Origin of the sequence: Nocardia sp. NPDC005366 (genome assembly GCF_040606855.1) — a bacterium.
GTDB lineage: Bacteria > Actinomycetota > Actinomycetes > Mycobacteriales > Mycobacteriaceae > Nocardia.
In genome coordinates this window covers 401,902-513,578 of the sequence record NZ_JBEXFQ010000001.1, presented here as the reverse complement: position 1 = coordinate 513,578, position 111,677 = coordinate 401,902, and the positions used below count along the sequence as shown (strand labels likewise).

Here is a 111,677-nt window from a genome sequence, read left to right as displayed (position 1 = left end):
TGCCCCGAACTCGAAGCGTCCCCCGTATCGCTCACCTCGCAAATGCTACGGATCGTGATACCGGATCCGCAATGTCAGTCACCCCTGTCGGAGTCTCACATAGACGGAAGGACGGTAACCATACATTAGCCCTACTGTGTCTGGATCCGAAGGAAAGCAGAACGAGTACCTGCACTGCGATCCGACCTCGGGACGATGGAGTACAGGTCCAGTAAATGTAGACTTGAGCGGTTTTCGTCCGTCTCAGAGCAGCACCCTAACGCCCTGATCAGGCTGTTTGTGGGGCGAGCGGGGCTCGAACCCGCGACCAATGGATTATGAGTCCACGGCTCTAACCGACTGAGCTACCGCCCCTCTTCCGCGACACCAACCGCAGCCCTGGGGATACTACCGGCCCGGGTGGGGCATGCACCACTCGGACCCCACGTGGTGGATAGGGTTGGGCGATAGCCTCAACCGAATCTGGAGGGCCGGGTCGTGGGCGGTGTATTCGTGAACGTGTTGAAGGTGCACCAGTGGGTGTACGAGAACAGCCGTGGGCTGGTTGGGCACCGGGTGTTGTTCGGCAATCCGACGCTGTTGTTGCGGACGGTGGGCCGGAAGACGGGGGTTGACCGTACGTCGGCGCTGACGTACGGGCGGGATGGGGACGATTATCTGGTGACGGCGTCCAATGGCGGGTCGCCGCGACCGCCGGGGTGGTTGGCGAATGTGAAGGCCGAGCCGTTGTGCGAGATCCAGGTCGGGACGCGCAAGATCATGGTGACCGCTCGGGCGACGTATCCGGGTGATCCGGATTATGACCGGCGGTGGCGGATCGTCGATGAGGTGAATCACGGCCGATATACGGAGTATCAGAAGAAGACGAAGCGACCCATCGCGGTCGTAGTCTTGACGCCGGCTCGCTGAGCCGAGTCAGCGGTCGGCGCCGCGACCACCTTCGTAGCCGTACTCCGCGCTGTCGGCGGGATCGAAATCGTCCCAACGGCTTATATCGCGCGGAGGTCTGCTCGCATATTGGACGACGGCGAAGACGAGCAGGAGTACGACAGCGACTACAACGAGAACAATCAGTGTTTGCACCGACGCACCTTAACGTCCGCCAAACACCCGCACGGAATCTCGTTGACAGGTCACAATCAAAGACGCCTCAGTTTGTAATCAGTGTGCGTCCCAACGCGGTTCGATTCTCTATGGCGGCGTGCGCCTCGACCGCCTGGTCCAGGGTGAAGGTCTGGCCGATCACCACCTCGATCTCGCCTGCGACGAGGGCCGATTGCGCCCGGTCGGCGAGGGCGTGCCAGTCGGTGTTCTCGCCGGTGATGTCGAAGAGTCCGAGTATGACAACGTCGCGCGCGGCCAGCGCCGCTCGGTCCAGGTCTGCGAAGTTTCCGGCGGCCGAGCCATATCCGATGAAACGTCCGCCGTCGGCCAGTGTGTCGGTGGCGGCTCGGCCGAGCTCGCCGCCCGCGCCGTCCAGGACGACGTTCACCCCGGCGCCCCCGGTCTCTGCGCGAGCCTTGTCGACCCAGTCCGGTTGCGAGTAGTCGATGGCGGCGTCGGCGCCGAGCCGTTCGGCGAGTCGGAGTTTTTCCGAGCCACGGGCTGCCGCGATGACGCGCACACCTGCGGCATGCGCGAATTGGATGAGAAGGGTGCCGAGTCCGCCGCCTGCCGCGGTGATCAGCACCCATTCACCGGGCTGCAACGCGGCCCGGTCGAATACCGCGAGGGAGGTTCTGCCGTCGTGGGTGAGCGCGACGGCCTGCGCCGAGGTGAGCTCGTCGGGAACCTCGATCAGCGTCTGCGCCTTGGCCAGCGCCCGTTCGGCGTATCCGCCGATCGGCAGTCCGCCGCCGATTCCGCTCGCCGCTGTGGCCGTGGCGACGCGTTTGCCGATCCACGCGGGATCGACGTCCGGCCCGACCCCGGTGACGACACCGGCGATCGCGCCACCGGGCACGTAGGGCGGCTCGACGGCGAAAAATTCTGTGCCCCAACCACTTCGCAGCTTGGTGTCGAGGAACATCACGTCGGCCGCCGCGACGTCGACGACGACCTCTCCCGCCGCCGCGACCGGGTCCGGCACTTCCCGCACCTCGAGTACTTCGGGTCCGCCGAATCGCGTCACGTGTACTGCGCGCATGACCTGCCTCCTATGATTCCTTGCCCGTTTCTCGGACAACGACAAGCATGGAACCTGAAGCTTGATTGAGGTCAAATGCTCCTGGCGGATTTCGCTCAGCGCGGAATCCGCTGTGGCACCGGCTCAGGAGCCGCCGCCGCAGCTACTGCCACCCCCGCAGCTACTGCCACCCCCGCAACTACTGCCACCGCCGCAACTGGTACTGCTGCTGCCCCCACCGCAACTGCTTCCCCCACCGCAGCTACTGGCGCTGCTGCCGCCGCCGCTACAACTGCCGCTGTCCCCGCCCGACCAGCCTCCGCTGTCGGAGCCGCCGCTACAGGAAGAACCGGAGCCGCCGCAGGAGGATCCGACTCCGGAATCGAAGTAGGCACCCGACTCCCCCGCCGACCACGGACCGCGCCCGCCGCCGGACCATCCACCGCCGCCCTGGCCGAACTGCCGGGTCGCCTGGTTGATCATGAAGACGACGAAGGTCACGATGCCGCCGATCAGCAGCAGAACGAAGCCCACGATGACGAGAAACAGCATCATGCCGGAATGGTAGCCATGTTCACGCCGTCGGTCCGTCCGAACCGGCTGCGGCGCGCTCGCGCCGCCGTACAGTGAATCGTGGTGCTTTTGCGATCTCGAGACCGGCTTCGACGCCGGGTCGACCTCGGCGAGGTCGACCGGGCGGTGGCGGCACTCGAACTACCCGAAGCGGTGTTCAAAACATGTCCGTGGCAGCCACGGGATCTGGTGGAGACCGGTCTGCGCCAATGGTTGCGCTGCTGCGGTGCGGCGATGCGCGACGGCCAGGTCGTCGGCATGCCATCGCACGCGGTGGACGAGGCGTGGCACGGCCTGATCCTGTGCACGGAGCGGTACGCGGCCTTCTGCACGGCCGCCTACGGTCGCTTTCTCCATCATTTCCCCGATGGCGATAATTTCGTCAAACCCGGCGCGCGCCCCGGCACGTCGAACGGCTCGATGTCCGAACAGCTCGGCCGCACGGTCGTGGCCTGGTCGATGGTGGCCCATCCCGGCGAAACCTGTGTGCTGTGGGATCTGGACCGCCACGTCGGCGTCGACCACCCGTGGGGGATCGACGCGCGGCGGGTGGCGGCCATCGAGGCCGAACTGGGGCGACCGGGCACCGGCGGTGCCTAGGTGAGTTTCACCCGCGCGGCGACGAAGCGGACCGCCGCGGGGACGAAACGGCTGAACTGGAGTTGCAGGCGCGCCTCGGGGGTGATGGGGACGATGCTGCGATCACATTCGACCGCGCGCACGATCTGCTCGGCGACCTTGTCGGGTGTGTAGCGGCGCTTGCGGTAGAGATCGTCGTACCGGTCCCGCTTGCGCTTCTCCTCCTCGGCGCTGACGCCGGAGAAGGTGGTGGTGGAGACGATATTGGTGTGCACGACTCCGGGGCAGATGGTGTGGACCGAGATACCGCGGCCGACCAGTTCGGAGCGCAGGCAGTCCGAGAACATGAATACCGCCGACTTACTGGTGGAATACGCGCTGAAACCCTGCTGTGGGCTGTAGGCGGCCATGCTGGACAGGTTGACGATATGTCCGCCGAGACCGCGCGCCGCCATCGCGGCCCCGAAGGCTCGGCATCCGTTGACCACGCCGCCGAGGTTGACCCTCATGACGCGATCGAATTCGGCGGACGGGGTGTCGAAGAATCCGCCCGCCTGACCGATACCGGCGTTGTTGACGAGGATATCCGGCACGCCGTGAGCGGCGAGGACGTCGGAGGCGTGCGATCGCACCTGATTCTCGTCGGCGACGTCGAGCTGGTAGGCGTGCGCCACACCGTGTTCGGCGGCGATGAGTTCGGCGGTTTCCTTCGCCGCGTCCAGATTGATGTCGGACAGCACGATTTCGGCCCCGCGGCGGGCGAAGGCCAGCGCGGTCTCGCGTCCGATTCCGCTGCCAGCGCCGGTGATCACCACCAATTGATGTTCGAAACGTCTTTTGCCGCTGCGGTTTTTGGGTCTGCGGGTGGCGGCGCTGCGGGTTTCGGGGCCGTGGGTTTCGGCGCGGCGGAGTCCTCGCGGCGCGACCCCGTCGCGGAGGGCATCGATCAATTCGGTGGTGGCGGTTGCCAGCAATTCCGGGTGTGAGAACGGCATCCAGTGCCCGGCGGGCACATCGCGACGCCACAGGCGCGAAACCCATTTGTGGGAGTCGTCGTAACCGGCGGGCCGGATCGCGACGTCGCGCCCGGCGACGATCAATTGCACGGGAACCTCGGTCCTGCGCTCACGCGGGGCGAGCATGCGCGGCAGGATATTCGCCCGGTAGATGAGCAGTCCCTCGATGGCGTCGCGCCGGAAGGTCGGGCCGAGGGAGATATTCGAGGGTGGCGTGTCGTTCATGAGGGAGACGATCCGCTGCCAGCGATTCTCCTGCGCCACCACGCGGAAGATCCGGTCGAGCCCGGGTGTCATCGAGAAGGCGATGTACCCCGAAGACAGCAGTTGGCTGAAGGGCTGCCACAGATTGCGCGGGGTGGGCCGGGACAGCTTGGCGCGCACCCACTTTCCGACGTGATCCAGATTCGGCCCCGATACCGAGGTGAAGGAGGCGACCCTGGCCGCGGCGCGGGGTTCGCAGACGGCTTCCCACAGCTGGATCGAACCCCAGTCGTGGGCGAGGACATGGACCGGCCGGTCCGGGCTGACCGCGTCGGCGACGGCGAAGAAGTCGGAGGCGAGCGCGGCGAGACGGTAGTCCGCGGTGCGCCGGGTGCGGGTGGACTGTCCGTGGCCGCGGGTGTCGTAGGTGACGACGTGGAATCGCCGAGCCAGCAGCGGCACCACCGCGTCCCAGAGGTGATGGGTATCGGGCCATCCGTGCACCAGCACGACGGTTTCCTCGGCCGGATCACCGTATTCGTAGGCGGCGATCTCGAACCCGTCGTTGCGCACGATGCGTTCCGTGACCGTCCCGTCGAACTCGGATGTCGTCATTTCCGTGTTCTCCTGATTCCCCTGGTGTGTACTGCCATCGTCACAGGTCGAGCACCAAACGCCCGCCCTCCGCGCGCGATACGCAGACGAGCATGTCACCCGCGGCGTGTTCGGCCGCGGTGAGTACGGTCTCGCGATGGTCCGGTTCGCCGGCCAGTACACGGACAGTGCAGGTGCGGCAGAAGCCCTGGCGACACGAGTACGGCCGATCCGGACGCCGCTCCAGAATGACATCGAGCGCCGACCGGTCCCGCGCCACGTCGAATATCTCACCGCTGGAGGCGAATTCGATCTGGAACGGCTGTCCGTCGATGATCGGCGGCGGCGCGAACCGCTCCGAATGCAGTTCGATACGCCTGTGCCGCAGGGCATCGGCGACGGCCGTCGTCATCGGGGCGGGTCCACAGCAATAGACGGCGGTCGCGCTGTCGACACCGGGTAGCAGCGCCGCCGCGTCGGGGAGTCCGTGTTCGTCGTCGGTGCGGACGATCACCCGGTCGCCGAAACCGGCGATCTCGTCCAGGAAAGCAAGGGTGTCGCGGCTGCGGCCGGTGTACACCATGGACCAGTCGAGTCCGAGCCGCAGCGCCAGCCGCGCCATCGGCAGAATCGGCGTGATGCCGATGCCGCCCGCGACGAAATGCACACGGGTGGAGGGTGATCCGTGCCCGGGAACGGCGAACGGAAAAGCGTTGCGCGGACCTCGCACGACAATCGGCGTTCCGACTTCGAGGGCGTCGTGCACCTCCACCGAACCGCCACCGCTGGGGATGCGGCGCACGGCGACCCGGTAGCTACGACGCTCGGCCGGATCTCCGCAGAGCGAATACTGCCGCAGTCGTCCCGACGGCAACTCCAGATCGAGATGCGCCCCTGGTCGCCACCGCGGTAGCTCCCGGCGATCGGGGGCTTCCAGTCGCAGGCTCACCACATCCTGATCGCGCGCCTCGATCCGTCGCCCTGTCACCACCCGGGCCAGTCCGCGATCGCGCTCCGGTGGTCCGATTTCGCGGCGATTGACGATCGTCGTCCATTTCAGCCGCGCCGAGGCGACAGCGTCCAGCACCAGGACCGCGCGATCCCGCCCACGTCTGCCGAACAGATCCGCGGGCCCTCGCTCGAGAACGGGTCGCGGACTCACGGGGCCACGGCCCGCGCAGCGGGTGATGCCGCCAAGTAGGCGACGGCTTGGGCGGTCGACCCCACCGACTCCGGGTGGTAGCCGGGTTCGAACGTCGACAACGCACTGCGCAGCAGCGAGGGCACTCCCGGCAGCGCGCCCCGCCGCATGGCGCCGAATACGCGCGTGAGCAGGCGCGGGTAGCCGAGGTTCGGGAGCGCGGTGTCCTCGCGGACCATGAATTTGGCCCCACGGAGAACCAGGGTGAGAAAGATCGGGAAGACCAATGTCATGACCGCCGCGCGGCGCATATAGCCCGCGCCGAAATACACCGCGACATCGTGCGCGACATGCCGGTGCTCGACCTCTTCCGCGCCGTGCCAGCGGAACAGGTCCGCCACCCTCGGGTCGGCATCGAATTTCTCCAGATCTGCGTTGAGCACCCAGTCGCCGAGATAGGCGAAGAAATGTTCGAGGCAGGCGATGACAGCCAGTCGTTCGACCATCTGCTGCTGCTTCGCGGCGCCCTCGGCATCGGTCGGCCCCAATGTCTTGCGAAAGAGGAATTCGGCTTGACGCACGTATCGCGCCGGATCGATGCCGTTGGCGGCGAGCACTTCGCGCAGCACCTTGTCGTGCGTCTCGGCGTGCATCGATTCCTGGCCGATGAAGCCGCGCATGGCCTCGCGCAGCGTGTCGTCCTTCACGTAGGGCAGCGCCTCGGAGTAGGCGGCGCAGAACATCCGCTCCCCCTCGGGCAGCAGCAGATTCAGGGCGTTGATCACGTGCGAGGCGATCGGCTCGGACGGCATCCAGTGCAGCGGCGTATCCGCCCAATCGAACCGGACGTTGCGCGCGTGCAGCGCGACTTCGCCGGGATCGGTCTCCGGCCGCCGCTCACCCCGGCGAAGTAGCTTCATCGATACTCCTCGATCACACAGCTCACACACGAGCGGCCCACGACCGCACCGTTGCGCCGTACCCGTGTGACTGTATCGATAATCATACACATATATAGAACTACGAGTAACACTTACAGCTTTCCCGGGTGATGCCGCAGTTCAGGGGTTTGATTCCACCCCGCCAGGGAATAGCGATAGCGAAAAGACGCCCGTTCGCTGTGATCGATCACCCTGGCCGCGCGGGCCAAAATTAGAACACGTTCTAGTAGGATTTCGCTATGGAACGATTGACCGGACTGGATGCCAGTTTCCTCTACCTCGAGACCGGAACTCAGCACCTGCACATCTGCGCACTGCTGATACTCGATCCGGCCACGGGGAGCACACCGTATTCCTTCGACTCGTTCAAGGACCACGTCGGCAGACGACTACCCCTGGTCCCGCAGATGCGCCGACGCATGCGCGAAGTCCCGCTCAATCTGGACCACCCGGTGTGGGTGGAGGACCCCGATTTCGATCTGGACAACCACATTCACCGCGCCGACATCGCCGCTCCGGCGGGCAGACGCGAGCTGGCCGAGGTGGTCGGCGATATCGCGAGTATTCCGATGGATCGCGACCGCCCGCTGTGGGAGATGCATGTGGTCGAGGGCCTCGCGGACGGAAGAATCGCGGTGATCTGCAAATATCACCACTCCGCCGTGGACGGGATCACCGGCGCCGACATGCTGATGCACCTGTGCGATACGGATCCGCACGCGGACCGGGCACACCCCGCCGAGGACTGGAAGCCGGAACCACAACCGGGCAACTGGAAACTGCTGACCGACGCCATTGTTCGCTTCCCCGGCCGGGCCGGATTCTTGGGAATGGTGCCGAAGACCCTCGGCATGGTCGCCGGTTTCGCGCAGCGGCGGCGCAATAAAGAGCGCGGAATGGCATTGCCGCTGACGGCGCCGCGCGCCCCCTTCAACAAGGCCATCGGCCCGGAGCGCGCTGTGGCGTTCACCGAATCGGATCTCGATGCCGTCAAACAGATCAAGGCGGCGTTCGGGGTGACGGTCAACGATGTGGTGATGACGGTGGTCGGCGGCGTGTTGCGCGATTACCTGGACAAACACGACGAGTTACCGGATCGTTCGCTCATCGCCTCGGTTCCGGTCTCGGTCCACGGCCGGTCCCGGCATTCCGAGGGCATCAACAAGGTGTCGTCGCTGTTCGCCGAACTCGGCACCGAAATCGATGATCCGGCCGAACGCCTGCGCACGGTATCCGCCGCGAATCGGCACGCCAAGAGCGAACACGACCTGATCGGCGTGGACTTTCTGCAGGACTGGTCGCAATACGCGCCGCCCAACACTTCGCAGCTGGCCGCGCGCGTGTACTCCTCGCTGAAATTGGCCGAACTCCACCCCGTCGTGCACAACCTGGTGGTATCGAATGTGCCGGGCCCGCCGATGCCGCTGTACTTTCTCGGACTGCGGGTGGACGGGATGTACCCGTTCGGCCCCGTCTTCCACGGCGCGGGACTCACCATCACCGTGCTGTCCAATAACGGGAACCTCGATTTCGGCTTCATCGCCTGCCGGGAACTGGTGCCCGACATCGCGGCACTCGCCGACGCGGTCCCCGACGTCATCGACGAATTGCTCGTCGCCGCAGCGGAATTGACATAGCCCTCCCTGTTCGCCAGCGGCGCCGAACAGGCTCGCGTGTCACGCCTGCCCCACCGGCGGCTGACCGGACCCTCCGCTCGACCGAGCGGCAAACGCGACCGGATCCGCCACCCACACTTCTGTAACATGTTCCAGAAATCCATTCGGAACGAGCGACGGAGGACCGCAATGGGGCGTTTGACCGGCAAGGTGGCATTGATCAGCGGCGGCGCGCGCGGCATGGGCGCGGCGCACGCCGAGGCGATGATCGGCCACGACGCCCGCGTGGTGCTGGCCGATGTGCTCGATGACGAGGGCGCCGCACTGGCCGATAAGCTCGGCGACAACGCCGCCTACGTACACCTCGATGTGCGCGACAAACAGCAGTGGACCGATGCCGTCGCCGAGACCACCCGCCGCTTCGGCGCGCCGAACGTGTTGGTGAACAACGCGGGCATCGTGAACGGCAATCTCCTGGTCGATTTCGAGCTCAGCGAGTGGCAGCGGATCATCGATATAAACCTGACCGGCACCTTCCTCGGCATGCAGGCCGCGACCCCCGGCATGATCGAGGCGGGCGGCGGCTCGATCGTCAATATCTCCTCGGTGGAGGGGATGCGTGGCAGCCCCGGTCTGCACGGCTACACCGCCTCCAAATTCGCGGTGCGCGGGCTCACGAAATCCGCGGCGCTCGAGTTGGCGCAGTACAGGATTCGCGTCAATTCGGTGCATCCCGGATTCATCAGCACACCCATGACCGAGGGCATTCCCTCGGATTTCCTGCAGATCCCGCTGGGCCGGGCGGCTGACGCGTCGGAGGTATCCGCGCTGGTCACCTTCCTCGCGAGTGACGAGTCCAGCTACTCCACCGGGGCAGAATTCGTCATCGACGGCGGTCTCACCGTCGGCGTGCCGCACAAGACCTACTGAACTCGGACCCCTGGCAGTCCGATGGTGAGGACTGCCAGAGGGGGAAGCGCCACCAGGGCCAGGCAGGCGAAGGTATTGATCCACTTGTATTCGACGATCAATCCGGCGAATTCGCGCAGAACCGCACTGGGCAGGTAGTAGAACGCCGTGCGCGCGCCGACGACCTCCGCGTCCAGATCGAGCCTGCGGGCCAGAATCGCGGTGCGCAGCATATGAAAATTACTGGTGACCAATACCATTCGAGCGCGACCGCCGCGCTCGGACAGCAACTCCCTGGTGAACAGCAGATTCTCCCTGGTGTCGGTCGAGAGATCCTCGTGCAGGATCGCCTCGGGCGGCATGCCGTTGTCTACCAGATAGGTCGACATGGCAAGGGCTTCCGAGACGTGTTCGTCGGCCCCCTTGCCACCGCTGGTCACCACCACCGGGCATCGCCCGGAGTCGACTTCGGCACGGAAGACCGCGAGGGCGCGATCCAGTCGCGACGCCAGCAACGGCGGAACCCTCCCACCGTCGAGACCGGCTCCGTGCACGACGATGGCGTCCATACCCGGCTGATAGCCGAGCCGTCCGTAGAGGAAGGCGTAGACAAGGAAGGCGATCAGCAACAGGCCGGTATAGCCGACGACCAATGTCACCGACGCGGCGCCGACCGCGATCCAGATATTCTCGGCGACAACGGCTGCCACGAACAACGCGTACGGAACCAGGAGCGCGAACCCCGCGCCGAAGGACAGCACGTTGGGGACGCGCAAACCTTCGCGGACCACCATCTGCACGCCGTTACCGATCAGCAATCCGGCCAGGGCGAGCACCGATACCGGCGACAGAATGAGCACCGACGCCGCCAGCAGCCAGAGCATTTCGTGGTTACCGACGGTGCTCAGCCACACCCCGGTGAAGACAGCGCCGAGTAGCAGGAATACGCCGTTACCGAGCCGCCTCCGGTCCGTGTGGAACCGCACCGCGAACACACCGAGCAGGACCAGGCCGATGGCGAGCGATATCACCTCGTCACGGTACGCGGGCAACCTCCGGACCGGTGACACGGCCGCCGTCACCGAGCTCGGCCGGTCACCGCGATCTCAGGACGACAACGCGGGTTCGTCCTCGATCAACCGCAATCTGCGCGAGAGATCGGAGGCGAATATCCGCTGCGGATCCACCGCGTCGCGAATCGCGCGCCATTCGTCCAGCCTCGGATACATTGCCCTGATCGTCTCCGGAGTGGTCCGCGAATCCTTGGCGAAATAGAGCCTGCCGCCGGCGTCGAGCACCCGTTGATCCAGTTCCGAACAGAATCGCCCGAGGCCGGGTTTCAATGGAAAGTCCAGGCTGAGCATGAAACCCGGATGCGGCCACGACAGCGGCGCGGGATTTCCCGGACCCATGCGTTTGAAGACATTGAGGAACGATCGATGTCCCGAACGGGCGATGGCGCGCACCGCGTCGGCGAGTCGCGCCTCGGCGCCGAAAGGCATGGAGAACTGGTATTGCAGGAAGCCCCGGCGGCCGTAGGCACGGTTCCACTCCCCCAGCAGATCGAGCGGGTGATAGAACTGCGTCAGATTCTGGATCCGGCCACGCGCCTTGGCGGGATACACGCGGTGCGCAGCCTCGGCGGCCATGCGGATGGTGAGATTGTTGACCATCCCGTTCGGGAAGATATCCGGCACGGTGAACAACTGCGGCGCGTCGAATTTCAGCGGGTCGTGGCGAAGTTTCGCGGGCAGTTGGTCGAGGGTCGCCAGCGAGCCCCTGGTGAATCCGGCGCGGCCGAGATTCGGACCGGTGCTGATGGTGTCCGGCACCGACATGCTGTAGTCGTATCCGTCATCGGAGCCGCCGGTGAGCAATTCCATGGTCTCGTCGAGGTTGGCGGTGCGATCGTTATCGGCGATGAAATACGCGGTCTCGGTGTGCTTCATCCGGACTCGTGCGCGCACCAGGATTCCGGTGAGACCCATGCCGCCGACCGTCGCCCAGAACAGTGCGCTCTCGTCACCTTCCGGGGTGAGGGTACGCACGGTTCCGTCGGCCGTCAGCAGGTCCATCGACACCACGTGATTGCCGAAGCTGCCGTGCGAATGATGGTTCTTGCCGTGGATATCGGAAGCGATCGCACCGCCGACGGTGACCTGACGGGTACCCGGCAGTACCGGAACCCACAGGCCCTGCGGTAGGACCGCGCGCATCAGCGCATCCAGGCTGACTCCCGCGTCGACGTCGACGATTCCGCTCTCGGCGTCCACCGAGTGGATGGCGTCGAACGCGGTCATATCGATGACGAGCCCGCCGCCGTTCTGCGCGGGATCGCCGTAGCTGCGACCGAGTCCGCGGGCGATCACCCCCCGCGCTCCCGCCTGACGCACGGCGTCGGCGATGGTCTCGAGGTCTCTGGTGCGCAGCACGTCCGCGACACTCGGCGCGGTGCGGCTCCAGCCGCTGAGCGGACGCCTCTCGATCACTGATCCCCCTGTCTCAGAACTCATCCCGACACCGTACCCAGTGGTCGCCACACCGCAGTTATGGCACACGATCGCGACTCCCCTGGAATGGGACCCTGACCGTCATCGGGCTCGGGTCGCGGTCAGCTCAGACGGTGTGCGGCGAGCAGGTCAGCGTCGCCGAGGATCTCGTCGATCGGCCCGTCCGCGACGATGCGGCCCGCGTCGAGGACGACCGCGCGATCGCAGACGCGCTGGGCATAGGGCAGGTCGTGGGTCACCAGGACGAGCGTGGTCGGCAGGCCCGACAGGATGTCGGCGAGTTCGCGGCGGGCCACCGGATCCAGGTTGGCCGCCGGTTCGTCGAGGACGAGCACCTCGGGACGGCATGCGAGGACGGTGGCGAGCGCGGCGCGACGGCGTTCTCCGAGCGAGAGACGGGCGGGAGACCGGTCGGCGCGATCCGACATCCCGACCGCCGCGAGCGCGAAACGCACACTGTCGGCCAGGATCTCACCGCGCATCCCGAAATTGGCCGGGCCGAACGCGACATCCTGCTCGACCGTCGGCATGAACAGTTGATCGTCGGGATCCTGGAAGACCACACCGACGCGTTGCCGGATGACTCGCACGGTCGTGCGATCGAGGCGGGTCGCGCCGATGTGCACCTCACCGGACGTCGCGGTGAGCACCCCGTTGAGATGCAGCATCAGCGTGGATTTGCCCGCGCCGTTGGGACCGAGGACGGCGACCCGCTCCCCCGTGCCGATGTCGAGATCCACTCCGTGCAGCGCAGCGGTGCCGTCGGGATAGGCGTAGGTCAGCTCGACCAGGCGCACCGCCGCCGACTCGCTCACCGGACGACCAGGGCGCAGGCGCAGACGCAGATCGCGGCGACGGCGGGCACGATCCCGAGCACCCATTGCCGAGGGGTCGCGGGCTCGGCGCCGTACTCGGTGATGACGCCGGTGAATCCGCGCGACAGCATCGCCAGATGCACACGTTCGCCGCGTTCATAGGAACGCAGGAACAGGTTTCCGACTCCGCGCGCGGTCGCGCCGATCTGGCGGATCGTGCGCGGGTCGTCGCCGCGTGAGATCCGTGCCAGCCGCATGCGGGCGGCCTCGTCGGCGATCACATCCACGTAGCGCAGCATCAGCACCACGATCACGACGATCATGGCGGGCACGTGCAGTCTGCTGAGGCCGCCCGGCAGTTCCCTGATACTCGTCGTTGCCGCCACGGTCAGTGAAATCGCCACTCCGATAGTTCCTTTCGCGATGATCCCCCAGGCGGCGTAGAGGCCCGTGGTCGACAGCGACAATCCGAGCACCGTCGTTCTCGGTTCTCCCGCCGCGAACGGCAGCAGTATCGCCAGCACGACGAAGGGCAGTTCGATGAGCAGGCGCGGCGCGATCCACCGGAGCCCGATCCGCGCCGACCGCCAGGCCACGATCACACCGGCCGCGTAGACCGCGAACGGCCAGAACATCTCGCGCGGTGTCGCTACCACGGCGAATACCGCCACCACGGCGCAGACGATCTTCACTTCGGCCGGAACTCGATGCACCGGCGAAGTGCCGGGTAGGTGCAGTCGGTGACTGACGATGGCGCTCACCTACGTGGACTCCGATTCCGTCGGCAGGTCCGGGTTGTGTTCGGCGCGTTCACTATCCGAGCCCGCTGCCCTGATGATCCGCACCACCGCGAACAGTGCGGCGAAGGCCGCGGCGACTCCGAGAATTCCCGCGATGCCGGTCAGCCGGTCGTCGCCGCCGATGGTGTAGTCGGCCAGCGGCGAATTCGCCAGTGCGTGCTCCTCGGCGTGCCGGGCCAGGCAATCGCCGTGAAATTCCTGCGCCGTGCCGACCTCGACCATGACGCACCCGTGCCGCGTCGTGGCGTCCAAGCCGTCCGGTAACGAACTCGCCGCATAGGACAGCAGCCCGGCGACGAGTACCGCGACCGCGGCGAAGCCGAACAGGAAGGCGTTCATCGATAGGGCGGCGCGCCGGGGGGCCGTGCCGTCAGCCGTCCGGCCGGTGGCACGCAGCAGATAGACCAGGTCGGGACGGGCGTTGACGACGGCGACGACGGTGATCGCGGTGATCATCCCCTCCCCGATGCCGATCAGCGCGTGCGTGCCGAGCATGTACCAGGCGACGGTGCCGACGGCGGAACCGGTCGCCCCACCGATCGCGTACTCGGCGACGAAACCCAGGCAAGCGCCGACGGTTCCGACGAACGCGGCGACGAATGCGACCGCGCCGACGCCGCCGCGACTCGACGCGAGAGGCAGCACCAAGCGTGCGCTCAGATAGCCGACGGCCACTCCGATCAGGGCCATATTCGTGATATTCGTGCCCAGCGCCGTCAAACCGCCGTCGGCGAACAGCAGGGCCTGGACGACCAGCACGATCGCCACGCACAGCGCCCCCACAGCGGGGCCGACCAGGATCGCGGCGAGCGCGCCGCCGAGTAGATGCCCGCTCACGCCGGGCAGGATCGGAAAGTTCACCATCTGCACCGCGAAGAGGAACGCCGCGACCAGCCCCGCCATCGGCGCCGCGCGTTCGTCCAGGTCGGCCCGTGCTCGCCACGCCGCGACCCCGAGTCCCGCGAGGGCGATGACCGCGAAAATCAGCGCGGTCGGCGCGTCCACTATGCCATCGCTCATATGCATGGCCGAGGTGGTGTCACTCACCTCCACAGACCATACTCGCAATATATGTTCAAGTGAACCGATATGTGAACATTGCGATGACCGGCCCGTCGAGGAGAGAACGGCAGAGTAGACAGTGGCATCGAGCGCCCCGCTGGACCCCGAACACGCCCGCACCGAAGTGCCGGGCCTGGATGCGGCAGGCATCGAGCACTGGGCCCGTCGATTCGAACTGCTCTCCGACGCCAATCGGCTCCGGCTGCTCGTATGCCTGCATCACACCCCCGGCCAGAGCGTCACCGACCTCGCCGCCGCGGTGGGCATGTCGGCGACCGCGGCGTCGCACGCCCTGCGTCTGCTGCGCTACCAGGGCTGGGTCACCGCGTCCAAGACCGGCCGAATCGTGCGCTACAGCCTGGCGGACGAGACGATCCACCAACTGCTGCACTGGATCGGCGCCACCCACGCTTCCGAACCGGCCGAACGTTAGAACTACGCGCGCTGCGCGGTGTGAACGCGGTGCGAACGCGGCGGGATACCGGACGTGACGACACAGCCACGCAGCGCGGCGAAAGCCTGCGATCGATTCCGGGTTCGGTCAGTGCAGCGAATTGAGCAGCGCGGTTCCGACCGGACCCGCGTTCATGCACACGTCTCCGGGCTCGGTGTGCAGGCGCGTGCTGTGGAGATTGAATTCGACGGTGCCGTAATCGGCCGGTGTGACCATGTAGCACTGTTCGCGCTGTGACACAGAGGCATTCGCGCGGGACACCGGAGTGCCGAAAAGGCAGTCATATCCACGTGTTAACCCGATCGAGCGGGGCCGCGATGACCTCTCTGACGGCCTCGGACCACCCCCTCCGGCCCGAGGCCGTCACCTGCCGCGCGGGCTCACAGCGCCGGGTTCATCGCCTCGAGATCAGCTCGCCGAAATCACCGCACCGAGCGCGGCGGCGCCTTCGAGCAGCGCGCGCGAACGAGCGTCGATATTCGACTCCCGCGCCGCCAACATCGCCGACACCTCGTCCCATCGGCGCGCACGCCGCAACTCGGGCATCAGGGCCCGCAGCGGCGCGATGCGGTATCCGGCCAGCCGCAATTGGTGGACGATCCGCGCGTCGCGAACGTCGCCGGGCGTGTAGACGCGCGTTCCGTGCGGCCCAGCGCGATGCGGCACGACGAGCCCTTCGGCGTCCCAGTGACGCAAGGTCGACGGACGTACTCCCAGAGCGCGACCGAGTTCGGAGATGGTCATCGAATCCGCCGGCCGGACATCGCCGATGGGCTCCACCGCGATCGTCGCCGCCGCATCCTTCGCCGACCGGACGTCTCGGCGCTCGGTATCCAGACGCGCGTGCGCGGCATCCAGCAGGGCGAACAGGTCCGAGGCGGGATAGGCGTGCGCGGCACGCACAATTCTGCGCGCCTCGGCCGGACCCGCGCCGATGGCGAGCGCACGATAGGCCAGCGCGGCAGCCACATGCGCCTGCGTATAGCTCCGGTAGCCGGAGGCCGAGCGCGTCGCGGGCGCGAGCACACCGTCACGTTCGAGTTTGCGCACCTGCTGGACGGAATACCCGGCTCCGCGTGCGACATCCGCCGTGCGCAGCACAGGTGATTGCAGACTATTCACCCGCTGTTCTCGGTATATGCCGCCCGAACTCTCCACAAGCACATGAATGCCACGCTAGAACATGTGGAAATCGACCAGATCATCGAATACCTCACCGAACTCGGCGGCGTCCTGACGCTCACCCCGCAGCCGGGCGACGGCTCACCCGAGATCAGTTGGGGCGACACGTTCTTCTACTACGCCCCCGACGGCGTCATCCCCCGGACCCAGCCCTTCGCCACGATCGTCACCAAGAACTATCCCGACGACGAGCGATCCCGGCTGGATCGCCCCGACACCTTCCGGCTGAATCTCTTCGCCGGGAAACCCGCCTTCACCGCCTGGACGGGGCACCCACCCCGCGACGCCGCCACCGCCACCGCCGCCACCACCGACGCCGCCGCCACCACCGCCGACCCCGGTGCGACCGACACGATATTCGCCCACCCCGTCTACGGGCCGCAGGGCTGGCTGGCCGTGGTCAACCCCGGCCCTCGCACGCAAGCGGCGGTCAGGGAATTGCTGCGCACCGCCCACGACCTGGCCCGCTCCCGGTACCGGCCTTCGCCGTAGATCTGAGCAGGTCAGGCTCCGGACAGATCCTCCGCCAGATCGCGGGCGCGCACGCCTTCGGGCAGCCGGACTTCCTCGATGGGCTCTGGCCTGTCGTCGTACTCGAGACGTAACGCCCGGCAGATGGTGGCGTGCATGTCGTAGAGGGTGGTGATGTAGGTGAGTTCGAGGATTTCGCGATCTGTCAGATGGGCTTTCAGCACATCGAACACCTCGTCCGCGACGCGTCCGCCGTCGTAGACGAGGGCATCGGTATAGGCGAGCACGGCCCGTTCGAGCGGGGAGAAACAGTCGCTGACCTGCCAGTGCGGAATCGCCGCTATCGTCGCCTCCGGCACACCCAGCGAGCGCATCTGCTTGCAGTGCTGGGAGAAGACGAATTGACTTCCGCGGGCGTAACCGGCCCGGCACTGGCCCAATTCGCGCAGCGTCGAATCGAGTGTCGCGTTGCGGTAGACGGAGAAACCGCGCACGGCATGCCGGAATACCTCTGGCGACTGCGCGAATACGGTCCACCAGTCGCCGGGCGTGGCGTGGATGGTGCCGTGATCGACGGCGGGGTCCTTGTCGGGGCCGAACAGCCTGTCGTAGAAGAACAGAATCCTCTCGTCGGTGACTTCGGCACGGGGCACTTCACGCAGTCGGGGCATGTCGGTATTCCTTATCGGTTCAGCGCGGGGCGTCGACGCGGCGGTCGGCGGCGGTCATCGGTTCGTGGGAGACATCGGCATCGGTGAACGTTCGCGTCCAGCAGGCGAATTCGAGAAGTATGCCGTCGGGATCGCGGAAGTAGAACGAACGCACGAAGGTTCCGGGATGGACCTCACGCGACACACCGGCCCTGCTGTCGTCGTGGTTGAGCACGCGGCTGACCTCGACGCCGTCGTCGCGCAGCCGCCGACGGTACTCGTCGAACCGCTCCGGCGGCACGGAGAAGGCGACATGGTTCATCGAACCCACCGCGCTGACGATGTCACCCGCGTCGGGCAGACCCCTCGGCGCCGATATCCCCGGCGCGGGATCGGGCGCGTCCGCCAGCCAGAAGAAGGCGAGGGTATTGCCGTTGCCGCAGTCGAAGAAGAAGTGTTGACCCAGATCCCCCGGCAGCTCGATGGTTTTGATCAGCGGCATACCCAATGTGCCGGTATAGAACTCGATCGTGCGGCGCATATCGGAGCACACCAGGGCGAGGTGATTGATTCCGCGCAGTTCATATCGCGAGCGGGGAGCGTTCACGGCGATCCTTCCGAGGAGCGCAAGAAGTTGACTTGACAGTCATGTCAACTTGGTGAAAAGTCTGTCCCGTGGCGAAGTCGGCTGTCAATAGCTCCACCGCCCCGGTGGACACACTGACCCCGCGGGGCCGAAAGACACGCGACGCCCTCCTGGACGCGGCCCGCCGAGTCTTCGAAACCGGCGGTTTCCTCGACGCCAGGGTGGAGCAGATCGCTCAGGAGGCCGGCGTCTCCTACGGAACCTTCTATCGGTATTTCGAATCGAAGGAAGACGTCTTCGGCGAACTGAGCACGCGACTGTTCGAGGATATGCACCGCCGCGAACCGACACCGCCACATCTGTCCCCCGCCGAGAAACTGATCGCGGCGAACCGCGCGTATTACCGGGCGTACCGGCGAAACGCGCCGATGATGGCCATCATCGAACAGGTCGCGACCATCAACGGCGAGTTCCGCCTGCTGCGTCACGAACATCGTCGCCAACTGATCGACCGGACCGCGCGCGCGATCGCCCGCTGGCAGACCGAAGGTCTGGCCCGCTCGGACCTGGACTGCGAACTGTCGGCCCGCGCGATGGCCGCGATGGTCGACCACACCCTCTACCTATGGTTGGTTCAAGGTGAGGACGCGAACGAGGAGGCACTTCTGGACACCCTCGATCGCATGTGCGTGGGCGCACTCGGTCTCGACCAGCGGCACTGATCCGCGCCATATATCCCGTTTGCCGTGCGGGCGTCCGGCTTGCCCCGCGGTGTCGCTCGATGCGACAGTCCCATTCACACGTCGCCGACGCGAGGAGACAAAGCGTTATGACAACCGATTCACCACCCGGCACGGACACACCCCGTGGCCCACTCGACGGCTACCGTGTGCTCGAACTGGGGACGTTGATCGCGGGTCCGTACTGCGGCAGACTCCTCGGCGACCTGGGCGCGGATGTCATCAAGATCGAAGCGCCCGACCGCCCCGATCCCCTCAGGGATTGGGGACAGGCAGCGGGCGGGCACCAGTACTTCTGGTCCGTCCACGCCCGCAACAAGCGCTGCGTCAGCCTCGATCTGCGCACCGACGCGGGACGCGACATCTTCCTCGAATTGGTGCGCACCGCCGATGTGGTGCTGGAGAGCTTCCGTCCCGGCACCCTCGAGCGGTGGGGACTCGGATACGACGTGCTGACGGAGATCTCGCCCCGGCTGGTGCTGGCCCGGGTGTCCGGTTACGGGCAGACCGGCCCGTACGCGTCGCGGCCCGGCTATGCCTCGGTCGCCGAAGGTATCAGCGGGCTGCGACATCTCAACGGATTCCCCGGGCAGGCGCCGCCGAGAATCGCGCTGTCGCTCGGTGACAGCCTCGCCGGTCTCTTCGCCTTCCAGGGTGTACTCGCGGCGCTGCTCGCGCGCGAGCGCACCGGGCGCGGACAGATCGTGGACGCGGCCCTCACCGAGGCATCGCTCGCCATCCAGGAATCGACCGTCCCCGATTATCACAAGACCGGACATATCCGGCAGCCCTCGGGCACGCGTCTCGACGGGATCGCGCCGTCGAATCTGTATCGCGCCAAGGACGGGCTGTGGGTCATCATCGCGGCCAACCAGGACACGGTCTTCGGACGGCTGACCACGGCGATGGGACGACCCGAGTTGGCGACCGATCCCAGGTACGTCAACCACACCGCGCGCGGCGTGCACCAGGACGAACTCGACGAGATCATCGCGGCATGGGCGGCGGATTTCACGGCCGCCGATCTCATCGAACTGCTGACCGAATTCGGCGTCGTCGCGGGCCCGGTCAATACCGTCGCCGAGGTGATGGCCGATCCGCAGTTCAACGCGCGAGGACTTTTCGTCGACCATCCTGATCCCTCGGTCGGCCCCGACGACGAAGGCTTCGATCCGGAACCGGCGAAAGGCGTTGGCGTGATACCCAAACTCAGCGACACCCCCGGCGGCGTTCGCTGGGGTGGCGCGAGCCGCCCCGGCACCCACACCGACGAAGTTCTCGGCGAACTGCTCGGTTACGACCGGGACCGGCTCGCCGCACTCCACGCACAGGGGACGATCGCGTGAGCGCGCCCGTCGACATCCGTGAGGTGGGGCCGCGCGACGGCCTGCAAATCGAGGCCCCCATTACCACCGAGGCCAAAATCGAACTGATCGACGCCCTCGTCGCGACGGGGGTCGGCCGGATCGAGGTCACCTCGTTCGTCTCGCCGCGGGCGGTGCCCGCACTGGCCGATGCCGAGGCCGTCGCGGCCCAGCTGGGTCGGTGGCCTGGCGTGACCTTCTCCGCACTCGTCGCCGGAATGGGCGGTGTCCGAAGGGCACTCGCCGCGGGACTGACCCGGATCGAATACGTGGTGTCGGCGTCCGACGGTCACAGCATGGCGAATGTCGGTCGCAGCAGCGAGGATTCGGTCACGCTGATAGCGCCCATCGTCGAACTGGTGCACGGCGCGGGCGCTGAGCTCGAAGTGATCGTCGCCATCGCCTTCGACTGCCCGTTCGACGGACCGACCCCGCCCCAGCGCGTCGCCGAGATCGCCGCACGCGCGGTCGCCGCTGGCGCGGACAGCATCTCGGTCGCCGATACCGTCGGCACCGCGACACCGCGCCGCACCGGCGACGTGGTCGACCTGGTGTCCGCCGCGGCGCCCGGCTTCGACGTCGGCCTGCACCTGCACAACACGCGCGGCCAGGGCCTGGCCAACGCGTGGGCGGGCTACGAGCACGGTGTGCGCCGGTTCGATTCCGCGGCAGGAGGTTTCGGTGGATGCCCGTTCGCGCCCGGCGCCAGCGGCAATATCTCCACCGAGGAACTGGTCTACATGTTCGAAGACAGCGGCATCGCGACCGGCATCGATCTCGCCGCGACCCTCGAGGCCGCGAGGGTCGCCTCCCGACTGCTCGGCAAACCGGCCGACAGCAACCTGCTGCGCGCGGGCGGGCCGCTCGTACCCGGCCGCCTCGGCTGATCCTCCCCGCTGACGGTCCGACAGAAATGGACACCTGATGACGCACAACCAGCCCGAAGGCCGACTGGCCGATTTGGCGTCGACGACGCGCTCGTTCATCGACGACGAGGTCATCCCGCTCGAATCCGTCCTGGCCGTCGAGGGCGATACCGCACGGGCGGAGTTGGCACGGCTGCGTTCGCGAGCCAAGGAACTCGGCATCTGGGCCCTCGGCCACCCGGCGGAGCTGGGCGGCGGCGGCCTGCCATTCCTCGATTTCGTCTACCTCAACGAGATCATCGGCCGTTCCGAATTCGGGCAGCTGGCCGTGGGCTCGGTATCCATGCAGGACACGCTCATGCTGCACCGGCACGGCACCGACGAGCAACGCGCCAGGTGGATCCCGCCGCTGGTGGCCGGAGAGATCCTGCCCTCGGTGGGTCTGACCGAACCGGAGGTCGCGGGCTCCGATCCCACCCTGATCGAAACCCGCGCCGAACTCGACGGCGATCACTGGATCATCAACGGGCACAAATGGTTCACCACGGGCGCGGCGCAGGCTGCCTTCTGCACCGTCTTCGCCCGCACCGAACCCGATACCGCGCCGCGCCACGCGCGCATCAGCGCGATCATCGTGCCGACCGACACCCCCGGATTCGACATCGTGCGTTCCATCCCGACGATGGGCCACGACCCCAGCGATCACTACGAAATCCGGCTGACCGATATTCGCGTGCCCGCCGACGCCCTGCTCGGCGAACGCGGTCACGGCTTCGCGGTAGCGCAGGACCGCCTCGGCGCGGGCCGGATCTTCCACGGCATGCGCTGGCTCGGCCAGGCACAACGCGCCTACGAACTCATGTGCGCCCGCGCCAACACCCGCTTCGCCCACGGGTCGCTGCTGGCGGACAAGGGCGAGATCCATCGCTATATCGCCGAATCCGCGGCCCAGATCCACGCCGCTCGCCTGATGACCCTCGATGCCGCGCGCGCGATGGACGCGGGCGAGGACTATCGGGTGCGCGTCGGACTGGTGAAGTTCTGGTGCGCGCGCATGCTGCACGATGTCGTCGACCGGGCCATCCAGGTGCACGGCGCACTCGGCCTGACCTCCGATACGCCGCTGGAGCGCATGTATCGGCAGGCTCGCTACGCGCGCGTCTACGACGGCCCCGACGAGGTCCACCGCATGTCGACCGCACGGCGACTGCTGCGCGACCCCGAGGCCGCGCCGTGGCTGTGACAACGCTGACCGATGGCGTCCGCGCGATCCTGAGTGAGGCCGTCGGCGCCGAACTCTCCCCCGCCGCGATACATCGGTTCACCGGAGGCGCGAGCCGCGAGGTGTACGCGGTGCGAGCCACCGACCCCAGCGGCCGGGAGGTGACGGCCGTCCTGCGCCGAGACCCACCCGGACACGGCGACACCGCCCGCATGCGCGCCGAGGTGGCCTGCCTGCGGGCCGCCGCGGGTGCGGGAGTTCCTGTCCCCGAAGTCCTGGCCTGCGGTGATACCGCGCCGGGGATCGACGCCCCGTATCTGCTGATGAACATGATCGGCGGTGAGTCGATACCCCGTAAACTGCAACGGAATCCGGAGTTCGACACCGTGCGAGCGCATATCGCCGAGGACTTCGGGTACGTGCTCGGACTGATCCATCGCACCCCCATCGATACGCTCACCGCGCTCGACGACGGCGATCCCCTCGACGCCATCGAGCGCCTCTATCTCGCGTTCGACGAACCGCGCCCCGCCGTGGAGATGGGTCTGCGGTGGCTGCGCGAACACCGCCCGCCCCCACGTCCGAACTCCCTGGTGCACGGTGACTTCCGGCTCGGCAACCTACTGATCGATCCCACCGGCATCCAGGGCGTACTCGACTGGGAACTCGCGCATCTCGGCAATCCGATCGAGGATCTCGGATGGCTGTGCGTGCGCGCGTGGCGCTTCGGGGCCGCCGCGCCCGTCGGGGGTCTCGGCACCCGCGAACAGCTTCTCGACGGATACCAGCGTGCCACCGGGGAGCGGCCGTCCACCGCTGAATTGCATTGGTGGGAGGTGTTCGGGACGCTGAAATGGTTGGTGCTGAGCAGATTCCAAGCCGAACGGCATTTCGGCGGGGCCGAGCGGTCACTCGAGTTGGCCGCCATCGGACGGCGGGTCTGCGAATCCGAGTTCGACCTTCTGACGGCGCTCGATCTGCTCGATTCGACCGTGTCCGCGGCACCGTCGGTGCCCGCGGCGGGCACCGTCCACGACCGCCCGAGCGTCACCGATATCCTCGATCTCGTCGCCGCGACGCTGGTCGAGGATATCGGCCCCGCGCTGACCGAGGACGCCGAGCGGCAACGCTATCTCCTGCGGATCTGCGTGTCGTTGCTGAAGATCGGCGGTCGTGAACTGCGGTCGGACGCGGGCCGGATCGCTGAGCTGCTGGACGCGGTGGATTGTTCGTCGGAGGCGGAACTCGCCGAGCGGGTGCGTTCGGGGGCGCTGTCGTATACCGATGATGGTGTGCGCAGGGTGGTGACAGCCGCGGTGCTGTCGCGGCTACTGGTGTCGAATCCGAAGCATCTCGCCTGAACGCTGGATTGTCGAGAAGTACGCCCGCGTGGATTTCGACTTGGGGGCTGATGGCGGCAAGGGCAGTGGCCAGCCCTTCATTCCGACCTACCGCGACAGCGGGGTCTCGATTCAGAGACAGACAAGCTTGCAGGCGAGCAACCTGTCACCGTCGATGTACTGGTCCATCTCCTCGACCGTCAGCCGCGTCGCCAGCTTCTCCTGCGTCCGGACGATCTCCTCGCCGTCCTCGAAGGTGATCTCGGCAAAGCCGTGGTCGTTGTAGTACTCGATGTAGGTGTAGGTGCCGCGCTCGATGCCCTCGTAGGTGTAGACGACCGCATAACTGCCGATGGCCGGGTCGAGGGTGTAGTCGGTGCCGTCGATCTCGACGATGGTCCGGAGGGTATTGGTCAGATTCATGGGACTCCGTGCAGCTGGCGTTCGTCGAGGTCGACTCATTCGATCCCAGGGTTGAATCGTTGTCAACGTTAGGTTGACAACACTTGAACCGGCGGAGTGATGGGCCAGTCCTGTCAGCCGTCCATCTGGCGGCACCGAGGAATCCGGACTTCACCCGGGAAGTGGACACAGTGCATCGCAAGAACCGCCGCGACGGCACGACTTCTGGATGAGAGCGTCGGGTACAGGACGGCGCACGAGCGGACGCCTGTTTGCAGTGGAGTGGCTGCAGCCATGCCGGATCTCTCGGGCTTGGGGCCTGAATCGCTATACCCGTACCGCTGCGCCGGCGGGCTCACTGGGGCGGGGACGGAGGTCGGCGAGCAGGGCGCAGGCTAGGCTGGCGGACCGATGCTTTTACTGGTCGTTGGGGAGGGGCACATGTCGTTCGAGGTCAGCCCGGACAGTCTGCGAGCAGCCGCTGGCACGTTGGCCGCGCTTCCCAACCGGATCGATGAAGCTCCGTTCCCAAGTGCTGCTCCGATGGCCGACAAGCTGAAAGGCTCGACGGTTGGCGCGGCGCTAGGGAAGTCGGATCCGTTGAGTCTCCGCTGATGGGTGACCGCGCCGAATCAGGCCGTAGTGGTGCACTGTCCGACTCGGCCTTCTGGCAGGCGGCCACGGTGTCGGTGCCACTCGCTGTCACCGCAGCTGTCTTGGTCTTTTCGCTCATCGCTAGTGCGGTCGATGGGCTCTTCCCATCGCTGGATCTGTCGCGTCATTGGATCTACGCTGCCGTAGTCACTCTCACCGCAATGGCCGCCGCGTTCCTTGCCCGGCCGGGAACTGCCAGGACCTTGGGTGCGGCTGCCGGTGTCTCGACTGCCGGCGCGCTTGTCGTATTCGTCTGGTTGGCAACGGTATGAGCGGGTTACCGTCGAAATACGTGCGACAGGACTGGTTCGGGCCCGAGTCGTTCGTCGCTGCGGTAGCAGGCATGGCGTGTATCTCATTGCCCTACATCGGTGCGGTTCCCCGAGACGCCGCCTGGCTCATCGCTGCGCCGCCAATCGCTGGAGCGCTGCTGATCGCCCTCAGCGCGGTAGGGCCTCCGATCAGCGACAGTCTGCGGCGCACCGGTGTCGGGATGGTTGTCGCCTTCGCCGGATTCCTGCTCGCTATCCCAGGACTGCTCGTCGGACTCGCGCTCGGCGCGACCTTCACGTAGCGCTGAACCGGCAACGGGCGCGGGGATCAGCGGGGCGGCGGTGTCGCGTTCTGCTGGGCTTCCTGTCGTGCGATTCGTTCCTCGTGAATTCTGACAAGTTCGCGGAATCCGATTTTGTCCCACTTCGGTTTCGGCTGGATACCCCAGTCGTCCTTGGCGGTCTTCTGCCCGGCCGCCTCCGGGGGACCACCGAAAGGCGCGCCGCTCAACGGGTACGGCTGTTGGCATTCGACAGTGTCATCGGAGTAGCGGACTTTCATCAGTTCACTACAGATCTCGGTGAACGACAGCGTCGGCCAGCCGTACCACAGCGCCAGAGCGGGCACGGTGAACGCGCCTTCGATGACCAGGGCGAACAGGCAGACGAAAATGCCTCGTCTGAGCCACTTGTGCATCCCGGCGTAGGCAGGCGTGGTGCCGAGCGGCAGCTCGTTGTCGTCCGAATTCTTCTCTGCCGGTGCTGAATTGCTCATTGTGTCGATCCTCGGTCCGTGTGTTCGGAGTCAGTCGGAAAAGATTTCGCGGTTCACCGTGTGCAGATACGGAATCGCGAGGAACGGCGTGATGTAGAAGATGTCGTACAACCACCAGCCGATGACCGGCAGGACCACACCGTCGTAGCGCACATCGGCGTACATGGTCATGTTGAACGTGTAACCGATCCAGATGACGAGGCCGAACCAGCAGGTCACGATCATCCATTGATGCCCCCACCGTTTCATCTGGAGGAAGGCGATGGCCGCGGCGATACGCATCGGGAAGACGGTGAGCATCAGCGCGACCTCCCACCCCTTCTCACCGGGCGCGCCCGCACCACCGATCCACAATTCGTTGTAATGCCAGAAATAACCGGCGTCGAAGAAATTGCCCCAGGCGGTGATGATCACCCGGTTGATCAGCGTGTGGTTGGCGATCAGATCCAACGCCCAGCCGAGGCTGTTCAGCGCCGCGTCGAGAATGACCAGGTACCCGATCAGCGTGACAATGATCGGACGCACCGACAGCCCCGACTCCTGGGCTTTGCGTTGCAGCCACACCCCGCGCAGGAAGATCGGCAGGCCGACGATACCGAGTACCAACGTGCCCATCATCAATGTGCCGATGGTGAGCCACCAGTCGGCTTCGCGCTGGGCTCGCCGGCTCTCGTCGTGGTGTTCGTCGTAGCTGTCACGGCTTTTCGCGGTGGCAGCGCCGTCACCGCGGCGCAGCTGGAATGTCGACAGTTTCACGGTGGCTCCTACCAGTCCCGGACCGAGTACATGTGCAACTGGATGAGGAACATCGCCAGTAGAAATCCGTAGGCGAAGATCTGGACGGCGATCAGAGCGCGGCGCCGTCGGCGATCCTGGTCGTTCATGGGCGGTGATCCTTCTTCTAGTGCGCGGGCGACAGGTCCGCAGCGAGAGTGGCCGCCGCTATTTCGCGCAGGCCGTCGTTGATGGCGCCGTCGCTACTCAGCGGCGCCAGAATGCACGCGGTGGCCGCGTCGAGCTCGGTAGCTCCCGCCGCGATCAGATGAGCTGTCGTCACGAGAACGCGGGTCGAGGGCGGCTCGAAGTGGAAGACCTCGTCGGCCTCTCGAATCGTGGTGGCGCAGCGTACGAGCCGTTGCGCGACCGCGAGTGCGACACCCGTCTCCGCGACCACCACGTCGGCCTCGCGATCCGGGTCGAGGTAGTTCATGGCGAGGGTGACGAACCGTTGTCGGAACGACGGCTTGAGGTCTTTGAGCGAGCTGCGGTACGCGGGGTTGTAGGAGCACACGAGCATGAAAGTGTCAGGGGCTATGACGATTTCGTCGGCACGATCCAGATACAGCGCGCGGCGGTGGTCGCTGAGCGAATGCAGGATCGCCAAGGAGTCGTGGCGCGCCTCCACCACTTCGTCGAGATAGCAGATCGCGCCGTTCTTGACCGCTCGGGTCAGCGGCCCGTCGTTCCAGACGACATCCCCGCCGGATACCAGGAACCGCCCGACCAGATCGGAGCTGGTCAAATCGTCGTGACAGCTGATGGTGACGACCGGGCGGCCGAGCAGCCGCCCCATATGCTCGACGAACCTCGTCTTCCCGCATCCGGTCGGGCCGGTGAGCATCACCGGTATTCGTCGCTGAAAAGCCTTCTCGAACAACGCGATATCGTTGCCGCTGGTGTAGTAGCGGTCGGTGGTCATCTCACCCCTTCGTGATGGCCGCTCACGCGACCAGCTCGCGATGGACATGGGCCAGTACGCGAGGTAGTTCTTCGACCCGCCGGATGCGGCGGGAACGGCGGTCGCCGAAAACGGCCGGCAGCGGATCGACGCGGACCGGGCCGACGCCGACGTAGTAGACGGCGACACCGGCCTCGGTGGCCTCCTCCACCGCGTGTGCCGTATCGGCCCAGGCGTAGCGGCCCTCATACCCGTCGTCGGAGATCAGTCCGTCTCCGATCACGATGAGCAGGCGTCGTTCGGACGGCTGAGCGAGCAGTCGACTCGTCAAGTGCCGCAACGGAGCACCCAGGCGTGTGTATCCCCCGGCCGCCAAGCCGAGACTGCCCGGGTCGACGAAATGCCGATCATCGAAATCTCTGAGGCATTTCACCTCGACCCGATGCCGGGTGTTGCCGGTGAAGACGAAGATGCCGTGCCGTTCACGCGCGAGGGTCATGGCTCGGGACAGCGCGTCGGCGCAGGCCAGCTCCAGCTGGAAGATCCGGCCGCCGTGAACGCCCAGTGAGGAACTGCCGTCCAGCAATACGGCGGTCGTGACGTCACGGGAGTCGGGCAGCAGGTCCCGGAAAACGCGCGGCTCGGATGTCGCACCGCTCAGTATGTCGACGTAGTGACTCGTATAGCGATCGATGTCGAGATCCGATCCATCCTCCAGCCCGCTCCTCATCGCGCGATGGGTGCGTTGCTCGAACCAGCGACGCACGTCAGCGGACACCGGAACGAGCGGAACGGCCCGCGTGGGATGCTTGCGCTCGAGCACCGCGACATGGTCGCGCAGGAAACCCTCGGACCACATGTTCCATTCCGGGTACGGGATACCCGCGCGCCGATCAGGCCGGATTTCGATGTCCTCGTTGTCCGGCCTGCTCGGCGGCGGCAGATTGGGATTACGCACCCCTCCCTCGCCTCCGACGGGCACCGACATCGCTCGATACGAATCCGTCCGCGGCGAGGTCCACGGCATCCGGCCATACATTCGCCGCGCCGCCACCGACAGAGCACCGCGCCCCGGCACGGTCAAAGGCAACGACCCCAGCAGTGGATGCGGCGGCAGCTGGCTCTTCGAACGCGCCACATCCATTGCCCGCTCGATCATCTCGATCCCGTCCAGGTCCGGATCGCCGATCTCGAGATACGGAAGCACGCGCCGTAACTCCGGGATCAGTCCGGGCAGACGTTCGCCGATCCAGCCCGCGGCAACCCCTCCCTCGATAATCGACAGACTTCCGAGTTCACGAGGTGAGAGCTCATGCAGCGAATACTGGGCGAGCCGCTCCTTCGACGGCGAACATTGCAGCGCCACACCGCAAGTCACCGTTCTACGGGTCCACTCCGACGACGGCGGAGGATACGGAACCTGCACGATCGAGCGGGTCGCGTTCAAGCCGAAACCTCGACGTCGCCCGGTCATCAACCGGGCGCCGGTGCGGCGGTGATCGGAGAACGCTACGGCGGTCAGCGCGCAACTGCGTTCCATCGCCGACGCGCCGACACGGTCGGAGTCGATCGCCATCACCGCACCACCGCCGCGTCGAATCGGCCGGTGCCGGTCAGAACGTTCCGATATTGCGCATCACCCAATACCAGAATCCGATGACAGCGCCCATGGAACCCCAGGCGAGGACCAAGCGCACGATGTCTTGCCACATGATTCGACCTCCGTTGTAAACGATTCCCCGACTGTGGATTTGCGTCGAAGTTCGGTGACGGCATGGTCATCGGGTCTCCATGCCTCGCAGTGCGAGAGCTATGTAGTTGTCGAGCGTCGCCGAGCGGATGGACTTCGATTCGTTGGTGGTCGTCAGCAGGGCATATAGGCCGAACACGAAGAACACCGCGGTGTGTGGCGATCCGGACTTCTTCTCGGCGCTCCAGTTCGAGGAGCACGTGTTCCATACGGGGGAAATGGAAGTAGAACGTTCCGTGGGCTATGCCTGCGGCCTGGGCGATGGCGTCGGCTTCGACGACGCCGGTTCGGCGGAACTCGGCGACGACGACGTCCAGGCCGCGGCTGCGCGTCTGGAGGCGCTGGGCCTCGCGCCCATAAGGTTTGGTCCGCACCCCGGTCATGGACTCTTTGTAGCGCGCCGTACTGACTCAAGTCAATGGTTTGACTCAGTGACTATAGTCAGCTGAGACCCTGAAACTCGCGCTCTACCTCTGGTTTTGATTAAACGAATTGACTCGAATCATGATCTTGCATCGGGCATCGCTGCGCCGGGCGATCGGGTGACGATCGCCCGATGGCACACCGCCGCCAGCGCACAGAGCCCGCGTGTTCGACCGCGGCGCTAACCGAGACGGTTCGGATTGCGTCGGCATTACCGACTGCGCTCCGCGGCGGCATGATGGCCCGCGACCGCCAGCACTCACCGAAAGAATCGCGACTACCGACAAGATTCCCCGCCGCAAGGTAGATTGCATCTATGTAGATCTCATCTACATAGATTTGAACTACACTAGGAGTGGCAGTGGCATCAGGGTTCGTCGGCCGGAGTGTCGAGCTGGGACTGCTGCGGACGCGCTTGCAGCGTGTCGCGGAGTCCCACAGGGGCGCCGCCGTTGCGATCAGAGGGCGCAGGCAGGTTGGAAAATCGCGGCTGGTCCAGGAGTTCTGCGACGCGGCGAAAGTGCCATACCTGTACTTCACCGCAACCAAGGGCATGCCGGTCTCCGAATCGCTCGCGATGTTTCTGGCGGAGTTGAAGAGATCGGGGCTAGCGCCTGATCCTGAGACCCTCCCCGAGAGCATCGGCGGCGGCTGGACCGACGCATTCCGACTGTTAGCGACCACACTCGGAAACACGCCAACCATCGTCGTGATCGACGAATTACCCTGGCTGGCAGAACAGGACACCGTCTTCGACGGCGCTTTGCAGACGGCGTGGGACAGGTTGCTACAGCAACGCCCGGTCTTGCTGCTGCTCCTGGGCAGCGATATCCACATGATGGAACGGCTCACCGCCTACGATCGCCCGTTCTACGGGCGAGCCGACAACCTCGTCCTCGATCCACTCAACCCCGCCGAGGTCGGTCGCGCACTCGGACTCCCCGCAGCCGAGAGCATCGACGCACATTTGATCACTGGCGGGCTGCCAGGCATCCTGCGTAGCTGGCCGCATGGGCTGCCGCCGCTTCAGTTCGTGCGACGCGAATGCGCCGACCCCGCCGCTCCGCTGTTCGGAGTGCCCGAGTCCACCCTCCTCGCCGAGTTCCCCGCACCCGACCAAGCGCGACGCGTGCTCGAAGCGATCGGCAGCGGGGAACGCACCCACGCCACGATCGCGGCCACGGCAGGAAGCCGCAGCGGCGCATTGCCCTCCGGAACGTTATCGCCCCTTCTGCACCGACTTTCGGCAGACAAGCACATCCTTTCTGTAGACCAGCCACTGTCGGACAAACCGGGGAAACCGGCTCTCTACCGGGTCGCGGACAGCAACCTGCGGCTCTACCTCGCGGCCCTGCGCTCGGTTCAGGACCTGGTTCGGCGGGGGCGACCCGAAGCGGCCTACGAGTTGTTCGCTCGACGCTGGACCACCTGGCGCGGCAAAGCTGTCGAACCCCTCGTGCGAGATGCGCTCGAATTGACCGCGCTCGCGGGTGGACTGCCCTGGAAAGACGTCACCGCGGTCGGCGGCTGGTGGAATCGCGCTTTCAACCCCGAGATAGACCTCATCGGCGCCGACCGATCCCCCGTCGCCAATCGGGTGATCTTCGCCGGATCGATCAAATGGCTCGGCACCCCGTTCGACCGCCACGATCTAGCCGAACTCACCCGCGGGGTAGCCAGCGTTCCAGGCTTTGTCCCGCACGAAACAGCATTGGTCCTAGTGTCCTTGGCCGACGTCGAGCGCACCCTCGCCGACACCGTCGATCTGGTGTGGAACGCCGCTGACGTGCTCTCGGCATGGAGTTGAGGGCACCGGCCCGCTACGACGTTTGCCATGCCTGTGGGTCGGTGCCTGACGTGTGAGTGCGTGCCCCAGATGTGAACTGCGATCCCAGGTGCTCCGCGCATGTCCAGTCCGCTATTGGTACGTTTCAGCCACCAGGAGTTGATGTTGTGGTCTGAAAGGAATCATGCCGACCGAGGGCAAGATCCCGGCACGGGAGATCAAGCGGCGCCAGACTCGCGAGCGTCTGCTCGGCGCCGCGATCAGTGAGTTCAGACGGAAAGGTATGGTCGCCGCCGAGGTCGGGGAGATCGTGTCCGCGGCCGGGGTCGCTCACGGCACATTCTTCTTCCACTTCCCGACCAAAGAGCATGTGCTGATCGAGCTGGAACGGCGCGAAGAAGAGCGTATGGCCGATGAACTCGCTCGATTCTTCAAGAAGTCACCCGATCTGACCGCGGCGCTGACCGAGACGGTCCGGGTTGTGCTTGCGCTCGAGCAGCGTTTGGGCAATCCATTGTTCAAAGATTTTCTGGCGCTGCACTTTTCAACCACGCGGCCGCCTCAGGAAGAGTGGCGGCAGCATCCGGTGATCATCGTGGTCGTCGAGGAGCTCGAACGGGCGCGTGATCGGGGGGAGATCCCGGCGGGGACCGATGTGTTCTACAACGGGGTGTTCTTTTTATTGGGGTTGTATGCGTTGCTGATCACCATTCCCGAAACGGCGTCGGTGCGGGATCCGGTGATCGAGAAGTACGTCGACACGTCTCTACACGGCATGCTGGGACAGAACAGACTCTGACACCAAGGTGGGTGCACGGCGAACTCGACGGCGTGCACCGGGGCGAGGGAGTCGAACTCTCGAATTTGCTTGCACATCAAGATACTTCGCTGTTCCGACTGTGACGCACGCCGCAAGTGGGCGCTTCGATTCCCCGGACGACGTCGATGTCCCCGGATAGTCTGGCTGTCATGTCGGGAGGGGAATCACGTGACATCGGCGGACGATCGGGGCGGGCGCAAGTGGCGCCGGATGACGGTAGTCCGACTTGGTCGTGGGTGAAGTCCGAGACCCTCGCCGCGCTGGACGCTCTGATCGCGCGTCAGGTCGAGTCGGTCAGTTTGAAGGCGGTGTCGAACACTGCTGTCGAACTGCCTGCCAGATCGAGCAAACTGTTGCCGGTGACGACGGTCTCGACGCCCCGGGGTGGTTGGGATGCCCAGACGTTCTTCGTTGTCGATGCGGATGCGGCGGGTGCCTCCAAACCGCCGCGACATCGGGTGCACTTGGCGTACCCGCCGAAGGCTCGACGAGTGGTTGCCGAGATCACGCCCCAGGTGCGACGCGCGTTGGGAACGGCGACGCAGGTGCGCGTGATGTATTCCGACGACACCGAGCTCAATCTGCTGCGTTTACTGCGTTCCTGCATGGACGAGGTGACGCGCGGCCCGTTGGTGCTCGACCTGTGGACACCGGCTCGAGTGCCCGATGTATCAATGGTCGATGGGCTCAATCCCGAGCAAGCACAGGCATTCGCCGCGATGACATCCGGTGGTGGCTGGCTGGTCTGGGGACCACCCGGAACGGGCAAAACCACCGTCATCGTGAAGGCGGTCGCTGACGCTCTCGCAAATGGCCGCTCCGTGCTCATCGCCTCGCACACCCATGTGGCCGTTGACAACGTAGTCAAGGATCTCGCTGAGACCGTCGCCGAACCCGGGCATGTCGTTCGTGTCGGTGATCAGGAGAAGATCGACCCGAAGGTCGCAGGTCACGATTGGTTGATGCTGGACAAGGCCGCGGCAGTGCTGACCGAACGCGAGGAGCGACTCGCAGAGATCATGGAGCGGCAGCGTGCCAACGAATCCGATCCCGCCCGCCAGCGACTCGACTCGGTGATCGACAAGCTCGATCAGACTGATCTCCCCTTGATCGAGAAGGCGTACCACGCGCAGGAACAAGCCGCGCGCGCCGACGAACTGTATCGAAACCTCTCCGAAATCCAGCAGGAGATGCAACGGCGCGAATCCGAGATCAGCCGACTCCGCCGGGATGCCGACGACGAGGAACCCGCGTCCGACCTGCTGCCGTCGTTGATCCGAGGGAACGAACAGATCGCCGAACAGCAGCGGCAACTGGCAGCGACGATCACCTCGATCGATGCCACACTGAAGACGACCCAGGCAGCCTACGATGCGCTGATCCAGATCCTGGTCGAGGTCGAACAAGAGCGCAACACCTGGAGTGGGAGGCTGCCATGGCGCCGGGCGGTCCTGGATGAGCAATACACCGCAACCACCGATGCGTTGCCGAGCGTCCTGGCCAGAGTCGCCAGCCTGGAAGCGGAGCTCGCAAATCGTCGCGACCAGGACAGATCACTTGCCGCTGTCAGGGTGGAGACCAATCGTCGTATCACTGCCGCGGAACGAGCCGCACAGCACGCAGAGGTATTGCGGACTAGAGCCGCCCTCCTCGAAGTGGCCCAGCAGCACGACGCCGCACGCAAACGCCGAGCTGAGACAGACGCTGCTCACGCCCGGGCGGAGGCCGACGCAGTCGACGACTACGAACAGATCATCGCTCGCGCAGAACATGACGGAATCGCCCGCCTCATCGATGAGCGAGAAGAGCTCAACGAAGTGGTCGCGCATCTCAACGAGAAGCTCGGAGATCTCGATCGGGAAAAGCGGCGGCTCGATGACGAATACAAGAACACCAAGCGTGAATTGCTCGAGTCGGCGCCCATCATAGGATGTACGCTCACCGCTCTGACCACCAAGCCTGAGCTGTCCAACCGCAGATTCGACACCGTGATCATCGACGAGGCCGCCTCTGCTTCGATCCCCCATCTGATCCATGCCGGTTCGAAGGCCGACCGCTGTCTGGCCTACGTGGGCGACTTCCTACAGAATTCGCCCATCACCGACACCGACGACGCCAAAACCGATCGCCAGCAGCAACTACTGGCGTGGCAACGTGACGACATCTCTGCGCTGCTCGGTATTCGCGACCGCGCCACTGCCGAAGGCCATCCCCGGTGCGTCGCATTACGCACCCAGTTCCGGTACCCGGAAGTGATCGCGGACATTGTCAACGACTTCTGCTACGACGGACTACTCGAAACCGCTTGGACCGGCACCATCGAAGGTCCGGTCGTCACGTTCATCGATACGTCCACTCACCTCGAGCAAGGTCTACACAGATCGGGAACATCCTGGGTACATCCGCTCGGCCTCCGACTCATGGACGTCATCTACGAATTCCGCGACACCACAGGCACCATCGGTCTGGTCTGCCCCTACAACGCGCACGCCCACAGGGCGAACGCCCGATCCCGTGACAACGGCTACGACATGCCATGCGGGACATCGCATAAGTTCCAGGGCCGCCAATTCGATACCGTCATCGTCGACCTCATGCAGGATGATCAGCCCCGCTGGGTCGCCTGGGCCGATCTTGCCGGCGGCGAGCGTGAGGTGTCAGCCGCCAAACTGCTCAACGTCGCTATCACCCGTGCGAAAAGTCGCCTTTTCATCATCGGCAACTGGAACTTTGTGCGCAGCATGCAAACTCCAGGGATGCAAGCGATCGCACGGCTGCGCCACCGGCCGGACTTCGAACTCGCCGACGCCATGGATGTATGTGGAGAAAGGGCGGAATGAGGCTCACAACTGGCTGATTCAGGTGTCACCGTCGATAACGAATTCCCCCGATCCTCTGGTGATTACCCGTACCCGTCAGGTTGCCTCTATGTGCTTGATCTGTCCAGCCAAGTCGATGACACGACGATCCTGCTCACCGTAGCGAACCGCCATCTGGCTGTGCAGATGCTGGAGCCTATCCAGTGCGGCTCCGACGTCGCCGATATGCACATCACACGCGGCCATTCGGCGCTGACAGTACATAACCTGATCGTCGTATGGCCCACGCTCTGCCGTGAGGTCGTCGACGAGGGTGCGATAGAGGTCGGCGGCACCGGAATAGTCCCCGCTCTCGAACCGGAGATCGGCAAGTTTCACGCGCGCTTCGATCACATCGGCATCACGCGAACCGAACAGGGGGGTAGCGATTTCGACAACCGTCTTCAGTTGGTGGATGGCGGGGTCATAGCGCGATTCGTCGGCGAGATCACGAACACGCTGCATCGCGCGCTGAAGGTCACCCCGGGTGAAATCCTTTGCGTGAGAAGCATCGTTCACGATCTCGACGGGTTCGAGCAGCAGTCGCGGCGGTACCACGACGACAGCATCGCCATGAGTTGAGGCGACCGCGACCGCGTACATACGTGCCGGGCCCTGGAGATCGTCGACTTCCGGCAGCGGGCCGAGGCCGCCCGCGTACCTCATCAGGACCGCATGCACGGTGGCCGCATCATCGGGACGTTGATCGGGAGATTTGGCGAGCATGCTCATGATGAGCGAGGCCATCTCGACGGAAATCTCGGGTAGGGACCTCCGGATGTCGGGCGGCGGCAGGTGGACTTGGTTCTGCCAGATCACATACGGCGAACTGCCGGTCATCACCCGGTCACCGGTGAGCAGTTCGTGCATGACCAGTCCGAGCGCATAGAGGTCGGTCTGCGGTACCACCGCCTTGCCCTCGACTTGTTCCGGCGCCATGAACGCGGGGGTTCCGAGAGTTTGTCCGGTTGTGGTGTACCGGGACATCTCGGTATCGAGCGCTACCGCGAGACCGAAGTCGAGAACCTTCACCGTCCCGTCGGCACACAGCATGAGGTTCGACGGCTTCAGATCACGGTGGTAGATGCGGTGGCGATGGGTCGCCGCCAGCACCGCCGCGGCCTGGGCGCCCAGCGTGGCAACCGCACCGATCGACAGCGGACCGTGGCGGTCGAGGAGTGCGTCGAAGGTGATGCCGTCGACGAATTCCATGACGAGATAGGGACGTTCGGGTGGTCCCGTGGCGATCCCGGCATCGTGGATCGCGGGCATACCTGGATGACTGACCCGCGCCATCAGCTCCGCTTCCCGCAGGAAGCGTTTGATCCAGCCCGGATCTTTTTCGAGGCTGGGGAGCGTGAACTTCACGGCGATCCTGCGCTTCAAATGGTGATCGAAGCCTTCGTAGACCTGCCCCATGCCGCCCGCGCCGATCTCACGGATCAGTTCGTATCGGCCCCCGACAATCTGCGGTTCCACCGCCGCTACCTCCGTGTGCTGAAAAACCGACACGCCGAACTACTCATCACAGGCCGCAGGACGCAGTACCCCCATCGCCAGATCACCGAAGCCCACACGTACGAGACGCTCGACGTTCGAACGCTGACGCTGCCAGGATGATTCGAGTTCACTCAACTGCCGGAAGGCAGCGCCGTATCGACGCTGCTCCGCCAGCGGGATACGAGGTATCGACACCTGATAGAGGTCGATGGGGCCTCCTTCGGCGGCATCGACTGCAGCACGCAGCACGCCAGCAAGGAAATGCGGATCGACGGTCCTGTCGTTCCCACGCACCAGTTGGATGCCTGGCCCCAGTAGGACGCCGTCGTCCGCGCACACCCGGACGGCGGCTTCGGTGCTGATCACTACTGCCACGTCACCGGTGCGCACAGTCACCGAGCCTGGGAGGTCGGCACTGCCCCACCGCGATGGTGCGCGACCGAGGCGCACATCTTTCGCGGACAACATCGGCGTATTGCCGTGACCGGTTCCGACGGTAGGCGGAGCCTCGTGAATACTCACCGCTTCGGCTGCCACCAGATCCTCCAGGGAGACCGTGTCGTGCGGTACCGGATTCGGCATCAGAACGGGCGGCGTCCACGCGGTTTGCTCGAACAGGGCTGCGCACAATGCGGTGTAGTCGCCCAGCACAGACACGTGATGGTCAGCAGTGTCCTGCTTCACCATCGGTTGCCTCCCCACGAGGTCGCTGTGCGCAGCGCTCCTTCGATCCGCATCAACGGTAGCAGTGCCACACCAACCAGCACAGATGGGCGAATCCACCCGTCGTCGGCGGTGATCATGCTCGGTCTCGCACGTCTTCGGCCGGTGCCAACGCACCGGCGGTGAATCCGGTGGTCACCAGGTCCACGACGTGGTCGGCCGCGTCCATGGCCCGGCGAGCGGTGGTACGCAGCAGGAACAGGCGGCGGAACATATCGCCGTAGCGTCGCTGCTCGGCCAGCGACAACACCGGTATCCGCAGTCGGCTCGGATCGAATCGAACGGTGGACGTTCTCGTCGCGGAGGTATTCTCGGCTCCCGTCAGGAAGCCTGCGACGAACCAGGGATCCAGACGGTCGCGGTCCACGCGCAACGCGTGCACATGTGGGCCGAGTATCGCGCCGGCATCCTCCTGGCCCGCGACGCGGGCGCTGCGGCCGCCCGTTCGATCGCTGCGCACCGCCGGAATCAGCACGTCGCCGACTTCGACTTCGACCACGGCCGCGGGCGCCGCGAAGGCCATGGTCCCCGTGGCCGGGCTGCCGGTCGCCACATCGGGCGCCGTGAGCACCCGGCGTCCGTCCTCCGTTCCTGCCGATTCAGTACTCGGTGGATGCGCTCGAATCCATTCCAGCTGGCCGTGGTTCGACAGATCGCCGACAGTGACGAAGCGCCGCGACGTCCCGGTGGACTCCGACCATCCGGTCACCGTCCCTGCGGCGGACGCCAATTCCTCTGCCGCACCCGCCAATCGACGGATCGCATCATCGACCTGGTCCGACACGGCGGCCGAATCCAAGGACGCCCGCACATAACGGGCGGGCGTGAGATCGACCTCATCGTCGAGCAGATCCACCAAGCGAACCGTGGCCGCCACCCCGGATTCGATCGCCTGGTCGGGAGTCGCGGTGTCGAAAGCTCGCCAGGCATGAACGGCGCCTGCCGTGACGGCATCCCAATCGATCCGATCCTCACCCACCGGGTTCGACGACAGCCCCGTCGTGTCGACGAACAACAGCGCATCGGGCACCGCGACACCTGGCTGCGGCTGTCGTAGCAGCCAGATCTGCAGTCCGACATGCCACGGCTGCGCAGCACCGGGCACCAGGCCGATCACGGCACGCAACGCACCGGTACGCACCAGATTGGCGCGTATCTTGCGACCAGAGGCCCGCGTCGCGACGGCGGGCGGTAACAGCAGGACAGCGGAGCCGCCCGGCCGCAGATGCGCAAGCGCGTGCTGCACCCAGGCGAGCTCCGATTCGCTGCGCGGTGGGAGGCCGTAATCCCAGCGGGTGTCGAATGCCAGCTCGCCGGAACCCCAATCACGTTGCCCGTAGGGAGGATTGCAGAGCACAGCATCGACCTGCAGGCCGGGGAACGAGTCAGCGGTGAGACTGTCTCCGCAACGCACAGCGGGCTCGAGCTCGGTTTCCGCCTCCAACAGCAGCCTGGTGCGTTGAGCCTGAACAGAGAGCGTGTCCTGGCCGTACAGCTCGGTAGCCCCAGCTTCCGCCGCCGCCAGCAGTAGCGAACCGCTCCCGCAGGCCGGGTCGAGGACGCTGCGCACCTCCGGTGTCGACGGTGAGTCCAGCAGCGCCACCATCATCTTCGCGACCTGAGGTGGGGTCACGTACACACCGGTCGCCGGGGTGTCTTCCAGAACTCGTTCGGCCAAGACGTCGAGGGCGGCTTGAGTGCCATCGGCCGCAGCTGCCCTCTCCAGCACGCGGGTCGCGTCCTTCGCGAACGAGCTGTGTTCGTCCTCTGGCGTCCAGCCACTCCCGGATCGTCGCAGCGAAGTCATGAATTGCATGACCGCATCCGATGTCGCATTCGAGCGCACCAGCGTCCGCAACTCGGCGGTAGGCGACTCCTCCACTTCGACCCCGTGCTCGGCCAGCCACTGCTGTATCTGGTGCAGGTCGAAAAGCGGGCGGGCCTCACTGCCGCCGATCGTCTTCGGGAAGTCGGCGTGTCGCCGCCGCCAGTTGCTCACCGTGGCACGGGTGACCCCGGCAAGCCGCGAGACCTCCGCGGCACTCACCGTTGCTGCGGGATTCGACATACCCCTCCTCTCGTGTGCTCCTCACCCTCGTTTATGTGTGAGCAAAAATCAATCACCAGGAACAGATTGACAATGCTTTCATGTCTATCTAACGTTTTGCATCACGCCCTTGCAGGTCAGCTTGAACCAATGGTTAAAAAGGGACATGTTTCGACCGAGTCGCCGACGACATGACCCTCGCCGCACACAGTCCGTCTCCGCACCGAATCCGCGTGCGACAACGGCCCCACCACCAGCGAGCAATCACCCACGAACACAGGACCCCGCCATGACGACAGAGCCCGAAAGACCGATCGACATATGGTCATCCGCGGAGCCACCAGCGGCACCTGGACCGAGTGCTCCTATAGGGCGTGAGCCCAGCTCCGACCATGTGCACCCCGGCGCGCAGCACTACCCGCCTCCTGCCGGTCCGGCCCATGCGCCGCACAATCAGCCGATCCAGGCGATGCCCAGCTCAGCGGTTCCGCACCCCCCTGTACGGCCGTATGTCCACCAAGGCTTCCAGGCCCCTTCATACGGGTACGTGCCACACCGGGCGCAGCCGCCGATGGTCAACCTCGTGCAGCACAACATGAACCCCGGTCTCGGTCCTGTCGTCATCAGGCCCGCGTTCCCGCACGGGCTGCACTTGGTGCTCACGATCTTCACCTGCGGAATGTGGGCGCCGATCTGGTTGATCCACTACCTCGTCGCGGGCAATCGCTGAACCAGTTCACCCCGAAGTCCTGCCACTGAGCACAGCGGCTCCCGACTCGGTCTCGCCACCTATCCATCACCGCACCGCCAGGAAGATCCATGCGCACAACTCGTACTGTCTCGACCCTGCTCGCTCTCGGTGCCACCGCGGTCCTCACCGCTGCGGCGCCGGTCGCGCTCGCCGCACCTGATTCCGGCTCAGCCGGAGGTTCGTCCAGTAGCGGGTGCGGCCCACGCACCAATAGCGACCGACGGTTCCTGCGCGAGTCCTACCAAACCGACGAGAGCTGCGGCGTCCAGGACTCCGCGATCGAACTCGCCCAGGCCGAATGCCGATGGCTCGACGTCTACGGCAACTCGATACACAACCAGATCGTCCTCGCCGAGAAGACCCGGGGCTCTGTCGACTATCCGTACCTCTTTCTCGACGCCGCGATCAATGCCTACTGCCCGCGGCACCGACTCTGATCTCCGTCAACGAACCACCAACGAAGGAGCGAGAAATTATGCCCCACAAGCTCATCACCGTCCTGGCCTGCACTGCGGTGACCGCCCTCACCGCCACCGGCATCGCCCATGCCGACCCAGCCGCGCGACTCCGCGAGGGAATGCAGGTCGTCGGCCAGGATGTCCAGCCCGGCACGTACTCCACCGCCGGCCCGCGCGCCGAAGACTACGGCGCCTGTTTCATCGAATGGCTTCCGTACAAGGGAGCCAAGTCATCCGAATTGATCGACATCCAGTCTTATACGGGTGCTTCGTATGTGCGACTCGGTGCCGGTGACGTCATCAATGTCACCGGCTGCAAGTGGACCCTCGAGTAGCCTCCACGGGCGAACGGGACGCAACACGACAGGGCGTCCCACGCCCGCCGCAGTCCGGGACAGAGCAGCGCGGAAACGGAATCGGGCATCCCACCGATCCATCAGAGGTGCACGCTCACCTATCCGCTCGGCTTCCCCTGTTCCGGCAAAGTCGCCCATCCGCCGCACTATTGTTTCCGCACGCTACTGTTTTTCCAGCGGATGGTGCCTGATCGGCTGAGCAGCGCCTGATCTGCGGGCGTCACGGCAACAACGGGGCATCGGGCGGTCTGCCGCGAGCAGGGGTGGATCGACGGTACAGGCGAACGACGAGAACAGGATTGCGCGCGTATGGACGAGGGTCGGTGGACGACGGTCACCGAGTCGAGCTTCGAGCACGAGCGCCGGGGGTTGGAAGCGATCCGGACGCAACTGCCGAGTTTCGATCCGTGGTTCGCGTGGTCGAACTTCACCTTCACCGCCACAACCGGTCATGTGCGTGAGGTCGATCTGCTGGTCGTCGCCCCCAACGGGGTGCATCTGATCGAGCTCAAGGATTGGAGCGGGCGACTCACCGCCGAGGGTGGTGACTGGGTCCAGCATCTGACGCGGGGCGGGCGCCGGTTCCACAAGAATCCGCTGCACCTGACCAACCAGAAGAGCAAGGAACTGGCGGGCCTGCTCGCCGACAACGGAGCCCGCGCGTTCGTGAAGGCGGCCGTCTGCTTCACCAACCCAGGATTTCGCTTCGAGCTACCGGTGGGCGACCGCGCGAATACGCACACGGTCAAGGAGTTGCTCGACCGGCTGAACGCACCCGTCCGAGATTTCAAGCACACCATCGACGCGCAGCGGGCCAAGACCATCAAGAAGGCGCTCGACCAGATCGGCATCCGGCGCAGCGACGCCGATTTCACCGTCGGGCCCTATCAGCTGGAGCGCAAACCCCTCGACGCCGGACCGACCTGGCAGGACTACCTCGCCTCGCACACCGCGCTGCGCGAGCCGGTGCGGGTGCGGATCTATCTGCGCGAACGCGGGGCCGACGAGGAGATCCGCCGGTCTGTGGACGCGGCGGCACGACGCGAGGCCGCGGTGCTGCGCCGGTTCCGGCATCCGGGCGCCGTGCAATTGGAGCTGTTCGACCCGGCCGGTCATTCGGCGGGGCCCGCGCTGATCTTCCGCTACCACCCGAACACCCTGCACCTGGACGACTATCTCGCCCAGCACGGAAACCTGCTGGGTATCGGGGACCGTATCGAACTGGTGCGGCAGCTGGCGGAAACCTTGAAATCGGCGCATTCGATGCGGCTCTACCATCGCGCGCTGGCGGCCCGTTCGATTCACGTGATCCCCCGGCACGGTGCGGGCGAGGCGGAGCGCTGGCGCAAACCCTTGCTGCAGATCTCGGATTGGCAGGTGGCGACACAGCGGTCCGCGGGCACCTCGATGACCATGACCAGGCACGCGCCGACGGCGTTGTCCGCACAGCATCTGTCCACCGGATCCGATGCCTATCTCGCACCGGAACTGTCCGCGACCTCGCCCGACCCGATCGCCATGGACGTGTACGGGCTGGGCATGCTCACCTATCTGCTGGTGACGGGCAAGGCCCCGGCTACCACGCAGGCGGAGCTGTTGGCTCGCTTCGAGTCCGGCAAAGAGCTGCGGCCGGGCGCGCTGGTCGACAATCTGCCTCCCGATATGGATCTGCTGGTGGCCGCGGCCACCGACTACCAGCCGTCGCGACGACTGACGTCCATGGAAGAGTTCCTCGAACTGCTCGAGGACGTCGAGGACGCCCTCACCAAGCCGGACGAAGGTGTTCTCGCCGAGCCGGAGCAGTCCCCGCTGGACGCAGTGCCCGGCGATGTGCTGGCAGGCCGGTGGCTGGTGCGTCGCCGCCTCGGCACCGGGTCGACGAGCCGAGCGCTGCTGGTGCGCGATCTGCAGGCCGAGGACAAGCAGCGCGGCGCGCGGACATACGTGGTGTTGAAGGTGGCGCTGTCTGACGACCGCGGTGAGGTGTTGACCCGCGAAGCCGGTGTGCTGCGCGGACTTCGGCGGCATTCCGGTGTGATCAACCTGGTCGATCCGGGCGAGATCAAGTTGGGTGGCCGCAACACCCTGGTGCTGGAGTACGTCGGTGACGAACAGGGCCTGGAAAAAGACGGCGGTCACCGCACCGAGGAGACCGTCGCCCGCGAGCTGCGCGATAACGGTCGCCTGCAGATCGGACGCCTGGAGACCTACAGCGACTACCTGTTCAGCGCCGTCGACTTCCTCGAGGGCGAGGGCGTCTGGCACCGCGACCTGAAACCGGACAATATCGCGATCCGCAAGCGCCCCAACCGAACTCGCGAGCTGGTGCTCATCGACTTCTCGCTGGCGGGCCATTCGGTGCAGCACACCGACGCCGGTACCGACGGCTATCTCGACCCGTTCATCGGCACCTTGACCCGCTCGGTATACGACGCGCACGCCGAGCGCTACGCACTGGCCGTGACGCTGCACGAGATGGCGTCGGGCGAGCTGCCGCGGTGGGGCGACGGCACCGTGCTTCCGCGCCAGTTGCCCGCCGAGGAGTTCCCGTACCCGCAGGTCGCCGCAGACGCCTTCGACCCGTCGGTGCGCGACGGCCTGGTGGCGTTCTTCCGGCGGGCGCTGCATCGTGATGTGGCACAACGGTTCCCGGATCTGAAACCGATGCGCGACGCGTGGCGCAAGATCTTCCTGGATATGACGCTGTCGGTGCCGTCGCGGCCGATGAGCGCGCATCCGGAATCGTCCGCCGACGTGGATGACGTCTCGCCGGAGGAGCAACGGCGTGTGATCGCCGAGCAGGCGACCCGCGACACCCACCTGTCGCAGGCCGGTGTGACCGCGGCCGCCGAGCAATTCCTGTACGGGCTCGGCGTCAACACCGTCGGCGAGATGCTGGACTACGGCCGCACCCGGCTGATCAACGCCCCCGGTCTCGGCGTGCGCGTGCGCCGTGAGATCCAGAACCGGTTCAAGGAGTGGCTGCGACGCCTCGGCAAGGACGAGCCCGCCCCGCTCACCCCCGAGGCGCGCAAGGAAGCGCGGGAGGAGATCAGCGCCGCCGAAGCGGATCTCGGCGCGGGTCTACTGCGGACGCTCAGCTTGGACGCGCTGGCTGCTCGATTCGTTCCGGAACTCAACAGCAAGCGGACGAACGCCACCAAGGTGGATGCGGTGGCGCGCCTGCTGCAGATCCCCGGAGCAGACGATGCGCCCGCCTTGGACGCCTGGCCTACCCAGGCGGCGGTGGCGGAAACACTCGGCCTGACCGCGCCGCGCGTCGCGCAACTGCTCAAAGCCCAACGGCAGCAGTGGAAGAAGGACTCCGCGGTGCAGGTACTGCGCACCCAGGTGCTGGAACTCCTCGACGGTTTCGGCCGGTTGGCGACGGCGACCGAACTGGCCGACGCGTTGATCGCCCGGCGCGGCAGCAGGCTGCACGAGCGCGCCCAACGCCGCGCGTTGGGTTTGGCGGCGGTACGGGTCGTGGCCGAGGTGGAACAGCTCGCGCCCGACGAGGCCGGAATCTACATCGCCCAGAAACGTGACACCGGAGCCAATCCGGTGGTCGTACTGGCCCTCGAGGCAGGCGAGGACGCCGACCCGGACACCCCGGCCGCGCCCGCGCTGGCGAATTACGCACTGCACCTCGGCAAGACCGCCGACGCGCTGGCCGGGCAGGAGACACTGCCGACCGCGACGACCGTGCTGGACCGGCTCGGGTCCATCGAGCCACCGCCCGGCAACCTGCCATGGGATGAGCGGCGGTTGGTACAGGTTGCGGTCGGCGCGTCCCGCAACGCCGCGGTGACGCCGCGGCTCGAGATCTATCCCCGGGATCTGCCGCTGGTGCGGGCGATCCGCCTGACCCAGGCCGGGCTGCTCGCGCCGACCGCCGATGTGCCGCTCGCGAAACAGCCGGGTCTGCGCGCGGAGCAGGTGTTCGAGCGAATCCTGGCTCGCTTCCCGGAGCTGACCATCGCGGGCAGCGACCGCGACCAGCCCACCCCGGAGTTGACGAAAGCGTTGCGGGAAGCCGGTTTCGCGCTGGTGGTGGCGACGCATCCGGAGACCCGTCATCGGCGCTACATTCCGGAACACTCCGATCAGGAGTCCAGCTTCACCGCGCACGCACCGCGCTGGTCGACGGTCGTCAGCTCGCACGCAGCGGGCCGGTACTCCGACGACCCGGATCTGGCCAAGGCCGCCCGTGCCGAGGAACTGCTGACCGGCGCAGCGCTACGCGACGGCTTCCGGGTGCTGACCTCCCCGACCTCTCCCACCTCGGCAACCCCCGACGCCATCGCCGAACTGCGCACACGTTTTTCCGTGCGGCCGATGTCGGCGACGGCGCTGTTCCTGGCCGTGCTGCACGATCTGGTCCCGCCCGGCGGCAAACCGACCTGGGAAACCATCCTCCTGGCCGACACCGCCGAACCGGGTTCGCGTGCCGCGCTGAAGTTCTCCGAATACGTGCGCACCGCGTGGGGACGTATCGAGCCGGAAATCGCCGACAATATCGGCGGCGACGGCCCGCTACTGCTCACCGACACCCTGGTGTTCGCCCGCTACGACGCCATGGGCGTGCTCGGCCGGTTGGCCGAACAGGCTCGCCGTGGCCGAGGCGGCCTGTGGCTGCTGTGCCCGCAGGGCGACCCGTTGCGCCCACCGCACCTGGGTGCGGTGACGGTGCCGTACCAGTCCGCACTCAACGAATGGATCACCTTGCCGGAGTCGTGGATTCGCAATATCCACCGCGCCGCGTCGTCAACCGATACAGGAGTCATCGCATGATCGACCGCAAAGCATTGCTCGCCGACCTGAAGAAACAGGTCGGTGCGGTCGAGACGGACCTGAACGGACAACTGCGGGTCCTTCCCGAAGTGAAGGCGCGTTTGCACGACGAATGGGCGCAGGCTCGCAAACTCAATCGCACCGCCGCCACCGAAACCGCCTGGCTGGACGAGCGCATCACCCAGGTGGCGGTGGCCTGGGTGCTCGGCACCGTCTTCGTTCGGTTCTGCGAGGACAACCGGCTGATCGCCGAACCGTACCTGACCGGGCCGACCGATGAACGTCGAGAATTGGCGCAGGCGCGCTACGACGCCTACGTGGAATCCGATCTGGACCCCACCTACCGTGGCTGGCTGGAACGGGCCTTCGCCGAACTCGGTGCGGGGCAGGCGGGGAAGCTGCTGTTCGATCCGGCGCACAATGCGCTGTATCAGATTCCGTTGTCGCACGATGGGGCTCGCGAACTCATCGAATTCTGGCGTGCGCGTACCGAACACGGTGTGCTCGTCCATGACTTCACCGATCCGTTGGACCAGGAGGGTGTCAACGGGTGGGACACCCGCTTCCTCGGTGATCTCTACCAGGATTTGTCCGAGGACATTCGCAAGAACTACGCACTGCTGCAAACGCCCGAGTTCGTCGAGGAGTTCATTCTCGACCGCACCCTCGAGCCCGCTATTCGCGAATTCGGGTACGAGAAGATCGAACTCATCGACCCCACCTGCGGCTCAGGGCACTTCGTGCTCGGAGCGTTCCGGCGCTTGACCCAGCGGTGGGCTGACGAGCAGCCGACCAAGGACCGGCACGAACGGGTTCGAGCTGCCCTTACCTCGGTTCACGGCGTAGACCTCAACCCGTTCGCGATCGCCATCGCCCGTTTCCGGCTGCTGGTAGCCGCCATGGCCGCCGCCAATGTCCGTAGTCTCGCAGAAGCTGCACGGTACGAATGGCCGATCAAGCTCGCTGTCGGTGATTCCCTTATCAAGGCGCGGCAGTTGGAACTCACCTTCGATGGTGAGAAGAATGATCCGCTGGCTGAATTCTCCTATACCACCGAGGATGTGCACGAGTATCCGGGCATTCTGGATGCGGGTCGATATCACGTGGTAGTGGGAAACCCTCCGTATATCACGGTAAAAGACAAGAATCTCAACGAAATCTATCGGGGGCTGTACAAGGCGTGCTCAGGCAAGTACGCACTGTCAGTGCCGTTCGCGCAGCGGTTCTTCGAACTCGCCAAGCTCGGTAATCCCGACGGCCATGGCTTCGGCCGGGTTGGGCAGATCACTGCTAACTCGTTCATGAAGCGAGAGTTCGGGACCAAACTGATCGAGGAGTTTTTCGCTCACACAGTCGAACTCACCGAGGTTATCGATACCTCTGGCGCATACATTCCCGGGCACGGAACTCCTACCGTCATCTTGATCGGCACTCGGCGATCTGGTAGAGGCCGTGCCACCACCATCCGCACGGTGCGAAGCGTGCAGGGTGAGCCCCGTGCACCGGAGACCCCGGAGAATGGCCTGGTATGGCGAGCTATTATCGAGCAGATCGATACTGTGCCAAGTGTTAGCCAATGGGTTTCGGTGGATAATCTCGATCGTGACCGCTACTTCAGACGGCAGCCGTGGGTTCTGCTCGACGGTGGCCTCGAGCTCACCGAGAAACTCTCGGAAGGGGCTACGAGTACTCTGGCGGGTCTCGCCAGCCGTCTCGGTGTCTTCGGAATGACTAATGCGGACGACATCATGCTCACAACCCTTCGTTCCTGGCTTCGACGCGGGTGCAGCAATGCGTTTGGCAAGGACCTTGTCCTGGGCGACGAACTCCGAGACTGGACACGGGACGGAGAAACATACAGCTTCTTCCCCTACAACACGAAACTAGAACTTCTGCCGCTGCCAGACGACTCCGCGGAATTCAAATGGCTCTGGCCTGGCCGAACCACGATGGGAAATCGTGCTACTTTCTCGAAAGGAACGTACTTCTCGGACAACCGTTCGTGGTACGAGTGGCACCAGACAACGGCCAGCCCAGGCGCTCACCCATGGACGATCACATTCGCGTTCGTGGCGACGCACAACCATTTCGTACTGGACCGGGGCGGGAAGGTATTCAAGCAGTCCGCGCCGGTGATCAAGCTGCCGGAGGGGGCGAGCGAGGAGGAGCATCTGCGGCTGCTCGGGCTGCTCAACAGTTCCACCGCCTGCTTCTGGCTCAAGATGGTGAGCCACAACAAAGGCAGCACTGTCGACTCGAAGGGAGCGCGTCAGTCCCGTGTTCCTTTCGATGACTTTTATGAGTTCACCGGAACTAAACTGGAACACTTCCCTATTCCCAACCGGTTTCCGCTACAAAATGCAATGGCACTCGATGAGCTGGCGCAGAATATGACACAGATCCGAATCGATTCTTCAGCTATCAAAGCTCCGACCGCCACCCAGCTCCACGATATCGAGCAAGAATGGCACGCTATCCGCGCTCGTATGATCACGCTACAGGAGGAGCTCGACTGGCAGGTCTATTCTATCTACGGCCTGCTCTCCGAAGAGCTGTGTACGCGCACAGACGACCTACCTGAACTCTCCTTCGGAGAGCGCGCATTCGAGATCACACTCGCTCGCCGCATCAGTCGAGGGGAAGCACCCGACGACTGGTTCACCCGGCACAATACAACTCCCATAACGGAGATTCCCGATCACTGGCCGGATGCCTACAAGCAGGTCGTCCAACGCCGTATCGAGGCCATCGAATCCAACCGTGCCATCGGCATGATCGAACGCCCAGAATACAAACGACGCTGGGCGACGGAGGGCTGGAATGCTATTCAAGAGAGAACCCTTCGGTCGTGGCTCCTTGACCGCATGGAGTCGCGCGACCTCTGGTTCAACGACAACGGTCAGCCGCAGTTACTCACTCTCTCCAGACTCACCGACCGCCTAGCAGCCGAACAGGATTTCGTCTCGGTAGCGGCCCTCTATTCCCCTCGCACCGAACTGGCAAAGATTGTATCCGAACTGATCGCGCAAGAGCACGTGCCTTTCTTAGCAGCGTTGCGCTACAAGCCTTCCGGCCTGAAAAAGCGCAAGGACTGGGAGCACGTCTGGGACATGCAGAGGGAGGAGGATGCTATGCAGGACGGGCACGACAAGAACAAGTTCCGCGACTCGATCCCGGTGCCCCCCAAGTACACCTCCGCCGATTTCCTACGCACTTCCTACTGGCAGGCACGCGGCAAGCTGGATGTGCCGAAGGAACGCTTCATCTCCTACGGTTCGATGAATGTCGCCACCCCAGGGCTGTATGGCTGGGCCGGATGGGATCACCGCGAACAGGCCATGGCGATCGCCGTCCACCTGGCCGAGCACAACCTGTCGACCGAGGAGATCACTCCCTTCCTGGCCGGACTTCTCGAACTGCAGCCATGGCTGGACCAGTGGCACAACGAGGAAGACCCCGAGTACGGCATTTCACCTGCCGCGTTCTTGTCGGGCGATCGTCGCACCATGCAGGGCGAGCACCGCTTGACCGATGACGACCTGCGGAACTGGCGTCCGCAACCCGCTACCCGTGGCGGCGGTCGGCGCACGACGAAGAAGAAGGCCGTCCCAGCCGACGCGGGAGGAGACAACTGATGGCTCAGCCCCCACTGCTGCGCGACCTCATCGATATCAAGGAGCACATCGCCGGTTCGGACTATGTGCTCAGCCTGGCCGACGCGGCGACCGAGGAGGGCTCCACCAAGGCGGTCGAGGATTACGTCCTCACCGACCGCCTGCTCGCCAACTTCGACGAGGCCCTCGCACTGATCAAATCCGCGCTCGACGGGAACACCTCGAAACCCGCCTTCCTGCACGGTTCCTTCGGTGCCGGTAAATCGCATTTCATGGCGGTGCTCTACGCACTGCTGTCCGGCAATCCGGTGGCCCGTTCACGTAGCGAATTCGATCCGCTACTCACCAAACACGAGTGGCTGCTGTCCGACGGCAAGAAGTTCCTGATGGTGCCGTATCACATGATCGACGCCAAGGCGATGGAGCAGCGGGTGCTCGGCGGCTACGTCGACTTCGTGCGGAAACGGCATCCGGAAGCGCCGATCCCGGCGGTGTATCGCACCGACGCGCTGTTCACCGATCTGCGGCAGCTGCGCGCCACCATGGGCGAGGATCAGTTCCTCACCGCCCTCAATCGCGATTACGCCACGGGCGAGGACGACGAATGGGGTGATTCGGCGGCGTTCTGGACCACGCAGCGGATCGACACCGCCCTCACCGCGGACGAGGCCCAGGATGCCAGCGGCCTCAATCTGGTCACTCCGACCACGCCGCGGGAGCTGCGCGCCAAACTCGTGCACGATGCGGCCACCACCCTGCTGCCGGGGTTCACCCAGCGCGCCGCCGAGGACGAGAGCGGGTTCATCTCCCTCGACGCCGGGCTCAGTGTCATTGCCGCACACGCTAAATCGCTCGGTTACGACGGCATCATCCTGTTCTTGGACGAGCTGATCCTGTGGCTGGCCAGCCTCATCCACGACGAGAAGCGGGTGGCGCGGGAGGCCAGCAAGATCACCAACTTCCGGGAGGGCGGCGACGCCCGCCGGGCCATCCCGATCGTGTCGTTCATCGCCCGCCAGCGCGATCTGCGCGAACTGGTCGGCGAGGAACTCGCGGGCGCGGCGGAATCCGCCATTCAGGACGCGCTCAACCACGCCTCCGGCCGGTTCGATCTGATCAGCCTCGAGGACCGCAACCTGCCGCAGATCGCGCACGCCCGGCTGCTGAAGCCACGCGACGCGGCGGCGGCGGCCCAGATCAACGAGGCATTCGAGAAGACCAAGAAACTCGGCCCGAAAGTCTGGGACACGCTGCTCGGCTCGGATGAGAGCACCACCGGCGCGGACGAGGCGTCGTTCCGGTTGAGCTACCCGTTCTCACCCGCGTTCCTCGACACCCTCGTGCACATCTCGGCGGCCCTGCAGCGGTCACGCACCGGCCTGAAACTGATGGGCCAGTTGCTGGCCGACCATCGCAACGAGTTGCGCCTCGGCGACGTGGTACCGCTCGGCGACCTGTACGAGCAGCTGACTCGCGGCGGGGACCGGCCGTTCGTCGCCGACAAGAAGGTGCTGTTCGACGCCGCCGACAAGCTCTACAAGACGCGGCTGCGGCCCTACCTGCTCAGCTCGTGCGAGGTCACCGAGGACGATGTCGACACCTACCTGAATCGGCGCGACACCATCTCCGATGCCAAACTCGCGGGCAACTGCAAGAAGTTCGTCGGCCAGAACCGGCTGGCGTGCACGGTCCTGCTGGCTGCGCTCGCGCCCAGCGTTCCGGCATTGCGGGACTTGACCATTCGGCGGCTCGGCGCGCTCAACCACGGTTCGATCACGACCATGATCCCGGGCCGGGAAGAGGGCGTGATCAAGGACATGATCGGCGAGTGGGCCTCGCGGTTCCCCGAGATCAAGCCCACCGGAACCGATGTCAATCCCGGTGTGCGCCTGGAACTTTCCGGCGTGGACGTGGAGACCGTACTCGCCAACGCGCAGGTCAACGACAACCCGGCGAACCGCGCCGCGCTCGCCCGCGACCTGCTCTGCGAGGAACTGGGTCTCGAGCGCGCCAACGGCCGCTACGACGCCGACGAACTGCGGTTCGTGTGGCGCGGGTCCAACCGCGTCGTGGAAGTGATCTTCGGCAATATCAGCGACGAGGACAATCTGCCCAACCACGATCTGCAACCGGCGTTCGAAGGCCGCTGGCGCATCGTGATCGACCTGCCCTACGACGAGGGCACCCACACCCCGGTCGAGGACGCCGACCGTATTCGGCGACTGCGGGAACAGCAGGGCGGCAACCATCCCCGAGCGGTGGCCTGGTTACCGACGCATCTGACCAAACCGCGCTGGGAGGATTTCCGCCGCCTGCTCGTCGTCAGCAAGGCGCTGGCCGATCCGTACCGGTTCGACACCCAATACGCCCAGCACCTCAATCCCGACAACCGGGCCAGCGCGAAGCAGTTGCTGGAGTCTCAGCGCGAAACGCTGCGCAAGCAGGTGCTCGCCACCTTCAAGCAGGCATACGGCTTGTCGGAGCGCAAACCCAACGATGTCACCGACGATCTCGACCAGCACATCTATCCGCTGCCGGATATCGACGACCTGACCGTCTCGATCGGCCAGTCGCTGCACGACGCCCTGCGCACCATCGCGGGCAAGATGCTCGCCCACCAGTTCCCCGACCATCCGAATCTGGACCCGGATGCCAGTGGCACCGCCGTGAAACCGGTCGACGCGAAAACCGTGTTCACGCATGTGCGGACCGCGGCCGAAGCGCGCGACGGCCGCGTCGAGGTGCCGTCGAAGGACCGCGCGCTCATGCGCCGGATCGCCGAACCACTCGGGTTGGGTAGTCAGAAGGAAGCGTATTTCGAGCTGTCCCGGCGCTGGGCCGACCACTTCCGCAAAACCGCGCAGAACGAGGGCATCACCGGCGACCTGTCGGTGATCTCCCTCGGGGACTGGACCGATCTGCCGCAACCGCGCGGGCTGGAATCGCATATCACGAACCTGGTGATCGCGGCCTTCGCGGAAATGGACGACCGGGTGTGGGTGCGCGGCGGCATCCCCATCGACACCCCGGAACTCACCAAGATCCAATCCGGTGACGCGCTGCGCACCCAACCGCTGCCCAGCGAATCGGAGTGGGACACCGCCCGCAACCGGTTCGAGGTCATCTTCGGCGACAAGGCGCCCACCCTGCGCCGGGGCGGGCTGGTGCAGCAGTTCGCTCGCCAGATCGTCGGCGCCGCAACCAGATACCAGGATCCCGCAGGCCGTCTGGTGGAACAGCTGGAGAAGCACGCCGAATTCCTCGGCCTGGACGACACCGAACCGAGCGAACGCCTCGCCATCGCCCGCCGCTCGATCGACCTGCTGACCACCCTCGGATCGGCAGGCGGCGGATCGGCGGGCGCGAAGAAGACGGTCGAAGCGCTCGCCCACTTCGATCTGGCCGATATCAATCCCGACCGCTACGCGACCTCCATCAAATCGGCCGACACGGTGATCAGCGCGCTCACCCACGCCGCGTGGGACAACCTCGCGCAGGCCCGCTACCTCGGACCCGAAGGCGCGGCGCTGGTGGACTCGCTGCGCACGGTCGCCCGCGCCGACCAGCGCTCCGCCGACCTGGCCGAGGCACTGCGCAGCACGGACACCAAGATCACCGCCTTGTCGACCCGCAAGCTACGCGAGGCCGAGCGCAACCGACAGCAGACCGCGACCACCGACACACCGGTCACGACGAATCGCGTCGTCGCGCCCCGATCCGAGGACGTCGACCTCAACACACCCAGCAGCGACCCGCGCCTGCCTGACACCATCGACACGCCGACCGGCGGGGTGAGTACCACCCGGCGTTCCGGCAAATACACCACCGAGGCGGGCACGGCGTCGGAAACCTTCGCGGCGGAAATGGCGGAGCTGGCGAGGCAGGAGCCGACAGCCACCATCGAGATCCTGTGGCGGGTCGTCGAATGACCAGGACCACCGAGGCGACTGCCCTGCGACTGTCGAGAGTGACAGTCGCCCAATATCTCTCGTCACGCACGCGGCTCGCGGACGTGCTCCGCACCCAGGGCGCTCCCGAAACGCTGCTGCTTCGGGGTGAGCCGGTGTGGGAAGGCGACCCCGTCCTGGCCCTCGCCGACGGCCGTCACGCCCGGGTCGTGGTCGCGGCGTCCCCGCTGTCCGTGCACGAAATGGTGCTCGCGCACGCACGGGAGATCGACCCCGATCCTCGCCTGCTGGTGGTCCTCACCGATGTCGAGGAACACGACCTCGATCCGGCGATCCTCGCGCGCACCCACCGCGGTCGCGTCTACACCGTCGACCGGTGGGATATCGTACGAGAAACCTTCGGCGCCAACGCCATCGATCCTCGGCTCAAACGGGACGGCTGGGCCTGCGAGGCCCTGCTCGACGCCGCGGGCGCGCACGGCTGGCCGATCGAGCTGGCGGGCGGAACATTGTCCCGCACACCCGCGCTCGCCGCCCTGGCCGCCCGCCGATTGGGTCTCGGCGCGGTCGGTGACCGCATCGATCCGCAGACCCTGCTCGATTGGTCCCAACGCCCCGGCGGATCCGGACTGCTCCTCGATCTGCGGGCTCCCGAGCGGGAGGGGCTCGCCCAATTCCTGAGCGAGAAAGAACAATCCGGTGCGACCGGCCGGATGCTGACCGCGCTCGCGCACACCGGACACGGTCCCGAGGCCATCGCCTACGGTCTACTGTGCGCGGCCCTGTGGCAGCACGCGATCCCGAGCAACGCGGTCTATCAGGCGCGGGGGCGCGTGGAACGCTGGCTCGGCGACCAGCCGCCCGCCGTGGGCGAGGCACTGGACCGGCTGCTCGCCGCATTCGGCCGCACCTGCGAGGAATACGTCCGAGACCTGCTGGTCAAGGCACGCACCGCCGCCGAACTCCACGACGAGGCCGACGAGTCGGCGCGCCAGGCCCGAAAAATCGCCGACACGGTGCTCACCCACGCGGATCTGCTGGTCCGGCAATTCGGCGCCGGTGAGGCCGCGTCGAGCAGCCCGATCCTGACAACCGGCCTGGAAGCACGATTCACCGCCGCAGGCAACGCACTCGGCCGCGGACAGCTCGACGAGGTCGACGCGGCGGTCACGCGGCTGCGCGAGCACGACCTCGCGCCCGACCATCGGGTCCGGATCAGCCGGGTCCGGATGGCGCAACGCCTCACCCGATGGCTGCATACCGATCCCGATCCGACCACCGACACCGTCGCCGGGGCGCTGAACCGCCAGATTCGCGATACCGCGTGGGCCGACCGCGCTCTCGACTATCTCGACGCGGGCGGCGACGAGGATGCCGCATTGCGGGTCGCGTACCACGCGCTCATCACCCGGGCCCGCGAAGTGCGTCGCGAATTCGACCGCGAGTTCGCGAAAACGCTTGCGATATGGACGGATTCGGGTTCCGATCCGGGTTCGATGCTCACCGTCGAGACCTTCCTGCACCGCGTGGTGCGCCCGCTGGCGGCCACGGATCGGGTGCTGCTGATCGTCGTGGACGGGATGAGCGCCGCCATCGCCACCGAGCTGGCAGGCGAACTGCGGAGCACCTTCGCCGAATACGATCCCCTGCCCGGAGAGGGAAAGCCCTATCGCCGCACCATGGCCGCGGCCCTGCCGAGCCTGACCGCGGTGTCGCGCACCTCCCTGTTCGCGGGCAAGCTGATGAAGGGCGACCAGAAGACCGAGCAACGTGTCTTCCCCGAGCACAAGTTCTGGGGCGCGAAAACCGCTCGCGTCTTCCACAAGAACCACCTGCGTAGCGAGCCCGGTGACAGGTTCGGCCAAGATCTGCAGGCCGCCCTCGCCGATCGCGACTGCCATGTGGCCGTGGTACTCAACACCATCGATGATCGGCTCGCGAAAGAAGCGAAACTCGACGACTCCGGCTGGGAAGCCAGGGAAATCGGTGACCTGCGCGCGCTCGTGAGCGCCGCCGCCGGACACGGCATGGTCGTGCTGATCACCAGCGATCACGGCCACGTGATCGACCGGCACGGCGTATCGGTCGAGGCCGCCGAGGTCGGTTCGGCGCGGCATCGCCTGCCCGCCGCCGAACACGACCGGCTCGCCGATGCCGAGATCGCGCTGCGCGGTCCGCGGGTGGTGTGGCCCGAACCGGGCGCGTCGATCGTCGCCCTCTGGGACAACGACTCCCGCTACACAACGCAGAAAGCCGGATACCACGGCGGGGCGAGCCTGGCTGAGATCACCATCCCGGTACTGGCTTTTCTGCCGTTCTTCACCGACCCGCCGAAGGGCTGGCGTGAACTGGGCGACCAACGCCCGGTGTGGTGGAAGGACCCCTCCGATGTCGTCCCGGAGGTGCCTTCACGCCCGATCGCTCCCCAGGTGGCCAAGCGCGTCGAGCGCAAAGTCCAGCAGGCCCTCACCAACCAGATCTCGCTGGACATCCCACTGCCGTCCGAACCGTCGCTCGAGCCGGTGTCGAGTGCCCTCAGCCCAGTGGACACACTGGTCGCCCAGTTGCTCGCCTCGGAGGTGTTCGAAGCGCAACTCGAACAGCTGGCTCGCAAACCGACGATCACCAAACTGGAAAAGGCGATCCGCGCCCTGCTCGACGGTCCGCAGTCCACCACCGCTCTCGCGCAGCGCGTGGGTGACCCGCCGACCCGTGCGAGCGGCTTCGCCGCCATCCTCGGCCAACTGCTCAATGTGGACGGCATCCAGGTATTGGAAACCCTCGGCGATGGCCGCACCCTCCGGCTGCATACCGGCCGGCTCCGCGATCAGTTCGGGCTGCGAGGCTGACATGCGAGACTGGGCCCGTGAGTAACGTGCAGCCGCTACCGGTGAGCGCGGCCCGTCGGCGAGCGGTCATCGACGCGCTGCGTCGTGGCGCGGTCCCCGAGAGCGGCCTCGACGTGCTCGCCACCGGGCTCGATCGGTTCGAGGACGCAGTCCATGCCGAACTCGACGCGGTCGCCTCCGGCGGTGCGGTGTTCAAGGCCGTCCGCGGTGAATACGGATCCGGTAAGACCTTCTTCTCCCGGTGGCTCGGCGAGCAGGCCAAACGCCGCAACTTCGCGGTGGCGGAAGTCCAGATCTCCGAGACGGAGACACCGCTGCACAAACTGGAGACGGTCTATCGGCGACTCACCGAGCGGCTGACCACGTCCAGCTTTCCCCCCAGCGCGCTACGGCCGGTGGTGGACGCTTGGTTCTACGCGCTGGAGGAAGACGCCGTCGCCGACGGCGTCTCCGACGACGACCTGGCCGATGCCGTCGACAAACTCATGACCGCGCGATTGGCCGAGGTCTCCAGGCACGCACCGTCTTTCGCGGCGGCATTGCGCGGATACCGCAACGCCGTACTCGGCGGTGACGAGGCCACCGCGGCGGCGGTGTTGGCCTGGCTGGGCGGGCAACCGAATGTCGCCGCCTCGGCTCGCCGGGCCGCAGGCGTGCGCGGTGACCTCGACCATTTCGGAGCGTTCGGCTTCCTGCAGGGTCTGCTGACAGTGTTGCGGGACTCCGGGCACCGCGGGCTGCTGGTAGTGCTCGATGAGGTCGAGACTTTGCAGCGGGTGCGCTCCGACGCGCGCGACAAGGCGCTCAACGCATTGCGCCAGCTCATCGACGAGGTGTATTCCGGCCGTTTTCCGGGGCTGTATCTGCTGATCACCGGGACGCCCGCCTTCTTCGACGGGCAGCAGGGCGTGCAACGGCTGGCACCGCTGGCACAGCGGCTGGCGACCGATTTCACCACCGACCCGCGATTCGACAATCCGCGCGCGGTGCAGATTCGCCTACCCGGATTCACACTCGAATCTCTCACCTCACTCGGCATCACCATCCGCGACCTGTATGCGGCGGGCACCGATAACAGCGCACGCATCATCGAGGTCGCCGACGATGCCTACATCGCCGATCTGGCGATCGCGGTCACCGGGTCGCTCGGCGGTAAGGTCGGCGTCGCGCCGCGCCTATTCCTCAAAAAGCTGGTCGGCGATGTGCTCGACCGCATCGATCAGTTCGCCGATTTCGACCCGAGACAGCACTACCGGCTCACCGTCGGTTCGACCGAATTGACCGATACCGAGCGCAATCTCGTCAGCGCCGACGATATCGACCTGGAACTGTGAGCCCCCCGGCCGAGGCGACATCCCCTGCGATCGACCGGCTCGACCCGGTGATCGTCCATCACATCGTCAATACCCTGGGCTGGCCGGATCTGCGTCCGCTCCAGCGGGCCGCCATCGATCCGCTGCTGCGTGGCGAGGACGCGATCCTGCTCGCCCCCACGGCGGGCGGCAAGACCGAGGCGGCGTGTTTTCCGCTGCTGAGCGCGATGACCCACGACGACTGGCGCGGGATGTCGGTGCTTTACCTGTGCCCCTTGAAGGCCCTGTTGAACAACCTCGTCACCCGTGTCGACGGTTACGCACAGTGGGTGGGGCGCCGCGCGGCGCTCTGGCACGGTGACATCGGCGAATCGCAGCGCAATCGAATCCGCGCCGAACCTCCCGATGTCCTGCTGACCACCCCGGAATCGTTGGAAGCCATGCTGATCGGAGTGAAAACCGATCACGGCCTGCTGCTCGGTTCCATCCGAGCGATCGTCGTCGATGAGGTGCACGCCTTCGCGGGAGATGACCGCGGCTGGCATCTGCTGGCCGTGCTCGAGCGGCTGCAGAGGGTGACCGGGCGGCCGATACAGCGCGTGGGTTTATCTGCGACCGTGGGTAATCCGCACGAACTACTGACCTGGTTACAGGGGTCCGGTGCCGGAACGCGACCTGCTTCGGTCATCGCTCCCGATCTTCCAGGCCATTCCGGTACCGATTCGCCGACGCAGCAGGTTGGCGTGCCGTCCAGACCGCCCGGCGAGGTCGAACTGGACTACGTGGGCTCGCTGGAGAATGCCGCCAAAGTGATCGCAGCGCTACATCGTGGTGAGAAGCGGCTCGTCTTCTGCGACTCCCGCCGCCAGGTGGAGCAATTGGGGGCCGCCCTGCGGGCACGGGATGTGACAGTGTTCCTCTCCCATGCTTCGCTGTCGACCGATGAACGCGCCCGCGCCGAGCAAGCCTTCGCCGAAGCCCGCAATTGCGTGATCGTCTCCACCTCCACCCTCGAACTCGGCATCGATGTCGGTGATCTGGACCGCGTCATCCAGATCGATTCGCCCGGCACCGTCGCGTCCTTCCTGCAGCGCATCGGACGCACGGGACGTCGCGCGGACAGCACACGCAACTGCCTGTTCCTCGCCACCACGCCGGACACCCTGGTGCAGGCCGCGGGATTATTGCTGCTCTGGAGTCGCGGCTGGGTCGAACCCGTGACCGCGCCCCCGCATCCGCGCCACCTCATCGCCCAGCAGCTGCTCGCGGTCACCTTGCAGCACGGCACGTTGGGCAACCGCGTGTGGTCGCAGGAATGGAACGGTCTGCCACCGTTCGATCGGTCCGCCGAACCGATCATGGCGTACCTGGTCTGCAACGGTTATCTCGATTCCGACCAGGATCTGCTCTTCATCGGCACGGAGGCCGAAAAACGCTTCGGCCGAAGGAATTTCCTCGAACTCACCGCGTCCTTCACCGCACCGCCGCAGTTCACCGTGCTCGCCGGGCGGCAGGAGATCGGCCAGACCGACGCCTCGGTGCTGACCGACGACCGGCCCGGCCCTCGCCTGCTGCTACTCGCGGGCCGCAGCTGGCGCGTCACCTACATCGACTGGAAGCGGCGACGGGCGTTCGTCGAACCGGCGGAAGGCGGCGGGGTCGCGAAGTGGTCGAGTCTCGGCGTTCGGGGCTTGTCCGCCGAGCTGACGCGCGCCATGCGGGCTGTTCTACTCGGCGAGGATCCTGACGTATCGCTGACTCGGCGCGCTCTCATCGCCTTGGCGGAACAGCGCGAACACCGGGCAGGCACCGTGGCCGCCGACGCGACGCTCATCACGTCCGAATCGGGCACCGTGCGCTGGTGGACATGGGCGGGGTACCGCGCGAACGCGACCCTCGCGGCAAGCTTCGACGGGGTAGCGGATCCGGACCAGCGGCCCGGTGACCTCGCAGTTCGACTGCGCGATGATCTGACACCGCAGATGTGGCAAGCGGTCTCGCGGTCGTTGGATCCGGACCGGCTCGCTCTGCCGACCGTCGATCCGCGCGCGGTGGCCGGGCTCAAGTTCTCCGCCCTGCTCCCGGAACACCTCGCGGCCGCGAGCGTTGCCGCTAGGCTCGCCGACTTCTCCGGCGCTCGACTCGCGCTGTCCGATCCCACACGGTGGCGTGTGGTTTCCTGACGCCACGTGCGGGTCCCCCAGATGAAAACCAACCAGTCTCGATGCCGCGTGCGCTGCGCAGCCAATTCGATTGTGGTATCAGGTATTACGCAGCACACCAATCGAACGACAGCAGGGGGACACGCGGTGGCGGTCGACAGCCCGAAGCTCCAGGACGTTCTGAAACAGATCAGAACCGGGGCCATGCAGCTTCCGGACTTCCAGCGCGACTGGAAGTGGGACGACCAACGGATCCGTGAACTGATCGCAACCATCACCCTCGACTACCCCTTGGGTGTGGTGATGACCTTGGAAACCGGTGGCAAGTCGCCGTTCCGCGCCCGTGCCCTCACCGGCGCGGAAACCACCGAGCCGGTGGAACCCGACCTCTTACTGCTCGACGGGCAGCAACGCCTCACCTCGCTGTTCCAAGCGCTGTACATGGACGTACCGGTGCGCACCACCGACGCTCGGGGCAACGAACTACATCGCTGGTACTACATCGACATCGCGAAAGCCGTCGCCGCGCCGGCGGACCGCGACGACGCCATCGTCTCGGTGCCGCCGGAGCGGCGGGTACGCGCCACCTCTGCCCGCACCGTCGAACTCGACCTCCGCGATACCGAATCTGAATGTCGTGCCAAGCATTTCCCACTCCACATCGTCTTCGATACCGACCGCGTGCACGCTTGGATGCGAGAGTTCGTCAAGCTCGATGACGAGAACTGGTCACTGTGGCCGAGTTTCGATCAAGCAGTGCTGCAGAACGTGCACTCCTTCCTCATTCCGATGATTCGACTGGAGGCCTCCACCACACCCGACGCGGTGTGTTCGGTATTCGAACGGGTGAATACCAATGGCGTGCCACTCAACGTGTTCGAATTGCTGACCGCCACGTATGCCGGTAACCGCGACTACGAAGGCCAGTACTCGGACTACTACCGGCTGCCCGAGGTGTGGCAAGACATCAAGAAGGAACTCGCGACCACCTACCCTGTGTTCGGGCAATTGGAGGTCAACATAGAGAACGGACTGACCAGCGTCGACTTCCTCCAAGCCGTTGCACTCGTATACACCTGGGAGCGGAAGCAGCAGAACAGTCGCAATGCATCGGTGTCGTGTAAGCGACGCGACCTGCTCAACCTGCCACTGCCCGACTTCGATCGCCTCGCTCCCCAGTTGAGGGATGCCTTCGCGTGGGTCGGCAAGTTCCTCGATCAACAGTGCATCGTCCGCTCCACCGATCTCCCCTACCGAACGCAACTTGTACCCCTGGCTGCCGTTCGTGCCATTCTGGGAGACCGCACCGACGATCCGGAGATCCTGGAAAGAATCACCCGCTGGTACTGGTGTGGAGTCCTCGGTGAAATGTACAGCGGATCCACCGAGAGCCGGTTTCCGCGCGATGTCGAGCAACTGATCGACTGGGCGAAGTCTGCTGGGCAAACTCCCGACACCGTCGTCGAAGCAGTCTTCCTGGAGGACCGCCTCGACACTCTCTCTACGCGAAACAGCGCAGCGTACAAGGGAATCTACGCCCTACTCGTCAAGCAACAAGCGGTCGACTGGTACTACAGCCATGAACCGCTGAGTCCCGGCACCCTGCAGCAGAACGCCGTCGATATCCGTCAGGTCTTTCCCAAGAACTGGTGCAGCCGCAACAAGATTCCGACCGCACGTGCAAACTCGATCGTGAACAAGACGATGCTCTCGCACCGCGCGAGCCGCAGCCTGGTCGGTGCTCCGAGCGCCTACCTGCCTGTGCTCGCCGGTGAATCCGGCACCCGCGACGAATGGTTCGACGATATCGTTGCCACGCATCTGATCGACCCGACCGCCCTACGCGCCGACGATTTCGACAGCTATTACACCGACCGCTCCCGTCAACTCCTGGATCTGGTGAAAAGCGCGATGGGCAAGGGCACCGTCTTCCGTGAGCCGACAGAGCGGTAATCATGTCGCAATCCCCCAACCTCGAAGACGTCAAGAAGCTGAAGGACTCCGACATCACGGTGTCGGACCTGCTCGCGTTCTTCGGCTTCCGATATCGAAACTTCGAATCCGTCCCGGCGATCGATGCGGCATTGGAGGCCCTCGGCCTCACGACCGAACCCCCATTCGCGACATGCGGACGAGGTGCGACAGTCAAAGTCATCGACATCCACGAGGCCCCGGTTTCCCCTCCGACGGACATAGAGGAAACCGAGGGACTCGAGCCGGGCACGCTGCCACAGCGCCCGTTCCTGGTGAGCGATCTTCCGTCTGCCACAGCCGGATTGACCCAGATTTCCTCCGACAGCACACTTCAGAATGCGCTGCATCTGATGCAGACCGAAGGCTACTCGCAGATACCGGTCATCGACGGCCCGTCCAGCCTCAGGGGGATCATCACCTGGAAGTCCGTTGCCACCATGTATCTGCGTCCCGGAGCGGGGCATACGCTCATTGACGCAATGGCCACCGCGGAAACCGTAGACCTCCACCGGGACCTGTTCCGGGAGCTCTCTCGCCTGTGCGATCACGGATATCTATTGGTACGCGACGATGATGGCAAGCTGACCGGAATCATCACACCCACCGATATCACCGATCGCTTCCACGAGACCGCCCTGCCGTTCTTCCTGGTCGGCGAGATCGAGATCCAACTGCGCTCATGCCTGGGCGCGCTCCATCCCGACGCAATTCGTGGAGTCCAAAGCAAGAACAACAAGACCGGGGATATCGGCGACCTGATGTTCGGCGACTATCTCAAACTGCTGCGTCCGGACAGCCAGAACCCTTCGTTCGACGCTGCCGCGGAAGCGAACTGGAAGGCACTCGGGTGGCTCGGTGTGGACCGAGCCCGCTTCATCGATCACCTCACCAAGGTGAAGAATATCCGCAACGGCATCGCACATTTCGACACGAAACCGCCGAGTGCCACCGATCTCGACGTTCTTCGGAAATTCTCGGCTCTGCTGAAGCAGCTCATGTGAGGGCATGCGGTGAAGCAGATCGTCCGTCATTGTCGGCCCGTGCAGCATCCCAGGCCGTGCGCGGTTCTCGCCATCGAACCCGACCGTATCAACCTCGGTGACGCTCTTCGGTCAACGGTCCGGGCGGGTGAACATGCCACGGCGGCTATGTCGAGTGCACCGAGAGCACCCGTGATCTGGCGCGAGTCGATGACCCTGGCAACAATATGTTCGGAGTGGACATCGATCGCCGCACCGCGGTAGCCCAGATCGCGGCTGGGGTGTCGGTGTTTCAGTTCTTCGGGCATGATCAGTTGGTGTCAGAGTTCGTTTTTTCGTTGCAGTACAAGGACTCCGGGAATTGGGAGATCTGCCAGTCGGAGGGATTGATCGGCGTCAGGTCCAGCCGCCGCGCTCAGGAAAGGGCGCAGGAAGTCAAGCGTGGGGATACCGTGTATGTCTGGCGTGGCGGTACGCCGAAGCCTCGCACAGGACTGATCGCAAGGCTCATGGTCGCCGGACCGGGGCGAGTAGCGAAGAATCCTCCGTGGCCCGACCCTCAGCAGTATACCTGGGTGATACCTATCGAAGACGTTGTCACTCTGGAAACCCCAGTGCCGGATCGGTTTCCGGGCAACCGGCAGGGAGTTCGGTTCAAGGTCGAGAACACCGCGGTGCAACAAGGCCTCCAAATGATCTCGGCAGAATCCGCCGCACTGATGGAAAAGTGCTTCACCGACGAGGGTTTCGCACCGGTAGGCGCATCTCCGTTGCCAGATCCTGCGGCAGTAGCCACACAAGGCGGCTGGTCCACCGACCAAGAGTTGATCCGAAAGGTGGAGCAGGCTGCGATATCCGCGGTACGCAGCCATCTCCGGGCAGATGGATGGCACGAGACACGAGATTGCCAACAGGACGGATGCGGCTACGACTTGCTGTACCGGCGTGGCGTCGACGAGGAAATGCCCGTCGAGGTGAAGGGAACGGCCGGCATGGTTCGGCGCTTCGTATTGACTCGGCGCGAGCATGAGGTGTTATCGACCGATGCCCGGGCACGGCTGTATCTCGTGATGGATGCCCTTGTCCACCCGAAGGTCGAGGCCCTCGATTGGCGAGGGGTATCACAGTTGGGGGTAGCACCGGATCGTTGGCGGGTCGGCGCGTAACTCGCGCTCGAGGTCCGAGCTGGTCGGTCGGAACAGGTGAGCCACGAACAAACGCGGCTGCCATCCGTCGTCGAGTTTTATCGGCGGACCTCCATGCTCTGTGTCACTCTACTGCAGGATCTTTCACGCTACTCGAGGTTTATCTTGACGCGCTTTTCTTATCGCTCCACCGCACACGCTCTATCTGCATTCCCTGTCGAGGAAGAGGTGCTGAAGAAGGTTCCGCACCACCAGAGGTTGTCGGCGATCATCGCGAAGCACCAGGCCGCAGGTTCGAAGGAGAAGAACTCCTGGGATCGAAGTTTGCCTGTGCTCGCGCGGGTCTTGGTCGACGCGGGCTTGGCAGACGTCGAAATGCTCATCGAATACAAGTTGCCGGGATCGGCTGGTCGTGCTGATGTGGTGCTCGCTGGAGTACACCCCGAGACCGGCGATGACAACTACGTCGTGGTCGAACTGAAGCAATGGAGCAAAGTCGGCCTTGCGTGGAGCAGTGAGGTGCCGGAACTTTCTCGGACAGTGACCCAAAGTAGAATTTGGGTAACTGAACGGAGTTGTTTGTGGCACAGAAGAAGTCGCGTCAGTTCAGCCCGGAGTTCCGGGAAACAGCGGCACGTGAGGTGGTCGAGAAGTCTCGAACGGTCGCCGATGTAGCACGCGATTGCGGGGTAACTGATCAGACGATCCGGAACTGGGTGAAACAGTTTCCGCGCACTCATTCGACGGGCACGGGCTTGTCGTTGCCGGAACGTGCCCGGTTGAAGGAATTGGAGCGTCGGGTCAAGGAACTGGAAGAGGAGAACCGGTTCCTGGGAAAATCGGTGGCCTTCTTCGCGAGGAAGCACCGGAACGGTCAAGTACGCGTTCATCGCGGCCGAAGAAGGCAATCATTCCGTGGTCGACATGTGCCGGTGGGCGGAAGTATCCCGGTCGGGATTCTATGACTGGCGCAACCGAAAACCATCGGCCACCGCGCAGTGGCGCGAAATCCTCGAAGCCGAGATCCGGTTCTGTTTCGAGAATTCCGACGGCACCTACGGCTACCGCCGTGTCCACGCCCAGCTCGCCCGCTGGGGCACCATGATCGATCCGGACACTGTCCGGAAAATCATGCGCCAGCTGGGGCTGGTGCCGTGCCAGCCCCGGCCGTTCCGGCCGGTCACCACCGTCGCCGGCGACGCCGCCGACCTGCCGGACCGGGTGGCGCGCGACTTCACCGCCGACGCGCCCGGACGCAAACTCGTCGGCGACATCACCTACATCCGAACCTGGGAAGGATGGCTGTATCTCCCCACAGTGCTCGACTGCTATTCGAAGAAAGTCGTCGGCTATGCGATGGCTGATCACATGCGCACCGAATTGGTCACCGATGCACTGCGCATGGCCGCCCCGGAACCTACCCCTCGCCGCCGGAACAACAATTCTTCACAGCGACCGCGGCAGCCAGTATCTTTCCGCTGAATTCGCGGCAGTGGCGAAAGAGCTCGGCATCCTACGGTCGGTTTGCCGCACAGGAACTTGTTATGACAACGCGTGGGCAGAATCGTTCAACGGCCCCCTGAAGAACGAGCGCGTGAACCGAACCCAATACCCGACCCGGGAAAACCGCAAGGATGTCGCCCGCTATATCGAGCTGCGGTACAACCAGATTCGGATTCACTCCGCAATTGACTACCGCACACCGAACGAAGTAGAGTCAGAATGGTTCGATCGGAATCAGACAGCTTGAGATGACCAAAATCTCGCTGTCCGAGAAATTCCCGGCCCCTCAAGGCGCACGAAGGCCGCCTCGTTTGGCGCCGGCGCTGACTACCCGCCCGTAGACCAAGCGGCCCACATCAACGCCCTGCTCCTCACTGAAGCCCCGGATCCTACGAACCAGACCGCGCGTCCAGGTGCACGCGTCCCGGTATGCCTGATCGCCAACGAACAACTCGCCCCAATCGGGTTGGCCTACCCAAAAGTAGTTGCGCTACAGATCTTTCAGGACTCGATGCAAGATCCAGTGACATCGTCTTGGCGAGCTTGAAATTCAACAAACTATTCGGAGCATCGAGCTGGATGAGCTCCTTGGCCCAGTCCTCGGCCTTACCCTGTAGCACTTCTGCGAGATCCTGCAACTGACTCGTCACAGACAGCAACTCCCCTGAGGAAATACAAGCTGAACAAGACTGCACGCAACTCCCCACAGCCCCCCGGATTCGTCCGAGTACGACAGTATGACTGAATATCGAGCGAGAGCTCAACTCGTACAGAACATTTGACACCAGGTTCTCCACACACCCCAGTGCATCCTCAGTACCAGACGATCAAACAGGCGCATACGGATCACTTACGCGGTCAAGAACTGCGGCGCACGTGCTCCAGCCAGCATCTCCGTTGACTATCGGCATACGGCCCCCGCAGGCGACCTGGTTGAACGCGAGCTACATGACTGGCTACCCGACGCACAGATATTCGTCGACGACTACGTAACCGATGAACTGCCCGTGATGCCCTGCGCTGAACTCTCGGAGCCGTGAGCGAATGAACTGGTGGACTGTCGGGCTGAGTGTCTTCGTTATCGCCGTCACGATAATGGCGTCTTGATCACTACTTCGTGTGGCGACGGGCCAATCCCGGCGGTCATGCCTACGGGCACGTTGGGTAAGTGCCCGAGGTGACCTCCTATGACGTCTACGACGCTCCGACCAAGGTGATTACCGGACATCACAAAGTTCGCCCTCGATCCGCAGACAAGGCGGCTGGCAAACCAGTGAAAAAATAGCACAACCGGATGGAGTCCGAATCATGAACGCACGCCTGTGTTCATGTGACGAAGGTTCGCCACGGCCCTGTCGGACAGCATCCTCAGCCTGCCGCTCTACCCTGCGATGAGCAGAACCGACATCGATGACACCGCCACCGCGGTCCGCAAGATCGCCACCGCCTACCAGCGCTGAACCGAAAGGAAACCCACCGCATGGCGAAAACGGAAGGTACGCAGATCATCCTCGTCAACCCTGACAACCAGGTACTGCTGTACCTGCGCGACGACAAACCCGGCATTCCCTACCCCAACTTGTGGGCGCTGCTGGGCGGCATGATCGAAGACGGCGAGACGCCACTGCAGACCATCATCCGCGAAATCGACGAGGAAATCGGCATCCAACTCGACCCGCAACACGTCCACCACCTGAGCACCCGCGACCTGGACTTCGGCATCGAACACACCTTCACCGCCGCCGCCGGCTTCGACATCGACGACGTAACCCTCACCGAAGGCCAAGGACTTCGCTGGTTCAGCCGAACCGACGTAGCGACGACAGAGCTGGCCTACGCCGACAACGCCATCCTCGAAATCTTCTTCAGCACACTGACCTCATCGCATTAGCCTCACCGCCACCACGGAACACGGCTCGGCGCCAAACCAGCTCCATGAACCCGAACCGACTCGCAGCATCGGCTGGGACTGCTCCGCCCCCGGCGGTGATAGCCTGCGAACGGGACCTTTCGTGGTTCGCTGGGGAGGGCAGCCAGGTGACAACACTCGAGGTGGACGCGAGACGGTTACGTTCGGAGATCGCCGCATTCTATGCCGGTTTCGGCCAACCGAACGAGCTGAAATCAGCACTGCGAGAAGCGTCGTTGCTGGTGCCGTTGACCGACGATGATCGGGTTTTCACTCTCACCTACGGTGGCGTCCAGTGGCTGTGCGGCTTCACCGACATCACGGAATACGCACGCTTCATGACAGAACGCGGCGTGGTAGCCGATCAGCAATATCGGTTCCACACGTTCCAGGGCTCCCGCCTGATCGACTTCGCCGCTGAACAGGTAGATCCGACCGGCGTCGCCGTCGACATGCTCGGTGCCGCGCCAATGGCGTTCGGCCCCGATCTGACAGCAGACGCGACGGCCTTCGGCCAGGTGTAGTTCCGTGGGTGAATTGAATGTCGATCCCACCGTGCTGGAACAGGCCGCCAACGGAATCAACGGCATCATCGGTGAACTATCCGAACTGGGTATCGGCGAAACCGGGGCGGTGGGTCGCGGATTCTCGCTGTTGGCCCTGTCACCGACAGAAGCGGGAAAGTCGGTGGTGCAGTCAACGTTCGAGACCTTCACCGAGCGGTGGTCATGGGGTGTACGCGCGCTGGTGCAGTCGGGCAACGCGATCGCCGAGACACTGGGCTTGGCGGCGGGCCGCTACCACATCATGGACGAGCAGTTCTCGAACACTTTCAAAGAGGTGTTCACCCATCTCGCAGGCAACCCACATCTGACCGACGCCGAGATCGACGCGAGGTCATGGACCGACACCTTGTCCGATAATTCGGTCAATTGGGTGTTGCACCCGGACTACAGCGGCGATTCGTTCACCCAGGCGTTCGACAAGGTCGGTGACAACGTATCGCTGCTGGGTCAGCTGGGCGCGCACGCGATGTCGGCGGATATGCCCGACCAAGGGCTCACCGGAATGTTTCTGCCCGACACCGGGCTGGCTGCCAAAGCAGCCGAGATCCAGCAAACTCAGGCTGCGGCACGTGGGGGGAAGTAAAACAGGGTGGGTATCGGAGATTTCGTCAACAATCTCGGCGACAAGATCGAAAAAGGAATCGAGTCGGCCGCACAGACCGCCGGTGAACTCGCCGACTCCGCTCTCGACAAAGCCGCAGACGTCGCCCACGGTATCGGTGCCGACAGTGTGGGTGAGGCGCTCGACGATCTGGGAGACCAGATCGTCGACGCGACCGGCGGTGAGCTGAAAGAGCGAGAACTCGGCGAGAGCGACGACCCCAAGGAACTGGTACGCGGCGAACCATCGCGAATCAACGAAGTCGCCGAACATGTCGGCAAGATCGGCACCTCGATCGAACAGACCGGTGACGCACTGCGCAAAATCGACGTCGCGGACTGGTCCGGTTCGGCGGCGTCGACGTTCCACGACGAGTTCGCCGAACAGCCGAAGCTGTGGTGGGACGGCGCCGACGCCATGACGAAAGCCAAAACCGCACTCGGAAATTGGTTCCACGAAGTTACCGCCGCCCAAGCCAAAGCTTCCGAGGCAATAACCAAATGGAACGAAGCCGACACCGAGGAACGCAACCGCAAGAACGAGTGGAACGCCCGGTCCGAGGAAGACCGCAAAGGCAAAAACCTCAGCGACACCTGGACCGCGCTTCGCGACCAAGCCCGAGCGATACTGCGTGATGCCCGCACCTCCCGCGACAACGCCGCTACGACCGCCGCCGCCGCGATCGCCGCCGCCACCGAGACCGCACCGACCGAACCGCCATTCCTCTCACGCTGGGGCAGCAATTTCGAAGACGCCACAAATGCCCTCGAACAGGCAAAACTGAACTTCACCTCCGGGCTCCTGACCTCGCTGACCGGAATGGTGCAGTTCGTGCGGTCGATCTCGATCCTCGACACCTACAACCTCACCCACCCCGCCGAGTACCTGTCCTCGATGTCCGATATGGGCACCGGCCTGGTCATCGCCGCCGCTGACCCGAAGGCAACCGCCTCGGCGATGCTATCCGGATTCAGGACCAACCCATCCGAAGCATTGGGTGCGCTTACCGGTGATGTGCTCACCACCGTCGCGACCGGTGGCGCCGGTTCGGCGAAACTCGGCGTGTCGGCAGTGGACAAGGTCGGGGACGCGTCCAAGGTCGCCCGTGCGGGCCGAAGCGTGGTCGAAGACGCCGGTAGCGCGGGCGCCAAGCACACCCCCACGACCAACCCCGCGAACACCGCGGCATCGAAAACGGGAGAGGCGGCACCGAAAGGCGACGCCACCCCGAACAGCACCACTCCGGCGACCAAACTCGCCGACAGTAGCCCCCAGCCGAACAACCCGACCAGCACCGAGCCGACGGGTGCGGGATCTCGGTCTCCTGAGACAAGCCCCTCGGCTCACGGCGGCGATCCCGCCACCCCCAACTCCGCGGCGCCGGACACCTCCCCACAGACATCGGGAAATTCGGCTTCAGCGGCGGATTCCGGCGGACATACCGGAACAACCGAACCATCGCCAGGACGGCCCGAAGGAGCCCTTGAATCATCGGGATCCGGTACTTCGCAAGCTGATTCGTCACCCACGCGGCATGACGATGGTTCCGGCCACCTCACCGAAGACACCCCCGCTCGGCCGACGTCCGACGATCCGCCCGCAGCCACCCGATCCGATCCGGACGCACCGGCACCCGCGGCAGCGACACCTGAGCCCCATACTCCCCAGCACAGCGACTCCACACCCGGATCACCCGACCCGGATCACGGCGGCAGTTCGCCGGAGCACAACAGCTCCACCCCCGAGCACGAGACGCCCGCAGACAACAACAACGGTCACGACCCGAACCGCGATCCCGACGATCCGGCCACCACTCCAGGCACTGGCGAGCACTCACCCAACGACCATCACGACCCCGGCAGCACCGACGACCAGGTAGCGCGCAACGACGTCGACCACGGCGAGGACGGGCGCGGATCGGTCGGCGATGAAGCCACGAACAACCCTCCCGAGCACAACGCCACCGATGGTCAAACCGACAAGACCGGTGACCCGGTCGCCACCGCCACCGGCGAGTTCCTGCTGCCGTTGACCGATATCACCCTGCCGGGTGTGCTGCCGCTGAAGCTCAAACGTGGCCACCGATCGAACTATCGATTCGGCCGATGGTTCGGCCCTTCCTGGTCATCCACTCTGGATATGCGAGTCGTCGTCGAACATAGCTGCGCCACTGTCGTATTCGACGACGGAATGTTGCTGCCCTATCCACACGCCGAGGTCGGAGTCGGGGTCGAGCCGGTCACCGGCGGACAACGATGGAAACTGACCCGCACAGAAATCGGCGGATACCGACTCTGGGACCCGACACGAGAACTGGTCTGGCACTTCGTCCCAGAACCCATCCTCGACGGCCTGGACACCCGCCTCGGCAACTACGCGATCTCGGCTATCACCGACCGACACCACAACCGGATCCGCTTCCACTACAACCACACCGGCGCCCCGACCGAGATCACCCACTCCGGCGGCTACCGCATCCTGCTCGACACCGACGCCGGGCGAATCACCGCCATGACAGTCCTCGGCGATACCGACGCCGCCCCATCGCGCACCGTGATCCGCCGGTTCGGCTACACCGACGGCGACCTCACCGAGGTCGTCAACGGAATCGGCGGCAAGATCCGCTTCACCTACGACGATCACCACCGGATGACCTCATGGATCGATTCCAACCGCAGCTCGGTGGTCAACACCTACGACGATCACGGCCGCGTCATCCACCAGCGCGGCACCGACGGCGTGTTCAACGCCGACTTCGACTACCTCGACTACCCCGACGGCACCGGCCGCCTCACCACCGTCACCGATTCCCGCGGCGCCACCACCGCCTACGGATTCGACCAGGATCTGCGACTACGCGATATCGCCGCTCCAGACGGCGGACGCCGCCGCCTCACCTATAACAGCGACCGCAGACCCCTGACCGTCACCGAACCCGACGGCGCAACCACACGCTACCGATATACCCCTGACGGTGACGTCGCCACCATCACCCGCCCCGACGGCGCCGTCATCAGCATCGACTACGCCTACGCCAACCGTCCAGCCACCGTCACCAACGCAGACGGCACCACACGTCACCAATCCTGGGACAAGACAGGCAATCTCGTCGCTACCGTCGACGAGGCCGGTGCTCGCACCGAATACGACCATCACCCCTGCGGGGCGATCAGCGAGGTCCGCACCGATGACGGCGCCCGCACCGTCATCGAGGTCGACCCGGCCGGACTACCGGTCACCGTCACCGACGCCTACGGCGCCACCACCCGCATCCAACGCGACCCGTTCGGCCGCCCCGCAACCGTCACCGACCCCCTCGGCGCTATTACCCGCTACGAATGGACTCCCGAGGGCAAACCCGCCCGCCGCATCGACCCCGACCGGCACCACGAGTCCTGGACCTACGACGGAGAGAACAACCTACTCACCCACACCAACCGCGCAGGCCTACTCACCCGCTACACCTACGGCGGACACGACAAAGTCGCTGCCCGGACCGACCCTGACGGGTCGGTCCACCGCTACTTCTACAACACCGAACGCCAACTCACCGCCGTCATCAACCCCCTCGGCCAACGCTGGACCTACGAATACGACCTCACCGGCCGACTGATCGCCGAAACCGACTACACCGGCGCCACCACGCGCTACACCCACCATCGCACCGGCCGCATCGCCACCGTCACCCCCGCCACCGGCATCACACGCCACCACCGTTACGACATCCTCTGCAACCTCACCTCCATCACCGCCGACAGCGGCGAATACCTCACCTACACACACGACCCCGCAGGCAGGATCCTCACAGCCGTCAACGGCACCGACGAAACCATTACCCACACAATTGAATTCACATACACCCCCACCGGACGAGTAGCTACCCAGAAACTCGACGACCAGCCAGCACTGATCAACGAATACGACACTCGCGGACGCCGCACCCGCCGCACTGCCCCCAGCGGAGCCATCACCACATGGCGCCACGACATCCTCGGCCGAACCTCCAGCCTGAGCAACGGCGGTCACACCGTCAACTTCACCCACGACCGCTCCGGACGTCTCGTCCGTTGGCAGGTTGGCGAAGTCCAAATCGACCGAATCCTCACCTCCACAGGCGAACTGGAGGGCCAAGAGGTCACCGGATTTCCCGCGACAGGCCTCACCCTCGACTTCGGCGACGGTCCGCCCCGCCCTGCCCCGTTCCGGATCCGGCGAGACGACTACACCTATCGCCCAGACAACTTCCTCGCCACTCACACAACCCAGCAACGTGACACGGCCGAAGCGCATACCGTCTACAGCCTCGACCCCGTCGGCCGTATCAATGCGATCACATGTGACAGCACCCTCGTCGAAGCCTACGAATACGACGGTCTGTCCAACATCACCGCCGGGCTCGCCGAACGCGGCGACAACCTCACAGGCTCGTCCACACCCGCACAGCTGGAAAGCCGCGAATACCACGATAATCTGCTCGTCCGCGACGGCCGCAACCACTACTCTTACGACCCCGCCGGGCGACTCATTCGAAAAACCGCCACACGCGACGCACATAAGCCCGAGGTCTGGCACTACCGCTACAACGCGTTCGACCAACTCACCGATATCTACACACCCGATGGACAATGGTGGCAATATACCCACGACGCACTCGGTCGACGCGTCAGCAAATCACGCATCCGATCGGACGACACGCACCCCTACATCGCGGCGGAATTCTTCTGGGACGGAACAAAACTCCTCGCGGAGTACAGCCACGACTTTGCCCGCACAACACAATGGATCTATCGGCCACGCACATTCACACCGATACTGCAAACTCATACCTCGCGAGGAAGAACACCAACGGCGCTGGCCGTGCTTGAAAGCCGACCCGGGGCACTGTCGGATCTGATCGAACCAGCGACTTGTACAGTGCTCGGCCACTCGCGAACCAATACCTGGGGCCAAACGAGTTGGCACGGCAACAAATCCACGCCGATGCGCCTACCCGGACAGTATTACGACGAGGAGTCCGGCTATCACTACAATCTTTTCAGAACCTACGACCCCACCTCCGGCAGGTACCTGACACTCGACCCACTGGGGCTCATTCCGGCCGCAAACCCCAACGCCTACCCGAGGAACCCTTCGCGATGGGCAGATCCCTTGGGGCTGAACCCCGACGCTTACAGCGGGAACACCAACGGCGGATCCTGGGATCCGGAAGAGGAACCATATCTATACCGCGGCGTTCCGCACCAGACTCCGCTCGATCCCGAGGAATTCCAGCGGATGCACCAAAACGCTTTGGACGGCATCGCAGAACCGCTCGGCGGCTCCCACACAGCTGAGCAACATGCAGGCGGAAGTACCGAAAGCCCTTACACTTCGTGGACCACAGATTACGAGGGTGGCGCACTAGACGCAGCTGCCGAACGGCCCGGTCCAGGGGTCGTCATGCGCATCCCGAACGCAGACGGACCCGGCTACCAGCGCGTAGGAGGGATAACGTACCCATACCCCGAGGGCGAAGTCACCATTCTCGGCCGCGTCACTGGTGCCGACGTCAGCGTCGATCACGGCCCGTGGAGATCCACGAGATAGTGGAGAACTTCCAACGACAAACAGGATGATCGGGTCCGGTTCCAAGTCGAATAATCATAAACGTGGTTGCTATCACGCCGGATGGGAAGGGACGGCCAGGTATGGAGCGTAAGAAATTAGAAGACCTTGCACGGGAGGCGATCCCGCGCGGTATAACCGACGAATCCCTACTTCCCATGATCCGTACCGCAACAGAAATACGCGCTGACCCAATAGCCAAACAAAGACTTCTCAGTATCTACAAAAGAAGGTTAAAACACACCGGAGGCGACCTTACACTCCTGAGACTCACCGAAGAGCTCGTGGATTTCTTGACCTCCTACCCGAACGACGAACTACTGATGATTTACATCACCGACGGGGGTGGCTTTTATACGTTCCTCCTCGCCGACACAGATACAGCGGAGATTCTCCACTGGATGAGAATGTTCGGACGTAAGCCAGACCGAGCAACCGACACACCCGATGCGAGGAATTGACATATCTCAACCTTTGTCCGCACCGACGATCTGGCTAGCAACGCACGAAATAGGAACAGCGGGCATTCCCGAAGATCAGCGGAGTCGAGGACCTATCCTCACCGCTGCATCAAAGTCCAAAAACTCACTCCCGAGCAGGTAAAGAATCTATTACCAGAGTAGGTGGACGTGGAAATTTGTTCCAAACTTGAAATTATCGAACAGATTCTCGACAGCCCGACACGAGTGGAGTACTCGGTTCGCTGCCTCTCAGGCACCGTCGAAGTCGGCGATCTCGCAGTATCGGGCATCGACCATGACGGTTCTGAAGTCCGACTCGACTTAACAGTGTCTACAATTCTTCGATACGGCCGCCCCTGCGACCTGCTCGATCCGCCACACCATGCCCGGTTGCGTCTCGACGGCCAATCCCCTGGTCCGAACCTGATCGAAAGAATATTCCTGTCCAGATCTCGAGATTGAACCAATTCTCCTACCGATAAACTACCCATACCCCGAGGACAAGGTCATCGGACTCATCAAAGTTCCAGGCTCCTACGTCTATATTCCGAACGGCGTTCCTGCCCCGGTTCATCATCGACACCCTGCGGCGCGTCCGAGCCGAGGCGATCGACAACGACCTGGATCTGGTCTTCCCCAACCGTGACGGCGGCATCTGGGATCCGCACAACTACAACCGGCTCTGGCGGCAGGGCCGTGGCGAGAAGTTCGCCTGGGTCACCCCGAAGACCTTCCGCAAGACCGTCGCGTCGCTGATCGCCGAGCAGTACCGCCCCCAGGCTGCAGCCTAGCAACTCGGCCACGCTAACGACTCCGTCACCAAGCGCCATTACATCGACCAACCGACCCAGGCACCCGACTTCACCGCGGCTCTGAGGCACCTCGCGGGATGAAAACGTGTCGTTCGCCCCCTAAAACGGACAAAACCAGGGTCGAACTGATACGTTCGCCCTGGTCAAAGCTCCCCCATCTGGACTCGAACCAGAAACCTGCCGATTAACAGTCGGCTGCTCTGCCAATTGAGCTATAGGGGACTATCCTTGCGGCCGTCCTTGCCGGTCGGCCGAGATGAAACTTTAGCGCACGGTTGGTCGGGTTCCCAAATCGTGCTTCTACCTGGCGCGATGCGAGACCGGAGGGAAACCACAGGGGCAACATGAGGCGCAGCGGTGTCAAGCGTGACAGGCGGGGCGGTTGCTGACGGGTTCCGGTGACATTCCAGAGGACGAGCGTTCCAGGCAGGTCGCCACGCCCAGGTGCGGCACCCCGGATCCGGATCGACAGCTGGGGGCGGGGTCGGGCAGGATGGTAGCCGCGCACTGGCTATTGGGAGGAGCTCAACGAGATGCTGCGGTTGATCATCGGCATTGCCGCCGGGTATGTACTCGGCACGAAGGCCGGACGGGCTCGGTACGAGCAGATCAGCGCGACTACCCGCGCGGTGACGGGGAGCCCGGTGACCCGCAAGCTGGTACAAGTCGGGCGGCAGAAGCTATCGGACAAACTCAGCACGCGACCGCAGCTCGAGCCGCTGGTGCCGTTGGATGAGCGCACCACGGTGTTGGTGCCGCAGGATCAGTTGCGTCGCTGAGCGATCAGGTGGCCGGTGAGGCGGGGCGTCCCGGTGGATACTTGCTGAATCCTTCGCGCCGCCTGAGGAAGCGCCGCATATTGGCTGACACGCTTCCGGTACATCACCCCACCCGCTGGCGCCTACCAAACCCGCCTATCCGCGTACATGCGCCCCTGCGGCGATATACCAACCGCGCCACGTTCATCTCACAGCCCACCCGAGGCTGATTGCTGAGCAAAGTGAAACCGCAAGGACAGCACCAGTCGACGAATTCCGCTGCTGGAGAACGAATACCGAGCACTGTCTCAGTGCGGAACGAAGTCGTCCGAGTTCCCCATGGCCTGCGTGAGCAGACTCTTCCGGTACTGCTCCAGCGCAACCAGATCCCCGAACAACGCCATATACGTATCAGCGGCATCCGTCGACGAAATCCGCTGCAGCTTCGATTTCAACTCGGCCACCTGCCGACCGACCCACGCTTCCTGCGCACGAGCCAGCACCCCGGTGATGAACCGCGGAATATCGTCGGCGGATTTCACCGGAAGCGGTTCGATCGCCAATTCCGACACCAGGGCACGAAGGGTGAGGTCCTCGGTGTGGTCGGAGACAGCGTTGACCCATTCGGCACCGCCGAGACCGGATGACGCGCCGCCTGCCTCGGCGATCGCCGCGCGGATCGCTACATAGGCGGGGTGGGTGAATGCTTCCGGTTCGAGCGCGTCGAAAACTGTGCCAGCGATGGCCGGGTGTTGGAGGGCGGCGCAGAGCGACTGGCGCTGCGGTCGCAGCACTGGATCGTTCGGATTCGGCCGGGCCGCAACGTGTTCGGCGGGGGCGGGGGCGGGGCCCTGGCGGCGGGGCGCACTACCACCGGTGCGGCCTCGTTTCGCTTCCTCGCCGACACGGCGGACAACGGTCTGGATATCGTCCCACCCGACCCAGCCTGCCAACCGGGTGGCATACGCCTTGCGGGTCGCGTTGTCCTTGATCTGCGCGACGACGGGGATCGCGCGACGCAGGGCCTCCACCTGTCCCTCCACTTGATCGAGGTTGTATTCGGCGAGCAACCCGCGAATGACGAACTCGTAGAGGGGCGTGCGCCGGGCCACCAGATCGCGGACGGCGCCGTCACCGGAGCGCTGACGCAGCTCGCACGGATCCTGCCCGTCGGGCGCGACCGCGATATAGGTCTGTCCGGCCAATTTCTGGTCGCCCGCAAAGGCTTTGAGCGCCGCCGCTTGGCCTGCCGCGTCCCCGTCGAAGGTGTAGATGATCTCCCCGCGCCAGAAATTGTCGTCCATCAGCAGACGGCGCAGGATCGCCATATGCTCGTCACCGAATGCGGTGCCGCACGAGGCGACGGCGGTTTTCACCCCGGCCAGATGCATCGCCATCACGTCGGTATAACCCTCGACGACGACCGCCTGGTGACCCTTGGCGATATCCCGCTTGGCCAGGTCGAGACCGAACAGTACTTGAGACTTCTTGTACAGCAGGGTTTCCGGGGTGTTGACGTATTTACCCGGCATGGTGTCGTCGTCGAAGAGTTTGCGGGCGCCGAAGCCGATGACCTCGCCGCCGAGATTGCGCAACGGCCAGAGCAGGCGACGGTGGAAGCGGTCTATCGGGCCGCGTTTGCCCTGTTTGGACAGGCCCGCCGCTTCCAGTTCCTTGAATTCGAAACCCTTGCGCAGCAGATGTTTGGTCAGGATGTCCCAGCCGTCGGGTGCGTATCCGCAGCCGAATTGCTTGGCGGCGGTGGCGTCGAAATTGCGTTCGGTGAGGTATTGGCGGGCGACTTCCGCGTCGGATTCCCACAGGCGCGCCATATAGAACTCGTGTGCGGCGGCGTTCGCGGCGACCAGGCGGGAGCGGGTGCCGCGGTCACGCTGCACCGAGGTGCCGCCGCCTTCGTAGTTGATCTGGTAGCCGACGCGGTCGGCCATCTGCTCGACGGCTTCGACGAATCCGATGTGCTCGATCTTCTGCAGGAATTTGTAGACGTCGCCGCCTTCACCGCAGCCGAAACAGTGGAAGAGGCCGTGGTTGGGCCGCACGTGGAACGACGGTGATTTCTCGTCGTGGAACGGGCACAAACCTTTCATCGAGTCCGCGCCGGCGCGTTTGAGGGCGACGTACTCCCCCACGACATCTTCTATCCGGACTCGGTCGCGTATCGCCGCGATATCGCGATCTGGGAGTCGTCCGGCCACTGTGCGAGTCTAGCCTCGAGCGCCGCGTCACTTCGATCCGGACAGGCTCGTTCTCCTACCCGGGCAGCGTCGACGCGACCCGTTCCAGACGGCTCTCGGTATAGGAGGCGATCTGGTCGACGATCACCCTGATACGGGCGGTCTCGTCCTTGGCCTCCTCCCACCAGGGCAGCAGGACCGGGTCGAGGTAAGCGGGGGCGTCGCGGCGCAGGCGTTCGGCGACCTCGAGGATGACTTCGCGCTGGGCGGCTTGGCGCAGTTTGTGATCCTCGTCGGACATGACGTAACGCAGCGCCACCGTTTTGAGCATGGCGACTTCGGCCTGCACGATCGGGGGGACGGTGAGGTCGGCGGCGTAACGCGAGAGCGGGTCGGTGCCCGCGATCATGCGGGTGGCGCCGATGGCGGCGGTGGCGAAACGTCCGACGAGTTCGCTGGTCAGAGCTTTGAGGGCGACGGAGCTGGTGAAGGAGCCGTCGTAGTTCATCATGGCGGCGACCACCGGGAGTTCCGAAAGTCGTTGGGCGGCGGCGACGAGATCGTCCACGGACAGTGAGCGGTGGTGGGCGTTGCCCATGTCGGCGAGGGCGGCCTGTTCGGCGGGGTCGGCCAGGGCGCGCAGATCGATGCGTCCGGCGATGACGCCGTCTTCGACGTCGTGGACGGAATAGGCGACGTCGTCGGACCAGTCCATGATCTGGCATTCCAGACTCTGTGTGCGGTCGGGGGCGCCCTTGCGGATCCAGTCGAGACGATCGGTGTCGATGTCGTACGCGCCGAATTTGGCGCCCGGTCGCGGGCGGACCCACGGGTATTTGATGGCGGCGTCGAGGGCGGCGCGGGTCAGGTTGAGACCGGCGCTGGTGCCGTCGGGGGCGACGACCTTGGGCTCCAGGCGGGTGAGGATGCGCAGGTTCTGGGCGTTGCCCTCGAAACCGCCGTACTCGGTGGCGAAGGTGTCGAGGGCCTTCTCGCCGTTGTGGCCGTAGGGCGGGTGACCGATGTCGTGGGCCAGGCCAGCGAGATCCACCAGGTCGGCGTCGCAGCCGAGACCGTCGGCGATGCTGCGGCCGATCTGGGCGACCTCGATCGAATGGGTCAGACGGGTGCGCGGGGTGTCGCCGTCACGCGGGCCCATGACCTGGGTTTTGTCGGCGAGTCGGCGCAGGGCGGCGGAATGCAGTACTCGGGCGCGGTCGCGGGCGAATTCGGTGCGGTGGCCGCTTTCGAATTCGCTGCGCGGCGGGCCGAGGCCCGCTGTTTTCGCGCCCTCGACGACGATGCGTTCGCTGTCGTGTTCGGTGTAGCCGCTAGTCATCGAATATCACTGGCCCGCGGTGTAGTTGAAATCGGCGGAGAAATGGGTGAGCTGGTACCAGAGCAACGCACCGGTTTCCCTGGCTATGCCGTGGGCTTGGGATTCTCTGGTGTAGACGGCGGGGCCGGTGCGGGTGGGGGCGGTCCACGCGTCCAGACCGGCGTCGCGGGCCATGGTGCGGGTGCGCAGGGAATGCCACGGGTCGCTGACCAAGACCGCGGAGGACATATCGCGCGCGGCCATGGCGGTGGCGACGGCCTCGATACTGCGCAGGGTGTCCGACCCGGTTTCCACCGCGAGAATGTGATCGGCTGGCACACCTCGGGACTGCAGATAGTTCTTGCCGGAGGCGGCCTCGGTGTAGAGATCGCCTTCCTGTTTACCGCCGACGGTGATCACCTTCGGCGCGACCCCGAGTCGGAACAACGTGTACGCCTGGTCGAGGCGAGCTTCGAAAACCGTGGAGGGGGTGCCGGAGTATTGCGCCGCGCCCAGCACCACGATCGCGTCCGCCTTCGTGTAGTCATCGATGCGCGCGACCTGCCAGACCCGCAATGCCGTGCCGCCCACCAATACCGCCCCGGCGACCAGCGCGCCGACGACCAGCCGCCCCGTCCAGCGTCGTAACCCGGCGCCGAAACCGCGTGGCAGACCGGGATCTCGGATCGATCCGGCTGCGGAATGCTGGGTTGACGAACTCACCGGGCCAAGTCTGCCAGGTCAGCCTGACAATCCGATGAGTCGGCCGCCGCGGCGTGTGGGACGGGGTGTGCACGCGGGCGTGTCCGGCGACGAGTGACGATCGTGACCGAGTGCGATGTCCGCGTGTCGGAACCGCCGCGACATCCCTCACCAGCCGCGCGACTTCCACTCCTGTAGATGCGGGCGTTCGGCGCCGAGGGTCGTGTCGTCGCCGTGGCCGGGGTAGACGACGGTGTCGTCCGGGTAGCGGCCGAAGAGTTTGGTGGTGACGTCATCGAACAGGGTCGCGAAATCGGCGGGGCTCTTGGTTTTTCCCAGTCCACCCGGAAAAAGGGAATCCCCGGTGAAGAGGTGGGTCCGTCCGGATGCGTCGGTGAGGGCGATGGCCACCCCGCCGGGCGTATGTCCGCGCAGGTGGATGACGGTGAAGGTGAGGTCGCCGATCTCGACGGTGTCGCCGTCGGCGAGGAGACGGTCGGGTGCGACGGGGAGGGGTTCGGCGTCGAGTTCGTGGGCGGCGGTGGGTGCGGCGGTTTCGGCGTGCACTTCCTTCAGACCCCACCAGTGGTCGGCGTGCTGGTGGGTAGTGACGATGAGGCCGATTTCGCCGGGCGTTTCCTGGGCGATCAGTTCCGTGATGCGGTCGGGTTCGTTGGCGGCGTCGATCAGCAGGGTCGCGCCGGTGGCGGCGTCCTGGACGAGGTAGCAGTTGTTATCCATTTTGCCCACCGACATCTTGACGATGCGGGCGCCGGGGATATCGCGCTGCTGCGGGTTCGACCCGGCGGTCACGTGGCCGGTGTACCGGCGGTCGATGGTGATCACTCTTCGATGCTAACCACTGGTGCCGCTCGAACCGGGGATACATTCATGGGCATGCCGCTGCCGTCGAATCGCACTGTCCGCCGGTACGCCCGGCTGGTCGTGAGTGCGCTGCTGATATGTGTCGCGCTGTTGGGCGCGCCGATCGCCACCGCGGAACCGCCCACGCGCCTGGACACCTATGTCGTGGACGAGGCGAAGGCGCTCGAGGGCGACCAACCCGACCGCGTCCGTTCGGCGGTCGATCAGCTCTACGCCGATCATCAGACACGGTTGTGGATCGTGTATGTGCACGATTTCGCCGGGCTCGACCCGGAGACCTGGGCTTCCCGCACGGCGGCGCAGTCCCGTCTCGGAGATCGGGATCTGCTGCTGGCGGTCGCGATCGAACCGCGCGAATACTGGTTCTACGGAGCCGTGCCCGAGGGCGTCAGCGACGGCGAACTCGATGATCTGCTCATCCGCGAGGTGGAGCCCGCGCTGCGCGACAACCGCTGGGCCGACGCAGGTATCGCCACTGCCGACGGCCTGAATTCGGCGATGCGAGTCAGTGGCGTCAGTGGACGCACGCTGCTCGTCCTGGTGCTGCTTGTGGTCCTCGTGGTCGGCGCCCTGGTGCTGTATTCGCGCAAACGCCGCCGCGATCGGGCTCGGGCGGAATTGGCGGCGGCACGAAATCTCGACCCGGACAACAGTGTCGCTCTCGCCGCGTTGCCTGTGGAGGCGTTGCAGGCGCGGTCGCGCGAGGCGCTGGTCGAACTCGACAATGCGATCAGGACCAGCGCGGACGAGCTGGAATTGGCTACCGGTGAATTCGGGACCACCGCGACGACTCCGTTCACGACCGCGCTCGACCATGCGAAAACGGCTGCCGCCAGGGCATTCCAGATCCGGCAGCGGCTCGATGACGATCTTCCCGAGACCCCGGACGAACAGCGCGCACTGCTGGTCGAACTGATCGGGGTGGTGGGGCGGGCCGATCGCGAACTCGACTCCCGGGTCGACGAATTCGACGCGATGCGCGATCTGCTGATCAACGCCCCGGCCCGGCTGGACGCCCTCACCAGGGATCTGGTCGAACTCACCGGGCGGATCCCCGGATCGGAGGCCGAAGCGACGCGGCTGACGGCGGCCCATCCCGCGACCGTGCTCGCGCCGATCCACGACAACGTCGCCATGGCGCGTGAGCGAATCACCTTCGCCGAGCAGAATATCGACGCGGGGCGGGGCGCGTTGGCCTTGCCGGTCGGGCAGCAGGGCGGCGCGGTCGCGGCGATCCGCGCGGCGGAAGCCGCGGTGGGCCAGGCGCGTACGCTGCTGGACGCGGTGGACAACGCGGCCACGAATATCCAGCAGGCGCGTGACGGCCTGCCCGCGGCACTGGACGAATTGCGCGAGGATATCGCCGCCGCCGATGCACTCGCGAGTTTCGGCGGACCCGAACTCGCCGCGGCGCGCACGGCCGCGCAGCACGCTCTCGACGCGGCGTCCGCCGCCGCCCAGAGCGACCCGCTCGATGCCTATCACGACGCGATCGCCGCCGACGGGGAACTGGATCGCGCCATCGCCGCGGCCACCGACCGCAAACTCGCCGCAGAGGATCTGCGGCGCAGGCTCGACCGGGCCCTGACCGACGCACGGGCGAGGATCGGCGCGGCGGGCGATTTCATCACCACTCGGCGCGGCGTCATCGACGCCGACGCGCGGACCCGGCTTTCGGAGGCGCAGCGCAATCTCGACGCGGCACAACAACTCGGGACCACCGATCCCGCACAGGCGCTGACGCACGCGCAGGCGGCGGCGGATCTGGCGGGCCGGGCACTACAGGAGGCGCAGGCCGGGGTTCGGGCCTGGGAGTCGAGCAGGACGCCGTCGGGTTCGGCGCAGGCGGGCGCGATACTCGGCGGAATTCTGATCGACGGGTTGCTGCGGGGCGCGGCGACCGGTGCCCGGCACGGCTCCGGCGGCTTCCGGGCCGGATCATACGGCGGGTCGGGCGGGTCACGGCGGGTCAGCCGTGGCGGCCGGTTCTGACCCCGGTCGTCCCGCACGCGGCGATGCCGGTGTCGACACCTGCTTTGTCCACGAATTCGCGCGCCCGCCGTTCCCGGTCAGGAGTCGAGAGGTTCGGCGGCGAGGGCCTCCAGGTGTTTTCCGACCGCTTCCGGCAGTCGGTCGGCCGCGGCGCCGCCGCCGAGCACGCCGACGGTCAGTCGGTCGGCGTAGGTGTAGACGAGGAAGGTGACGGCGGCGGCCGCTCCGGTGGACGGTCGCGGGTGGGCGGAGAGATAGACGATTTCGTAGTCGGTCAAGGCGATGCCCGCGGGAACGCGGAAGGCCGGGACGCGCCCGGTATTGGTCAGGGCTATATGCCCGGCGAGTGAGTGAATTCTGGTGGGGCCGAAGAAATCCGGGAAGTGCAGGACGGATTGCTGGACCGTGCCCGCGGCCAGATCGTGCTGGAGGCGAGCCGAGATCCGCCTGCCCAGGTCGTCGATCGAGCCCGCGGGGTCGACGGGCGCGGCGAAACAGGCCAGACCGGCCATATTGGTTCCCGCGGCGGCCGGGACCGGCGGCTCGAGGCGGGTGCGCATGTCGACCGGGTACAGGCAGCTCACCGGCACGGGACCGCACGCACCGCCGGATATCTCGGCGACGTAGGCACGCAGCAGAGCGGCGGTGACCAGGCCGTTGACGGTGAGGCCCGGCCGTCGTCCGAGCCGGACGACGCGGGCGGTGGTTTCGGCGTCGAGCACCGTGCGACGGGGGCGAGCGAGGGTCGGCGGCAAGGGAACCGCCGGGTCGGGCGGCAGGATTCGCGCCTGCGGCGGCAGCGGCTCGATCGCGTCCTCGAGACCGGAGAACTCGCCGCGGACGATCCCGCGCTCGGCCGCGTACCACTCGAGCGCATGCGGATAGTCGTGCGGCACAACCTGTGTCGAACCGGATTCGACGTAGTCGGTGTAGTAGTCCCACAGTCGGGTGAACAGTTCGACACAGTGCCCGGCGTCGGCGACGCAATGGTGGGCGAAGAAGGTGACGCGGGCCTGTCCCGCCCCGGCGGGGGCCACGTCCAGGTAGGCCAATTGCCTCCTCGGGTCGATCGGCTCGGCCGGAATCCGCACCACATCCGGATCGCCGGGCGTCACCCACGCCCCGACAGGGTCGCCCGACGGCCGCAACAGGTGACCGGATCCGGCGGCGTCCTCGCCGATTCGGCAGGTGAGGACCGGGTAGGTCCGCAGCAGTGCGTCGAAGGCCGCGCGCAACGCCGTGGTATCGAGTTCGCCCTCGACTCGTATCGATCGACCCGTGTAGGTTCCATGCCGGACGAAACGTTGTTCCGATGGCGTCAACACCCGCACCACATCACCCGCACACCACCACACACCGCACAGCGTGCGGCATGGGCGGATCACACGCAATCCGGCAGGTGGGAGAGACTTCTCGGATGAGTCTCGCGGCACATCTGGAAAAGCTCGGACGGCCCCTGGTCGAGCGACAGTTGACCCATCCGACGGTGGCGGGCATCGCCGACGGCGATTTGCCCGAACCCGTCTTCCGGTCCTGGCTCGAGCAGGACTATCTGTTCCTGCTCGATTACGTCCGGGTGTTCAGTCGTCTCGCCTGGCAGGCGCCCGCCGCTCATCTGGGGGATCTGGTGGATCTCGCGCACGCCACCTACCACGACGAACTCGCGCTGCACCGCTCGCTCGCCGCGGAATTCGATGCCGACCTGTCCGGTGCGGTCAAGGGGAAAGCCTGCGCCGAATACACCGCGTTCCTGCTGGATTCGGCCGCCGATTACGCCGACGGTCTGGCCGCCCTCTACCCGTGCATGTGGGGTTATTCTACCCTCGGCGCGATTCTCGCCGATAACCCGCCATCGGATCCGCGCTACCGGCGCTGGGTCGACACCTACGCCGATCCCGGTTTCGCCGCTCTCACCCGTCGCTGTGCTCAGATGCTCGATGAAGCGGGCGGCGACCAGGACCGCGCGCAACGGCTCTTCCTCGAGGGAATGCGGCACGAATACGCCTTCTGGGATGTCCCCTGAGCCGATCGGCCTCGAACCGCGCGATCCCTACGCGCCGATGAGGTGCTGGGCCAGGTAGCCCTCGACCTTGTCCAGCGCGATGCGCTCCTGTGCCATGGTGTCGCGTTCGCGGATGGTCACCGCCTGATCCTCGAGGGTGTCGAAATCGACGGTGATGCAGAACGGGGTGCCGATCTCGTCCTGGCGACGGTAGCGGCGACCGATATTGCCCGCGTCGTCGAATTCCACGTTCCAGTTCCTGCGCAGTTGTGCGGCAAGGTCTTTCGCTTTCGGCGTCAGATCCACATTGCGCGACAGCGGGAGCACCGCCGCCTTCACCGGCGCGAGCCTGCGGTCCAGGCGCAGCACCGTGCGGATGTCGACGCCGCCCTTGGTGTTCGGGGCCTCGTCCTCGGCGTAGGCGTCGACCAGGAACGCCATCAGCGAACGGGTCAGGCCCGCGGCCGGTTCGATGACGTAGGGGACGTAGCGCTCGTTGGTGGTCTGGTCGAAGTAGCTGAGTTCGGTGCCGGAATGCTCCGAATGCGTCTTCAGGTCGTAGTCGGTGCGGTTGGCGATGCCTTCGAGCTCACCCCATTCGCTGCCCTGGAAGCGGAAGCGGTACTCGATATCGGTGGTGCCCGCCGAGTAGTGCGACAGCTTTTCCTTCGGGTGCTCGAACAGGCGCAGGTTCTCCGGGTCGATGCCGAGATCGGTGTACCAGGAGAAACGGGTCTCGATCCAGTACTTGTGCCATTCGGCGTCCTCGCCGGGCTTGACGAAGTACTCCATCTCCATCTGCTCGAACTCGCGGGTGCGGAAGATGAAGTTGCCGGGGGTGATCTCGTTGCGGAAGCTCTTGCCGATCTGCGCGATGCCGAACGGCGGCTTCTTGCGCGCGGTGGTCATCACGTTCGCGAAGTTCACGAAGATGCCCTGCGCGGTTTCGGGCCGCAGGTAGTGCAGGCCCTCCTCGTCGTCCACCGGGCCGAGGAAGGTCTTGAGCAGACCGGAGAAGTTCTTCGGCTCGGTCCAGTTACCCGGCTGGCCCGTCTCCGGGTCCTTGATATCGGCGAGGCCGTTGACCGGCGCGTGGCCGTGCTTCTCCTCGTACGCCTCGAGCAGGTGGTCGGCCCGGTAACGCTTGTGGGTGTGCAACGACTCGACCAGCGGATCGGTGAAGGTCGCGACGTGACCCGACGCCTCCCACACCGCGCGCGGCAGGATCACCGAGGAATCGAGGCCGACGACATCCTCGCGGCTGGTGACCATGGACCGCCACCACTGCTTCTTGATGTTCTCCTTGAGCTCGACACCGAGCGGACCGTAGTCCCACGCCGATTTGGTGCCTCCGTAGATCTCACCGCACGGGTACACCAGACCCCGGCGCTTGGCGAGGTTGGCAACGGTGTCCACCTTCGACTTGGGTGCCACGCGAGAATTCTCCATTCACTGCGAGTGTTTGTTCTGATGCGAAAGGTTGTCCAGGAGACAGATGTGTTGCGTACAGACTATCGGCACCGGCCAACCGCTTTTCCACCGCACAGGGGTTGCCGTGGCGCGTAGGTTCGGTGCACTTGCGGCGGCACGTGGTGAGCGCCGCGCAAGTCTCATTTGACATGCACACCCATGCATATCAAAATGAGATCGCTTTCCAATAAGGAGTTGGTTCGATGTCTGCCGAAGCCGCTACCACTCATTCGCACAACCCCTATCGGTCCCCCGGTCCCGCGCCGCTGCCGACTCGGGGCGTGCTGGAGGACGCGGGCGAGTTGCTCCGCGCGCTCGCGGCGCCGGTGCGCATCGCCATCGTGCTGCAACTGCGCGAATCGCCGCGCTGCGTGCACGAGTTGGTCGACGCGCTCGGCGTGACCCAACCCCTGGTCAGCCAGCATCTTCGCATCCTCAAGTCGGCGGGGGTCGTGCACGGCGAGCGGTCAGGCCGGGAGGTGCTCTACGAACTCGTCGACGATCACCTCGCGCATATCGTCGTCGACGCCGTCGCGCATGCCGAGGAAGGGTGATCCGTGCCTGACAAGACGCTGGATACGCACAAGCCCGTCGGCATCCGCAGCACCCGTCAGCGCAGCGCCATCGCCGCGCTGCTCGGCGATATCGAGGAGTTCCGCTCGGCGCAGGAACTCCACGACGAACTGCGCCGCCGCGGCGAGGGCATCGGCCTGACCACCGTCTACCGCACCCTCCAGTCCCTCGCCGACGCCGGAATGGTGGACGTGCTCCGCACCGATTCCGGTGAATCGGTCTACCGGCAATGCTCCAACGGCCACCATCACCACCTGGTATGCAGACATTGCGGAAGTACCGTCGAGGTGGAGGGCCCGACGGTCGAGGCATGGGCGGAATCCATTGCGGGAGAACACGGTTTCACCGAGGTGAGTCACACCATGGAAATCTTCGGCACCTGCCGAGGTTGCGCCGACAGCGGCAGTCGAGCCTGAGACGGCAGGGTCGATACCGCGAAGCGGCCCGACGCACCCCACTCGCGCTGGGTGACGCCGGGCCACAACAGGATTCGACGGGATAGTCAGACAGCCGGGACGGGTTCGGGCGAGCCGGCCGGGACGGGGGCCACCTCGGCGCGGCGACCGCGAAGTACCGCCACACCGATCAGCGCCACCGCCGCGACGGCCCAGATCAACAGCACCGTCAGGGGTTTCGCGCCGCCGGCACCGTCGAAGAAGGCGACCGAACGCAGCAGCGAGGCCGCCGCACCCGGCGGCAGGCACTGGCCGATCGCGCCCCACGGCTGGGGAAGCAGTTCCGGGGCCGAGGTGGCGGCGGAGAACGGGTTGCCGATCAGCAGCATGGTCAACGCGGCGATACCGATTCCGGGGCGCCCCACGACCGAGGCCAGACCGGCGACCGCACCGGCGACCGCGAAGGATACGAGCCCGGCCACCGCGGCCAGGGTGAGATACGAGCCGGGCACCACCGACATCCAGCCCTGGATGATCGCCATACCGAGCAGACCACCCGCCACACCGAAGGCGGCGAGCCCGGCGAGACGGGCCCCCGGCGCCGGAACGAGCAGGCTGAGCAGGACGCCCGCGGCGATACCCGACATCACCAGCGGCAGCACCATCGCGCCGAAGGCGGCCCCGCGCGGGTCGTCCGCGTCGGCGGCGACCACATCCTCGACTGCGGCCGTCTGCGCTCCGGAAAGGTGCTGGGCCATGGCCGTGAGTTGTTGGGCGACAGCGGGACTCGCACCCGAGGCGACGAGCACGCGGGGCGCCCCGCCGCCGGTCAGTACCGCGCCGTAGATCTCGCGGTCGATGATGGCGGCGCGTGCGGCGGCTTCGTCGGGCGGGGTGGCGATCTCGAAGGCATCGGGAAATTGCTGGTTCAGTTTTTCGGTGACCTGACCCGCCTGCGGCCCGGTGACGGCGATCGGCAGATCCCGCGGGGCGATATTGGCGGCGGGCCAGGCGAAGGCGATCAGCATCAGGGCCTGGAGCAGGGCGGTGGCGAGTCCGACCGCGAACGCTCGCTGCGAGGTGTTCATGACATTCTCCCGAAAATCGAATGTTCGTTCTTTTTCGCGATTCCACGGTCGCACGACCCGCGGAAACTTGTCAAGAACGGATATTCGTTTTATTTTGAACCCATGCCCCGAGTCAGCGAAGAACATCTGGAACGCCGCAGGCAGCAGATCCTCGACGCCGCCCGCCTGTGTTTTGCTCGCAAGGGCTTCCACGACTCCTCCATGCAGGATGTCTTCGCGGAATCCGGGCTCTCCGCCGGAGCCGTCTATCGGTATTTCAAGAGCAAGGACGACATCATCGCGGCGCTGGCCACCCAGACGATGACGGAGATCCGCGAGGTCATGGCCGAGGCGATCCACGCCGAAACCCTGCCGACCCCGGCCGAACTGATCGCCCTGCTCGCGCAGAACATCGTCGCGCGCAGCGGTCCGGAAGGCCCCGTGCGACTGGCCCCGCAGGCATGGTCGCTGGCCCTGGTCAAACCGGAGGCGACCGGCTACGTGCGGGAGGCGATACTCGCCATGCGCGACATCTGGCACGAATACGCGGACAAGATGCTGACGGCGGGCTGGCTGCCGGAGGACGCCGACACCAACGCGGTGGCGGTCGCCCTCATCGGTCTGCTGCCCGGATTCATCCTGCAGCATCTGATCATCGGTGATCCCTCACCGGAGACGCTGGCGCGCGGAGTGCGGACGCTGCTCCCCTACGGCGAACCCGCCACCCGATAGCGCCGCCGGCGTCAGGGCTGGAGCAGTCCAGGACGGGCACGGCCCGCGCCGGACAGGACGAGTACCAGCATCGTCGCCAGGGCCTGATCGTCCAGGCCGGCGGCCGGGAAGGTGTAGCGCAGGATCACGTCGGCGAGTTTGCCGTGGGCGATCACGGTCAGCGAACCGAATTGCAGGGCGTTGTTGCGCTCGGCGACCCGCTTGTGCAGTTGCGGCTTCAGCGGACGATCCCAGGCCAGCACGCAGGTCAGCGTCAGCACATCGAGGCCGGGCGCCAGACTCACCGCGCGCAGCGAGCACAGCGCGCCCTCGTACTCGAATCCGATCGAGCCCTCGGGGTCGACTCGGACATCGACATCGTAGAGCGACAGACACGCGCCGGCCCGCGCCTGTAGCTCCTGCTCCGGGGTGACCGCCGCATCCATATCCGCACCACCGTTCACTTGGTGCCGCCGAAACGGCGGTCACGCGAAGCGTACTGGAGACAGGCTTCCCACAGGTTGCGCCGATCGAAATCGGGGAAAAGCGTTTCCTGGAAGACATATTCGGCGTACGCGGACTGCCAGATCAGGAAGTTCGAGCTGCGGAATTCACCGGAGGGCCGCAGGAACAGATCCACATCCGGCATATCCGGCTCGTCCATGTACTTCGCGACGGTGGCTTCGTCGACCCGCTCGGGATCGATCTCCCCCGCCGCCACTCGACGCGCGATTTCCCTTGCGGCATCGGCGATCTCGGCGCGGCCCCCGTAATTGACGCACATGGTGAGGGTCATCACCGTGTTGTCCTTGGTCAGTTCCTGGGCGGTCTCGAGTTCGTTGATCACGCTGCGCCACAGGCGCGGTCGCCGACCGGCCCAGCGCACCCGCACACCCATCTCGTGCATCTCGTCACGGCGGCGGCGGATGACGTCGCGGTTGAAGCCCATCAGGAAGCGCACCTCGTCCGGGCTGCGCCGCCAGTTCTCGGTGGAGAAGGCGTAGGCCGACAGCCACTTCACCCCGATTTCGATACAGCCCTCGACGGTATCCATCAGCACCGCCTCGCCGCGTTCGTGTCCCGCGGTGCGCGGCAGGCCACGCTCCTGCGCCCATCGTCCGTTGCCGTCCATCACCAGCGCCACGTGGTTCGGCACGAATTCGAGCGGCAGTTGCGGCGGCTTCGCCCCCGAGGGATGCGGGGACGGCGGGCGGACTGTCCTGGTATTGCTCGACCTTGTCGTCGTGGAGTCTCGGCGGAGGATCACGGGGTCCATCCTGCCTGATGCGTCGTAGTGCGCGAACAGCCATCCACGCATCCGACACACGATCCGCGCCCGGCCGACACTAGCCCGGCGCGGGCTGCCGCACGTCCGCGCCGGATACGAAGGACGGCGACGACCGCTCGATCAGCGGCAGCGTGCGCAGTTGACGTTCCAGATGCCATTGCAGATGCGCCGCCACCAGGCCGCTCGCCTGTTTGCGCACCGAATCGGGCACCGTCGCGACGTAATCCCACTCACCGCGGAGCAGGGCGAGCAGCAGGTCGAGAACTCCGGGCGCCGGGGTGACCGCGCCGGGCGGACGGCAGTGTACGCAGACCGCGCCGCCCGCGCCGACGTGGAAGGCGCGATGCGGACCGGGGGTGGCGCATTTCGCGCATTCGTCCAGCGCGGGCGCCCACCCGGCGAACCCCATGGCACGCAGGAGGAACGCGTCGAGAATCAGTTCGTGCGGGCGTTGTTTGGCCGCGATGGCGCGCAACGCGCTCGCGGTGAGCGCGTGCAATCTCGGCGCGGGGGCGCGTTCCTCGCCCGCCAGGCGCTCGGCGGTTTCCAGTACCGCGCACGCGGTGGTGTAGCGGCCGTAATCGTCGATGATGTCGGCGGCGAACGCCTCCATGGTGTGCACCTGGGTGACCACGTCCAGCGTGCGCCCCGGATGTAATTGCACGTCGATGTAGGCGAAGGGTTCCAGCCGCGCTCCGAACCGCGATTTGGTGCGCCGCACCCCCTTGGCCACCGCACGCACCAGCCCGTATCTGCGCGTCAACAGCGTGACGATGCGGTCCGCCTCACCCAGTTTGTGCTGGCGCACCACCACGGCCTCGTCCCGATACAAACGCACGGGGTCATCCTCCCACGCGGCGGCGACAACATTCCGCTATCCGGCCCGCTCCCGGCTCCTCGGGCGGGCGCGCAGGTGCGCGCGCTCGCCCTGTTTGCCGAACAGACTGAGGAATTCGACCGCGTCGGCGTCGGCCGCGCCGAACCAGTGCGGCTGGCGGGTGTCGAATTCGGCCGCCTCACCGGGCAACAGCGTCAGATCGTGTTCGCCGAGCACGATGCGCAACCGCCCGTTGAGGACGTAGACCCATTCGTAGCCCTCGTGCGTCCTCGGCTCGGGCTTCCTGCGACTGCTTCCCGCCTCGATCACGATCTTGTACGCCTGGATGCCGCCCGCGCGACGGGTCAGCGGAACCATGGTCATGCCGTGGTGTGTCACCGGACGCAGGTGGATGCGCGGATCGCCGGTGGTCGGCGCGTCGACGAGTTCGTCGAGGGTGACGCCGTGCGCGCGGGCCAGCGGGAACAGCAGTTCCAGGGTGGGTTTACGTGCTCCGGATTCCAGGCGCGAGAGCGTGCTCACCGAGATCCCGGTGCGCGCGGACAGGTCGGCCAGCGTGGTTTCGCGCTGTTTGCGCAGTGCGCGCAGGCGTGGCCCGACCGCGTCCAATGCCTGGTCGAAGTCGATATCCATGGTCATCAGTTTGCCATATCGGCAACAAACTTTGCCATATCCGACGTGTGTCACGCATGGTCGTCAAAGGAGGTGGTCCCGATGACCGATCAGTTGAAGAACAGCTATGACGTGGTGATCGTCGGCGGTGGCGCGGCAGGGTTGAACGGCGCGCTGATGCTCGGCCGTTCGCGCCGTTCGGTGGTGGTGATCGATTCCGGTCGGCCCCGCAACGCGCCCGCCGAGGGTGTGCACGGACTCCTCGCGCTCGACGGAATCGCGCCGTCGGAGTTGCTGGAGCGCGGGCGCGCCGAGGTGCGCGGATACGGCGGTGAGATCGTCGGCGGCGAGGTCGTGGCGGTGCGGGGCGGCGACGGGGAGTTCACCGTGGCACTGACCGACGGGCGCGTGACTCGGGCGCGCAGGATGCTGATCGCCACCGGCCTGTTCGACGAGATTCCCGATATTCCCGGTCTGCGGGAACGCTGGGGCAAGGATGTGATCCACTGCCCGTACTGCCACGGGTGGGAGGTTCGCGACCGCGCCATCGGCGTGCTCGGCAGCGGCCCGATGTCGGTGCACCAGGCTCTGCTGTTCCGGCAGTTGAGTCCGGACGTCGTCTACTTCACCCACGTCGCCCCGCCGACTCCCGAACAGGCCGCGCAGCTGGCGGCTCGAGATATCCGCGTGATGCCAGGCGAGGTGGCGTCGGTGCGGATCGTGGACGATCGTCTCGCGGGCGTGCGCCTCACCGACGGGACGTTCGTCGCTCGCGAGGCGATGGCGGTGGCATCCAGGATGGTGGCCCGCGCCGACTTCCTCGCATCCATCGGCCTGAAACCGGTCCCGCATCCGTCCGGGATGGGTGAGCACATTCCCACCGACCCGACGGGTCGCACCGAGGTACCGGGCATCTGGGTGGCGGGCAATGTCACCGATCTGTCGGCCCAGGTCGGCGCCGCCGCCGCGGCGGGGGCGGCGGCGGGAGCGCAGATCAACTTCGACCTGGTCACCGAGGAAATACAGCAGGCCGTCTCCGCGCGACGGTGACCGTGACACGAGTTGGACACGCTTCGGACAACAGTCCGTACGTTTCGCGGCCGGTCCGCGATAACCGATGTGGACGGTTGACCAGATGCGCGCTACCGTTTCAAGTTCACAGGCCCACCGGAGGGAGCTCAGATGACCGCGTCCGAACGCGGGCGGCTCGCGGCGGTGCCCGACCCCACCGAACGCCCGGCCCCGCCGCATATCGGGCTGGCCGAATTCGCGGCCGCGCTGGCCGACGGCACGACGAGTTCGACCGAGGCGGTCACCTCCGCGCTGGACCGGATCGAGGCGAGTCAGCCGACGCTCAACGCCTTCCGCGTCGTCCGGCGTGACAAAGCGCTGGCCGAGGCGGCCGAGGCGGATCGACTGATCGCCGCCGGTACGCGACTTCCCCTGCTCGGCGTCCCCATCGCGGTCAAGGACGATACCGATATCGCCGGTGAGCCAACGGCTTTCGGCTGTGGCGGTGAATTCGCGCCCAAAACCGACGACGCCGAATCGGTGCGCAGGCTCCGCGCGGCCGGTGCGGTGATCGTCGGCAAGACCAATACCTGCGAACTCGGCCAACTGCCGTTCACCAGCGGCGCCGCCTTCGGCCACACCCGCAATCCGTGGGCCGCCGACCGGACGCCCGGCGGATCATCGGGTGGCTCGGCGGCTGCCGTCGCGGCCGGATTGGTCCCTGCCGCACTGGGTTCCGACGGCGCGGGATCGGTCCGTATTCCGGCGGCGTGGACGAATCTGGTCGGCATCAAACCCCAGCGCGGGCGCATCTCCACCTGGCCACACCCCGAGGCATTCCACGGACTCACCGTGAACGGCCCGCTGGCGCGCACCGTCGCCGACGCCGCGTTGCTGCTCGACCTCGCGGCGGGACCGCACGCCGGGGATCTGCATACGCCCGCTCCCGTCGCCGTCTCCGACGCCATCGGCCGCGATCCCGGCAGGCTGCGGATCGCGCTGTCGCTGCGAATTCCGTTCACCGCCACCAGAACCGCGCTGGACCCACAGGTCGAAGCCGCGGTCCGGCGGCTGGCGACGACCCTGCGCGCACTTGGTCATTCGGTGACCGTCGCCGACCTGCATTACGGCATCCTGATCGGCGCGTCCTTCCTGCCGCGGTCGATGGCGGGTATCAGCCGCGTGTCCGACGCCATGCCGGGCGCGGTGGTCGATCCGCGCACCCGCGCCAATATCCGCTTCGGCCGATTACTCGGCGGCCCTGCCCTCTTCGCCGCCCGTCAGGCGGAACCGTTGCTGCACAGGCGAATCGGATCGTTCTTCCACGATTACGATCTGGTGCTCGCACCGACCACCGCCACGGCGGCCCCCCGCGCGACGGAAATCGACGGCATCGGCGTCAACGACACCAACAACCTCATCACCGCCGCCTGCCCCTACACCTGGCCCTGGAATGTGCTCGGCTGGCCGAGTGTGAACATCCCGGCGGGCTTCACCGACGACGGGCTGCCCATCGGCGCCCAGCTCATGGGCACCGCCAGCTCCGAACCGCTGTTGGTCTCGGTCGCGGCGCAGGTGGAATCGGAACTGCACTGGGAACGTCACCGCCCCGACCCCTGGTGGTGATCGCGCACGTCAGAAGCCGAGTTTGCCCAGCTGTTTGGGGTCGCGCTGCCAGTCCTTGGCGACCTTCACGTGCAGGTGCAGGTAGATGCGGACGCCGAGAATATGTTCGATCTGCTTGCGGGCGTTGGTGCCGACCTCCTTCAGCCGGGCCCCGCCCTTGCCGATGACGATCGCCTTCTGACTCGGGCGCTCGACATAGAGCAGGGCGTGCACGTCGAGCATGTCCTCGTTCTCCTCGCGCGGCAGCACCTCCTCGATGACGACGGCCAGCGAATGCGGGAGTTCGTCGCGCACACCCTCGAGCGCGGCCTCGCGGATCAGCTCGGCCATGAGGGTTTCCTCCGGCTCGTCGGTCAGCTCGCCATCGGGGTAGAAGGCCGGGCCCTCCGGCATCTTCGAGGCGATGACATCGACGAGAAGGTCGACCTGCTCTCCCCGCACCGCGGAGACCGGCACCACGTCGGCGTCGGGTCCGAGCAGCTGGGACAGGGCCAGCAGTTGGGCGGCGATGTCGTCGCGGCTCACCTTGTCGATCTTGGTGACCACGCCGAGCACGGTGGTCTTGGGCGCCATCTGCTTGATCTGCTGCACGATCCAGCGATCGCCCGGCCCGATCTTCTCGTCGGCCGGAATGCACAGCGCGATGACGTCGACCTCGGAATAGGTGTCGCGCACCAGGTCGTTGAGGCGCTGGCCGAGCAGGGTGCGCGGGCGATGCAGTCCGGGGGTGTCCACCAGGATCAGCTGGGCGTGTTCGCGGTGCACGATGCCGCGGATGGTGTGGCGCGTGGTCTGCGGACGCGAGGAGGTGATCGCGATCTTCGCGCCGACCAGCGCATTGGTCAGCGTCGACTTGCCGGTATTCGGTCGGCCGACGAAACAGACGAAACCCGAACGGAATTCGGCGGTGTCACCCGCCAGGCGACCGTCAGCCACCCTGCACCTCGGCGGCAGCGGCATCGTCGACGATCTCGAAGACGGCGCCGTCGCGGTCGGTGAAGACGATCTTCGCCTCGGGCGACACTTCGCGCACCGCGCCGACACCGGAATCGGAGAACCTGCCGCCGACCACGGCGGCGGCCTCGAAACCTTCCGCGCCACTCGAGATCGCCGCGGCGACAGCGGATTGCAGGGCGGTCAACCGCAGCGCCTTCAGCGTCACCTCACCCGCGGCATAGGTGCGGCCGTCGGTGTCGCGGATCGCGGCGCCGCTCGCCCCGCCGGTACGCGCGAGCGCACCGCGGGCAAGCACCACCAGCTTGTTGTCCTCGGCATCCAATTCAGTCATCGGTGTCTCCGTCCTCGTGACGATCGCCGGGTCTGTCCCCGTCCGATCCGTTGCCCTTCCGCTTGCCGTTCTTCTCGCCCACCGCTCGTTCGGCGTCTGCCTTCTCGCCGCGACCGCGCTGCGGTGCGCGCCGCACGACGACCGTGTTCACCCGCATCCGGCCCCTGGCATCGGCGCCGCCCTCGCCGCGCAGGACCAGCCCGTACGCGACCACCTTCGACCCCGGCAGCGGCACCCTGCCCAGTTCGTGGGCGAGCAGGCCGCCGACGGTGTCGACATCCTCGTCCTCGATCTCCAGGCCGTAGAGCTCGCCGAGATCCTCCACCGACAGCCGCGCCGACACCCGGTAGCGGCCGTCGCCGAGATCCTCGACGGGCGGGGTCTCATCGGTATCGTATTCGTCGGCGATCTCCCCGACGATCTCCTCGAGCACATCCTCGATGGTGACCAGTCCGGCGATGCCACCGTATTCGTCCACCAGCAGTGCCATGTGGTTGCGGCGGCGCTGCATCTCGTCGAGCAGATCATCGAGCGGTTTGGAGTCGGGCATGAACACGGCCGGACGCATGACGTCGCGCACCCGCACCTTCCGGCTCCGATCCGCGTACGGCACAAGATCTTTCAGGTACACCACGCCGAGGATGTCGTCGACGTTCTCCCCGATCACCGGAATACGCGAGTGGCCGCTTCGCACCGCGAGCGACATCGCCTGCGCCGCAGTCTTATCCGCCTCGATCCAGACCATCTCGGTGCGCGGCACCATCACCGCGCGCGCCGCGGTATCGCCGAGTTCGAAGACCGACTGGATCATCCGCCGCTCCTCATCGGCGACGACGCCGCGCTCACTCGCCATCTCGACGACTTCGCGCAATTCGATCTCGGAAGCGAAGGGGCCGTTGCGAAAACCCTTACCCGGCGTGATCGCGTTACCGATGAGGATGAGCAGGCGGCTGACCGGACCGAGCACCATGCCGATGAATTGCAGCGGCAGCGCCGCGACCAGGGCAAGCGAGTAGGCGTGCTGACGTCCGAGCGTGCGGGGGCCGACACCGATCACGACGTAATCCACCAGCACCATCACCACGGCGGTGACCAGCAGTGCCCAATTGTCGTCCCAGATCTCGATGAGGGCGGCGGCGAGCAGGACGGTGGCGCTGATCTCGCACAGAATACGCAGCAGCACCATGAGATTGACGTAGCGCGGCCGGTCGGCCACGATGCGGCGCAGGCGCCCGGCGCCGGGCCGGTCGGCCCGCACCATATCATCGAGGCGGGCCGGGGAGATCGTGTTGAGCGCGGAGTCGATACCGGCGAACAACCCGCCCACCGGAACGAGCAGGCACGCGAGCAGAACCAGGGTCGGTGAACTCACGCGGGGCCCAGAGCGTCACCCGGTGTGGTGAAACCCGCCTTACCGAGCAGACGGGCATCGCGTTCGGCGAGTTCGGCACGCCGCTCGGCCTCCCGCAGGCTCTCGTACCACTCCTCGAGCAGCTGGGCCTGCAGCGCGAACATCTCCTTCTCCTCCTCCGGCTCGGCGTGGTCGTAGCCGAGCAGATGGAGTACGCCGTGCACGGTGAGCAGCGCGAGTTCGTGATCGAGCGAATGCCCGGCCTTGCGGGCCTGGGCCGCCGCGAATTCGGGGCACAGCACGATATCGCCGAGCATCGACGGGCCCGGCTCGGGGCTGTCCGGGCGGCCACCTGGTTCCAGCTCGTCCATCGGGAAGGACATCACATCCGTAGGACCAGGCAGATCCATCCACCGCATATGCATATCGGCCATGGTGTCGAGGTCGACGAGCACCATCGACAGTTCCGCCGCCGGGTGCACGTCCAAACGTGCGATCACGAAACGCGCGACACTGACCAGGCCTTCTTGGGGTACGTCGATCCCCGACTCGTTGGCGATCTCGATGCTCACCCGAACAGCCTATCGGCCGCCATCGGACCGGGTCCGCCCGCAACCCCGGGGCGAGCCGAACCCGGTCCGGGCGGCCGCATACGGCCGCCGATATGCCGATGGCACCCGGATGATCCGGATGCCATCGCGTGCTGCCCGCGCCCGCGGCTTCTACCGCCGGTCACCGCGGCCGGCGGCGCGGCGCTGAGCCCGATTTCCCGGGTAATGCTCGCCGACGGCCGGGCGGGTGTCGTTCTCGTACTTGTCGTAGGCGTCGACGATATCGGAGACCAGGCGGTGCCTGACCACATCGCTGCTGGTCAGCTGGGCGAAATGGATATCCTCGATCCCGGTCAGGATCTCGCTGGCCGCGCGCAGCCCCGAGCGGGCTCCGGTCGGCAGGTCGACCTGGGTGACGTCACCGGTCACCACGATCTTCGAGCCGAACCCGAGACGGGTGAGGAACATCTTCATCTGCTCGGCCGTGGTGTTCTGCGCCTCGTCCAGGATGATGAAAGAGTCGTTCAGGGTCCGGCCCCTCATATATGCCAGCGGCGCGACCTCGATGACACCCGCGGCCATCAGCTTCGGAATCGCCTCCGGATCCATCATGTCGTGCAACGCGTCGTAGAGCGGACGCAGATACGGATCGATCTTCTCGTTGAGCGTGCCGGGCAGGAAGCCGAGCCGCTCCCCCGCCTCGACGGCGGGGCGGGTCAGAATGATCCGGTTGACCTGCTTGGACTGCAACGCCTGCACGGCCTTGGCCATACCGAGGTAGGTCTTGCCGGTACCGGCGGGACCGATGCCGAACACGATGGTGTTGGCGTCGATCGCGTCGACGTAGCGCTTCTGGTTCAGCGTCTTGGGCCGGATGGTCTTGCCACGCCGGGACAGGATGTCCAGGCTCAGCACCTCGGCCGGGGAGTCCGAGGAACCCTCGGTCAGCATCGATACCGTATGCCGCACCGCCTCCGGCGTCACCACCCGATTACGGCCGGTCAGCGCGACGAGCTGCTCGATCACCCGCTCGGCGAGGGCGACATCGGCCGCCTTGCCGGTGAGGGTGACGGAATTGCCGCGCACATGAATATCCGCGTTGAGCAACTGCTCTAGTTCACGCAGATTCTGGTCAGCCGAACCGAGGAACGGGAACACGGATTCGGGAGCGAGTTCGATGCTGGAACGCACGGTGCGCGCTGCGGGGCCCGAACCGTTGTCGCCGGCACCGGTGCCTGCTGCGGGGGTGGTCGGGTCGCCGATCTCGCCTTGTGTTCTCAAAAGTGGCTACAGCCTGCTTTCCGGTCTCGATGCTTCGTTGCCCAAAGTTTAACGCTCCCCACCGACAGGGCACAGTGAATAATGGGGTAGCAGCACGATGGACGCGCCCGGCGCACCGAATCCCGTAGGCTCGACGCCGAGATTCGATCGTGAGGGTTGTCGTGCTCGTACCCTGGGATATTCGGCGAACGGTTCGGTTCCTCGCCGTCGTGGAAATCCCCTGCCACCGCTGCCACCGAGCCGCGACGCACGGTCTTCGTCAGTTGGTCACCAGCGTCGGGTTCAACGGGAAATCGCTGGGCGAGATCCGCACCAGGAACGCGCTGGAATGCCGCTCGTGCGGTGCCATAACGGAGATACCGCGCACTTATTTCCGCCAGTTGCTCAGGCGTGCGTCGGCCGCGCGGACCGCGCCGTGGGTGACGACGACACCGCCGCGCCGGTGACTTCTACCAGCGCGGAGTGAGGGCGCCGAGCGCGCCGAGCGCGACCGCGGCGGCAGTCGAGGTGCGCAGCACCGTGGGGCCGAGCAGGACCGGGGCCGCGCCCGCCGCGGTGAGCGCCGCGATTTCGGTATCGTCGAGTCCGCCTTCGGGGCCGACGACGAGGACGACCTCCGCGACGTCGGCGAAGGGCAACTCGGTGAAGCGACCTGCCCCCGATTCGTGCAGTGCGGCCACGATCGCGCCGCCGGATCGGGCCGTACGGACCAATTCGATGACCTCGCGGGTGCGATGCAGATCCGCCACTTCGGGGATGTAGGGACGGCGCGACTGCCTGGCCGCCGAACGCGCGGCGGCCCGCCACTTCTCCACCGCCTTGGCGGCCTTGCCCTCCCAATTGGCGATGCAGCGGGCGGCCTGCCACGGGATGATGGCGTCGGCCCCCGCCTCGGTCATCAATTCGACGGCCAGTTCCGAACGATCCGATTTCGGCACGGCCTGGATCACCGTCACCGAGGGCGTCACCCGTTGTGCGACAGTCCGATTCAGAATTCTCAGATCCAGTCGATCACGCTGGGTCGCGACGACTTCCGATGCGGCGAGCAGTCCGCGCCCGTCCGACAACGTGATCGGCTCGCCGACCCGGATACGACGCACGGTGGCGGCGTGCCGTCCCTCCTGGCCGTCGAGGACCGCGATCGCACCCGGCTCGGGAATATCGTCGAGATAGAAGACCGTGGCGGCCAACGGGTCAGCGTCCGCTGAACGACGCGCGCAGCCGGGCGAACAGGCCGCTGTTGTGCTCGGACTGCGCCGTCATGACCTCGGCGCGATCACGTTCGCGCATCCCCTTGAACTTGCGCAGCAGATCGGACTGTTTGCCGTCGAGTTTGCTCGGCACCACGATATCCAGGTGCGCGAGCAGATCGCCGCGCGCGCCGGAACGCAGCCGCGGCATCCCGTGCCCGCGCAGAACCGATATCTCGTTGGGCTGGGTGCCCGGCGCGATGGTGAGTTCGGTCGGGCCGTCGAGGATGGTGTCGATGACGACGGTCGTTCCGAGCGCGGCGTCCACCATCGGCACCCGGATCGTGCAGTGCAGATCGTCGCCGTCGCGCACGAACACGTCGTGCGGTTGTTCCACGATTTCGACGTACAGGTCGCCCGCGTGGCCGCCACCCGGCCCGACCTCGCCCTGCGCGGCGAGGCGCACACGCATTCCATTGGCGACACCGGCCGGAATCGGCGCGGCGATTTCCCGGCGAGCGCGCACCCGGCCGTCGCCGCCGCACTTGTTGCAGGGATCGGGGATGATCTCACCGGCGCCGCGGCAGGTGGGGCACGGCCGCGCGGTCAGCACCTGGCCGAGGAAGGACCGCTGCACCGACTGGACTTCGCCTGCGCCGCCGCATGTTTCGCAGCGCACCGGCTTGGAGTCGCCATTGGTGCCCGAGCCCTGACAGATATCGCAGAGGATGGCGGTATCCACGGTCAGATGTTTGGTGACGCCGACCGCGCACTCGGCCAGACTGAGCCGGGTCCGCAGCAGCGAGTCGGCGCCGGGCTGCACCCGGCCGCGTGGCTTGCGCTGACCGCCGGAGGTGTTCATCCCGCCGAAGAAGGCCTCGAAGACATCGCCGAGACCGCCGAATCCCGCACCGGAGAATCCGCCCGCACCACCCGCACCCGATTCCAGCGGGTCGCCACCCAGGTCGACGATGCGCCGCTTCTCCGGATCCGACAGCACCTCGTAGGCGGCCGACACCTCTTTGAACTTGGCCTGCGCCGCCTCGTCGGGGTTGACGTCGGGATGCAGTTCACGCGCCAGCTTGCGGTAGGCGCGCTTGATTTCCTGGTCGGTCGCGTTCTTGGCGACGCCGAGCAGTCCGTAGTAATCCCGTGCCACGTGAGTCTCTTAGTCCTTGGTCGCTCTCCACCGCCCGACCGGCCAGCCGGGCGCGGGCTCATCCTTGTCTGCACCGTTCCGACCGAACGCGTGCGACGGCACAACACCACCGCCGACAGCATTAGTCGGATGCACTCAACTTTATCCGGCCGGAGGTTCGAGGGTAGCAGCGCCTACCCGCCTCACCGTTCGGCCAGTACCTCACCGATGTAGCGAGCCACGGCCGCGACCGAGGCTATCGTGCCCGGGTAGTCCATCCGAGTCGGGCCGAGGACGCCCATGCCGCCGAGTATCGCGCCGGACACGCCGTACCCGGTCGAGACCACCGAGGTGCCGCGCATCTGCTCGACCTGCGTTTCCTCGCCGATGCGCACCGTCACCGTGCCCGGTTGCTGGGCGGCGGCCAGCAGTTTGAGCACAACCACCTGCTCTTCCAGCGCCTCGAGCACCTGGCGCAGCGAGCCGGGGAGACCGAAATCGGCGGCGTTGCGGGTCAGATTGGCGGTGCCGCCGAGCACGAGCCGTTCCTCCGGATGTTCGATCAGCGTCTCCACCAGCACGGTGGACACCCGGATCAGCACATCGCGCAGTTTGCGCGGCGCGTGTTCGGGGAGTTCGGCCACCGACGCCGAGGCCGCGGCCAGGCGTTTACCGTCCATGGCTCCACCGAGCATGCCGCGCAGCACGGCCAGGTCCTCGTCATCGATGAGCGCGCCGAGTTCCACCAGCCGCTGATCGACGCGGCCGGTGTCGGTGATCACGACGAGGAGTAGGCGCGCGGGATTCAGCGCGACCACCTCGATATGGCGGACGGTCGAGGCGGACGCGGTCGGATACTGGACGACGGCCACCTGCCTGGTCAGCTGCGCGAGCAGCCGGACACCACGACGCAGCACGTCGTCGAGGTCGACACCCGATTCCAGGAATTCCATGATGGCTCGGCGCTCGGCCCCCGACAGCGGCTTGACCTCGGAGATCCGGTCGACGAACTGGCGGTAGCCCTTATCGGTCGGAATGCGCCCGGAACTGGTGTGCGGCTGGGTGATGTAGCCCTCGGCTTCCAGCACGGCCATATCGTTGCGGATGGTCGCGCTGGACACGCCGAGATTGTGGCGGTCGACAAGGGTTTTCGACCCGATCGGCTCCTTCGTCGCCACGTAATCCGCGACGATCGCGCGTAGGACCTCGAAGCGCCGATCCTCGGTGCTCGACATCGGGCCTACCTCCTCGCTCATCGGTGCGTCGCCAACCGCCGACGCCCCCGGGAGGGCATGGTCATCCGCCGATTCCCGGGTTCCGTCTGAGTATCCAGTCTAGTTGGCATTACACCAATAGCTCGATCGTCGCGGGCGGGCACCCGCGGCATCGCGACGGCCGGGCGATCGATCGCGCTGATCACCGACATCGAACTGTCAGTTGCTCGCGGCGGCCTCGACCACCGCGGCGACCTCGACCGGCCGCGAAACCAGCGACGCGTGCGAGGCATCGATCTCGCTGGTGCGCGCGCCCATCCGATTCGCCATGAACCGCTGCGAGGACGGCGGGATCACCCGGTCGCCGCCCGACACCAGGTACCAGCTCGGCGTGCCGACCCAGGACGGGGCGGCCGAGGGCTCCAGATTCGCCGCGATCGCGATCGGACGCTGGTGCGCGATCATGTCGGCGGCGGTAGCGTCGCTGACATCCTGGGCGAAGACATCGTGGAATCGGTCCGGCGCGACGTAACCGTCGAGATTCTTCCCCGCGATGCCACGGGGATCGTCGACCACCTTCACTTGCAGGGCGGGCGGCAGCAGTTGGCTGCCGGGAAAGCGGATCGGATCGAGCGCCAGCTGCGCGATCTCGCCCCGGACCGGAGCGAAGGCCGCGATATACACGAGGGATTCGACGTCGGGATCGTGCAGCTGGCTGATGACGAAACCGCCGTAGGAGTGGCCGACCAGGACGATCGGCCCGGAAATGGTGTCCAGCGTGCGTTGCACGGCGGCGGCGTCGTAGGCCGGGCCGCGCAGCGGATTCTCCGGGGTGACGACGGTATAGCCATCCGTCCGCAGCTGGGCGGCGACACCATCCCAACTGGTGGTGTCGGCGAAGGCGCCGTGCACGAGGACGATGGTCGGCCGCGGCGCCGCCTGAGCGGGCGCGGCGACGACGACGGCGGTCAACGACAGCGACAGCGCGGCCATGGCGGCGCGCAGCGCGGACCCGAATTTGGTGGTGACGGTCGACATAACAGAACTCCTCGGGTGAGTGCGTCGTGCGACGGGTGTCAGCTGCCGAGCGGGGTGTCCGGCAGACTCTTATCCAGGAATTGCGGTGCGGTTTCGGCCGATTCGCGCAGGCCGTGATCGGCGGCGTCGCATGGCAGCGATCGGCGGGCACCACCGGTTCGGCGAGGCAGGGATCGCGGCGCTGGATCGTGTGCGCGCAACGCCGGACACGCTCTCGATGGGGACACGAGATCTCCTCGGGCTGAATCTGACCGACATTCGGACGCTGCTGGCCTGACGGCGTGGGATCACACCGATACCGCGCCACCACCTCGATGTCGGGGTGGTGGCGCGCGTACGAGACTAACGCCGACAGCCTGCCCGCATACGTCGAACCGGGCCGACTCGGCGACATCAGCGAATTCCTGGCGTTCGATTTCCGAGGGGCATCACAGGCCACCAACGGAATGCCACCACGTGCCGTACGGCACGCAGGGCGCTAGCGCATACTCTTGGCGTGTTTGCCCGCGAGCGCGTCGAGGCCGAGCATCGCCAGCAGCGACTGGCAGTCGTCGGCGTTCTCGGAATGGCTGGCGACGGTCCGCGCGGCGATCGCGCTCTGGCGGGCGGTCTCCACCTTCTCAGCGGCCCGCGCCTCGGCGAACTCGTTCTGCTCATGGATCAGTGACATGTGACGTGCCGGGGGCATTGGACTCCTTGGGGGTTGATCGAAGCCTATACGGGTTCCCCGGCGTCGCATAGTGACGAACTCACAGAGTCTTCGCGCGTTCGCTGAGCAGATCTCACCGGGCGGCCACACCGGCGGCTCACGCACCACGCCGTTTGAGGCGTGGTGAGAGCTGGCTAACCCGCGGGAACGAGTATGTGTCTGGTCGGATCCGTGACCAACAAAGACTCCGGTGTGAGCCCGACACCCCTGCCCATCTCGATCCACTTGCGGTCCGCCGACCACAACACCTTCTGAACCAGCTTGCCCCCACTGAGAAATAGATAGAAGCCCTGCGCGGGACGATCGCTGCTCGATGACCCGCGAGTCGGCAGGCCCCGCCAGCACTCAGCAGCGGGTCCCGACTGGGCAGCACGACTCAGATCCGCCGCGTCGATTCCCCCGTACACGTCTACTACCCGGTCCCACGCGTCCGACCAGCCAGCAGCCCGTGTGAGCTCGCCCATCGTGACCTCTCCACGCCTTTCCACGATCTGACTCAATTCCTCGTTGAATCGCGTCGCCGAGCCCAGCTTGTCAAGAGGCCCATTGACGCTCACTGTTTCGCCGAGGCAAATCGGTTCCGTCGATGGTTTCGTCCCGAAACACCCGCTCGCGGCGGGAACCAGAAACATAATCAGTGCCAGATACTTGATACGCATTACACTCCCCTCTGGGGAAGCGGGATGTCGACACCGGGTTGCACCTTGGTCTTACCCACTTCGACACTGTTGCTCCAGGCGACCTGCGGAGTTCCAGTGTCGGATGATTCCGACAAGACGATCATCTTTCCGCCGCCGATATCCGCGTTGATCTTTGCTGCGAGTTCCTCGGCACTGGCGTTCGGATTGTTCTTCCCGATTTCCCTGCCGCGCTCATTGTTGTACAGATCCATCGCTTCCCGCGCCGGCGGATTACCGCCTGTCTTCTCGTGCGCGGTCGTATAGGACTCGGTCCAATCCGCGCCGAACTCCTGCGTCATCCGCGCATTCCAATACGCATGCCTGAATGCATCACCATGACCATCCTGCTGCGCCTCGCGGGTATCGGGATACTGGCTCTCAGCCATGGTCTCCGCGTCGCTCTTGATCTGGAAGAACTCGATCACGCCACCCGTTCCGCGCGAGGTGTACAGCAGCTTCATTTGCGCAACCTCCTCCTCCGTCATAGCTCGACCTTGGAAGGTCGGGTCGACCATGCGGATAGCATCGAGAACCGAGCCGCTGGGCCAAACCTGCATATCCGATTTCGAGGCGTCGGTCTGATAGTCGACGAGAATCTTCGCCAGTTCAGGGTCGCTCGGCATCGGGATCAGCGCTTCCCGGGCGGAGATCGGCACCTGTTCGAGCAGATTCTGTATCCGCCCTTCCGCTACGATGTCGAATTCCTGCATCCGGGTGAGCGATGCGCGGAGGGTCGCGGTGAATTCGAGTTCTTCGAGCTCTTTCTTGGCGATCGCGGGTCCGGGCGCCCACCAATACTTCTTGCCCCACTCCCAGTTCGATTTCCGAGACGATACCGTACCGTCATCCGTATAGAATAGATCCCACTGGGATTCCTCGACCGCCGCGATCGTCGCACGTATCCGCAGGATCATCGCCTCGAAAACCGCCACAACGGACTTGACGTGTCCGACATCGATTCATAGAGATCCACCGTGGTCAACGTATCCCTACGATCATCTTCGCAACGCTGCCGGAGAGCATCGCCGGTTGTCCCCACGAAATAAGAATATGAATCCCTGACCGACCGCGCAACGGCCTCCACCTCGGATTCTATTTCCGCGGCCACCCGTGACAATGTCGCCGCCAAGTCATTCGCAGGGCCCAGATCCCATGCCAGCACCTGTGAAACAAGCAGCGGATCGGCTTCGCTCATCTCGGCGGCTCGCCCTGGAACTGGGCTGCTCGCACCTGGTCCTGGTTCTCGAACTCGCTGACCGCCTGGTCGAGCCCGTCGGCGATTCCGGTGCATCTACCGGCATGAAATTTCAGCACCCGGTCCAACGCTTCCAATGTTTCTTGGGATCGTGTCAGCGCCAGCGATTGGCTATAAACGCCCGCCCTCGCCTTGTCTCGGTCGGGTACGGCCACCGGTACCTTGCCCAGTATCGTCTCGGCTCGTCCTCGCACTTGCGTGGCGAGTTCGCGCACCAGCACCGGATCCATCTCGAACATGGCGCGGCCTCAGAGGACGTACTCGTCGCCGCCGAACCGATCACGTTCGCCTCGGCCATTATCGCCTCGGCCATTTTCGCCTCGGCCATTATCGCCTCGGCCATTATCGCGACGACGTATCGGAGCGAACGACGACATGTCGTCATCTGTGGAAAGTTCGGTGAATGCCCGTTCGGCCTCGGCCTCGGCGGCGGCGTAGGCGACACGATGCCGGTCGACGATGAGACCGGCCAAACGCTCGGCTCCGTATTCCAACGCATACTCCGACAAGCGCAGATCGGTGATCGAACCGCGCGCGTCGGTCTCGATGTAGACGGTCCCGTCCGTAGATCGGGAACGGCCACGGACTCGCTCGACAGCCTCGTTGATTCGCTTGACCCGAGCCGCGATCGCGGCATTGTCCTCGGCCATCATTCCCCCGCGCCTGTGCGACATGTCAGCTCTACAGCGCCGCCCTTGTGCCACCCCGGATCGGGCCTGGCCGAACATTGCGACGCCGATTGTACGGCCCGCGATCGGCGCAGCGGGATCGACCGGTTCAGACGAGCAGATCGCGAACCACGCCGTCGGCGAGAAGTCGCCCGGCATCGGTGAGGACGAGATGGGTAGCCGTGCGCCGGGCCAGGCCGTCACGCTCCGCGCGGGCGAGGGCCGGGAAGGCGTCGGGGGCGAGGTCGGCCAGTGGAAGACCGGTGCGCAGGCGCAGCGTGAGCATCACTCGTTCGGTGTAGCGCTCCTCGGCGGTGAGCGTTTCCCACCCCGCCGCGGGCAACTCCCCGGTGGCGACCCGATCCACGTAGCGCGCGGGATGTTTGACGTTCCACCACCGCACGCCGCCGACATGACTGTGCGCGCCGGGGCCGGCTCCGAGCCAGTCGCCGCCGTCCCAGTAGCCGAGATTGTGCCGACAGCGCGCGGAATCGCCTGCGGCCCAATTGGATACCTCGTACCAGGTGAGTCCGGCGGCGGACAGGCGCGCGTCGACGCGTTCGTAACGGGCGGCGAGGGTGTCCTCGTCGGGGGCGGGTAATTCCCCGCGACGCACCCGGCGGGCGAGGGCGGTGCCGTCCTCGACGATCAGCGAATACGCGGATACGTGGTCGACTCCGGCGCTGAGTACAGCGTCGAGGCTGGCGTCGAGATCGGCGTCGCGCTCACCGGGGGTGCCGTAGATCAGATCCAGGTTGACGTGGTCGAAACCGGCTGCCCGCGCCTCGTGCGCCGCCGCGACCGCGCGGCCGGGAGTATGGGTGCGATCGAGCACCGACAGCACGTGCTGGGCCGCCGACTGCATACCGAGGGAGACGCGGGTGTATCCCGCCGAGCGGATCCGCTCGAAGAAAGCGGGCGCGGTTGATTCCGGATTCGATTCGGTGGTCACCTCCGCGCCGGGAGCGAGGGCGAAATTCGCGCGGACGGCGTCGAGTACCGCCGCCAGGCCGTCGCCGCCGAGGAGTGAGGGGGTGCCGCCGCCGACGAAGACGGTTTCCACCGCCGGTGTCGCACTCGGCAGCGCCCCGAATTCCACGGCGGCCGTCGCCAGCTCGCCCCGCAGGCCCTCCAGCCACGACTGCGGCGAGGCCGACGTGCCCAATTCCCCCGCCGTGTAGGTGTTGAAATCGCAGTATCCGCACCGCGTCGCACAGAACGGCACGTGCACGTAGATCCCGAACGCCCCGCCCCCGAAATCACGCAGCACCGGGTGCGTCGACTCGGTGCGCCTGGAACTTGCGGCGGCTGAACTCACCCCTCCAGTGTGACGGTCCCGGCGCGGGCGCCACTGCGCGGGCGGCGTTCGTGTGACGAGGCCGATACGTCGGCGCCGTTTCGGACATAGCGGATGCATCACCACCCGGGCCCGAGCAAACGACTATGACAGCGATCACAGATAGACCCGGCGGTGCAGGGATTTCCCGCACTTTTGCGGGAAATACTGGCAGGGCGGTCGGATCGGCCGTTCGTACATGGCACAATAGGCCCATGCGCGGATCCGGAGTACGACTTGTGGCACGTCGCCACGTCGACTTCAAGCGCGTCTGCAGTGCCAGTTGTCCGTCCGGTCGTCACCGGTAACTCAGCGGCGCGCATTCCCGGGTTTGCCCGGAATTCTCCCGATATCGCATCGGTCCGCTGACACCGCGGGAGCGAGTCAGCCCCTCGCCCCTTCAGCACGGATGTACCAACACCAGCAGGAGCGACCCCATGACGTCGAGTACCGACGCCGGTCCCAGCGATCACCCCACGCCCGAATCCCGGCAGGGGCAGCACGCGCGTCCGGAACGCCCCGCCTCGGAGCGGCGCGTTCGACCGGACCGTCCCCGACGCGAAGCCCCGGCCGGTCCGCGGGCGCGCACGGGAAAGCCGGTGCGCCGTAAGGCCGAGGGCCAGTGGGCGCTCGGCTACCGCGAGCCGCTGAATCCGAACGAGCAGTCCAAGAAGGACGACAACCCGCTCAACGTCCGGGCCCGCATCGAGAACATCTACTCCAAGCAGGGCTTCGGCAGCATCGACAAGGGCGATCTGCGTGGCCGCTTCCGCTGGTGGGGTCTCTATACCCAGCGTGAACAGGGCTACGACGGCACCTTCACCGGCGACGAGAACATCGACCTGCTCGAAGCCGAATACTTCATGATGCGCATCCGCTGCGACGGCGGCGCGCTCAACGTCGAGCAGCTGCGCACACTCGGCGGGATCTCGACCGAATTCGGCCGCGACACCGCCGACCTCTCCGACCGCGAGAACGTCCAGTACCACTGGATCGAGGTCGAGAACGTCCCGGAGATCTGGAAGCGCGTCGAGGCCGTCGGCCTCAAGACCACCGAGGCGTGCGGCGACTGCCCGCGCGTCGTGCTCGGCTCGCCGCTGGCCGGTGAATCCTTCGGGGAGGTCATCGACCCGACGCCCGCGATCGATGAGATCGTGCGCCGCTATATCGGCAAGAAGGAATATTCCAACCTGCCGCGCAAATTCAAGACCGCGATCTCGGGCCAGCAGGATGTGGTGCACGAGATCAACGACGTCGCCTTCATCGGCGTCGAACATCCCGAGCACGGTCCCGGTCTCGACCTGTGGGTCGGCGGCGGCCTGTCCACGAATCCGATGCTCGCGCAGCGGGTCGGGGTGTGGGTGCCGCTGGACGAGGTGCCCGACGTGTGGGAGGGCGTCGTCTCGCTTTTCCGCGATTACGGCTACCGTCGCCTGCGCACCAAGGCCCGCCTCAAATTCCTGGTCAAGGACTGGGGTATCGAGAAGTTCCGCCAGGTGCTCGAGGACGAGTACCTCCAGCGCAAGTTGATCGACGGTCCCGCGCCGGAGCAGCCGACCAAGCCGATCGATCACGTCGGGGTCCAGAAGTTGAAGAACGGGCTCAACGCCGTCGGCTTCTCCCCCATCGCGGGCCGGGTGTCGGGCACCGTCCTGGCCAAGGTGGCCGACGCGGTGGAACGGATCGGCTCGGACCGCATCCGGTTCACCCCGTACCAGAAGCTGATCGTGCTCGACGTCGCCGACGACAAGGTCGACGCGCTGATCGACGAACTGGAACCGCTCGGCCTGCAGGCGCGCCCGTCGGTGTGGCGGCGAAATCTGATGGCCTGCAGCGGTATCGAATTCTGCAAACTGTCCTTCGCCGAGACCCGCAAGCGCTCGCAGGCGCTCGTGCCGGAACTCGAGCAGCGCCTCGACGACCTCAATGCCCAGCTCGACGTGCCGATCACCATCAATATCAACGGCTGCCCGAATTCGTGCGCGCGGTCGCAGATCGCCGATATCGGGTTCAAGGGCCAGCTGGTCGATGACGGTTCCGGGAATCAGGTGGAGGGTTTCCAGGTTCATCTCGGTGGCAGCCTCGGATTCGACAGCGCCTTCGGGCGCAAGCTGCGTCAGCACAAGGTGACCAGCACCGAACTCGGCGACTACATCGAGCGCGTGGTGCGCAATTTCATCAAGCACCGTGAAGACGGTGAACGGTTCGCGCAGTGGGCCGTTCGCGCCGACGAGGCCGACCTTCGGTGACGACGGCTCGTGTGACGGGAGATCTATTGTGACAACGAAACTCGCGCAGAAATTGTCCGAGGACGAATTGCGGAACATCGCCGAAAGCGGCGCGGCCGAACTCGGGCCCGACGCCTCGGCGCTGGAACTGCTGCGGTGGACCGAGCAGACCTTCGGTTCCGGCTATATCGTCGCCTCGAATATGCAGGACGGGGTGCTGGTGCACCTCGCCGCGGAGGTTCGTCCCGGCGTGGACGTGCTGTTCCTCGACACCGGCTACCACTTCGCCGAGACGATCGGCACCCGCGACGCGGTGGCGGCCGTGTACGGGGTGAACGTGGTGAACGTCGGGCCGGAAACCACAGTGGCCGAACAGGATCGACTGCTCGGCAAGGATCTCTTCGCCCGCGACCCCGGTGAATGCTGCCGGTTGCGCAAGGTGGTGCCACTGCGGAATTCGCTGCGCGGATACAACGCCTGGGTGACCGGCATCCGCCGGGTGGAGGCCCCGACCAGGGCCAACGCCCCGCTGATCTCCTTCGACGAAGGTTTCGGCCTGGTGAAGATCAATCCGATCGCGCCGTGGTCCGACGACGAGATGCAGAGCTACATCGAAGAGCACGGCATTCTCGTCAACCCCCTGGTGGAAGAGGGATATCCGTCTATCGGGTGTGCTCCGTGCACGCGGAAGCCGGAGCCGGGGTCCGATCCACGAAGCGGCCGGTGGGCAGGCCTCGCCAAGACCGAATGCGGGTTGCACCAATCTTAACGGTTCCCCCTCCTGAAAGCAGGGGGATTTCCAGCTCAGACAGCAACCTGACCATCCACCCGGAGGAGGTGATCGGCTTGTCTCACGTCATCAACACTGGTGTGGCCCCGTTCTGCCACAGCCAGAATCACTCTGGCGGCGTTGCGGTCCCTCGAATCGGTGAAACCGCACGAGGAACACGCGAAACCACGTTCGTGCAGTTCGAGTCGCTTGGCTCTCGCGAAACACGAACTACACGTCATCGTCGTATAGGCGGGCCGAACCAACACCACCCGCAGCCTCGGCGATGCGTCCAGGCCGCAGCCTGTAGGTGTAGCGCACCACTTCGCC

At 65.5% G+C, this 111,677-nt stretch carries 93 protein-coding genes, 2 tRNA genes and 4 pseudogenes; 46 read left to right on the top strand and 53 right to left on the bottom strand.

Annotation, left to right across the window (positions count from 1 at the left end; all coding sequences use genetic code 11):
- Positions 1-280: 280 nt before the first annotated feature.
- Positions 281-354, bottom strand: a tRNA-Ile gene (locus ABZS43_RS02245).
- A gap of 123 nt (positions 355-477) precedes the next feature.
- Between ABZS43_RS02245 and ABZS43_RS02240 the strand changes: the two genes are divergently transcribed.
- Positions 478-909 carry a nitroreductase family deazaflavin-dependent oxidoreductase gene (locus ABZS43_RS02240; protein WP_355033953.1) on the top strand — a complete coding sequence of 144 codons (432 nt, stop codon included), beginning with the start codon at positions 478-480 and terminating at the stop codon, positions 907-909.
- Positions 910-915: 6 nt separating this feature from the next.
- Here the strand turns inward: ABZS43_RS02240 and ABZS43_RS02235 are convergent, their stop codons facing one another.
- Together ABZS43_RS02235 and ABZS43_RS02230 are read right to left on the bottom strand one after the other, a co-directional pair.
- Positions 916-1,083 (bottom strand): hypothetical protein, encoded by a 168-nt coding sequence (locus ABZS43_RS02235; RefSeq protein ID WP_355033952.1) that lies wholly within the window; start codon positions 1,081-1,083, stop codon positions 916-918.
- A 67-nt stretch (positions 1,084-1,150) separates the two neighbouring features.
- Positions 1,151-2,146, bottom strand: a complete 996-nt coding sequence (locus tag ABZS43_RS02230; RefSeq protein WP_355033951.1) for a zinc-binding dehydrogenase — start codon at positions 2,144-2,146, stop codon at positions 1,151-1,153.
- A 112-nt stretch (positions 2,147-2,258) separates the two neighbouring features.
- Between ABZS43_RS02230 and ABZS43_RS02225 the strand changes: the two genes are divergently transcribed.
- Complete coding sequence (locus ABZS43_RS02225) at positions 2,259-2,516, top strand: hypothetical protein (protein ID WP_355033950.1); 258 nt, start codon at positions 2,259-2,261, stop codon at positions 2,514-2,516.
- 251 nt (positions 2,517-2,767) lie between these two features.
- Entirely contained in the window at positions 2,768-3,298 is a 531-nt protein-coding gene (locus ABZS43_RS02220; protein WP_355033987.1) for a hypothetical protein, read from the top strand.
- Here ABZS43_RS02220 and ABZS43_RS02215 read toward each other — a convergent pair.
- The 3 genes from ABZS43_RS02215 to ABZS43_RS02205 are packed head-to-tail and all read right to left on the bottom strand — an operon-like array spanning position 3,295 to position 7,152.
- Positions 3,295-5,112 carry an SDR family oxidoreductase gene (locus tag ABZS43_RS02215; RefSeq protein ID WP_355033949.1) on the bottom strand — a complete coding sequence of 606 codons (1,818 nt, stop codon included), beginning with the start codon at positions 5,110-5,112 and terminating at the stop codon, positions 3,295-3,297. The genes ABZS43_RS02220 and ABZS43_RS02215 overlap by 4 nt on opposite strands.
- Positions 5,113-5,152: 40 nt before the next feature.
- A complete protein-coding gene (locus ABZS43_RS02210; protein WP_355033948.1) occupies positions 5,153-6,253 on the bottom strand; it encodes a PDR/VanB family oxidoreductase in 1,101 nt (366 codons plus the stop codon).
- Positions 6,250-7,152, bottom strand: a complete 903-nt coding sequence (locus tag ABZS43_RS02205) for a metal-dependent hydrolase (RefSeq protein WP_355033947.1) — start codon at positions 7,150-7,152, stop codon at positions 6,250-6,252. Before ABZS43_RS02205 ends, ABZS43_RS02210 begins: the two co-directional genes overlap by 4 nt.
- A 260-nt stretch (positions 7,153-7,412) precedes the next feature.
- On the opposite strand from ABZS43_RS02205, the gene ABZS43_RS02200 reads away from it, so the two are divergent.
- A complete protein-coding gene (locus ABZS43_RS02200; protein ID WP_355033946.1) occupies positions 7,413-8,810 on the top strand; it encodes a wax ester/triacylglycerol synthase family O-acyltransferase in 1,398 nt (465 codons plus the stop codon).
- A gap of 168 nt (positions 8,811-8,978) precedes the next feature.
- A complete protein-coding gene (locus ABZS43_RS02195) occupies positions 8,979-9,719 on the top strand; it encodes a glucose 1-dehydrogenase (RefSeq protein ID WP_355033945.1) in 741 nt (246 codons plus the stop codon).
- Here the strand turns inward: ABZS43_RS02195 and ABZS43_RS02190 are convergent.
- From ABZS43_RS02190 to ABZS43_RS02165, 6 genes and pseudogenes are all read right to left on the bottom strand, one after another.
- Positions 9,713-10,750, bottom strand: a complete 1,038-nt coding sequence (locus tag ABZS43_RS02190; protein WP_355033944.1) for a YdcF family protein — start codon at positions 10,748-10,750, stop codon at positions 9,713-9,715. The genes ABZS43_RS02195 and ABZS43_RS02190 overlap by 7 nt on opposite strands.
- A 54-nt stretch (positions 10,751-10,804) precedes the next feature.
- Positions 10,805-12,211, bottom strand: coding sequence for an FAD-binding oxidoreductase (locus ABZS43_RS02185; protein WP_355033943.1), 1,407 nt, complete (start codon positions 12,209-12,211; stop codon positions 10,805-10,807).
- A 98-nt stretch (positions 12,212-12,309) separates the two neighbouring features.
- The gene (locus ABZS43_RS02180; protein WP_355033942.1) at positions 12,310-13,023 is read right to left on the bottom strand and encodes an ABC transporter ATP-binding protein; all 714 of its coding nucleotides are present in this window, start codon (positions 13,021-13,023) and stop codon (positions 12,310-12,312) included.
- Positions 13,020-13,784 carry a cobalt ECF transporter T component CbiQ gene (cbiQ, locus tag ABZS43_RS02175; RefSeq protein WP_355033941.1) on the bottom strand — a complete coding sequence of 255 codons (765 nt, stop codon included), beginning with the start codon at positions 13,782-13,784 and terminating at the stop codon, positions 13,020-13,022. Before cbiQ ends, ABZS43_RS02180 begins: the two co-directional genes overlap by 4 nt.
- Complete coding sequence (locus tag ABZS43_RS02170; protein WP_355033986.1) at positions 13,785-14,162, bottom strand: PDGLE domain-containing protein; 378 nt, start codon at positions 14,160-14,162, stop codon at positions 13,785-13,787.
- A gap of 51 nt (positions 14,163-14,213) precedes the next feature.
- A pseudogene (locus ABZS43_RS02165) lies at positions 14,214-14,849 on the bottom strand (energy-coupling factor ABC transporter permease); the annotation flags it as partial.
- A 133-nt stretch (positions 14,850-14,982) separates the two neighbouring features.
- Between ABZS43_RS02165 and ABZS43_RS02160 the strand changes: the two are divergent.
- Positions 14,983-15,318, top strand: a complete 336-nt coding sequence (locus tag ABZS43_RS02160) for a metalloregulator ArsR/SmtB family transcription factor (RefSeq protein ID WP_355033985.1) — start codon at positions 14,983-14,985, stop codon at positions 15,316-15,318.
- A 108-nt stretch (positions 15,319-15,426) separates the two neighbouring features.
- Here ABZS43_RS02160 and ABZS43_RS02155 read toward each other — a convergent pair whose 3' ends face one another.
- On the bottom strand, positions 15,427-15,579 hold the full coding sequence (locus ABZS43_RS02155) for a hypothetical protein (protein WP_355033940.1): 153 nt from the start codon (positions 15,577-15,579) through the stop codon (positions 15,427-15,429).
- Positions 15,580-15,747: 168 nt separating this feature from the next.
- Positions 15,748-16,461 (bottom strand): MerR family transcriptional regulator, encoded by a 714-nt coding sequence (locus tag ABZS43_RS02150; RefSeq protein WP_355033939.1) that lies wholly within the window; start codon positions 16,459-16,461, stop codon positions 15,748-15,750.
- Between the two features lie 63 nt (positions 16,462-16,524).
- Here ABZS43_RS02150 and ABZS43_RS02145 point away from each other — a divergent pair, with 63 nt between their 5' ends.
- Complete coding sequence (locus ABZS43_RS02145; RefSeq protein ID WP_355033938.1) at positions 16,525-17,013, top strand: DUF6194 family protein; 489 nt, start codon at positions 16,525-16,527, stop codon at positions 17,011-17,013.
- Between the two features lie 11 nt (positions 17,014-17,024).
- Here the strand turns inward: ABZS43_RS02145 and ABZS43_RS02140 are convergent, their stop codons facing one another.
- Entirely contained in the window at positions 17,025-17,663 is a 639-nt protein-coding gene (locus ABZS43_RS02140; protein WP_355033937.1) for a carboxymuconolactone decarboxylase family protein, read from the bottom strand.
- Between the two features lie 19 nt (positions 17,664-17,682).
- Complete coding sequence (locus ABZS43_RS02135; RefSeq protein ID WP_355033936.1) at positions 17,683-18,249, bottom strand: VOC family protein; 567 nt, start codon at positions 18,247-18,249, stop codon at positions 17,683-17,685.
- Positions 18,250-18,317: 68 nt separating this feature from the next.
- On the opposite strand from ABZS43_RS02135, the gene ABZS43_RS02130 reads away from it, so the two are divergent.
- The 5 genes from ABZS43_RS02130 (at position 18,318) to ABZS43_RS02110 (ending at position 23,781) form a co-directional block, all read left to right on the top strand.
- Positions 18,318-18,950: a TetR/AcrR family transcriptional regulator gene (locus ABZS43_RS02130; protein WP_355033935.1), complete on the top strand. Its 633-nt coding sequence runs from the start codon at positions 18,318-18,320 to the stop codon at positions 18,948-18,950.
- Between the two features lie 107 nt (positions 18,951-19,057).
- Positions 19,058-20,314, top strand: coding sequence for a CaiB/BaiF CoA-transferase family protein (locus tag ABZS43_RS02125; RefSeq protein WP_355033934.1), 1,257 nt, complete (start codon positions 19,058-19,060; stop codon positions 20,312-20,314).
- The gene (locus ABZS43_RS02120; protein WP_355033933.1) at positions 20,311-21,219 is read left to right on the top strand and encodes a hydroxymethylglutaryl-CoA lyase; all 909 of its coding nucleotides are present in this window, start codon (positions 20,311-20,313) and stop codon (positions 21,217-21,219) included. The genes ABZS43_RS02125 and ABZS43_RS02120 overlap by 4 nt, the downstream gene beginning before the upstream one ends.
- Before the next feature lie 37 nt (positions 21,220-21,256).
- A complete protein-coding gene (locus ABZS43_RS02115) occupies positions 21,257-22,441 on the top strand; it encodes an acyl-CoA dehydrogenase family protein (RefSeq protein ID WP_355033932.1) in 1,185 nt (394 codons plus the stop codon).
- Positions 22,432-23,781: a phosphotransferase gene (locus tag ABZS43_RS02110; RefSeq protein WP_355033931.1), complete on the top strand. Its 1,350-nt coding sequence runs from the start codon at positions 22,432-22,434 to the stop codon at positions 23,779-23,781. The genes ABZS43_RS02115 and ABZS43_RS02110 overlap by 10 nt, the downstream gene beginning before the upstream one ends.
- 111 nt (positions 23,782-23,892) lie before the next feature.
- Here ABZS43_RS02110 and ABZS43_RS02105 read toward each other — a convergent pair whose 3' ends face one another.
- Entirely contained in the window at positions 23,893-24,183 is a 291-nt protein-coding gene (locus ABZS43_RS02105; RefSeq protein WP_355033930.1) for a hypothetical protein, read from the bottom strand.
- Between the two features lie 901 nt (positions 24,184-25,084).
- On the opposite strand from ABZS43_RS02105, the gene ABZS43_RS02100 reads away from it, so the two are divergent.
- The gene (locus ABZS43_RS02100; protein ID WP_355033929.1) at positions 25,085-25,390 is read left to right on the top strand and encodes a hypothetical protein; all 306 of its coding nucleotides are present in this window, start codon (positions 25,085-25,087) and stop codon (positions 25,388-25,390) included.
- Positions 25,391-25,416: 26 nt separating this feature from the next.
- Here ABZS43_RS02100 and ABZS43_RS02095 read toward each other — a convergent pair whose 3' ends face one another.
- From ABZS43_RS02095 to ABZS43_RS02075, 5 genes and pseudogenes are all read right to left on the bottom strand, one after another.
- Entirely contained in the window at positions 25,417-25,863 is a 447-nt protein-coding gene (locus ABZS43_RS02095; RefSeq protein WP_355033928.1) for a hypothetical protein, read from the bottom strand.
- Positions 25,864-25,893: 30 nt separating this feature from the next.
- Positions 25,894-26,619 carry a hypothetical protein gene (locus tag ABZS43_RS02090; RefSeq protein ID WP_355033927.1) on the bottom strand — a complete coding sequence of 242 codons (726 nt, stop codon included), beginning with the start codon at positions 26,617-26,619 and terminating at the stop codon, positions 25,894-25,896.
- Positions 26,620-26,764: 145 nt separating this feature from the next.
- Positions 26,765-27,562: a CbbQ/NirQ/NorQ/GpvN family protein gene (locus ABZS43_RS02085; RefSeq protein ID WP_355033926.1), complete on the bottom strand. Its 798-nt coding sequence runs from the start codon at positions 27,560-27,562 to the stop codon at positions 26,765-26,767.
- A gap of 22 nt (positions 27,563-27,584) precedes the next feature.
- Positions 27,585-29,117: a MorD protein gene (locus ABZS43_RS02080; protein ID WP_355033925.1), complete on the bottom strand. Its 1,533-nt coding sequence runs from the start codon at positions 29,115-29,117 to the stop codon at positions 27,585-27,587.
- 332 nt (positions 29,118-29,449) lie between these two features.
- Positions 29,450-29,674 (bottom strand): annotated as a pseudogene (locus ABZS43_RS02075) (TetR family transcriptional regulator); the annotation flags it as partial.
- A 401-nt stretch (positions 29,675-30,075) separates the two neighbouring features.
- Between ABZS43_RS02075 and ABZS43_RS02070 the strand changes: the two are divergent.
- The 3 genes from ABZS43_RS02070 (at position 30,076) to ABZS43_RS02060 (ending at position 35,160) form a co-directional block, all read left to right on the top strand.
- Positions 30,076-31,521, top strand: coding sequence for an ATP-binding protein (locus ABZS43_RS02070; protein ID WP_355033924.1), 1,446 nt, complete (start codon positions 30,076-30,078; stop codon positions 31,519-31,521).
- 163 nt (positions 31,522-31,684) lie between these two features.
- A complete protein-coding gene (locus ABZS43_RS02065; protein ID WP_355033923.1) occupies positions 31,685-32,299 on the top strand; it encodes a TetR/AcrR family transcriptional regulator in 615 nt (204 codons plus the stop codon).
- 257 nt (positions 32,300-32,556) lie between these two features.
- Positions 32,557-35,160, top strand: coding sequence for an AAA domain-containing protein (locus ABZS43_RS02060; RefSeq protein WP_355033922.1), 2,604 nt, complete (start codon positions 32,557-32,559; stop codon positions 35,158-35,160).
- A 75-nt stretch (positions 35,161-35,235) separates the two neighbouring features.
- Here the strand turns inward: ABZS43_RS02060 and ABZS43_RS02055 are convergent, their stop codons facing one another.
- The 3 genes from ABZS43_RS02055 to ABZS43_RS02045 form a co-directional block, all read right to left on the bottom strand.
- Positions 35,236-36,657 (bottom strand): serine/threonine-protein kinase, encoded by a 1,422-nt coding sequence (locus tag ABZS43_RS02055; RefSeq protein ID WP_355033921.1) that lies wholly within the window; start codon positions 36,655-36,657, stop codon positions 35,236-35,238.
- Between the two features lie 39 nt (positions 36,658-36,696).
- Complete coding sequence (locus tag ABZS43_RS02050) at positions 36,697-37,365, bottom strand: hypothetical protein (protein ID WP_355033920.1); 669 nt, start codon at positions 37,363-37,365, stop codon at positions 36,697-36,699.
- A 112-nt stretch (positions 37,366-37,477) separates the two neighbouring features.
- A complete protein-coding gene (locus ABZS43_RS02045; RefSeq protein ID WP_355033919.1) occupies positions 37,478-39,469 on the bottom strand; it encodes an N-6 DNA methylase in 1,992 nt (663 codons plus the stop codon).
- A gap of 550 nt (positions 39,470-40,019) precedes the next feature.
- Here ABZS43_RS02045 and ABZS43_RS02040 point away from each other — a divergent pair.
- The 19 genes and pseudogenes from ABZS43_RS02040 (at position 40,020) to ABZS43_RS01950 (ending at position 74,858) form a co-directional block, all read left to right on the top strand.
- On the top strand, positions 40,020-40,178 hold the full coding sequence (locus tag ABZS43_RS02040; RefSeq protein ID WP_355033918.1) for a hypothetical protein: 159 nt from the start codon (positions 40,020-40,022) through the stop codon (positions 40,176-40,178).
- Between the two features lie 89 nt (positions 40,179-40,267).
- Positions 40,268-40,636, top strand: a complete 369-nt coding sequence (locus tag ABZS43_RS02035) for a DUF732 domain-containing protein (RefSeq protein ID WP_355033917.1) — start codon at positions 40,268-40,270, stop codon at positions 40,634-40,636.
- Between the two features lie 38 nt (positions 40,637-40,674).
- Positions 40,675-40,992, top strand: coding sequence for a hypothetical protein (locus ABZS43_RS02030; protein ID WP_355033916.1), 318 nt, complete (start codon positions 40,675-40,677; stop codon positions 40,990-40,992).
- Positions 40,993-41,322: 330 nt separating this feature from the next.
- Positions 41,323-45,807, top strand: a complete 4,485-nt coding sequence (gene pglW, locus ABZS43_RS02025) for a BREX system serine/threonine kinase PglW (RefSeq protein WP_355033915.1) — start codon at positions 41,323-41,325, stop codon at positions 45,805-45,807.
- Entirely contained in the window at positions 45,804-49,442 is a 3,639-nt protein-coding gene (gene pglX / locus ABZS43_RS02020) for a BREX-2 system adenine-specific DNA-methyltransferase PglX (RefSeq protein ID WP_355033914.1), read from the top strand. The genes pglW and pglX overlap by 4 nt, the downstream gene beginning before the upstream one ends.
- Positions 49,442-53,350 carry a DUF6079 family protein gene (locus ABZS43_RS02015; protein ID WP_355033913.1) on the top strand — a complete coding sequence of 1,303 codons (3,909 nt, stop codon included), beginning with the start codon at positions 49,442-49,444 and terminating at the stop codon, positions 53,348-53,350. The genes pglX and ABZS43_RS02015 overlap by 1 nt, the downstream gene beginning before the upstream one ends.
- Positions 53,347-56,178: a BREX-2 system phosphatase PglZ gene (gene pglZ / locus ABZS43_RS02010; RefSeq protein WP_355033912.1), complete on the top strand. Its 2,832-nt coding sequence runs from the start codon at positions 53,347-53,349 to the stop codon at positions 56,176-56,178. The genes ABZS43_RS02015 and pglZ overlap by 4 nt, the downstream gene beginning before the upstream one ends.
- A gap of 26 nt (positions 56,179-56,204) precedes the next feature.
- Positions 56,205-57,512, top strand: coding sequence for a BREX system ATP-binding protein BrxD (brxD, locus tag ABZS43_RS02005; protein WP_355033984.1), 1,308 nt, complete (start codon positions 56,205-56,207; stop codon positions 57,510-57,512).
- Positions 57,509-59,674 (top strand): DEAD/DEAH box helicase, encoded by a 2,166-nt coding sequence (locus ABZS43_RS02000; protein ID WP_355033911.1) that lies wholly within the window; start codon positions 57,509-57,511, stop codon positions 59,672-59,674. The genes brxD and ABZS43_RS02000 overlap by 4 nt, the downstream gene beginning before the upstream one ends.
- 126 nt (positions 59,675-59,800) lie before the next feature.
- Positions 59,801-61,606, top strand: coding sequence for a DUF262 domain-containing protein (locus tag ABZS43_RS01995; protein ID WP_355033910.1), 1,806 nt, complete (start codon positions 59,801-59,803; stop codon positions 61,604-61,606).
- A gap of 2 nt (positions 61,607-61,608) precedes the next feature.
- Positions 61,609-62,628 (top strand): CBS domain-containing protein, encoded by a 1,020-nt coding sequence (locus tag ABZS43_RS01990; protein WP_355033909.1) that lies wholly within the window; start codon positions 61,609-61,611, stop codon positions 62,626-62,628.
- Positions 62,629-62,843: 215 nt separating this feature from the next.
- On the top strand, positions 62,844-63,773 hold the full coding sequence (locus ABZS43_RS01985; RefSeq protein WP_355033908.1) for a DUF3883 domain-containing protein: 930 nt from the start codon (positions 62,844-62,846) through the stop codon (positions 63,771-63,773).
- A gap of 560 nt (positions 63,774-64,333) precedes the next feature.
- A pseudogene (locus tag ABZS43_RS01980) lies at positions 64,334-65,502 on the top strand (IS3 family transposase).
- Positions 65,503-66,735: 1,233 nt separating this feature from the next.
- Positions 66,736-67,146 (top strand): NUDIX hydrolase, encoded by a 411-nt coding sequence (locus tag ABZS43_RS01975; RefSeq protein ID WP_355033907.1) that lies wholly within the window; start codon positions 66,736-66,738, stop codon positions 67,144-67,146.
- A 146-nt stretch (positions 67,147-67,292) separates the two neighbouring features.
- Positions 67,293-67,688 (top strand): hypothetical protein, encoded by a 396-nt coding sequence (locus tag ABZS43_RS01970; RefSeq protein ID WP_355033906.1) that lies wholly within the window; start codon positions 67,293-67,295, stop codon positions 67,686-67,688.
- A gap of 4 nt (positions 67,689-67,692) precedes the next feature.
- Entirely contained in the window at positions 67,693-68,313 is a 621-nt protein-coding gene (locus ABZS43_RS01965; RefSeq protein WP_355033905.1) for a hypothetical protein, read from the top strand.
- A gap of 6 nt (positions 68,314-68,319) precedes the next feature.
- Positions 68,320-73,917, top strand: a complete 5,598-nt coding sequence (locus ABZS43_RS01960; protein WP_355033904.1) for a putative T7SS-secreted protein — start codon at positions 68,320-68,322, stop codon at positions 73,915-73,917.
- 101 nt (positions 73,918-74,018) lie between these two features.
- Positions 74,019-74,396 carry a hypothetical protein gene (locus ABZS43_RS01955; RefSeq protein ID WP_355033903.1) on the top strand — a complete coding sequence of 126 codons (378 nt, stop codon included), beginning with the start codon at positions 74,019-74,021 and terminating at the stop codon, positions 74,394-74,396.
- A gap of 162 nt (positions 74,397-74,558) precedes the next feature.
- Positions 74,559-74,858, top strand: a complete 300-nt coding sequence (locus ABZS43_RS01950; RefSeq protein ID WP_355033902.1) for a hypothetical protein — start codon at positions 74,559-74,561, stop codon at positions 74,856-74,858.
- A 499-nt stretch (positions 74,859-75,357) separates the two neighbouring features.
- Here the strand turns inward: ABZS43_RS01950 and ABZS43_RS01945 are convergent.
- A tRNA-Asn gene (locus tag ABZS43_RS01945) sits at positions 75,358-75,430 on the bottom strand.
- 311 nt (positions 75,431-75,741) lie between these two features.
- On the opposite strand from ABZS43_RS01945, the gene ABZS43_RS01940 reads away from it, so the two are divergent.
- Entirely contained in the window at positions 75,742-75,987 is a 246-nt protein-coding gene (locus tag ABZS43_RS01940; protein ID WP_355033901.1) for a hypothetical protein, read from the top strand.
- Positions 75,988-76,274: 287 nt separating this feature from the next.
- On the opposite strand, the gene dnaG is transcribed toward ABZS43_RS01940, so the two are convergent.
- From dnaG to ABZS43_RS01920, 4 genes are all read right to left on the bottom strand, one after another.
- Positions 76,275-78,182, bottom strand: a complete 1,908-nt coding sequence (gene dnaG / locus ABZS43_RS01935) for a DNA primase (RefSeq protein ID WP_355033900.1) — start codon at positions 78,180-78,182, stop codon at positions 76,275-76,277.
- Between the two features lie 55 nt (positions 78,183-78,237).
- Complete coding sequence (locus ABZS43_RS01930) at positions 78,238-79,500, bottom strand: deoxyguanosinetriphosphate triphosphohydrolase (RefSeq protein WP_355033899.1); 1,263 nt, start codon at positions 79,498-79,500, stop codon at positions 78,238-78,240.
- Between the two features lie 6 nt (positions 79,501-79,506).
- On the bottom strand, positions 79,507-80,166 hold the full coding sequence (locus ABZS43_RS01925; protein ID WP_355033983.1) for a YdcF family protein: 660 nt from the start codon (positions 80,164-80,166) through the stop codon (positions 79,507-79,509).
- Between the two features lie 183 nt (positions 80,167-80,349).
- The gene (locus ABZS43_RS01920) at positions 80,350-81,027 is read right to left on the bottom strand and encodes an MBL fold metallo-hydrolase (protein ID WP_355033898.1); all 678 of its coding nucleotides are present in this window, start codon (positions 81,025-81,027) and stop codon (positions 80,350-80,352) included.
- Positions 81,028-81,078: 51 nt separating this feature from the next.
- Here ABZS43_RS01920 and ABZS43_RS01915 point away from each other — a divergent pair, with 51 nt between their 5' ends.
- Positions 81,079-83,058: a TPM domain-containing protein gene (locus tag ABZS43_RS01915; RefSeq protein ID WP_355033982.1), complete on the top strand. Its 1,980-nt coding sequence runs from the start codon at positions 81,079-81,081 to the stop codon at positions 83,056-83,058.
- Between the two features lie 77 nt (positions 83,059-83,135).
- Here ABZS43_RS01915 and ABZS43_RS01910 read toward each other — a convergent pair whose 3' ends face one another.
- Positions 83,136-84,413 (bottom strand): acyltransferase, encoded by a 1,278-nt coding sequence (locus ABZS43_RS01910; RefSeq protein ID WP_355033981.1) that lies wholly within the window; start codon positions 84,411-84,413, stop codon positions 83,136-83,138.
- A 62-nt stretch (positions 84,414-84,475) separates the two neighbouring features.
- On the opposite strand from ABZS43_RS01910, the gene ABZS43_RS01905 reads away from it, so the two are divergent.
- Positions 84,476-85,081, top strand: coding sequence for a TenA family protein (locus tag ABZS43_RS01905; RefSeq protein WP_355033897.1), 606 nt, complete (start codon positions 84,476-84,478; stop codon positions 85,079-85,081).
- Positions 85,082-85,108: 27 nt separating this feature from the next.
- Here the strand turns inward: ABZS43_RS01905 and ABZS43_RS01900 are convergent, their stop codons facing one another.
- Positions 85,109-86,494, bottom strand: coding sequence for a glycine--tRNA ligase (locus tag ABZS43_RS01900; protein ID WP_355033896.1), 1,386 nt, complete (start codon positions 86,492-86,494; stop codon positions 85,109-85,111).
- 239 nt (positions 86,495-86,733) lie between these two features.
- Between ABZS43_RS01900 and ABZS43_RS01895 the strand changes: the two genes are divergently transcribed.
- Both ABZS43_RS01895 and ABZS43_RS01890 read left to right on the top strand, forming a co-directional pair.
- Entirely contained in the window at positions 86,734-87,084 is a 351-nt protein-coding gene (locus tag ABZS43_RS01895) for a metalloregulator ArsR/SmtB family transcription factor (RefSeq protein WP_355033895.1), read from the top strand.
- A 3-nt stretch (positions 87,085-87,087) separates the two neighbouring features.
- On the top strand, positions 87,088-87,519 hold the full coding sequence (locus ABZS43_RS01890; RefSeq protein ID WP_355033894.1) for a Fur family transcriptional regulator: 432 nt from the start codon (positions 87,088-87,090) through the stop codon (positions 87,517-87,519).
- 86 nt (positions 87,520-87,605) lie between these two features.
- Here ABZS43_RS01890 and ABZS43_RS01885 read toward each other — a convergent pair whose 3' ends face one another.
- Entirely contained in the window at positions 87,606-88,586 is a 981-nt protein-coding gene (locus ABZS43_RS01885; protein WP_355033893.1) for a hypothetical protein, read from the bottom strand.
- 102 nt (positions 88,587-88,688) lie between these two features.
- Here ABZS43_RS01885 and ABZS43_RS01880 point away from each other — a divergent pair, with 102 nt between their 5' ends.
- Positions 88,689-89,297, top strand: coding sequence for a TetR/AcrR family transcriptional regulator (locus ABZS43_RS01880; protein ID WP_355033892.1), 609 nt, complete (start codon positions 88,689-88,691; stop codon positions 89,295-89,297).
- Between the two features lie 11 nt (positions 89,298-89,308).
- On the opposite strand, the gene ABZS43_RS01875 is transcribed toward ABZS43_RS01880, so the two are convergent.
- The 4 genes from ABZS43_RS01875 to ABZS43_RS01860 form a co-directional block, all read right to left on the bottom strand.
- Positions 89,309-89,722, bottom strand: coding sequence for a hypothetical protein (locus tag ABZS43_RS01875; RefSeq protein ID WP_355033980.1), 414 nt, complete (start codon positions 89,720-89,722; stop codon positions 89,309-89,311).
- A 14-nt stretch (positions 89,723-89,736) separates the two neighbouring features.
- Positions 89,737-90,552 (bottom strand): isoprenyl transferase, encoded by an 816-nt coding sequence (locus tag ABZS43_RS01870; RefSeq protein WP_355033891.1) that lies wholly within the window; start codon positions 90,550-90,552, stop codon positions 89,737-89,739.
- 70 nt (positions 90,553-90,622) lie between these two features.
- Positions 90,623-91,402, bottom strand: coding sequence for a DNA repair protein RecO (gene recO, locus ABZS43_RS01865; RefSeq protein WP_355033890.1), 780 nt, complete (start codon positions 91,400-91,402; stop codon positions 90,623-90,625).
- Positions 91,403-91,438: 36 nt separating this feature from the next.
- Positions 91,439-92,035 (bottom strand): XRE family transcriptional regulator, encoded by a 597-nt coding sequence (locus ABZS43_RS01860; RefSeq protein ID WP_355033979.1) that lies wholly within the window; start codon positions 92,033-92,035, stop codon positions 91,439-91,441.
- An 81-nt stretch (positions 92,036-92,116) separates the two neighbouring features.
- On the opposite strand from ABZS43_RS01860, the gene ABZS43_RS01855 reads away from it, so the two are divergent.
- On the top strand, positions 92,117-93,064 hold the full coding sequence (locus tag ABZS43_RS01855; protein ID WP_355033889.1) for an NAD(P)/FAD-dependent oxidoreductase: 948 nt from the start codon (positions 92,117-92,119) through the stop codon (positions 93,062-93,064).
- 132 nt (positions 93,065-93,196) lie between these two features.
- Positions 93,197-94,651 (top strand): amidase, encoded by a 1,455-nt coding sequence (locus tag ABZS43_RS01850; protein ID WP_355033888.1) that lies wholly within the window; start codon positions 93,197-93,199, stop codon positions 94,649-94,651.
- A 9-nt stretch (positions 94,652-94,660) separates the two neighbouring features.
- Here ABZS43_RS01850 and era read toward each other — a convergent pair whose 3' ends face one another.
- The 9 genes from era to ABZS43_RS01805 form a co-directional block, all read right to left on the bottom strand.
- A complete protein-coding gene (era, locus tag ABZS43_RS01845) occupies positions 94,661-95,611 on the bottom strand; it encodes a GTPase Era (RefSeq protein WP_355033887.1) in 951 nt (316 codons plus the stop codon).
- Positions 95,580-95,939 (bottom strand): cytidine deaminase, encoded by a 360-nt coding sequence (locus ABZS43_RS01840; protein ID WP_355033886.1) that lies wholly within the window; start codon positions 95,937-95,939, stop codon positions 95,580-95,582. Before ABZS43_RS01840 ends, era begins: the two co-directional genes overlap by 32 nt.
- Positions 95,932-97,311, bottom strand: coding sequence for a hemolysin family protein (locus ABZS43_RS01835; RefSeq protein WP_355033885.1), 1,380 nt, complete (start codon positions 97,309-97,311; stop codon positions 95,932-95,934). Before ABZS43_RS01835 ends, ABZS43_RS01840 begins: the two co-directional genes overlap by 8 nt.
- Positions 97,308-97,862 carry an rRNA maturation RNase YbeY gene (gene ybeY / locus ABZS43_RS01830; RefSeq protein WP_355033884.1) on the bottom strand — a complete coding sequence of 185 codons (555 nt, stop codon included), beginning with the start codon at positions 97,860-97,862 and terminating at the stop codon, positions 97,308-97,310. The genes ABZS43_RS01835 and ybeY overlap by 4 nt, the downstream gene beginning before the upstream one ends.
- Before the next feature lie 150 nt (positions 97,863-98,012).
- The gene (locus ABZS43_RS01825) at positions 98,013-99,104 is read right to left on the bottom strand and encodes a PhoH family protein (protein ID WP_355033978.1); all 1,092 of its coding nucleotides are present in this window, start codon (positions 99,102-99,104) and stop codon (positions 98,013-98,015) included.
- A gap of 467 nt (positions 99,105-99,571) precedes the next feature.
- Positions 99,572-100,312, bottom strand: a complete 741-nt coding sequence (locus tag ABZS43_RS01820) for a 16S rRNA (uracil(1498)-N(3))-methyltransferase (RefSeq protein ID WP_355033883.1) — start codon at positions 100,310-100,312, stop codon at positions 99,572-99,574.
- Between the two features lie 4 nt (positions 100,313-100,316).
- On the bottom strand, positions 100,317-101,471 hold the full coding sequence (gene dnaJ / locus ABZS43_RS01815; RefSeq protein ID WP_355033882.1) for a molecular chaperone DnaJ: 1,155 nt from the start codon (positions 101,469-101,471) through the stop codon (positions 100,317-100,319).
- A gap of 182 nt (positions 101,472-101,653) precedes the next feature.
- Positions 101,654-102,685 (bottom strand): heat-inducible transcriptional repressor HrcA, encoded by a 1,032-nt coding sequence (gene hrcA / locus ABZS43_RS01810; protein WP_355033881.1) that lies wholly within the window; start codon positions 102,683-102,685, stop codon positions 101,654-101,656.
- A gap of 198 nt (positions 102,686-102,883) precedes the next feature.
- Complete coding sequence (locus tag ABZS43_RS01805; RefSeq protein WP_355033977.1) at positions 102,884-103,657, bottom strand: alpha/beta hydrolase; 774 nt, start codon at positions 103,655-103,657, stop codon at positions 102,884-102,886.
- A gap of 175 nt (positions 103,658-103,832) precedes the next feature.
- On the opposite strand from ABZS43_RS01805, the gene ABZS43_RS01800 reads away from it, so the two are divergent.
- Positions 103,833-103,979 (top strand): hypothetical protein, encoded by a 147-nt coding sequence (locus ABZS43_RS01800; protein WP_355033880.1) that lies wholly within the window; start codon positions 103,833-103,835, stop codon positions 103,977-103,979.
- A gap of 201 nt (positions 103,980-104,180) precedes the next feature.
- On the opposite strand, the gene ABZS43_RS01795 is transcribed toward ABZS43_RS01800, so the two are convergent.
- The 6 genes from ABZS43_RS01795 to hemW all read right to left on the bottom strand — a co-directional run bounded on the left by ABZS43_RS01795 (position 104,181) and on the right by hemW (position 108,284).
- Positions 104,181-104,390 carry a hypothetical protein gene (locus ABZS43_RS01795; RefSeq protein WP_355033879.1) on the bottom strand — a complete coding sequence of 70 codons (210 nt, stop codon included), beginning with the start codon at positions 104,388-104,390 and terminating at the stop codon, positions 104,181-104,183.
- A 155-nt stretch (positions 104,391-104,545) separates the two neighbouring features.
- The gene (locus ABZS43_RS01790) at positions 104,546-105,070 is read right to left on the bottom strand and encodes a hypothetical protein (RefSeq protein ID WP_355033878.1); all 525 of its coding nucleotides are present in this window, start codon (positions 105,068-105,070) and stop codon (positions 104,546-104,548) included.
- Positions 105,070-106,023 (bottom strand): hypothetical protein, encoded by a 954-nt coding sequence (locus ABZS43_RS01785; protein ID WP_355033877.1) that lies wholly within the window; start codon positions 106,021-106,023, stop codon positions 105,070-105,072. Before ABZS43_RS01785 ends, ABZS43_RS01790 begins: the two co-directional genes overlap by 1 nt.
- Before the next feature lie 259 nt (positions 106,024-106,282).
- Positions 106,283-106,585: a hypothetical protein gene (locus tag ABZS43_RS01780; RefSeq protein WP_355033876.1), complete on the bottom strand. Its 303-nt coding sequence runs from the start codon at positions 106,583-106,585 to the stop codon at positions 106,283-106,285.
- Positions 106,586-106,594: 9 nt separating this feature from the next.
- Positions 106,595-106,999 carry a YbaB/EbfC family nucleoid-associated protein gene (locus ABZS43_RS01775; protein WP_355033875.1) on the bottom strand — a complete coding sequence of 135 codons (405 nt, stop codon included), beginning with the start codon at positions 106,997-106,999 and terminating at the stop codon, positions 106,595-106,597.
- A 124-nt stretch (positions 107,000-107,123) separates the two neighbouring features.
- On the bottom strand, positions 107,124-108,284 hold the full coding sequence (gene hemW / locus ABZS43_RS01770) for a radical SAM family heme chaperone HemW (RefSeq protein WP_355033976.1): 1,161 nt from the start codon (positions 108,282-108,284) through the stop codon (positions 107,124-107,126).
- 503 nt (positions 108,285-108,787) lie between these two features.
- Between hemW and ABZS43_RS01765 the strand changes: the two genes are divergently transcribed.
- Positions 108,788-110,599 (top strand): nitrite/sulfite reductase, encoded by a 1,812-nt coding sequence (locus ABZS43_RS01765; protein ID WP_355033874.1) that lies wholly within the window; start codon positions 108,788-108,790, stop codon positions 110,597-110,599.
- 28 nt (positions 110,600-110,627) lie between these two features.
- Complete coding sequence (locus ABZS43_RS01760; protein ID WP_355033873.1) at positions 110,628-111,347, top strand: phosphoadenylyl-sulfate reductase; 720 nt, start codon at positions 110,628-110,630, stop codon at positions 111,345-111,347.
- A gap of 35 nt (positions 111,348-111,382) precedes the next feature.
- Here the strand turns inward: ABZS43_RS01760 and ABZS43_RS01755 are convergent.
- A pseudogene (locus tag ABZS43_RS01755) lies at positions 111,383-111,619 on the bottom strand (zinc ribbon domain-containing protein); the annotation flags it as partial.
- Positions 111,620-111,677: the final 58 nt, after the last annotated feature.

Excerpts from the sequence above, each read along its gene's own strand:
- ABZS43_RS02230 (WP_355033951.1), bottom strand. The coding sequence starts at position 2,146 with ATGCGCGCAGTACACGTGACGCGATTCGGCGGACCCGAAGTACTCGAG.
- ABZS43_RS02215 (WP_355033949.1), bottom strand. The coding sequence starts at position 5,112 with ATGACGACATCCGAGTTCGACGGGACGGTCACGGAACGCATCGTGCGC.
- ABZS43_RS02205 (WP_355033947.1), bottom strand. The coding sequence starts at position 7,152 with ATGAAGCTACTTCGCCGGGGTGAGCGGCGGCCGGAGACCGATCCCGGC.
- ABZS43_RS02200 (WP_355033946.1), top strand. The coding sequence starts at position 7,413 with ATGGAACGATTGACCGGACTGGATGCCAGTTTCCTCTACCTCGAGACC.
- ABZS43_RS02195 (WP_355033945.1), top strand. The coding sequence starts at position 8,979 with ATGGGGCGTTTGACCGGCAAGGTGGCATTGATCAGCGGCGGCGCGCGC.
- ABZS43_RS02185 (WP_355033943.1), bottom strand. The coding sequence starts at position 12,211 with ATGAGTTCTGAGACAGGGGGATCAGTGATCGAGAGGCGTCCGCTCAGC.
- ABZS43_RS02170 (WP_355033986.1), bottom strand. The coding sequence starts at position 14,162 with ATGAACGCCTTCCTGTTCGGCTTCGCCGCGGTCGCGGTACTCGTCGCC.
- ABZS43_RS02140 (WP_355033937.1), bottom strand. The coding sequence starts at position 17,663 with ATGCCCCGACTGCGTGAAGTGCCCCGTGCCGAAGTCACCGACGAGAGG.
- ABZS43_RS02125 (WP_355033934.1), top strand. The coding sequence starts at position 19,058 with ATGACAACCGATTCACCACCCGGCACGGACACACCCCGTGGCCCACTC.
- ABZS43_RS02115 (WP_355033932.1), top strand. The coding sequence starts at position 21,257 with ATGACGCACAACCAGCCCGAAGGCCGACTGGCCGATTTGGCGTCGACG.
- ABZS43_RS02105 (WP_355033930.1), bottom strand. The coding sequence starts at position 24,183 with ATGAATCTGACCAATACCCTCCGGACCATCGTCGAGATCGACGGCACC.
- ABZS43_RS02100 (WP_355033929.1), top strand. The coding sequence starts at position 25,085 with ATGAGCGGGTTACCGTCGAAATACGTGCGACAGGACTGGTTCGGGCCC.
- ABZS43_RS02095 (WP_355033928.1), bottom strand. The coding sequence starts at position 25,863 with ATGAGCAATTCAGCACCGGCAGAGAAGAATTCGGACGACAACGAGCTG.
- ABZS43_RS02085 (WP_355033926.1), bottom strand. The coding sequence starts at position 27,562 with ATGACCACCGACCGCTACTACACCAGCGGCAACGATATCGCGTTGTTC.
- ABZS43_RS02080 (WP_355033925.1), bottom strand. The coding sequence starts at position 29,117 with ATGGCGATCGACTCCGACCGTGTCGGCGCGTCGGCGATGGAACGCAGT.
- ABZS43_RS02065 (WP_355033923.1), top strand. The coding sequence starts at position 31,685 with ATGCCGACCGAGGGCAAGATCCCGGCACGGGAGATCAAGCGGCGCCAG.
- ABZS43_RS02050 (WP_355033920.1), bottom strand. The coding sequence starts at position 37,365 with ATGGTGAAGCAGGACACTGCTGACCATCACGTGTCTGTGCTGGGCGAC.
- ABZS43_RS02045 (WP_355033919.1), bottom strand. The coding sequence starts at position 39,469 with ATGTCGAATCCCGCAGCAACGGTGAGTGCCGCGGAGGTCTCGCGGCTT.
- ABZS43_RS02040 (WP_355033918.1), top strand. The coding sequence starts at position 40,020 with ATGGTCAACCTCGTGCAGCACAACATGAACCCCGGTCTCGGTCCTGTC.
- ABZS43_RS02035 (WP_355033917.1), top strand. The coding sequence starts at position 40,268 with ATGCGCACAACTCGTACTGTCTCGACCCTGCTCGCTCTCGGTGCCACC.
- ABZS43_RS02030 (WP_355033916.1), top strand. The coding sequence starts at position 40,675 with ATGCCCCACAAGCTCATCACCGTCCTGGCCTGCACTGCGGTGACCGCC.
- pglW (WP_355033915.1), top strand. The coding sequence starts at position 41,323 with ATGGACGAGGGTCGGTGGACGACGGTCACCGAGTCGAGCTTCGAGCAC.
- pglX (WP_355033914.1), top strand. The coding sequence starts at position 45,804 with ATGATCGACCGCAAAGCATTGCTCGCCGACCTGAAGAAACAGGTCGGT.
- ABZS43_RS02015 (WP_355033913.1), top strand. The coding sequence starts at position 49,442 with ATGGCTCAGCCCCCACTGCTGCGCGACCTCATCGATATCAAGGAGCAC.
- pglZ (WP_355033912.1), top strand. The coding sequence starts at position 53,347 with ATGACCAGGACCACCGAGGCGACTGCCCTGCGACTGTCGAGAGTGACA.
- ABZS43_RS01990 (WP_355033909.1), top strand. The coding sequence starts at position 61,609 with ATGTCGCAATCCCCCAACCTCGAAGACGTCAAGAAGCTGAAGGACTCC.
- ABZS43_RS01975 (WP_355033907.1), top strand. The coding sequence starts at position 66,736 with ATGGCGAAAACGGAAGGTACGCAGATCATCCTCGTCAACCCTGACAAC.
- ABZS43_RS01955 (WP_355033903.1), top strand. The coding sequence starts at position 74,019 with ATGGAGCGTAAGAAATTAGAAGACCTTGCACGGGAGGCGATCCCGCGC.
- ABZS43_RS01940 (WP_355033901.1), top strand. The coding sequence starts at position 75,742 with ATGCTGCGGTTGATCATCGGCATTGCCGCCGGGTATGTACTCGGCACG.
- ABZS43_RS01930 (WP_355033899.1), bottom strand. The coding sequence starts at position 79,500 with ATGACTAGCGGCTACACCGAACACGACAGCGAACGCATCGTCGTCGAG.
- ABZS43_RS01915 (WP_355033982.1), top strand. The coding sequence starts at position 81,079 with ATGCCGCTGCCGTCGAATCGCACTGTCCGCCGGTACGCCCGGCTGGTC.
- ABZS43_RS01905 (WP_355033897.1), top strand. The coding sequence starts at position 84,476 with ATGAGTCTCGCGGCACATCTGGAAAAGCTCGGACGGCCCCTGGTCGAG.
- ABZS43_RS01895 (WP_355033895.1), top strand. The coding sequence starts at position 86,734 with ATGTCTGCCGAAGCCGCTACCACTCATTCGCACAACCCCTATCGGTCC.
- ABZS43_RS01885 (WP_355033893.1), bottom strand. The coding sequence starts at position 88,586 with ATGAACACCTCGCAGCGAGCGTTCGCGGTCGGACTCGCCACCGCCCTG.
- ABZS43_RS01880 (WP_355033892.1), top strand. The coding sequence starts at position 88,689 with ATGCCCCGAGTCAGCGAAGAACATCTGGAACGCCGCAGGCAGCAGATC.
- ABZS43_RS01875 (WP_355033980.1), bottom strand. The coding sequence starts at position 89,722 with ATGGATGCGGCGGTCACCCCGGAGCAGGAGCTACAGGCGCGGGCCGGC.
- ABZS43_RS01870 (WP_355033891.1), bottom strand. The coding sequence starts at position 90,552 with ATGGACCCCGTGATCCTCCGCCGAGACTCCACGACGACAAGGTCGAGC.
- ABZS43_RS01860 (WP_355033979.1), bottom strand. The coding sequence starts at position 92,035 with ATGGATATCGACTTCGACCAGGCATTGGACGCGGTCGGGCCACGCCTG.
- ABZS43_RS01855 (WP_355033889.1), top strand. The coding sequence starts at position 92,117 with ATGACCGATCAGTTGAAGAACAGCTATGACGTGGTGATCGTCGGCGGT.
- ABZS43_RS01850 (WP_355033888.1), top strand. The coding sequence starts at position 93,197 with ATGACCGCGTCCGAACGCGGGCGGCTCGCGGCGGTGCCCGACCCCACC.
- era (WP_355033887.1), bottom strand. The coding sequence starts at position 95,611 with ATGCCGCTGCCGCCGAGGTGCAGGGTGGCTGACGGTCGCCTGGCGGGT.
- ABZS43_RS01840 (WP_355033886.1), bottom strand. The coding sequence starts at position 95,939 with ATGACTGAATTGGATGCCGAGGACAACAAGCTGGTGGTGCTTGCCCGC.
- hrcA (WP_355033881.1), bottom strand. The coding sequence starts at position 102,685 with ATGTCGAGCACCGAGGATCGGCGCTTCGAGGTCCTACGCGCGATCGTC.
- ABZS43_RS01805 (WP_355033977.1), bottom strand. The coding sequence starts at position 103,657 with ATGGCCGCGCTGTCGCTGTCGTTGACCGCCGTCGTCGTCGCCGCGCCC.
- ABZS43_RS01800 (WP_355033880.1), top strand. The coding sequence starts at position 103,833 with ATGGCAGCGATCGGCGGGCACCACCGGTTCGGCGAGGCAGGGATCGCG.
- ABZS43_RS01795 (WP_355033879.1), bottom strand. The coding sequence starts at position 104,390 with ATGCCCCCGGCACGTCACATGTCACTGATCCATGAGCAGAACGAGTTC.
- ABZS43_RS01790 (WP_355033878.1), bottom strand. The coding sequence starts at position 105,070 with ATGCGTATCAAGTATCTGGCACTGATTATGTTTCTGGTTCCCGCCGCG.
- ABZS43_RS01780 (WP_355033876.1), bottom strand. The coding sequence starts at position 106,585 with ATGTTCGAGATGGATCCGGTGCTGGTGCGCGAACTCGCCACGCAAGTG.
- ABZS43_RS01775 (WP_355033875.1), bottom strand. The coding sequence starts at position 106,999 with ATGATGGCCGAGGACAATGCCGCGATCGCGGCTCGGGTCAAGCGAATC.
- ABZS43_RS01765 (WP_355033874.1), top strand. The coding sequence starts at position 108,788 with ATGACGTCGAGTACCGACGCCGGTCCCAGCGATCACCCCACGCCCGAA.